The sequence below is a fragment of the Streptomyces sp. NPDC006458 genome (genome assembly GCF_040612135.1).
Lineage (GTDB): Bacteria > Actinomycetota > Actinomycetes > Streptomycetales > Streptomycetaceae > Streptomyces.
Map to the genome: position 1 here is coordinate 112368 of NZ_JBEXPR010000012.1, position 100837 is coordinate 213204.

Genomic DNA, 100837 nt, shown 5'->3' on the forward strand with positions numbered 1-100837 from the left:
CAAGAAGCGCGGCGCCGGAACCACCCTCGACAAGGCCCAGACCTGGCTGCGCGAGTACGACGCCACCGCCCGGGCCTGGAAGGACCTCAGCCGGTCCCACCAGGAGATCGGCGAGGAGATCACCCAGCTCCTCGGCATGAGCCGGGAGCAGTTCTGCCAGGTGGTGCTGCTGCCCCAGGGCGACTTCGCGCGGTTCCTGCGCGCGGATGCCGAGGCCCGGGGCCGGTTGCTCGGGCGTCTCTTCGACACCCAGCGCTTCGCCGACGTCGAGAAGCGCCTCGCCGAACGCCGCCGCGGCGCCGAGGCCGGTGTGCGCGAGGGGGACGCCGCGCTGCTCGCGGACGCGCACCGCATGCAGCAGGCCGCGGGCGCCGCCATGGAGCTGCCGGAGCTGGCGCCGGGCGAGCCGGGCCTGGCCGAGGCCGTGCTGAGCGCGGCGGCCGTCGCCCGCAGCACCGCGCGCGAGCAGCTCACCGTCGCCCGCTGCGGCCTCGCCGCCGCCGAGTCCGCCCAGGCCGCCGCCGAGCGCGCCCTGGCCGACGTACGGGAAACCGCGCGGTTGCAGCGGCGGTTCGCCGATGCGGGCGAGCGGGCCCGGCTGCTTCAGGAGCGGTCCGACGCCCACCGGGCGGCCCAGCGGCGCATGGAACGGGCCCGCAAGGCGGAGGCCGTCGCGCCCGCCCTCGACCTGCGCGACGCCACCGACACCGAGCACCGCCGGGCCGCTGCCGCCGAGGCACACGCGCGTGCGCCGCTGCCCGGCCATCTCGCCGACGCGGGCGCGGCCGGGCTCGCCGTCGCCGCCCGCCGGGCCGCCGAGGAACTGGGCGGGCTGGACTCGGCCCGGCGTGCCGAGCAGCGGCTCGCCGAACTGCGCGCCGAACGCGCGGGACTGGACCGGCAGGAGCGCGCCGACGAGGACGTCCTCGCCGAGGCCGACGGCTGGCTCGCCGGCTGGGAGACCGGCCGCGCCGCCCTCCAGGCCCGGATCGACACCGCGCGGGAGGCCGCCACCCGCGCCGAGCAGCTCGCCGTGCAGCGCGAACCGGCCCGGCGGCGGCTGGACGCCGCCGTGCGGCGCGACCGGTTCGCCGCCGACACCGACGCCGCCCAGCGGCAGGCCCTGGCCTCCGCGCAGCGCGCGGTCGAGGCGCGCGCCCACTGGCTCGACCTCAAGGAGCAGCGGCTCACCGGCATCGCCGCCGAACTCGCCGCGAACCTCCGCGCCGGCGAACCCTGCGCGGTCTGCGGCGCAACCGAACACCCCGCGCCCGCCCGCAAGGTCACCGGACACGTGGACCGTGAGGCCGAGGAGCACGCGCTCGCCGCCTCCCAGCGCGCCGAGGAGAACCGCGCCGAGGACGAGCGCCGACTCGGCGCGCTGCGCGAGGCACTGGCCGCCGCCACCGCCGAGGCCGGCGACAGCACCGCCGCCCGGCTCGGCGAGGAGGCCGAGGAACTGGAGCGGCAGTACACGCGGGCCCGCGGCGAGGCCTCCGCCCTGCACTCCGCGCAGGAGGACCTGCGCCGGTCCGAGGAGGAGCACCGGCGCCGCACCGAAGCCCGCCAGCAGGCCGCCCTCAGGTCCGCCTCCCGCGTGGCCCGCCGCGACGCCCTGGAGCGGGAACGAACCGCGCTGGAAGGCGAGTTGGCCGAGGCGCGGGGCGCCCTGGACAGCGTGTCCGCGCGCGCCGCGCAACTGGAGCGGCAGGTCGCGCTGCTGGACGCCGCCGCCGAGGCCGCCCGCGCCGCCGAGGACGCCGCCCAGCGGCTCAAGGACGCCGACGCCCGGCTCGCCGACGCCGCCTTCCGGGCCGGGTTCGACACCCCGCAGGCCGCCGCCGACGCGCTGCTCGACGACGCCGCCCACCGCGATCTGCAACGCCGCCTGGACGCCTGGCAGCTGGAGGAGGCCGCCGTACGGTCCGTGCTCGCCGAGGCCGACACCGCGGCGGCCGCCCAGCAGCCGCCCGCCGACCTCGCGGGCGCCGAGGGGCATGCCGCGGAGACGGCCCGGCGGCTGCGCGCGACCGCCTCCGCGCGGGACGCGGCCGCCCGGCGCTGCACCGAGATCGACCGGCTGTCCGAGCGTGCGGCCGCCGGGGTGCGCCGGCTCGCCCCGCTGCGCGAGGAGCACGACCGCGTGGCCCGCCTGGCCGCCCTCGCCGCGGGCACCTCGGCCGACAACGAGCGCAAGATGCGTCTGGAGTCCTACGTCCTGGCCGCCCGTCTGGAGCAGGTGGCCGCCGCGGCGACCGCACGGCTGCTGCGGATGTCCTCCGGCCGCTACACCCTCGTCCACTCCGACGACCGCTCCGGGCGCGGCCGCAGCGGACTCGGCCTGCATGTCGTCGACGCCTGGACCGGGCGCGAGCGGGACACCGCGACCCTGTCGGGCGGCGAGACCTTCTTCGCCTCCCTCGCCCTCGCCCTCGGCCTCGCGGACGTCGTCACCGACGAGGCGGGCGGTGTGCGCCTGGACACCCTCTTCATCGACGAGGGCTTCGGCAGCCTCGACGACCAGACCCTCGACGAGGTCCTGGACGTCCTGGACTCCCTGCGTGAACGGGACCGCAGTGTCGGCATCGTCAGCCATGTGCCCGACCTGCGGCGGCGGATCCACGCCCAGCTGGAGGTCGTCAAGGGCAGAGCCGGGTCGACGCTGCGCCAGCGCGGTCACTGACCCGGAGGACGGCCGGAGCCGTCCGGTCACCGGCCGGGCGGACGGCGGGGAGCGCGGCACCGGCCGGGCGGTCAGCGAGGGGGCGCGGTCACTGGCCCAGCGGGCGCCGGGGGAGCGGTGAGGAGTAGACGACGCTGGTCGTGACCGAGCCCAGCGCGCCGATCTTGCCGGACACCTCTTCGAGATGCCGCATCGAGCGGGCGGCGACCTTGATGACGAAGCAGTCGTCGCCCGTGACGTGGTGCGCCTCCAGGATCTCCGGCGTCACCGCGACCAGGTCGTGGAAGGGCTTGTAGTTGCCGCTGGGGTAGCGAAGGCGGACGAACGCCAGGATCGGCAGGCCCAGCCGGTCGGGGTCCACGACGGCGGAGTACCCCCGGATGACCCCCGCCTCCTCCAGTCGCCGCACCCGCTCGGTGACCGCGCTCGCGGACATCGCCACCGCACGGGCCAGCTCGGCGAAGCTGGCCCGGCCGTCGCGCTGGAGGACGTCGAGGATGCGCCAGTCGGTGGCGTCCGGGGAAAAAGCGGTCATCCCCGATGGATAGCAGGGGAATCCCCGGCCGATCAAGGCCCACGCCGTGGAACGGCACTTCAGGAAGATGATCAACGACCGTAGATTTCTGGTCATCGGACAGCGCTGCCGCGAGACGACGTCGTCGCCCGGACAGCACTGTCGTGGGACAGCCCTGCAGAAAGGGTCCGCGATGACCACCGCCGCCGCCAACCCCGCCGCCGCCAACCCCGCCGCCGCCAGCCCCGTCCTGCGCGTCGCCCCGGCCGCCCCGGCCGAGGCCGCCGCCTACTTCCGGGCGAGCCTCGTCTTCCACGCCGACGTCTCCGACGTGGCCGCCGCCCTGGCCGCCGGTGGCGACCCCGGGTTCGTCGTGCTGGACTCCCGCTCCACCGCCTCCTGGGACCAGGGCCATGTCCCCGGCGCCGTCCACCTGCCGACCGCGCTGATCCCCGAGCAGGCCGAACAGCTCCTCGACAGGTCCGTGCCCGTCGTGACGTACTGCTGGGGCCCCGGCTGCAACGGCGCCACCCGCGCGGCCCTCGCTCTCGCCGAACTCGGCTACCAGGTCAAGGAGATGCTCGGCGGCTTCGAGTACTGGGTGCGTGAGGGCTTCGAGTACGAGACCTGGGAGGGCCGCGAGCGCAGGTCGGCCGACCCGCTGACCGCCCCCGCGGACGCGGAGGACTGCGGCTGCTGAGCGACGGCGTGCGGCAGGGCTCGGACCGCGCCGCCGCACTTGCCTCACCGCCGGGGCACGGGGTGGCCCGGGTGGCCCGGGTGGCCCGGGTGGCCCGGGCGGTCCCGCGTCAGGGGCGCGGCAGGGCCCGGACCGCGCCGCCGCACTCGCCTCACCGCCGGGGCACGGCGTGGCCCGGGCGGTCCCGCGTCACGGGTGCGGCAGGGCCCGGGAGCCCCGCCGCACCCGTCCGCGCGTCAGAGCGCGGCCAGCTCGTCCACCAGGTCGTCCAGACCCAGCGACCCCTGGGAGAGCGCGGCCATGTGCCAGGCCTTGAGGTCGAAGGCCTCGCCGTGCCGCTCGCGGGCCTTCTCACGGCCGAGCAGCCAGGCACGTTCGCCCAGCTTGTAGCCGATCGCCTGGCCCGGGATCGTCAAATAGCGGGTCAGCTCGCTCTCCACGAAGTCCGCCGGGCGGCTGCTGTGGGCGCCGAAGAACTCCTGCGCCAGCTCCGGCGTCCAGCGCCCGCCCGGGTGGAAGGGCGAGTCCGCCGGGATCTCCAGTTCCAGGTGCATGCCGATGTCGACGATCACCCGGGCCGCGCGCATCATCTGCGCGTCCAGGTAGCCGAGCCGCTCCTCCGGGTCGGTGAGGAAGCCCAGCTCGTCCATCAGCCGCTCCGCGTACAGCGCCCAGCCCTCGGCGTTGGCGCTGACCCCGCCGACGGTGGCCTGGTAGCGGGAGAGGTTCCCGGCGACGTACGTCCACTGCGCGAGCTGGAGGTGGTGGCCCGGCACGCCCTCGTGGTACCAGGTCGAGACGAGGTCGTAGACCGGGAACCGGGTCAGCCCCATGGTCGGCAGCCAGGTGCGGCCCGGCCGCGAGAAGTCCTCCGACGGCTGGGTGTAGTAGGGCGCGGCCGCGCTGCCGGGCGGCGCGATGCGCGACTCCACCTTCCGCACGGGCTCGGCGAGTTCGAAGTGCGTGCCGTCGAGCGCCTCGATGGCCTGGTCCATCAGGCCCTGCAGCCAGTCGCGGACCTCGTCGACGCCCTCGATGTGCCGCCCGTGCTCGTCGAGGTGCGCGAGCGCCACCCACGGGGTCTCCGCGCCCGGCAGGATCTTCTCGGCCTCCTTGCGCATCTCGCCGAGCAGCCGGTGGTACTCCGCCCAGCCGTAGGCGTACGCCTCGTCGAGATCCAGGTCCGTGCCGTTGTAGTAGCGCGACCAGCGGGCGTAGCGCTCGCGGCCGACCGGGTCCGGCGCGCCCTCGATCGCCGGGACGTACACCGCCCGCATCCAGTCCCGCAGCGCCACCACGGCCGCGGTCGCGCCCCGCGCGGCCTCGTCCAGCTCGGCGCGCAGCGACTCGGGTCCGGCCGCGGCGAAGTCCTCGAACCAGCCGCGGCCGTGGCCGTCGGTGTCCACCCACTCGCCGAGCTGCTCGACGAACGTGGCCGTCGGGCGGGGGCCCGCGTACAGCTTCCGCTCCAGGCCCAGGGTCAGCGACTCCCGGTAGCCCGCCAGTGCGGCCGGCACCCCGCGCAGGCGCTCGGCGATCGCCGCCCAGTCCTCGTCGCTCCCGGTGGGCGTGACGGTGAAGACCTCGCGCACGGAGTGGGCGGGCGTGCCCATGTTGCCCACGGCCCGCAGGCCCTCGTCGGCCTCGTGCACGGCGAGTTCGGCGGTCAGGCGCTCGCGCAGCAGCCGGGCGCACCGGCGCTCGATGTCGCTGTCGGCGCCGGGCCGCCGCTCGGCCTCGTCGAGCGCGGCGAGGGTGGCCCGCTGAAGCGCGGCGAGCGCCTCCTGGCCCGCGGGCGAGAGGTCGGGCAGCTTGCTCGAACTCTCCTTGACGCCGAGGTAGGTACCGGTGACCGGGTCGAGGGCGACGAGGTCGTCGACATAGGCGTCGGCGACCTCACGGGGCAGCGGGCTCGTGGAGTCTGACATGCGGACCATCCTCGTACGGCGGCCCGGCGCGCGTCACCCCGATTGCGCCGAGGGCGAAGGCGGCAGCAGCGGCCCGCAGTCCCAGCGCTGGAAGATCAGCCGGGTCTCCACCCGGGCCACCTCCCGGTGGGCGGTGAACCCGTCCAGCACCAGCCGCTGGAGGTCGGCCATGTCCGCCACGGCGACATGGACGAGGTAGTCGTCGGGGCCCGTGAGATGGAAGACGGTCAGCGACTCCGGCAGCGCCCGCACCCGCTCGACGAACGGACCGACCAGTTCCCGCCGGTGCGGCCGGACCTGTACCGACAGCAGCGCCTGGAGGCCGCGGCCCAGCCTGGCGGGATCCAGCCGCAGCTGGTGCCCGAGGATCACACCGGCCCGCCGCAGCCTGGTCACCCGGTCCAGGCAGGTCGAGGGGGCCACCCCCACCTGGGCGGCGAGGTCGCGGTAGGTGGTCCGGGCGTCGTTCTGCAGCAGGCTCAGCAACTGAAGATCGACCGGATCCAGTACGACAGATTCGGCCACCCGCCGAACGTAGCACGGCGTTCGAATCCTGTGACCCGGTCGGTGTTCACCCTGTCCGTTCATGGACACCGACATGGACACGTTCAAGGGCTCCGCCACCCCGGCGCCCGTCACCCGGCCCGCACCCCGGGCCCTGGCCACCGAGGCCGTGCACGCCGGCCGCGACGATCTCGCGCGCCAGGGGCTGCACGCCCCGCCGATCGACCTGTCCACCACCTACCCCTCCTACGACAGCCGCGGCGAGGCCGCCCGGATCGACGCGTTCGCGCAGACCGGCGCAGAGCCGGACGGCCCGCCGGTCTACGCCCGCCTGGGCAACCCGACCGTCGCCCGGTTCGAGACCGCCCTGGCCCGGCTGGAGGGCACCGAGTCCGCCGTCGCCTTCGCCAGCGGCATGGCCGCCCTCAGCGCGGTGCTGCTGGCGCGGGCGTCCATGGGCCTGCGCCACGTCGTCGCCGTGCGCCCGCTGTACGGGTGCAGCGACCATCTGCTGACCGCGGGGCTGCTCGGCTCCGAGGTCACGTGGACCGACCCGGCCGGCATCGCCGACGCGCTGCGGCCCGACACCGGCCTGGTCATGGTCGAGTCGCCGGCCAACCCGACGCTCGCGGAGGTCGACCTGCGGGCCGTCGCCCACGCCTGCGGCTCGGTCCCGCTGCTAGCCGACAACACCTTCGCCACGCCGGTGCTCCAGCGTCCCGCCGAGCAGGGCGCCCGTCTGGTGCTGCACAGCGCCACCAAGTACCTCGGCGGTCACGGTGACGTCATGGCCGGGGTCGTGGCCTGTGACGAGGAGTTCGCCGGGCGCCTTCGGCAGATACGTTTCGCCACCGGCGGTGTGCTGCACCCGCTGGCCGGCTATCTGCTGCTGCGCGGCCTGTCCACCCTGCCGGTCCGGGTGCGCGCCGCGTCCGACAGCGCCGCCGAGCTGGCCCGCCGGCTCGCCGCCGACCCGCGCGTGGCCCGGGTCCACTACCCGCGCATCGGCGGCGCGATGGTCGCCTTCGAGGTCCACGGGGAGCCGCACGAGGTGATCGCGGGCGTCCGCCTGATCACCCCGGCCGTGAGCCTGGGCAGTGTCGACACCCTCATCCAGCACCCCGCGTCCATCAGCCACCGCATCGTCGACGCCGACGACCGCCGCGGCGCCGGCGTCTGTGACCGGCTGCTGCGCATGTCGGTGGGCCTGGAGGACGTCGAGGACCTGTGGGCGGACCTGGACCAGGCGCTCGGGCGGCCCGGCCGGTCCGCGGGCGCGGCCCGGGTCGAGGCCGTGACCGGGGTCTGACCCGAGGCGCGCACGGCGTGGCGCGTTCCGTCCGGCGCGCCCCGCACCGAACAACGAACGGCCCGGCGCATCCCGCGCCGGGCCGTTCGTGCCGGGTGACCGTGGCTCAGTCCCGCACGCTCCACTCCTTCGGCACGTCATACGGCAGCCGCGAGGTGACCGGCGTGGCGTCCAGGCGGGCGGTGATCACCAGCGTGCCCTCCTCGATCTGATAGTCCAGCGGAAGACCCAGTCCCCGCATCGCGGAGACCATGCCGGTGTTCGAGGCCCGCGTCACCGCGTACACGCTGTCGCAGCCCGCCTCGACGGCCATCGTCACCAGCCGGCCGAGCAGCTCCGCGCCGACGCCGCGGCGCTGCCACTCGTCCTCGACGAGCAGCGCGACCTCCGTCTCGTCACCGTCCCACAGGAGGTGACCGAGTCCCACGATGCGCCCCGAGCGCGTCTGCGCGGCGAGGGTCCGGCCGAAGCGCGGGCTGAGCAGGTGGTTCAGATAGCGGTCGGCGTCCTTGACCGGCCCGTGGTAACGCATGCTCAGGGTCCGCTGCGAGCACCGCTCGTGCATCGCCTTCGCGGCTTCGACGTCGGGGATGTCGGCCCGGCGCACGGTGATCGCCTCGCCCTCCGGCAGCGTCAGCACGTCCTGGCCGCGCGGCACCCGCGGACCGAGCCGCGCGTCCAGCTCCACCAGCGCCCGCGCCCGCGCGAACTCGGTCGGGGTGAACGGCAGATACGGCCGCTCCACGGTGATCGTTCCGCCCTCGGGCGCGCTCAGACGCATCACGGTGTCCTCCAGCGCGCCCTCCACCGGACCCGCGCCTTCGTCGGCACCGGCCGGCGGCGCGGCGGGCAGCGAGCGGATCGTGCAGCGGCCCAGCAACTGCCGCAGTGCCAGGGGGAGTTCGGAGGTGTCCAGGGCCGTGCGGGTGGCGAGTCCGAGCACCCGGGTGGGCGCGTCGACCAGGTCATGGGGGTCGGCCCGCTCGATCCAGGTGTGCGCGCCGCCCGCCTCGGACACCGCGCGGGTGATCTCCGCCGCGGTGAGCGCGCCGGGCGAGCGAAGCAGGAACTCGTCGACGGTGTCGGCGCCCAGCGGGTGCGTCTGAAGGGTGAGGATGTCGACCCCGCGCCCGGCCAGGGAGGTGCACAGTGCGGCCAGCGAACCGGGGGTGTCCTTCACCGTCGTCCGCATCCGCCACAGGGTGCTCCGCCCGGCCGCGTCCTCGGCGGACGGTCCCGACTGCCCGGCCTGCCGCTCGGTGGAGCGCGGCCGGGCATCGGTATGGCTCGTGGGAGGTTCGTGGCCGTGCCTGCGGGCCCACCAGACGTGGAACGTGGCCGTGGCGAGCAGGACGACCGCGGAGATCGCCAGCAGTGCCGGTCCGTCCGGGCCGTGCCCGATCAGGTTGGCCACGGCGTCCGCGACCGCGACGGCGGTGAACAGGGCGGCGAGTTCGACCACGTCGCGCCGCCAGTGGTGGACGGGGCGGCCGTGCCGCGCGCGCGTGACTTCAGAGACTTTCTGCTTCATGACGCCACTCTGAAGGAGCGGTGTTGCGTGATCACGAACGCTTTGTGACCGATGGGTAAAGCATGCTTCCGCACGTTTTATTGCTTGTTTGACCGTTTCGCGATCAGGTAACTCGGCCCCGGCGTCCGCCGGGTGCCGCACACCGGGGGATGACGCCGGTGCGCGGCACACGCTCAGAGCGTACGGCAGTCACTGAGTCGGTGTCCGGGCCGACCAGCGGACCCTGTCGTCCGCGCGGGTCGCGGAACGACTCCGTCGCCGCCGTCTCCACGATCACCCGGGCCGGACGGTCCGAACGGACCCACACCAGCGCCGAGTCGGTTCCCACGTCGCCGCTCCGCGCACCCCACCGCGCGCCGGGGCGGCCGGACAGGGCGAGGGCCGGTGCCGCGCCGAGCCCGGCGGGCAGGGTGAGGGCCGCGGACGCGGCGACGGAGCCGCGCGGAACACCGCGACGGCCCGGGGACAGGGGACTCTCGGACATGGTGGGGCCTTCCGGGACGGGGAACCGCGGCCGGCGTGCCCTGCCACACCTACTGGTACGCCGCGGCGCACACGCGAACCGCGAGTGAACAACTCCCCGCCGGGGCCGCCGATCCGACGCGCCGTCACCCCGCCGCGCGCCCGCCCCCTCAGCGGCTGCCGTCCAGGATGACGCGGGCCACCAGCGCCGGGTCGTCGTTCATCGGCACATGGCCGCAGCCCGGCAGCCGGATCAGCCGGGCCTTGGGGATGACCCCCTTGGCGCGCACGCCCTGCCGGGGCAGCAGCAGACGGTCCTTGGTGCCCCAGGCCACGGTGACGGGGATGCCGGGTACGTCGTCCGAGAACCGTATGTCCGTGCCCGCGCGCAGCGTGTCGGTGAAGCCGGTGGCGTTGACCAGGGCGAGCGTCTCGGCGACCACGGCCTCCGGTGAACGGCGGGCCGGGCGGGCGTAGATCGTGCTCGTCAGGACCGCCCGGCCGGCCGCCGAGCGGGACAGCCGCTCGACGAGCGGCAGGGGCAGCCGCCGCGCGCTGTGCCGCATCGCCAGCAGCACGCCGAACGCGTAGCGCCGCTCGGCCTGGCTCCAGAAGCCGGCCGGGGACAGGGCGGTGACGGACCGCACGCGCTTCTCCCGGCCCAGCTCCAGGGCGAGCAGACCGCCGAGCGAGTTGCCCGCCACATGCGGGCGGTCCAGGTCCAGCGCCTCGCACAGCGCGCCGAGCGCGGCGTTGGTGGTGGGCAGGTCGTAGGCGAGGCCGTCCGGCAGCGAGGGGGACACGCCGAACCCGGGCAGGTCGACGGCGATCACGTCCCGCTCGGCGGCCAGGATGTCGACGACCGGGTCCCAGGCCTGCCGGTGATGGCCGATGCCGTGCAGCAGGAGCAGTGGCTCGCCGCTGCCCACGCGCGCGTAGGACACGGTCACGGACCGCTGCCCCTGGGGCGAGGGGACCTCGAAGGTGACAGTGGCGGACATGAGCGGCTCCCTTGACTCCGACCGGCGCTTGGCGGACAGCTTGTCAGCGTTTGCTACTCGTGGGTAGCCCCGGGTCGCGCGCCCGGCGGTTCCGGCAACGCGCGCGGGGCGGCGACGCGTTGACCTCGGCGACGGAGGTTCTGCCGTCATGTCACGAATGCGGCCCTGTGCGAATGCGCCATGAACGCTCCGCCGCCGCTGCCCCACCTGCCGTCGAGGGGATCGAGGATTGGTCTTGACCAAGGGTGGGGGCCGCCCTATGGTCGCAGATAAGTGCAACAACCTTTAATAAACAAGGGCGCTAAAACGCCGCCGGATCACGGCGATTGCGGAGGACAGGGTGGGGACCCAGCAGCTGGAATCGGTGCCGGAACCGAAGTACTGGCACCTCAGGACCGTGCTCACCGAGGCACTGGACTCCGAGTTCGCGGTGGGGGAGATCCTGCCCAACGAGCGCGATCTCGCGGCCCGGTTCGGCGTCGCCCGCGCCACCCTGCGGCAGGCCCTGGAACAGCTCGAACTGGAGGGCCGGCTCCAGCGCCGCCGTGGTGTCGGCACGACGGTGGCCCCGCCGCGCGTGGGGGTGGCCGTGGGCGGCGAGCAGGACTCCTGGCCGGGCGGCCCCGGGGACGCCTGGCAGCCCGTCGACTGCGTCCTGGATGTCCCGCCCGCGGCCGTCGCGGCCGCCCTGGAGACCGCCGCCGACGAGCCGGTGCACACCGTGCGCCGCATCCGCGTGACCCACGGCCAGCCGGTCGCCGCCGAACTGCTGCACATCCCGGCGTCCTCGGTTCCCGCCCTGTCCGGCATAGACGCCCCCTCGGGCGCGGCACGCGCGCGTGCGGTGCTGCGCGAAATCCAGCGCCTGGAGCTGGAGGGCCGCGAGAACGCCGTCGAGCTGGGCTCGGCCCGCGCCGACGACGCCAAGGAGCTGGACCGGCTGCCGGGCGCGCCCGTCCTCGTCGTCACCACCCGGTTCCTGGCCGCCGGGCGCACCGCCGCGCTGTCCGTCGCGACCTACCGCGCCGACACCTGCCGGCTCACCTTCGGCGACTCGGGCCGCGTCGAGATCCACGAGGACCCGCAGCGCCAGGCGTCCTGAGCGCCAGGTCTCCCGAGAGCCAGGTGTCCTGAGCGTCAGACGTCCGTGACCGGCGAGGCTTCCCACCGGTGCCCTTCCCCCACGGGGCACCGCTGCCCGCCGGCGGCGTCCCTCCTCATAGGGCGCCGGAGCTCCTCGTCAGTGCCCCGGGGGCGCCGTTCGGCGTCGCCGGGCACGGCCGGTCAACGCCGTGAAGGCAGGGCGCGCGTCACCGCCGGGCCGTGACCGTGCCCTCCACCGCGAACAACTGCTCCTCCACATGGTCCAGGGCCAGCCGCACCGCGCCGGTCGCCACGGCCGCCTCGCCCAGCAGCGACAGCGCCACCCTCGGCGGCCGCAGACAGTAGCGGGCCAGCTCACGCCGCAGCGGTTCGAGTACGTCGTCCAGGCCGGCCGCCCAGCCGCCGATCACGACCAGCTCCGGGTCCAGGGCCAGCGCCAGCGCCGCCACGTCGTGCACGAGCCGCTGGATGAAGCGGTCGACCGCCGCGCGGGCCCCCTCGTCACCCCGGCGCGCCCGCGCGAAGACATCGGCGACCGCCTGCTCGTCCAGCGGGTGCAGCGGCTCGTCCGTCGTGGACAGCAGCTTCTCCGGCGTGACCTCCCGCCCGAGCAGATGCAGGGCGCCGATCTCCCCGGCCGCCCCGCCGTAGCCGCGGTGCAGTCGTCCGCCGATCAGCGCACCCGCCCCCGGGCTCAGCCCGGCCAGCACGAACACCACGTCGTCCGACTCGGTCGCCGAGCCCTTCCAGTGCTCGGCGACCGCCGCGGCGTTCGCGTCGTTCTCCACCAGCACCGGGCACTTGAAGGAGCGGCTCAGCCGCTCGCCCAGCCGCAGCCCCGTCCACCCGGGCAGCGCGGTGCCCAGCCTCACCGTGCCGTCCGCCTCGACGATGCCGGGCGTGCCCACGCCGACCGCCCGCACCGACGCCCGCGGGACACCGGCCCGGCGCAGCAGCTCCGCCACCGCGCCGCGTACCCGCTCCAGCCGCTCGTCCGCGTCGACCGTCTCGTCGACCTCCTTGGCCTGGGCGCCCAGCACCCGGCCGTCCAGATCGGCGAGGAGCGCGGCGACCCGGTGCACACCGATCTCCAGCCCCAGCAGATGGCCCGCCTCGGCCCGGAACCGGAACCGCCGCGCGGGCCGCCCCTGCCGCCGGGTGGCACCCTCCTCGGCAGCCTTCTCGACGACCAGACCGGCCTCTATGAGTCCCTCGACGACACCCTCGACGGTCGGCCGCGACAACCCGGTGACCCGGGTGATCTCCGTGAGCGTCGCGCAGTCGGTGGCACGCAGCGCGTGCAGCACCACCGCGGAATTGATCCTTCGCAGCAGCGAGGGATCCCCGCCGGTCAGCCGCCCCACCGTCCGTCCTCCCAGCTCGTGCGCGTGTTGGCCGGATGTTACTCGGCACGACCGACCCCGGCGAGTGCCGGAGCTGTTGGTTCCGGGTGAAGCCCGGTATCACCCGGGCGAGACGAACCCCGACTCGTACGCCACGATCACCGCCTGAGTGCGGTCGCGTGCCCCCAGCTTCGCCAGTACGGCACTGACGTGCGACTTCACGGTCTCCGCGCCCACGGTCAGCCGGAGCGCGATCTCCGCGTTCGACAGCCCCCGCGTCATCAGCCGCAGCACCTTCGCCTCGCGCTCGGTCAGCCGGGCGCGCTCCAGGGCGGCCCGCGCCGCGGGATCGCCCTCCCCGGCAGCGCCGTACTCGGCGGCCAACTGCCGTACCGAGGCCGGGAACAGCAGCGACTCGCCCGCCGCGATCAGCCGTACCGCGTGCACGATCTCCGCCGGCCGGGCCCGCTTCAGCAGGAACCCGTCGGCACCGGCCCGCAGCGCGTCGTAGACGTACTCGTCGTTCTCGAACGTCGTCACGACGAGGATCTTCGGCGGCTCGGGCACCGTCCGCAGCACCGCGCGCGTGGCCTCGATCCCGTCCAGCAGAGGCATCCGCACGTCCATCGCGACCACGTCCGGCCGCAGTTGACGCACCAGCGGAATCACCGCCGCCCCGTCCGCGGCCTCCCCGACGACCTCGATGTCGGGCTGGGCGTCCAGCACGGCCCGCAGACCCGCGCGGACCAGCGGCTCGTCGTCGACGAGAAGAACGGAGACGGGCATCCGGCCAGCCTAGTGCCCTGGCAGGCGACGCTCGCCACGTCGCGACGCCCGGCACGCCTCTCGTCCCCGGGAACAAACCCGAGTCATCCAGTACGAGGGCCCGCACCCGGCCCTCCCCCGGAGAGGGACCGCCAGAGCACGCACCGGACGCCGCTTCCTCGACGGGCAGACGTCGCCTGCCGGGGCGCTGGTCGAGCCCCTGCGGCTGCCCACCCGGACCGGGCGCCTACGGCGGTCAGCCCAGCGGCAGTTCCGCCAGCACCCGCCAGTCCCCGTCCTGCGGGCCGGTGTCCGCCAGGCCGCCGAGCAGCGCGGCGCGCTCACGTATGCCGCGCAGACCGCTGCCCCGGCCGGAGGAGGCGACCGCGCCCGGCAGGGCGTTGCGCACCTCCAGGCCGAGCGTGCCGTCGGCGACCCGCATCCGCACCCGCACGGGCACGGCTCCCGCGTGCCGCAGCACATTCGTCAGCGCCTCCTGGAGGATGCGGTACCCCTCGCGCGAGACCGGGCCCGGCACGGCCTCCAGCGGGCCGCTCACCTCGGCGTCGACCTTCGCCCCGGAAGCCCGCGCGGACTCCAGCAGCCGGTCGGCGTCGGCGAGGGTCGGTCTGGAGCTCACCGGCTCCCGCGCCTCGCGCAGCACGCCCAGCACCCGGTCCAGATCCTCCAGGGCCGCCCGGCCGGTGGGCTTGCTGCCCGGGCAGATCGCCGTCATCGCCTTCGGCGCCCTGGCCGTGTCGGCGGAGTTCCACAACGGATTCCTGCGCGTCTCGCTGGCCGCGGTGCCGCGCCGCGGCCGGTGGTTCGCGGCCAAGGCGGTGGCCGTCGGCGTGCCGTCCCTGGTGACGGGCCTGCTGACCGCCGCCTGCTCGCTCGCGGCGGCCCGCGCCTCGATGGGCGGCGCGGCGGACACGCTGACCACCGGTCAGCAGACACGCGCGGTCGTGGGCGGCGGCGTCTACCTCGCGCTGATGGCCCTGCTCGCGGCCGGGCTCGCGGCGCTGCTGCGCAGCGGGGTCGGCGCCCTCTCGATCCTGGTGCCCTTCGTCCTCGTCGTCTCCTTCGTCGTCGGGGACGCCGCCGGGAAGGTGACCGACTTCCTGCCCGACAAGGCAGGTCAGGTGGTGCTGCACCAGACCTGGGAGGGCACGCTCGGGCCGTGGACCGGCCTCGCCGTGACCGCCGGATGGGCGGCCGCCGCGCTCGCTGCCGGGGCCTGGCGGGTGCGCCGCCGGGACGCCTGACGCCCCGCCCGGCCCCGCCGTCCCCTGACGCCCCGCCAATTGTCAGTGGCGGCGGGTTTACTGGGAGGCATGGACATCGCGCGGTACCTGGACACCATCGACCGGCTGTGCTCCCGCCCCTTTCCGGCGCAGCACGGCTGGTCGGACGTGGGCCGGGCGGGGCCGGGCTACTGGATAGCGGAGTTGGCGGGCGGGGACGGAGACGAGCCGTGCGGGACACGCGCGGCGGAGCAGCTGGAGGCGTACCGGGAGGGCATAGCGCAGCGGCTGGACGAGCGCTGGGGAGCGCAGCCGGGCTGGAGCACGCTGACACTCCAGGTGCGCATGGGGCGAGGTGAGGAGATACCCGAGCCGTGGGGGAGCGTCGAGGAGCTGCTGGACGAGATGTCGCTGTGGCAGGCGTCGGGCAGCGACCGCTGGGTGGCCGTGGGGGTGGCCGCGCGAGGGGAGCCGGACGAGATCAGACTGCTCGCCGTGGTGACCGAGGTCGACCCGCCCTGAGCCGGACGGGAACCTCCGAGGGGGACGACAGGGCTGCTCAGCCCCGCGCCGCCACGCGCAGGCGCGCGAACTCCTCCGCCATCGTCGCGGCCGTCCAGTGCGCGTTCAGACCGCTCGGATTCGGCAGCACCCACACACGCGTGCCCCCGATCGTCCGCTCCTGCGGCCCCATCCCGGCCCCGCGCTCGCCGAAGGCCGTCCGATAGGCGGTCACCCCCACCACCGCCAGCCAGTTCGGCTTCAGCCGCTCCACCTTCGCCGCCAGCAGCCGCCCGCCCTCGCGGTACTCCTCGGCGCTCAGCTCGTCGGCGCGGGCGGTCGCCCGGGCCACCACATTGGTGATCCCGAGGCCGAAGGACAGCAACTCCCCCTGCTCGGCGGGCTTCATCAGCCTCGGGGTGAACCCGGACAGATGCAGCACCGGCCAGAAGCGGTTGCCGGGGCGGGCGAAGTGATGGCCGGTCGCGGCGGTCATCAGACCGGGGTTGATGCCGCAGAACAGCACGCGGAGGCCGTCCGCGACGACGTCCGGTACGAGACGGTCGCGGGCGGCCTCCAGGTCCTGAGCGGTCAGGCGGGTCAGAGAATCGCTCCCGGCGTGTAGCCCGCGGCCTCCGGGTGCTGCTTGACGATCTCGTCGATCCGGCCGACCACCACGGCGACCTGCGCGGCGGCGGCGCCCGTGAAGGACAGCTTGTCGGCCATCAGGGCCCCCAACTGCTCCCGGTCGAGCGGCAGACGCTCGTCGGCGGCCAGCTTGTCCAGCAGGTCGTTGCGCTCGGCGCCCTGCTCACGCATGGCCAGCGCGGTGGACACCGCGTTCTCCTTGATGGCCTCGTGGGCGATCTCGCGGCCCACCCCGGCCCGCACCGCGCCCATGAGGACCTTGGTGGTGGCCAGGAACGGCAGGTAGCGGTCCAGCTCCCGGGCGACCACGGCCGGGAACGCGCCGAACTCGTCGAGCACGGTCAGGAACGTCTCCAGCAGACCGTCCAGCGCGAAGAACGCGTCCGGCAGCGCGACCCGGCGCACCACCGAGCAGGACACGTCGCCCTCGTTCCACTGGTCGCCCGCCAGCTCGCCGGTCATCGAGGCGTAACCGCGCAGGATGACCATCAGGCCGTTGACGCGCTCGCAGGAGCGGGTGTTCATCTTGTGCGGCATCGCGGAGGAACCGACCTGGCCGGGCTTGAAGCCCTCGGTGACCAGCTCGTGCCCGGCCATCAGCCGGATCGTCTTGGCCAGCGACGAGGGCGCCGAGGCGAGCTGCACCAGCGCGGTGACGACCTCGTAGTCCAGGGAGCGCGGGTAGACCTGGCCGACGGAGGTGAAGGCCTGAGCGAAGCCGAGGTGCCCGGCGATCCGGGTCTCCAGCTCCGCCAGCTTGGCCGCGTCGCCGCCGAGCAGGTCGAGCATGTCCTGGGCGGTGCCGACCGGGCCCTTGATGCCGCGCAGCGGGTAGCGGCCGAGCAGCTCCTCCAGACGGCCGTAGGCGGCGAGCAGCTCGTCGGCGGCGGTCGCGAACCGCTTGCCGAGGGTCGTGGCCTGCGCGGCGACGTTGTGGGAGCGGCCGGCCATGACCAGCTCGGCGTACTCGCCGGACAGCTTGCCCAGGCGCGCCAGCACGGCCACCGTGCGGTCGCGCATCAGCTCCAGGGAGAGCCGGATCTGGAGCTGCTCTACGTTCTCCGTCAGGTCGCGGGACGTCATGCCCTTGTGGACCTGCTCGTGCCCGGCGAGGTCGTTGAACTCCTCGATCCGCGCCTTCACGTCGTGCCGCGTGACCTTCTCGCGCTCGGCGATGGAGGCCAGGTCGACCTGGTCCAGGACACGCTCGTAGTCGGCGAGCGCCGCGTCCGGCACCTCGATGCCGAGGTCCTTCTGGGCCCGCAGCACGGCGAGCCAGAGCTGACGCTCCAGCTTCACCTTCTGCTCGGGGGACCAGAGCGTGGCGAGCTCGGCGGAGGCGTACCGTCCGGCGAGGACGTTCGGGATGCGGGGCTTGGCGGGCGCTGAAGTCACGTGTCCAGATTCTACTGGCGATTCGTGCAGGCCAGCGCCACGGGCCGGTTCGGCGGAAGCTACGAGACGGCCGTCACGTGCCGGGCCCGGTCCGCTGACCCGCCCGTCATGCCGTCCGAAGGGCGCCCCATCGCCTTCCCGTCACCGGGCCGACGACCCCGAGCGGCAGGCGGGAATCCGTCAGACAGGCGGCCCTGGGCCCCAACAGTTCGCCCCGTCGCGACGCCCGGCACGCCCTCTCGCCGCACCGGGCGGGAACCCGAGTACATCCAGTACCAGGGCCGGCACCCGGCTCTCCCCGGAGGGGACCCCCGGAGCACGCACCGGACGCCGCTCCTTGACGGGCGAACGCCGCCTGCCGGGGCACTAGACCGCGGGCCCCTCGAACGGCAGCAGTTCCGGGCGCTTGGGCGCGCGGCCGTCGCCCGAGGAGCGGCCGCTCAGCCGGCGGGCGATCCACGGCAGCAGGTGCTGCCGGGCGAACCGCACGTCCGCGACCCGGCGCGCGGACCAGCCGGGCGGCAGCGTGGCCGGCGGCGGCACGTGCCAGTCCGTGTCCTCGGGATCGTGCCCCAGGGACTGCCAGACCGCCTCGGCGACCCGGCGGTGGCCGTCGGGCGTCAGATGCAGCCGGTCCACGTCCCACAGCCGCGGATCGCTCAGCGCGGGCGCCCCGTAGAGGTCCACCACCACCGCGCCGTGCCGGGCGGCGAGCTCGTCGACGCAGTCGAACAACTCCTCCATGCGAGGCCGGAACCGCTCCAGCACCGGGCCCTGCCGGCCGGGGCTGCGCATCAGCACGAGCTGCTCGCAGGCCGGGGCGAGCCGCTCGACGGCCTCGGTGAGCAGACCCTTCACACGTCCCATGTCGCACTTGGGGCGCAGGGTGTCGTTCAGGCCGCCGACGAGCGTGATCACATCGGCCTTCATCGCCGCGGCGGTGGCCACCTGCTCGTCGACGATCTGCCCGATCAGCTTCCCGCGCACCGCCAGGTTGGCGTACCGGAAACCGGGCGTGCGCGCGGCCATCCGCGTCGCGAGCAGATCCGCCCAGCCCCGGTAGGAGCCGTCGGGCAGCAGGTCGGACATGCCCTCGGTGAAGGAGTCGCCGACGGCGACCAGACTGGTGTACGTGGGGTTCTTCTGCATGGCGTCAGCGATGGTAACCCGGTTCCATACCCAGCGGTCGGTCAGCCCCGGACGGCCTGGGCGGGAAACGCGATCGGCCGGGGCCGACGACCCCGGCCGGCCCGCGGGAAGCGCGGGTCACCCCGGCGTCCGGCCCGCCGGCCCCGCTCAGGCCTGCTGCCCGAACAGCTCCCGCAGCACGTCCTCCATCGTCACCAGCCCGGCCAGCCGGCCGTCGTCGCCGAGGGCGGCGGCCAGATGCGTCCGGCTGCCGCGCATCGCCGTGAGGACGTCGTCCAGCGGCGTGGTCTCCTTGACGCGGGCGATGGGCCGCATGTCGCGCAGCCGGAAGGCGACGTCCTGCGGCGAGGCGTCCAGCGCGTCCTTCACATGCAGATAGCCCGCGATGCGACGGCTCTCGTCCACGACCGGGAACCGGGAGAACCCGGACTCCGCCGACAGCCGCTCCAGCTCCTCCGGGGTGACCCCCACATGCGCGTAGACGACCCGTTCCAACGGCACCACGACGTCACGCACCGGCCTGCGGCCCAGTTCGAGGGCGTCGTTCAGCCGCTCGCGCGCGCGGGCGTCGATCAGCCCGGCCTCGCCGGAGTCGCGGACCAGACGGGCCAGCTCGGCGTCCGAGAAGGTCGCGGTCACCTCGTCCTTGGTCTCGATCCGCATCAGCTTCAGCAACCCGTTGGCGAAGGCGTTGATCGCGAAGATCACCGGCCGCAGCCCACGGGCCAGCGTCACCAGCGGCGGGCCGAGCATCAGGGCGGTGCGCACCGGCTCGGCGAGCGCGATGTTCTTCGGCACCATCTCGCCGAGCAGCATGTGCAGATACGTCGCCAGGGTCAGCGCGATCACGAACGACACCGCGTGGCCAGCGCCGCTCGGCACGCCCAGCGCGTGGAACACCGGCTCCAGCAGGTGCGCGATCGCCGGTTCGGCCACCACACCGAGCACCAGGGTGCACAGCGTGATGCCGAGCTGCGCGGCCGCCATCAGCGCGGACACATGCTCAAGGCCCCACAGCACGCTGCGCGCGCGCCGGTCACCGTTCTCCGCGTACGGCTCGATCTGGGACCGGCGTACGGAGATCAGCGCGAACTCGGCACCGACGAAGAAGGCGTTGACGACCAGCGTCGCCAGACCGATCAACAGCTGTACCGCGACCATCACCGGCCCCCTTCCTCGTTGTCGACGGCGTCGTCCAGCGGAGCGTGCAGCAGCACCCGGGCGGCCCTGCGGCCGGTCGCGTCGACCACGTCGAGGCGCCAGCCGCCCACCAGCACACTGTCGCCCTCGGCCGGGATACGGCCCAGTTCGGTGGCGACGAGGCCGGCCAGGGTCTCGTACGGCCCGTCGGGCGGACGCAGACCGACCCGCGCGAGCTGGTCGATACGGGCGGCACCGTCCGCGGAGTACAGGGCCTGCCCGTCCTCGTCGGTGCCGGCCGGGGCGAGGTCGGGTGTCTCGTGCGGGTCGTGCTCGTCGCGGACCTCGCCGACGACCTCCTCGACGATGTCCTCCAGGGTGGCGACGCCCGCGGTGCCGCCGTACTCGTCGATGACGACCGCCATCGTCCGCTTGCCGGACAGCCGGTCCAGCAGCCGGTCGACCGTGAGGGACTCCGGGACCAGCAGCGGCTCACGCATCAGCTCGGCGACCCGGACCCGGGCCCGCCGCTCCGCGGGTACGGCCAGGACGTCCTTGATGTGCGCGGTGCCCACCACCGAGTCGAGGTTGCCGCGATAGACCGGGAAGCGGGACAGGCCCGTCGCCCGCGTGGCGTTCGCGACGTCCTCGCAGGTCGCCTGGACGTCCAGGGCCACGACCTGCACGCGCGGGGTCATCACGTTCTCCGCGGTCAGGTCGGCCAGGTTCAGGGTCCGCACGAACAGCTCGGCCGTGTCCGCCTCCAGCGCCCCCGCGCGGGCGGAGTGCCGGGCGAGCGCGGCCAGTTCCTGCGGCCCGCGCGCCGAGGCCAGTTCCTCGGCGGGCTCCAGCCCGAACCGGCGCACCACCCGGTTCGCCGTGTTGTTCAGATGCGCGATGAAGGGCCGGAACGCGGAGCTGAACAGCCGCTGGGCGTTGCCCACCCGCTTGGCCACCGCCAGCGGCGAGGAGATCGCCCAGTTCTTGGGCACCAGTTCGCCCACGACCATCAGGAACACCGTCGACAGGCCCGTGCCCAGCACGAGCGCCAGTGAGGAGGCGGTCGACTCGGAGATGCCGAGGGACTCCAACGGGCCCGCGATGAGCCGCGAGATGGACGGCTCGGCGAGCATGCCGACCACCAGGTTGGTGACGGTGATGCCGAGCTGCGCCCCGGAGAGCTGGAACGTGAGGCTCCGGACGGCCTTCAGGGCACCGGCCGCGCCGCGCTCACCGCGCTCGGCCGCCTGCTCCAGGGCGCCACGCTCCACGGTCGTCAGCGAGAACTCGGCCGCGACGAAGGCGCCGCAGGCGAGCGAGAGCAGGATCGCCACCAGCAGGAGGAGCACTTCGGTCATCGGGTCACCTCCGTCCCATGATCGGACAGGGTGGCGGGTAGTGCGCGATGTCGGCTACTGGGAGGCTCGCCCATGGACGGACGCTCACACCTTTCATCGGAGGACCGGATATGGCACCCCAATGGTAAAGGGTCGGCAAAGCATGTCAGTCGGCGAGGGGCTTCACCCAGCGCAGCCACTGCTCCTGAGGCGTGTACCCGGACGCCCGCCAGGCATGCTGTGCCCGCTCGTTGCGGGTCAGCACCATCGCGTCGCCGCGCCGCCCGCCCAGTCGTACGAACCGCTCCTCGGCGGCCGTCAGCAGGGCCGAGCCGATCCCGCGACGGCGCCGCTCCGGGTGCACCGCGAGCCGGTACAGATGGCAGCGCCAGCCGTCGAACCCGGCGATCACCGTACCCACCAGCCCGCCGTCCAACTCGGCCAGCAGCAGCGCCTCCGGGTCGCGCTAATCCGCAGGTCGGTCATGCGGTGATCACACCACGCGGGGCTCCGCCGGGCCGCGAATTCCACCATGCGGGACGCGCGGGCCCGGACGCACCACCGGGCCCGACGCCGGGGCCTGACTGCCTCACTCGTGCGCGATGGCCTCCAGCACGTTCATCCGCGACGCCCGCGCGGCCGGCAGCAGCGCGGCCACCACGCCGACGACCGCCGAGCCGATCACCACCGCCACTATCGTGCTCCACGGGACCGCCAGGGCGGTCATCCCCTGCAGGGCCAGCACCTGCTGCATCGACACACCCCACACCAGCCCCAGCGCGAGCCCCAGCAACGCGCCGAACACCGCGATGACCACCGACTCCAGCCGGATCATCCGCCGCAACTGGCGCCTCCCCAGCCCGATCGCCCGCAGCAGCCCGATCTCCCGGGTGCGCTCCACGACCGACAGGGCGAGCGTGTTGACCACACCGAGCACCGCGATGACGATCGCCAGCCCGAGCAGCGCATACACCAGGTACAGCAGCACCGCGATCTGATCACGGATCAACTGCTTGTAGTCCGCGAGATCACGCACCTGGACCTGCGGGTACTCGTCCAGCGTCCGCTCCAGGTTCGCGCGCAGGGCGTCGACGTCGGTGCCCGCCGCGGCGTTGACGTAGACCACCGAGTCCTGGCCGCCCGGCGCGTACCGGTCCAGGGTGGACAGCGAGAAGTAGATCCCGCCCTGGTTGCCGAAGCCGTCGGCGGACTCCTGGTCGGTCAGCGCGCCCACGGTCAGCTCGGCGGTCTGCCCGCTGCGGAACTCCACGGGGACCGCGCTGCCCACGCGGACGCCGTGGCCCCGCGCGAAGTCGACGTCCATCGCCAGGTGCCCGTCGGCCAGCGCGGCCGCCGTGTCGCCCTGCGCGTAGGTGAGGTTCGCGACCTCGTCGAGCTGAGGGTCGTAGCCGGCCGCCGTGGTCTCGACGCGGTCGCCGTCGGGCAGCCGGACGGCGATCGGGGTGAACCGCGAGCGCGCCACCAGGCCCACGCCCTCGGTGTCGCGGATCTTGTCGGTGACCTCGGCCGGGAAGGGCACGAAGTTGGCGTTCTGCACCACGAAGTCGGCGCCCAGCGTCTGGTCGATCTGTTCGTCGAAGGACCGGGTCATCGACGCGCTCGCCACCGACATGCCGCCCACCAGCGCGAGCCCCACCATCAGCGCGGCCGCCGTGGCGCCCGTACGGCGAGGGTTGCGCAGGGCGTTGCGCTGGCTCATCCGGCCGACCGAGCCGAACAGCGCCGGGAAGCCCGCGCCGAGCACCCGGATCACCGGACGCACCAGCAGCGGGCCCGCGATCACGGTGGCCACCAGCGTCAGCACCACGCCGAGGCCGAGCAGGGACGCCGCGGAGGCGGTCTCGGACGCCGCGGCGCAGCCCACCAGGGCCGCCGCTCCGGCCGCCCCGACGACCGTGCCGACCACGGCCCGGACCCGCATGGGCTTGCCCACCCCGGCGATCTCCGCGTCCGCGAGGGCCGCCATCGGGGACACCGTGGCCGCCCGGCGGGCCGGGAGGTAGGCCGCGACGAAGGTGACGCCGACACCGACGACGTACGCCGAGACCGGTGTCACCCAGCCGACCACCATCTCGGTGGCCTTGATGTTCATGCCGAGCAGGCCCATCAGCTCGATCAGCCCGGCCGCCAGGCCGACACCGGCCGCGAGGCCCAGTGTGGAGCCGACCAGCCCGAGCAGCAGCGCCTCGGTGAGCACCGAGCGGCGCACCTGACGCCGGTCGGCACCCAGCGCGCGCAGCAGGCCCAGCTCACGCGTGCGCTGGGCGATCAGCATCGAGAACGTGTTGACGATCAGGAACACACCGACCAGCACGGCGACCCCGGCGAAGCCGAGCATCACGTACTTGATGACGTCCAGGAACCCGCCGAGCTGCTCCACGTCCGACTCGGCCTGCTCGTCGGCCGTGCGCAGCGTGTAGGCGCCGCTGTCCCCGAGCGCGGCCGCAACCCGCCGCTTCAGCTCGGCGTCGCTCACGCCGTCCGCCGCGTCGACGTTGATGCTGGTCGCGGCCTTCGGGTCGCCCAGCAGCTTGGCCTGCGCGGTCGGCGGGTCCAGGAACAGCAGGGACGCGCCGGGGTTGGTGGTGGTGAAGGTGACGATCCCGGCGACCTTCACCTCGAAGGATCCGGGGGCGGCGATGACCGTGAGGGTGTCGCCGATGCCGAGGTTCTTGCGGTCGGCGGTCTCGGAGTCCAGCAGCGCCTCGGCCGGGCCGTGCGGCGCGTGACCCGAGGTGAGCTCGACGGGGCTGCGCTCGGTGGGGTTCCAGCCGGTGCCCATCGTCGGGGCGCCGGTGGTCGGGCCGACCGAGTCGTTGTTCTCGTCGACGACGGTGATGCCCTGGACGTCCACGTCCACGCGCGCCCGGGCTACGCCGTCGACCTGGCTGATACGGTCCGCGAGCGCGGCCGGCAGGGTCGGGGTGAAACCGGTGGGCACGGCCTCGTCGAGTTTCTCGTCCGGACTGACCGTCACATCGGCGGCCGTCGAGGCGAACAGCCGGTCGAAGGTACGGCTGACCGTGTCCGAGAAGATCAGGCTGCCCGCGACGAACGCGACGGACAGCACGACCGCCAGCGCGGACAGCAGCAGCCGTCCCTTGTGGGCCAGGAAGCTGCGGAGAGTCGCCTTGAGCACGGGTCTCAGGCCTCCTTGGCGGCAGACCCGCCGTCACCGGGACCGCCGGTACCACCGGAGTCGCCCGCCGGGCCGCCGGCAGCCGCCGTGGCGCCCGGGGACGCAGCGGCCCCACCGCCGCCCGAACCGCCCTCCGACGGCCCGCGGATCACGTCGAAGCGCTTCATCCGCTCCAGCACCGCGTCCGCGCTGGGCCGCGCCATCTCGTCCACGATCCGCCCGTCCGCGAGGAACAGCACCAGGTCCGAGTGGGCGGCGGCGCCCGGGTCGTGGGTCACCATGACCACGGTCTGCCCGAGCGTGTCGACCGCTTCCCGCAGAAAGCCCAGCACCTCCAGACCGGCGCGCGAGTCGAGATTGCCCGTCGGCTCGTCCGCGAAGATCAGCTCGGGCCGCGAGGCCAGCGCACGGGCACACGCGACCCGCTGCTGCTGACCGCCCGACAACTGCGTGGGCCGGTGCTCGAGCCGGGCCCGCAGCCCGAGCGTGTCGATCACCTGGTCCAGCCACCGCGCGTCCGGCTTCTGCCCGGCGATGTCCATCGGAAGGGTGATGTTCTCCAGCGCGTTCAGCGTGGGGATCAGGTTGAACGACTGGAACATGAAGCCGATCCGGTCCCTGCGCAGCCGGGTCAGCTCGCGGTCCCGCAGCCCGGTGATCTCGGTGTCGCCGAGCCAGACCTGTCCGGCCGAGACGGCGTCCAGCCCCGCCAGACAGTGCATCAGCGTGGACTTGCCCGAGCCCGACGGGCCCATGACCGCGGTGAACCGGCCACGTGCGATGTCCACGTCCACCGAGTCCAGGGCCAGCACGGCCGTCTCTCCCGAGCCGTACGCCTTGGTCAGACCGCGGGCGCGCGCGGCGACGGAGTCGGCCGCCGCAAGGCCCGGGGCGTGCTCCGCAGCAGATGTGGACAAGGCCGCCTCCTCGGAAGTGGACATAGGGCACTCCCTTGTCGAGGCCGAGCCTAGTGTGAGCCGGGGCGCAGCCGGTATCCCTCTTGAGTCCCGCCTCTCCCTCCACCTCAGGTACAAGGTCGCCGCGACCTCTGTAGGGGACACCGGCTGTGGGCCCGCGCGAGGGACGTGCGCGGTGGGCCCGCGCGAGAGACGTGCGCCGTGGGCCCGCGCGAGGGGCACGCACCGTGGGCCCGCACGAGCGACGTGCGCCGCGCGGCGCACGCGAGGGACACCCGCCGTGCGCCCCCGCGGCGCACCCCGCGCCCCGAAGACGCCCCTTGCCCGCGCTAGCGCATCGGCGCTAGCTTCGAGGCATGGCGAAGACCCAGCTGAACGTCCGCGTGGACGAGGGCACGGCCCGCGCGGCGCGCGAACGCGCCCTGGCCCGCGGCATGAGCGTCAACCGGTACATCGAGGAACTCGTCCGGCAGGACACCGGCGAGGTGGGCCACACCTTCGTGGAGGCCGCCGCCGACTTCATGAAGAGCTACGAGTCCGTCTTCGCCGAGGAATTCGGCGAAGGACAGCGCGAAGGCCGTCCCTGAGCCGTTGAGCGACCTCAGGATCGACCTCGCCTGGCTGCTGATGCTCGCCGAGCAGAACACCCCCGGTGACCCCCAGGTCACCGACTGGGGCGCCCTCGTCGCCGCCGTCGCGCGCCACCGGGCCGAGATATTCGACGTACCGGTGTACGAAACCCCGCACGCCCGCGCGGCCGCACTGCTCCAGCTCCTGATCCACATCCCGGCACTGGAACGCTCCAACGCCCTGTTCGCCTGCGCCGTCGCCTACGCCTACCTCGTCGCCAGCGGACTGAAGGTCGTCACCTCGCCCGAGCAGGTGCGCGACCTCGCGCGGCTGGTCAAGACCGGGGAGGCGTCCGTCCAGGACATCGAACGCGAACTGCGCCAGTGGAGCGAGTGACGCCGACCGCGGCACCCGGTCCGGCTCAGTCCGACGCGGGCGGCCGCCACGCGGTGCCCAGCACACAGAACGAGGGCGGCAGCACCGGCCCCGTCTCCGGCAGCAGCATCGAGCGGTAGGGCCCCAGTTCGAAACCGGCCTCCCGCAGCGCCGCCACCGGGTCCCGGGACAGATGGCAGCCGCCGTTGAGCCGCGGCCACACCGTCCGGTCCAGCACGCGCTGCGTCATCCGCATCGCCGGGCCGCCGCCCCGCCCGTGCTCGAAGAACCGCAGCTGACCGCCCGGCCTGAGCACCCGCCGCACCTCGGCCATAGCCCGCGGCACATCGCGCAGACTGCACATGACCAGGGACAGCACGACCGCGTCGAACGCCTCGCTCTTGACCGGCATGGCCTCCGCCGTGCCCGGCACCACGTCGACCGGCACGTCGGCGCGCACCGCGGCCTCCACGGCCAGCGCCCGCAGGGCGCGCTCCGGCTCGATGGCGACGACCTCCGAGACGGTGTCCGGATAGTGGGTGAAGTTCAGTCCGTTGCCCGCGCCCACCTCCAGCACCCGCCCGGACAGCCCGGCCAGCATGCGCCGGCGCACCCGGGCCATGCCCATCCGGGTCTCGGCGGCCACGCTGACCCGGGCGTAGTACCGGGCGAACAGCGGGTGGTGCACGGGATCGTGCCCGGACCTGCCGGTCACGGCCGACCGCAGCGGCATGGGGACCTCCATCTCACGACGGGCCTTACCCCGATTGTGCCCCTCCGGCGACCCGCGCACCCCCCGCGATGTCTACGCCTCGGTGCCGAACGCCGTCGCGTCCCACACCCCGTCCAGGCGGGGTGCCAGCCAGCCGGGTGCCTCGGTGCGGAACCGGGCCGGTTCCAGCGCCCCCGCGCCTTCCGGCAGCGCGCCCAGCAGCGGAGCGTCGGCCACCTCCGGCAGATCCGCCACATTGCAGCGCGAGGCCAGGTCGGGCTCGGCGGGCCAGCTGCCGATGACCACACCGGCCAGGTCGAGCCCACGGCGGCGCAGCTCACGGGCCGTCAGCTCGGTGATGTTCAGCGTGCCGAGGCCCGCCGAGGCGACCACCAGGACCGACGCGCCCAGCAGTTCGGCCGCGTCGGCGAGTGTGGTGCCCTCGTCGTCGAAGCGGACCAGCAGCCCGCCCGCACCCTCGACCAGCACCAGATCGTGCTCCTCGGCCAGCTTCGCCGCGGCCTCCGCGATCTCGTGCGGCCGCACCGCAGCGCGCCCCGACCGGCGCGCGGCCGTCCCCGGGGCCAGCGGCTCCGGGTAGCGCGCGAGCTCGGCCGTCGTCACCTCGCCCGCCAGCCGCACGACCTCGTCGGCGTCCCCGCGCTCGTCCGGCCGTACGCCCGTCTGCGCGGGCTTGAGCACAGCGACCGACCGGCCGGCCGCGAGCGCGGCGGCGGCCACCGCGGCGGTCGTGACCGTCTTGCCGACCTCCGTGCCCGTACCCGTGATCACCAGGACCGGCATGTCGTCCTTCCTGTTCGTCCTCGCCACCGTCCGGCCCGTGCCGGCCGGCTCATCCCTCGTGCGCGGCGGCCCGCACCGCACGCGCGATCCGCGCCACGTCCTCGTCTCCGGTGACATACGGCGGCATCGTGTAGATCAGGTCGCGGAACGGCCGCAGCCACACGCCCTCGCGCACCGCGGCAGCGGTGGCCTTCTCCATGTCGACCGGATGGTCGAGCTGGACCACGCCGATCGCGCCCAGCACGCGCACGTCCCGCACACCCGGCAGCTCCGCCGCCGGGGCCAGGCCCTCGCGCAGCCCGGCCTCGATCCGCTTGACCTCCGTCTGCCAGTCCTGCCCGAGCAGCAGGTCCAGCGAGGCACAGGCCACCGCGGAGGCCAGCGGGTTGCCCATGAAGGTCGGCCCGTGCGCCAGCACCGGCACCTCGCCCTGCGAGATCCCGTCGGCCACTCCAGGCGTGCACAAGGTGGCCGCCATGCTGAGATAACCGCCGGTCATGGCCTTGCCCAGACACATCACGTCCGGCGTCACGGCCGCGTGGTCGGCCGCGAACAGCGCGCCCGTGCGGCCGAACCCGGTCGCGATCTCGTCGAACACCAGCAGCACGCCGTGCGCGTCGCACGCCTCGCGCAGCACCCGCAGATAGGCGGGGGAGTGGAAACGCATCCCGCCCGCGCCCTGCACCACCGGCTCGACGATCACCGCGGCCAGTTCGCGCGCGTGCTCCGCGATCGCCGAACGCAGCAGGTCGGCGTACGACTCCTCGTACTCCGCGGGCGGCGCGTCGACGAACACCTGGTGCGGCAGGATGCCGTTCCACAGGGAGTGCATGCCGCCGTCGGGGTCGCACACGGCCATCGGCTGCCAGGTGTCCCCGTGGTAGCCGCCCCGCCAGGTCAGCAGCCGCCGCTTCTCGGGGCGGCCCAGCGAGCGCCAGTACTGCAGGCACATCTTCACCGCGACCTCGACCGCCACCGAGCCGGAGTCGGAGAGGAACACATGCTCCAGACCCTCGGGTGACATGTCGACAAGACGCTTCGCCAGGCGCACGGCGGGCTCGTGGGTGAGCCCGCCGAACATCACATGACTCATCCGCCCGAGCTGGTCCTGCACGGCCTCGTCCAGCACCGGGTGCCGGTAGCCGTGGATCGCCGCCCACCAGGACGACATGCCGTCGACCAGCTCACCCGAGCCGTCCGCGAGCCGCAGCCGGACACCGCTCGCCGACTCCACGACGAGCGGCCGCGCCTGGCCGGGCATCGGGCCGTACGGGTGCCAGACGTGCCGCCGGTCGAGCTCCAGCAGGTGCGGCACGCTCAGCTCAGGCATTGGGCGCGAGGTCCGTTCCGGCACCCCGGCGGCGGACCGCCACCAGGTCGGGGCGCGGCTCGTTCGCCGACGGCGCCGGGGCGGCCGTACCGCACACGCCACCGCCCTCGTGGGAGCCGCAGCCGCCCGCCGCCTCGTGCGAGCCGCAGCCTCCGCCCTCGTGCGAGCCGCAGCCGCCGGTCGCGTGGGAGCCGCAGCCTCCGGCCGTCGCGCGGTGTTCCGGCAGCGTCACCTCACCGGCGCCCTCCACCTCGAAGCCGGCGTCGGCGATCATGTCCAGGTCGGCCTTGCCGGCCTGGCCCTCGCTGGTGAGGTAGTCGCCCAGGAAGATCGAGTTGGCCAGGTTCAGCGCGAGCGGCTGCATCGAGCGCAGGTGCACCTCGCGGCCGCCCGCGATCCGGACCTCCACGTCCGGGCAGACGAACCGGACCATCGCGAGGATCCGCAGACAGCGCTGCGGGGTGAGGTTCCACTCCTTGGCCAGCGGCGTGCCCTCGAACGGGATCAGGAAGTTGACCGGCACCGAGTCCGGGTCCAGCTCGCGCAGCGAGTACACGACGTCGACCAGGTCCTCGTCGGTCTCGCCCATGCCCGCGATCAGGCCCGAGCAGGCCGACAGCCCCGCCGAGTGCGCCTTCTGCACGGTGTCGACGCGGTCGGCGTAGGTGTGCGTGGTCGTGATCTCCCCGTACGTCTCCTCGGACGTGTTGAGGTTGTGGTTGTAGGCGTCCGCGCCCGCCTCGCGCAGCCGCTCGGCCTGGCCGTCGGAGAGCAGACCGAGGCACGCGCACACCTCGACGCCCTCGTTCTGGTCCTTGATCGCCTTGATCGTCTCGGACACCCGGTCCACGTCACGGTCCGTCGGACCGCGCCCGCTGGCCACCAGGCAGACCCGCTTGGCGCCCCCCGCGAGGCCGGCCGCGGCCGCCTGGGAGGCCTCGTCGGGCTTGAGCCAGGTGTACTTGAGGATCTCGGCCTTGGAGCCGAGCCGCTGAGAGCAGTAGGAGCAGTCCTCGGGGCACAGCCCGGACTTGAGGTTGACCAGGTAGTTGAGTTTCACGCGCCGCCCGAACCAGTGCCGGCGCACCTTGCCGGCCGCGGCCACTACGTCGAGCAGCTCGTCGTCCGACGTGGCCAGCACGGCGAGCGCTTCCTCGCGGGTCGGCAGCTCTCGCCGAAGCCCCTTGTCCACCAGCGTGTTCAGCAGATCCATGAGATCCGATCCTGACGTACGGACCCACTCCGGGCCAAGGAGACTTCGTACAACGAAGCCTTCTCGGCGTGTGGGTATTGCCACACACTGGGCGGCTGTCCCTGCGGTTAGGGTCTGTGCGCTGCCTACAAATACTCCGGAGGACCCATGGCGTTCGGCTGGATCGACGAGCAGGCGCTGCTGCGGCGCCGCGCCGGACTGGTGCGGACCCTGCGCCCCCGCCCCGCCGACTCGCCGCTGCTGGACCTCGCGAGCAACGACTACCTGGGTCTGGCCCGCCATCCGGAGGTCACCGACGGCGCCGCCCGTGCCGCGGCCGAGTGGGGCGGCGGCGCGACCGGCTCTCGCCTGGTCACCGGAACCACCGAGCTGCACGCCGAGCTGGAGCGCGAGCTCGCGGACTTCTGCGGCTTCGAGGCCGCCCTGGTCTTCTCCTCCGGCTACGCCGCCAACCTCGCGGCCGTCACCGCACTGGCCCCGCACGGCTCGCTCATCGTCTCCGACGCGGGCAACCACGCCTCACTCATCGACGGCTGCCGACTGGCCCGGGGCACCACCCAGGTCGTCGGCCACGCCGACCCGGACGGGGTCCGCAAGGCGCTGGGCACCCACGACGGCCCGGCCGTCGTGGTGTCCGACACGGTCTTCTCGGTCGACGGCGACGCCGCCCCGCTGGCCGCGCTCGCCGAGGCCTGCCGCGCGTACGGCGCCGGCCTGGTCGTCGACGACGCGCACGGCCTCGGGGTGCTCGGTGCCGGCGGCCGCGGCGCGGCGCACGCGGCGGGGCTCGCGGGCGCGGACGACGTGGTGGTGACGGTGACCCTGTCGAAGTCGCTGGGCAGCCAGGGCGGCGCGGTACTGGGACCCGCGAAGGTGATCGACCACCTGGTGAACGCGGCCCGCACCTTCATCTTCGACACCGGTCTCGCCCCGGCCGCCGCGGGTGCGGCGCTCGCCGCGCTGCGGCTGCTGCGCCGGGAGCCCCGGCGCGCGGACCGGGCCCGTGAGGTGGCGGCCGAGCTGCACGCCCGGCTCACCGCCGAGGGGCATCGGGCGGTGCGCCCGGACGCGGCCGTGGTCTCGGTGCGGGCGCCGTCCCCGGAGCAGGCCGTGCGATGGGCGGCCGACTGCCGCTCGGCCGGGCTGGCCGTGGGCTGCTTCAGGCCTCCTTCCGTGCCCGACGGCATCTCCCGGCTGCGGCTGACCGCCCGCGCGGACCTCTCCGGGGAACAGATCGAACGCGCTGTACGGGTGATCGGTGAGACGCGACCGTAAGTCGGCGTGACACGGCCGTGTTTCGGAACCGATGCGTATTCAGAACTGACCGTTTTCAGATTCGATCGAAATCGGTCAGTGGAACGCGGCCGTGAAACCCGCCCAGCTCTCGGGGGAGAAGAGCAGCGCGGGTCCGCCCGGGTTCTTGGAGTCGCGCACGGCGAGACGTCCGCTCAGGCGGGCCGTCTCGACGCAGTTGTTCGCTCCTGTGCTGTAGCTGCTGCGCAGCCACTGCGCGCTGTTCAGTCGGGTACTGGAGGGTACGTCGCGAGGCAGTGCGGTCATGGTGCCCCCTTACGCGCCGTCGACTGTGGTGGCGATGTGATCCAGCGAGTCCTCAGGTGAAAGAGCGTGCCTCTGAAGGGCGTTGAAGGCCTCGATGTAGGCCTCCAGGTCTTCTTTCCGTTCGAGGTAGAGGCTACTCGTCATATGGTCGAGAACAACCACGTCCAGATCAGAAGTGCGCGGAAATGAGAAGATAACGAAAGGCCCGGAGATGCCGATATGCGCCCCGGCCGAGAACGGCAGCACCTGGATGCGCACCTGCGGCAGCCGTGCGGCCTCCAGCAGCCGCAGCAACTGCCGTTCCATCACCTCGGGTCCGCCCACCTCCCTGCGCAGCACGGCCTCGTCCAGCACCGCGCTCAGCTCCAGCGGCGGCCGCGTCCGCAGCACGTCCTGCCTGGCCAGCCGCACCTGCACCAGCGCGTCCAGACGGTCGTCCGGCTCGCCGCGCAGGCCGCCCACCGCGGCCCGGGTCACCGCGCGGGCGTACTCGGGCGTCTGGAGCAGTCCGGGCACGACCGACGTCTCCAGCGTGCGCATCGCGCTGGCCTGCGACTCCAGGCTGATGAAGTCCCGGTAGGCGGGCGGCAGCACCCCGCGGTAGGCGTGCCACCAGTGGTGCCGCCCGACCCCGTCGTCCGAGCCCGCCAACGTCAGCAGCAGCTCACGCAGTTCGTGACCGGCGACACCGTAGGCGTCCAGCAGTAACCGCACATCGGCCGGTTTCACGCCACTCGCGCCTGTCTCGATCCGGCTCACTTTCGACTGGTGCCAGCCCACCAGACGGGCCGCCTCACCACTGGTGAGCCCCGTCCGGGCGCGCAGGGCACGCAGCTCGGCGCCGAGTTTGCGGCGGCGCACCGCGGGACCGTGCTGCATGGGCCTACTCCCTACTCCTCAAGAGCCGCCCAAATACGTGCTGCCGTCGCAGAGTTCACCGCTTCGAGCGACAGATATATGCATATCTTGGTGGATCGGCACCATGACCGGCGCACTGGTGGCAGTCTGACGGAGAAGCACCAGTCCGGGACCGTACTCGAACCATCCGATCCTTGTCGGACCGCGGTCCCGTGGGAAAGGGACGACGTCGCCATGGCCGACCACCTGGAAGCATCCGTCACTCTGCCGAGCGATCCCGCCTCGGTCTCCGCGGCTCGTGCCTACGTCCTCGACACCCTGGCGGAGTGGGGGCTGCCGTCGGACACCGACGCCGCCGACAGTATCCGGCTCATCGTCTCCGAACTCGCCACCAATGCCGTACAGCACACCTTCGGGCAGTCACCCACCTTCACGGTGGACATGCGCCTGGAGCGTGACGAACATCTGCGCATCGGTGTCACCGACAGCCACCCGAGATTCCCCAAACGGCTTCCGGCCGCCGTGCAGCAGGACAACGGCCGCGGCATGGTCATCATCCGCTGGCTCACGGCGGAGTGCGGCGGCAGGCTCCGCGTGCGTCCCACACGCGAGGGCGGCAAGACGGTCGCGATCGACCTCCCGTGGACCGTCCCGGCCCAGCCCGTCCCGGCGGCGGGCCAGCAGGAGCCGTGACACCTGGGCCCGCCCCACCCGGCGTGTCCGGCCTCCCACGGGCCCTCAGGCCACGCAGGGCCGCCGCAGCGGCTCCGGTCGGTGCCTGGCGCCGCCACGGAGCTCCCGGGTGCCGTACGGCGCCCCCGGCGCCCTATTCACCTGCCGTCGTCCGTGAGTGGCCTGTGCGGGCCGTCTCGGGCTGCTCGGGCAGTTCCCCGGCGCCCCCTGCGGGGCCCGTGCGGTGGACCCGGGCGGTGACGGCCTGTCAGGGTGGCCGCACCGCCCGGGAGCGGATCAGCTGACGCGGCCGTACCAGACACTGCTCGTCCAGATCTTCTGGAGCCGCACCACGTCGCCGGTCTTCGGGGAGTGCCAGATCTTGCCCTTACCGGCGTAGATGCCCACGTGGTAGACGTTCGAGCCCGAGTGGAAGAACACCAGGTCCCCGGCCTTGCGGTTCCTGGACGAGATGTGCCGGGTCTTGTTGTACTGCTGGGCCGCCGTGCGCGGCAGGGTCTTGCCCGCCTTCTTGTACGAGTAGAGCGTCAGCCCGGAGCAGTCGAACCGGTACGGCCCTGTGGCGCCGTACCTGTACGGCGAGCCCTTCTTCGAGGCGGCGACCTGGAGCGCCTTCGTCGCGGGCGTGGCGGCGGCGGCCTCGGCGGCGCCCCCCGGCACCACGAGCGAGCCGCCCACCGCGGCGATGGTGAGAGCCGAGGCCGTACCGGCCCGGGCCATGAGCGACGGGACACGATTCTGCGCGGTCATGCGCAACCCTTCGTCAAACCGCCTGAGAAGGATGACCTGTCGGATTCGGACTGGCGAAGTAGCCCGGCCGCCCGAAGGCGGCTTCACCCCAAGGACCACTCGGAACATGCGCTCCGGCGGCCCGTCGTGCCTGGGTCCTCCACTCCTGCCGATCCACTCCTGTCGACCGGTCATCCGGGCGGCGGCAGGACTCGGCGTCCGCCCGGATCGCCCCGCCGCGGTGGCGGGGGCTTGTCGTCAGACAGGGATCTTCACTCACAAGTGACCGAAAAACCCAATGGAATCGGGTATTTGTGTTGTTGCTCACCACTCACCCGTTCGGGTGGACACAGTGATCAACCGGGTCCCGTCGAGACCGCGGAACGGCCCCGGACCAGCGGCGGAACACATGGCTCCGCCCTGCGGCCACGCGCGCTGCGCAACCTTTCGGGGTCCGCGGGACGAGGGGTTTCTACGCCGAAAGGGGGTACGTCATTTGGTCCGTTTAAAGGCTGGTCCGGACGGTCCGGTGTCCGGGCCCGGAGGCGGCGCGACGCACGGTGCGGACGCCTCCGGGTGACGGGCGGTCAACTCGCGCTCCATCCGCCGGGGGGCGCTCGGCCGACTCGGGTGAACGGGTCGGCCGGACGGACGGTGCCGGGCGGCGTCCGGCGGCCGGGGCCGTCGACCCGGACCGCGCCTTCAGAGCGCCGCCCAGTGCCACCGCGGCCGGCCCCGGCGCGGCCCCGACGGTCAGGGTCAGGGTCAGGTTCAGGGCCGGTCGGCCGCCGCGGCGCCGTCGAAGTGGGACACCGAGCGGATCGGCGTCGTACGTCGTCCCCGCGCCGGGCGGCAGTCACTGGCCGAGGACGCCGAGCGGGCTCCGGCGCCATCTGCGGTGCGGAGGAGGCCCGGAGAAGGGTTGCCCGACAGGGCGGCCATGTCCGAGGCGAGGCGGGCCCCCGGCGGGGCCGATCAGCGGGACGAGGCCCGCGCCCGCGCCGCCGACGGCCGGCGTCGCCGGACCCAGGGCCCCGGCCTCCGTCCACCAGCACCCGTCAGCACACCCGGTCGGCTGTGCGCGAGGCCGTCGCGACCACCCCGAACGGGCCCGCGGCACCCACCGGCACGACCACGGCGCGTCCGCCCCGCAGTCCGCCCGGGACGACCAAGGCAGCGAGCAACTCGGGCTCCTGGCCGGTCAGGACGACGACTCCGTACGCGGACCGGTCCGCGACCGCCTGCCGGGCGCGTCCGCGAGGGCGTACCGATGGGCGTCGAACGTGCCTTCCTGCTGCTCCAGTTGAGGTTCGAGGCGGGCGGGTGGCGGCGGTGGGTCCCGGGGTGTCACCCGGGTGGCGGGCCAGGCGAAGGCCCCCAGGGCGAGGGGCGACGAGCGGGGCGGGGGGACAAGCGCGATCAGGCGGCGGGCGGGCTGGGGTGGGTGTGGAGGGCAAGGGTGGGTTCCCCGCGGGGGCGTGGGCCACGGTGGTGGCGCCGGGGAATCGGGTGGTGACGCCGAGCGGCGGCGCTCGGGGATGGCGCTCGGAGATGGCGCTTGTGGTGGCGTACTCGCCTCCGCCGCCCGCTCTCCGCCGCTTGTCAAGAAGGAACGTTCGTTTTAACTTTCTGGCCATGGCCCGCGTATCCCAGGAACACCTCGACGCCCGCCGCCGGCAGATCCTCGACGGCGCGGCCCTCTGCTTCGCCCGCAACGGCTTCCACGCCACGTCCATGCAGGACGTGCTCAAGGAGGTCGACCTGTCCGCCGGTGCCGTCTACCGCTACTTCAGCGGCAAGGACGAGCTGATCGGCGCGATCGTGACGGAGGCGCTGGAGACCGTGGGGGAGGTCTTCAACGGGGCCGCCCGGGAGACGCCGCCGCCCCTGCCGGACGTGCTGATGCCCCGGGTGCTGGCGGAGATGCGCGAGCGGCGGCCGCTGCTGCTGGAGGGCGGCGAGTGGATGTTCCCCCGGCTGTTGGTCCAGGTGTGGACCGAGACCCTGCGCAACGAACAGCTCGCCGCGCTGCTCGGGCCCGGTTTCGACCGGATCCGGGACGCCTGGCGGGAGGTCGCCGAGTCCTACCGCCGGGCGGGCCTGCTGTCCGAGGACGTGGACGCCGACACGCTCGCCCGGGTGATGGTCGCCGTGGTGCAGGGATTCGCCGTGCAGACGGCCCTGTTCGGGGACATCCCCGAGGAGACGCTGCGCGCCGGACTGCGGGCGCTGATGAGCCTCGGCGGATCACAGCTCGGTTAACGTCCCCGAAACTCGGCGCAACTAGCCTGCCCCACCACGCCACCAGGCAGTTTGCCCGGTGACAGCGGCGACCGGGCCCCGCACGGCCCGGAGCGAGGATGTGAGGTGGGACGTGCAACTGACCCCGCACGAGCAGGAGAGGCTGCTGATCCACGTGGCGGCCGACGTCGCCGAGAAGCGCAGGGCCCGCGGTCTGCGGCTCAACCACCCCGAGGCGGTGGCCCTGATCACCTCGCACCTCCTCGAAGGCGCCCGCGACGGACGCACCGTGGCCGAACTGATGGCCTCCGGACGCAAGCTGCTCACCCGCGACGACGTCATGGACGGCGTCCCGGAGATGGTCCACGACGTCCAGGTCGAGGCCACCTTCCCGGACGGCACCAAGCTCGTCACCGTCCACGACCCGATCGTGTGAAAGGGGGCGGCTCGATGATTCCCGGCGAGATCCTGTTCGCGGACGGCCCCGTGGTCCTCAACGAGGGCCGTGAGGTCACCCGGCTGACCGTCCTCAACTCCGCCGACCGGCCCGTACAGGTCGGCTCCCACTACCACTTCGCCGAGGCCAACCCCGGCCTCGACTTCGACCGCGCCGCCGCCCGCGGCAAGCGGCTGAACGTCGCCGCCGGCACGGCCGTACGGTTCGAGCCCGGCATCCCCGTCGAGGTCGAACTCGTCCCGCTCGCCGGCGCGCGGATCGTGCCCGGACTGCGCGGAGAGACCGGAGGTGCCCTCGATGCGTGAGATCTCCCGTGCCGCCTACGCCGACCTGTTCGGGCCGACCACCGGCGACCGCATCCGGCTGGCCGACACCGACCTGCTGATCGAGATCGAGGAGGACCGCTCGGGCGGCCCCGGACTCGCCGGTGACGAGGCGGTGTTCGGCGGCGGCAAGGTCATCCGCGAGTCCATGGGCCAGGCGCGTGCTACGCGCGCAGACGGCACCCCGGACACCGTGATCACCGGCGCCGTGATCGTCGACCACTGGGGTGTGGTCAAGGCCGACGTCGGCATCCGCGACGGCCGGATCACCGGCATCGGCAAGGCGGGCAACCCCGACACCATGGACGGCGTCCATCCCGACCTGGTGATCGGCCCCGAGACCGAGGTCATCGCGGGCAACGGGCGCATCCTCACCGCCGGTGCCATCGACGCGCACGTCCACTTCATCTGCCCGCAGATCGCCGACGAGGCGCTGTCGTCGGGGATCACGACCCTGGTCGGCGGCGGCACCGGACCGGCGGAGGGATCGAAGGCCACGACGGTCACGCCCGGCCCCTGGCATCTGGCCCGCATGCTGGAGGCGATGGAGGCCTACCCCCTCAACATCGGCCTCCTCGGCAAGGGCAACACCGTCTCCCACGAGGCCATGCTGTCCCAGATCCGCGGCGGCGCCCTCGGTCTGAAGCTGCACGAGGACTGGGGCTCCACCCCGGCCGTGATCGACGCCTCGCTGACCGTCGCCGAACGGACGGGCATCCAGGTCGCCATCCACACCGACACGTTGAACGAGGCGGGATTCGTCGCGGACACTCTCGCCGCGATCGCCGGACGCGGCATCCACGCCTACCACACCGAGGGCGCGGGCGGCGGGCACGCACCCGACATCATGACGGTGGTCTCCGAGCCGCACGTGCTGCCCAGTTCCACCAACCCGACCCGGCCCTTCACCGTCAACACCGCCGAGGAACACCTCGACATGCTGATGGTCTGCCACCACCTCAACCCGGCCGTTCCCGAGGACCTCGCCTTCGCCGAGTCCCGCATCCGGCCGTCGACCATCGGTGCCGAGGACATACTCCACGACCTCGGCGCCATCTCGATCATCTCCTCCGACTCCCAGGCCATGGGCCGCGTCGGCGAGGTGATCCTGCGCACCTGGCAGACCGCGCACGTGATGAAGCGCCGCCGCGGCGCCCTCCCGGGCGACGGGCGCGCCGACAACCGGCGGGTGCGTCGCTATGTCGCCAAGTACACGATCAACCCGGCCCTCGCCCAGGGACTCGCCCGGGAGATCGGCTCGGTCGAGACCGGCAAGCTCGCCGACCTGGTGCTATGGGAACCGGCGTTCTTCGGCGTCAAGCCCCAACTCGTCGTCAAGGGCGGCCAGATCGCCTACGCGCAGATGGGCGACGCCAACGCCTCCATCCCCACCCCGCAGCCGATCCTGCCGCGCCCCATGTACGGCGCCATCGGGCGCGCCCCGGCGTCCAACTCGGTCAACTTCGTGGCACCTTTGGCCGTCGAGGCCGGGCTGCCCGAACGTCTCGCGCTCGGCAAGCGGTTCGTGGCCATCGAGTCCACGCGCTCGGTGACCAAGGCCGACATGCGCGAGAACGACGCCCGGCCGCGGGTCGAGGTCGACCCCGACAGCTTCGCCGTGCACATCGACGGTGAACTCGTCGAGGCCACCCCGGCGGCCGAGCTGCCCATGGCCCAGCGCTACTTCCTGTTCTGATGTCCCGGGCAGCGCTTCTCGTCCTCGCCGACGGCCGCTTCCCCGCCGGAGGTCACGCGCACTCCGGTGGGGCCGAGGCGGCGGTCAAGGCGGGGCGCGTCACGGACGCGGCGACGCTGGAGGACTTCTGCCGGGGGCGGCTGCACACGGCCGGACTGGTGGCCGCGGGGCTCGCCGCGGCCGCCGCGCGCGGGATGGACGTGGAGGAGTTGGACGCCGCCGCCGATGCCCGTACGCCGTCGCCCGCGCTGCGGGGTGCCGCGCGCAGGCTGGGGCGGCAGCTGTTGCGGGCCGCTCGCCGGACCTGGCCGTCGCCCGAACTCGACGCTCTGGCACGGCGGTTTCCCAAGGGGGCGCATCAGCCTGTGGTGCTGGGTGCGGTCGCGCGGGGTGCGGGGCTCGGGGCGCTCGACGCGGCGCACTGTGCCGTCTACGAGAGTGTCAGTGGGCCGGCTACCGCGGTGGTGCGGCTGTTGAGCCTGGATCCGTTCGAGGCCACGGGGGTGCTGGCGCGGCTCGCGCCGGAGCTGGATCTGGTGGCTGATCGGGCGGTGGAGGCGGCCGGGCGGGCCGTGGGTGAAGGGGTGGGGGTGTTGCCCGCGGTGTCCGCTCCGCTGCTGGAGTTGTCGGCCGAGGTGCATGCGGCGTGGCCTGTGCGGTTGTTCGCTTCCTAGTGGTTTTCTCGCCCCCGCCGCCCCTGCCCGTCCCGTCCCCAGGGGCTTCGCCCCTTCGACCCCGCCAGGAGGCTCCGCCCCCTGGACCCCCGGCCTTTGCCCACCCACCGCCCGGAACTGTCAGTTGAGAGGGGCCGGTAAGGAAGGTGCGCCTCGTCCACCCGTCGTCCGGAACTGCCAGTCGAGAGGGGCTGGAGCGGAAGGTGCGCCTCGTCCACCCACCGCCCGGAACTGTCAGTGGAGAGGGGCCGGTAAGGAAGGTGCCTCGTCCACCCACCGCCCGGAACTCTCAGTCGAGAGGGGGCCGGTGCAGAGGGGGCGCGGCCCATCACCCGAGTTCTTCGGCCTGGTCGTTTCGGGCCGTCACCAGTCAAGGAGCCGTGAGACATGCATCTCGATCACATTCACGCCGGTGCCTCCGCTGTCAGTGCCGATGCCCGGCGGCCCGACGGGCGGCGGCGGGCGTTGCGGGTCGGGCTCGGAGGGCCCGTGGGGTCCGGGAAGACGGCGACCGTCGCGGCGTTGTGCCGGGTGCTGCGGGAGGAGTTGTCGCTCGCAGTCGTGACCAATGACATCTACACCCGCGAGGACGCCGAGTTCCTGCTGCGCGAGGCCGTGCTGCCGCCCGAGCGGATCGCCGCCGTGGAGACCGGGGCCTGTCCGCACACGGCGATCCGGGACGACATCTCCGCCAACCTGGAGGCGGTGGAGGACCTGGAGGACGAGGTGGGGCCGCTCGACCTCGTCCTCGTCGAGTCCGGCGGCGACAACCTCACCGCCACCTTCTCCAAGGGGCTGGTGGACGCGCAGATCTTCGTCATCGACGTGGCCGGGGGCGACGACATCCCGCGCAAGGGCGGACCCGGCGTGACCACGGCCGACCTGCTGGTCGTCAACAAGACCGACCTCGCCCCGTACGTCGGCTCGGACCTCGCGCGGATGGCGGCCGACGCCAAGGCGCAGCGCGCCGAACTGCCCGTCGTCTTCCAGTCCTTGCGCAGCGAGGAGGGCGTCGCACAGGTCGCCGCGTGGGTGCGCGGGCAGCTCACCGTGTGGCGGGCCCGCGGATGAGCGGCGTACGGGCCACCGCGCGGGTCGTCGCCCGCGCCGACGGACGGGGCGGTACGTCCTTGCCCGTCCTGGAGAGCGAGGGGCCGCTGGCGCTGCGGCGGACCAGGGCGCACGGCGACGAGGCGCACGTGATGCTCGTCGGCGCCATGAGCGGGCCGCTCGGCGGCGACCATCTCACGGTCCGGGCGGAGGCCGGCGCCGGCGCCCGGCTGCGCGTCGGCTCGGCGGCCGCCACCATCGCGCTGCCGGGACAGACCAAGACCGAGGCCCGCTACGACGTCCTGCTCGACGTGGCCGACGGCGGCGAACTGCACTGGCTGCCCGAGCAGTTGATCTCGGCGCGCGGCAGCGATCTGCATGTCACCACCCGCGCCGACCTCGCCGCCGGCGCCCGGCTGGTGCTGCGCGAGGAACAGGTACTCGGGCGGGCCGGGGAGGAACCCGGGCGGCTCACCAGCCGTCTCACCGTGCGGGTCGACTCTCGCACGATCCTCGACCAGGAGCTGTCCTGCGGCCCCGGAGCCCCGGGCGGATGGGACGGCCCGGCCGTGCTCGGAGGACACCGTGCGGTCGGCCAACTGGTCGTCGTACGACCCGAGTTCGCGGACCGTCCGGTGACGGCCCGGGTGCTGGGGGAGGGGGCCGTGCTGATGCCGCTCGCCGGGCCGGCCGCACTCGTCGGCGCCGTCGCGCCGGACGCGCTGCGGTTGCGCCGGGTGCTGGACGAAGCACTGGGCGAGCTCGACCAGAGTGACCGCTGACCGGGCACACGATCCCGGTTATCGGATTGGCAAAGAACCGTCGCCGCCTCTGTCCCGGAACACCTCACAGCCACCAGGATCGCCCGTACTCGTGTCAGAACGTCGAAACGTTGTACGGGGAGGACTACTTGAGAGGCATGAGAGCGAACAGGCGTACGGCCGCGGCAGGGTCGGCCGGTGCGCTGATCGCCGCGACGCTGATCGCCGGGGCAGTGACCGCGCCCACGGCCAGCGCCAGCCAGGGTGACACCCGCCACCGCACCGTCAGTGAGGCGCAGGGCGTCGCGATCGCCGCGGCCCGCGCCGCCGGGACGGGCATCGACTGGCAGGACTGTCCGCCCGACTGGGGCCTGGAACAGCAGATCAAGTGCGGCTGGGTCAGCGTGCCGCTCGACTACGCCAAGCCGTACGGCAAGCAGATCAAGCTCGCCGTCGACCACATCGGCAACACCGGCACCCCCGAGGAGCGCCAGGGCGCCCTCGTCTACAACCCCGGCGGCCCCGGCGGCTCCGGTCTGCGCTTCCCGCGCCGCGTCGTCACCGGCGCGCCCGTGTGGGCGAAGACGGCCAAGGCCTACGACTTCGTGGGCTTCGACCCGCGCGGTGTCGGCAAGTCCACGCCGATCTCCTGCGTCGACCCGCAGGAGTTCGTCAAGGCGCCCAAGATGGACCCGGTGCCGGACAGCGAGGACGACAAGCGCGCCCAGCGCAAGCTCGCCCGCGAGTACGCCGACGGCTGCTACGACCGCAGCGGCGAGATGCTGCCGCACATGACCACGCCCAACACCGCGCGCGACCTGGACGTCATCCGTGCCGCGCTCGGCGAGAAGAAGCTGAACTTCCTCGGCGTCTCCTACGGCACCTACCTCGGCGCGGTCTACGGCACGCTGTTCCCGACGCATGTGCGCCGCATGGTCGTCGACAGCGTGGTCAACCCCTCCCGCGAGAAGATCTGGTACCAGGCCAACCTGGACCAGGACGTCGCCTTCGAGGGCCGCTGGAAGGACTGGCAGGACTGGGTCGCCGCCAATGACGCCACCTACCACCTCGGCACCACCCGCGACGCCGTCCAGGCCAAGTGGCTCGAACTGCGGGCCGCCGCCAAGAAGAGCCCGCTCGGAGGGGTCGTCGGCCCGTCCGAGCTGATCTCCTTCTTCCAGAGCGCCCCGTACTACGACAGCGCGTGGGCCTCCCGCGCGAGCGTCCTCAGCGCATGGGCCGCCGGTGACACCCAGGCCGTCGTGGACGCCGCCGCGCCCGACATGACCGACACCGCGGGCAACGCCGCGTCGGAGAACGGCAACGCCGTCTACACGGCCGTCGAGTGCGCCGACGCCAAGTGGCCCACCAGCTGGAAGAAGTGGGACCGCGACAACACGCGGCTGCACCGCGACCACCCGTTCATGACCTGGGCCAACGCCTGGATGAACCTGCCGTGCGCCACCTGGCCCGCCAAGCAGCAGACCCCCGTGAACGTCAAGGCCCGCAAGGGTCTGCCGCCCGTGCTCATCGTGCAGTCCGAGCGGGACGCGGCGACGCCGTACGAGGGCGCGGTCGAGCTGCACGCGCGCTTCGAGGGCTCCCGCATGATCACCGAGAAGAACGCGGGCTCGCACGGCGTCACCAGCCTGGTCAACTCCTGCATCAACGACCGGGTGGACGCCTACCTGCTGACCGGTGCGCTGGACTCGTCCGACGTGACGTGCGCGTCGCACGCTACGCCGAAGCCGTAGCGCTCCGCTTGGCGGGGCCGGGGAGTTGGTGCGGGTGCGTCGTGGTCCGTCGCGCAGTTCCCCGCGCCCCTTTGGGGAGTTTCTGCTCAGCCGTGGCGTTCAGTTGCGCGAGGGCCGGGGGCCGGGGGCCGGGGGCTGGGGGCTGGGTGCGGGTGCGTCGTGGTCCGTCGCGCAGTTCCCCGCGCCCCTTTGGGGGGTTTCTGCTCAGCCGTGGCGTTCAGTTGCGCGAGGGCCGGGGGTCGGGGGCCGGGGGCTGGGTGCGGGTGCGTCGTGGTTCGTTGCGCAGTTCCCCGCGCCCCTTTGGGGGGTTTCTGCTCAGCCGTGGCGTTCCGTTGCACGAGGGCCGGGGGCGGGGGTTGCGTGCGGGTCCGTCGTGGTCTGTCGCGCAGTTCCCCGCGCCCCTGGGGGGCTCGCTCAGCCTTTGCGTTCCGTTTGGCGGGGGTTGGGTGGGGGCTTCTTGTGGGTCGTCGTGTAGTTTTCGGCGGCCCTAGGGAGTCCACTCCTCCTCCGCCGCGTAGTCGAAGAGGTCGCCGTAGTTGGCGTACATCTTCGGGTATGCCTCTCGCCAGTCCCTCCCGGACAGTTGAGCCGTGATCCACTCGACTGTCTCCGGGAGGGACTCGGCGTATCGCGTCACCGGGCGGTAGTCCAGTTCCCGTCGCGCCGCCGACATGTCGCAGACGACCGGCGCCGGAACCGACCAGGGGGAATCTCCCACGGTGGGGGCCGGTGGGGGACCCTCGACCAGGACGGTCCGCGGTGGTGCCACCCCCATCGCCGTGTCGATCGCCCCGGCGATCTCCGCGACCGTCGGTGCCTCGTCGTCACAGGCGTTGAGCACCCGTGAGCCGGGCCGGGCGGCCGCCAGACGGATCAGTTCGGCCAGGGTGTGCACGCTCACGGGGTGGAAGCGGCTCTCGCCGCCGTAGGCGAGGACACGGCTGCGGCGGCCGTCCAGGTTGCGTTTGACGAAGTAGAGCTCGCGCGGGGTACGGCAGTGCGGGCCGTGCACCGCTCCGGAACGCAGCAGGGTGGCCGGCAACCGGTCTCCGGCGGCGAGGAGTTCGCGCTCGACCGCCGCCTTGCGGGTGCTGTACGTGGTGTCGCCCGGGGAGACCGTGGCCTGCGTCTCCGGGATCGGCAGCGGGTAGTGCGGGAAGCCGTCGGTCTCGGACTGGGTGTCGAACCCGCGCCCGCGACCCTCCTCGTAGACGGCCACGCTGGAGATCACCACGGCCGAGCCGACGCGGCCGGCCAGCCGGGTCACCTGGCGGGCGTGGTGCTCCCGGAAGGCGACCATGTCGACGAGCACGTCGCAGCCCTCGCCGATCACCGCCTCCAGCGCCCTGTCGTCCTCGCGGTCGAGCCGTACCGCGCGCACTCCCTCGGGCCAGGTCTCGTCACGGGTGCCGCCCCGTGAGGCGGCCGTCACCTCCCAGCCGTCCCGGGCCAGCGCCGCCACCGCCGGACGCCCGATCTGTCCCGTCGCGCCGATCACCACAGCTCGTCTCATACGCGTCCGGCGCCCGGGGCCCGAAGGGGATCTGCCGACGGCAGAGCGCGTCAGGTCAGCGGCATCCGCGGGAACCTGCGTTCCTTCGCGGCGGCGGCCTGCTCCGCCTTGGCGACGGCCGCGTACGTGTCGACGTACTCCTGCCCGGACAGCTCGAGAATGGCGTACATGATCTCGTCGGTGATCGCGCGCAGGACCGCCTTCTCGTGCTCCATCCCCTCGTAGCGGGAGAAGTCCAGGGGCGGGCCGAAGCGGATGACCACCGGGTGGATGTGGGGGATGACCCTGCCGGGCGGCTGGGCCTCGAAGGTGCCGATCATCGCGCACGGGACGACCGGGACGCCCGCCCTGAGCGCCATGACGGCCACACCGACCTTGCCCTTGTACAGCCGCCCGTCGTGCGAGCGGGTCCCCTCGGGATAGATCCCCAGCAACTCGTCCTTGCCCAGTACGCCGAGGCCCTCGCGGATGGCGGCCTGTCCCGCCTCCTTGCCCGAGCGGTCCACCGGGATCTGCCCCGCGCTGCGGAAGAAGGCCGCGGTCAGCCGGCCCTTGAGGCCCGGCCCCGTGAAGTACTCGGCCTTCGCCAGGAAGGTGATGCGGCGCTTGAGCACGGCCGGCATCAGGAAGTGGTCGGCGAAGGACAGATGGTTTCCGGCGACGATGGCCGCGCCCGAGGACGGCACATGCTCCAGGCCCTCGATCCGGGGCCGGAACACCAGTCTCAGCAGCGGTCCCAGCAGTACGTACTTGAGCAAGTGGTAGAACAAGGGCGCTCCTCACTCCGGCGAAGCCGCCCGACCGCCACATTCCCGCAGGTCAACCGGCCCGTTCTGATGGGGAGTCAGTGTAGGCGCGGGTGCCCGGCACGGGAACCGGGCGCGGCCGGCCCCAGGACGTGCCCATGACGGGAAACGGCCCCTCCCCGTCTCGGGACACGGCCCCTCCCCGTTCTCGGAGAACCAGCCCCTCCCCGCCTCGGGAAACCAGGGTCCCCGCCTCGGGAAACACCCGCCTCGGGAAACCAGGCCCTCGCGGACGCGGGGCGCGACCCGTGGGCCGCGCCCCTAGTGCCCCGGCAGGCAGCGTTTGCCCGTCAAGGAGCGGCGTCCGGTGCGTGCTCTCGGTGTGCCGGGTGCAGGCCCTCGTACTGGATGTACTCGGGTTTGTGCCCGGTGCGGCGAGAGGGCGTGCCGGGCGTCGCGACGGGGCGAACGTTGCCTGTCGGGGCACTAGAGAGCCGCCGTGGCGGTCAGCCCACCAGCACCTTCTCCAACGCCCCCATCGCCGAGAGGAGTTCCTCCGCCGTGATGGTCAGCGGCGGCGCGATCCGGATCGTGGAGCCGTGCGTGTCCTTGACCAGGACACCCTCGCGCATCAGGCGCTCGCTGATCTCGCGGCCCGTGCCGATGGCCGGGTCGATGTCGACGCCCGCCCACAGACCGCGCGAGCGGAAGCCGACGACACCCTTGCCGACCAGGTCGGTCAGCGAGACACGCAGGACCACGCCCAACTCCGCCGCCCGGCGCTGGAACTCGCCGGTCTCCAGCAGCTCTACCACGGCCGTGCCGACCGCCGCGGCCAGCGGGTTGCCGCCGAAGGTCGAGCCGTGCTCACCGGGCCGCAGTACGCCGAGCACCTCGCGGCCGCCGATCACCGCGGACACCGGCACGATGCCGCCGCCCAGCGCCTTGCCGAGCAGCACCAGGTCCGGGACGACGTCCTCGTGCTCGACGGCGAGGGTGCGCCCGGTGCGGCCGAGGCCGGACTGGATCTCGTCGGCGATGAACAGGCAGCCCTTGCGGCGGGTCAGTTCACGCACCCCGCTCAGGTAGCCGTCGTCGGGGATGACGACCCCGGCCTCGCCCTGGATCGGCTCGATCAGCACGGCGGCGGTCGTCTCGTCGACGGCCTCCTCCAGCGCCGCGAGGTCGTTGTACGGCACGATCCTGAAGCCCGGCGCGAACGGACCGAACCCGGCGCGGGCGGTCTCGTCCGTGGAGAAGCCGACGATGGTCGTCGTACGGCCGTGGAAGTTCTCCGCCGCGACCACGATGGTCGCCCGGTCCGCGGGCACGCCCTTGACCTCGTAGGCCCACTTGCGGGCCACCTTGATGCCGCTCTCCACCGCCTCGGCACCGGTGTTCATCGGCAGCACCATGTCGTGCCCGGTCAACTCCGCGAGCCGGTGCGCGAACTCGGCGAGCCGGTCGTTGTGGAACGCCCGCGAGGTGAGCGTGAGCCGGTCCAGCTGACGGTGCGCGGCCTCGGTCAGCGCCGGGTTGCGGTGGCCGAAGTTGAGGGCCGAGTACCCGGACAGCATGTCGAGATAGCGGCGGCCCTCGACGTCCTCCACCCAGGTGCCCTCGGCGTGCGCCACCACCACGGGCAGGGGGTGGTAGTTGTGGGCGAGGACCGGCTCCTCGGCACGGATCAGCTCGGCGGAGGAGCGGGTGCGGGCGGGTGCGGTCATCAGCGGATCTCCTGGGTACAGCACTTGATGCCGCCGCCGGCCTTCAGGAACTCCGACAGGTCGACGGCGACGGGGACATAGCCGCGCTCGGCCAGATTCCCGGCGAGCGCCTCGGCTCGCGGCGCGATGAACACATGGCGGCCGTCGGACACGGAGTTCAGCCCGAAGGCCGTGGCGTCCTCGCGGGTCGCGCGCACCGCGTCCGGGAAGAGCCGTTCGAGCACCTCGCGGCTGCCGGGCGAGAACGCCTCGGGGTAGTACACGATGTTGTTGCCGTCGGTGGAGTCGTCCAGCACGAACAGCGCCGTGTCCAGGTGGTAGAAGTACGGGTCCACCAGGTTCAGACTGATCACCGGACGGCCGAAGAACTCCTGCGCCTCGCGGTGCGCCTCACGGGTGGTGCGGAAGCCGTGCCCGGCGAGCAGGTACCGGCCCGTCCACACCAGGTCGCCCTCGCCCTCGCACACCGACTCCGGGCGGTGCACGGCGAAGCCGGCCTGCTTGAACCACTTGTCGTAGTGCACGGACTCGGGGCGCCGCTCGGTCGCGTGGAACAGCGAGCCGAAGACGCGGCCGTCGACGACGACCGCCGAGTTCGCGGCGAAGACCATGTCGGGGAGACCGGCGACCGGCTCCACGCTGTCGACGGAGTGCCCATGGGCGCGGTAGGTGCGGATCAGCTCCTGCCACTGCTCCTGGGCGAGGTCGACGTCGACCTGGACGTCGGGATGCATCCAGGGATTGATCGCGTACTGCACGGCGAAGTGTCTGGGTTCGCAGACGAGGAAGCGCCGCCGGCGCGGCACACGGCTGTCGGTCACAGAGGGGTCCCTCCGCTTCCTGCGGGTGATCGGTCAGGGGTGATACCAAGGTAAGAACTGACACTCACGCCCGACAAGAAATCAAAGCTGCGTGTTCACGCAGGAATGCTGCGTATCAATCAGGGCATACGCACGTCTCATGCGCCTTCGGGGGCGGGCTGGGACGCACCCGCCTCCGGACTCTCCGGAAGCAGATGGGACAGCACCATCACACTGATCGTCTTGCGGATGAACGGCTCCGTACGGATGCGCTCCAGCACCTCCTCGAAGTGCCCCACGTCCCGCGCCCGCACATGCAGCAGCGCGTCCGCGCCACCCGTCACCGTCATCGCCGCGGTGATCTCCGGATGGTTGCGCACCACCTCGGCCAGCCGCCGCGGCGGGGCCGCGCCCTCGCAGTACACCTCGACGTACGCCTCCGTGCGCCAGCCCAGCGCCGAGGGCCGCACGGTCGCCGTGAACCCGGTGATCACACCGGTCTCGCGCAGCCGGTCCACCCGGCGCTTGACCGCCGTCGCCGACAGCCCGATCGCCCCGCCGATCTCGGCGAAACTGGTCCGGGCATTCGCCATCAGGGCGGTGATGATCTTCCGGTCGAGCTCGTCGAACGGAGCGGAGCTGCTGTTCACACCGCCACTGTATCCAGCGCGAACACCCCTGCCGGATCCCCTACGAACGTCCTCGCCGAGGCCGTGTCCAGGCCCGCCGATCACGCCTACACTCCACGTTCATGCTGCGCGCCCTGGCTGTCGACGACGAACGCCCCACGCTGGAGGAACTCCTCTACCTCCTCAACGCCGACCCCCGCGTCGGCAGCGCCGAGGGTGCGGGCGACGCCACCGAGGCCCTGCGCCGCATCAACCGCGCCCTGGAGTGCGGCCCCGACGGCCCCGAGGCCATCGACGTCGTCTTCCTCGACATCAACCTGCCCGGCCTCGACGGCCTCGACCTCGCCCGGCTGCTCACCGGCTTCGCCCGGCCCCCACTGGTCGTCTTCGTCACCGCCCACGAGGACTTCGCCGTCCAGGCCTTCGACCTCGACGCCGTCGACTACGTCCTCAAACCCGTCCGCCGCGAACGCCTCGCCGAGGCCGTGCGCCGGGCCGCCGACCAGAGCACCGGCGGCCCCCGCGGCACGGAAGCGCAGACCGGCCCCGCCCCGCGCATCCCCGTGCACGAGCCCGACCCCGACCAGATACCCGTCGAACTCGGGGGCGTGACCCGCTTCGTCGCCGTCGACGACATCACCCACGTCGAGGCCCGCGGCGACTACGCCCGGCTGCACACCGCCCGGGGCAGCCACCTGGTCCGCATCCCGCTGTCCACCCTGGAGGACCGCTGGCGCGGCCGCGGGTTCGTCCGTATCCACCGCCGCCACCTCGTGGCGCTGCGCCACATCGCCGAACTCCGCCTGGACACGGGCTCCGTCAGCGTCGTGGTCGGCGCCGAGGAGCTCCAGGTCAGCCGCCGCCACGCGCGCGAGCTGCGGGACCTGCTGATGCGGAGGCCATGACGTGCCCCAGGACCCCGCCGAGACCCGCGTCGTCGTCACCGGCCCGCCCCGCCGCACCCGCCGCACACCGGCCCACTACCGCCCGCGCACCGAGATCGACGAGCAGACCACCCTGGGCCACACCTACGTCCGCTCCCTGATGCGCAGCCAACTGCGCGCCGCGCTCACCGCCTTCGCCGTCCTCGTCCTGCTGGTCGGCCCGCTGCCCCTGCTGTTCACCGCCATGCCCGCCGCCCGCCGCGTGGAGTGGGGCGTCCTCGGGTTCGGCCTGTACGCGCCTCTCGTCCTGCTCGCCCGCTGGTACGTGCGCCGCGCCGAACGCAACGAGCGGGACTTCGTCCGCCTCGTCGAGGACCGGTGAGCCGCCCGGTGGTCCACGCCCGATGAACCCCGGCTACGCCGTACCGGCCGTCGCCCTGGTGGTCGTGGCGACCGTCCTCGTCGGCGCCTTCGGCCTGCGCATCTCCCGCACCACCTCCGACTTCTACGTCGCCTCCCGCACGGTCGGCCCCCGGCTGAACGCCGCCGCCATCAGCGGCGAGTACCTGTCGGCCGCCTCCTTCCTCGGCATCGCCGGGCTCGTCCTGGTCCAGGGCCCCGACATGCTCTGGTACCCGGTCGGCTACACCGCCGGATACCTCGTCCTGCTGCTCTTCGTCGCCGCCCCGCTGCGCCGCTCCGGCGCCTACACGCTGCCCGACTTCGCCGAGGCCCGGCTCGCCTCCCCGGCGGTACGGCGCCTCGCCGGGGCCTTCGTCGTCGGCGTCGGCTGGCTCTATCTGCTGCCCCAGCTCCAGGGCGCCGGGCTCACCCTCACCGTCCTGACCGGCGCACCCGACTGGCTCGGCGGCGTCATCGTCGCCGTCGTCGTCGCGGCCACCGTCGCGGCCGGCGGCATGCGCAGCATCACCTTCGTGCAGGCCTTCCAGTACTGGCTCAAGCTCACCGCCCTCCTCGTGCCCGCCCTCTTCCTGGTCCTGGCCTGGCAGCAGGACGGCGGCCCGAGCCGCGCCTTCGAGGAACCGGCCACCTTCCGCGAGCAGCGCACGGTCCGGGTCGACGACAGCCTCGACCTCAAGCTCGACCGCCCCCTGACGGCCACCGTCACCGGCACCGTCGACGGCGACCGCTACGACGACCGGAAGACCACCCTGCCCACCGGCACCCACCGCCTCGACGCGGGCACCCGGCTCACCTTCGCACCCGGCACGGCCGTCCCCACGGCCGACCGCGGCGGCGACGGCGGCATGTCGACCTCCCTCGCGGCCGGCCGCGCCGAACGCCCCCTGTACGCGACGTACGGCCTGATCCTCGCCACCTTCCTCGGCACCATGGGCCTGCCCCACGTCGTGGTCCGCTTCTACACCAGCCCGCACGGCGTGGCCGCCCGCCGCACCACGGTCGCCGTCCTCGCCCTGGTCGGCGGCTTCTACCTGCTGCCCCCGGTCTACGGCGCCCTCGGCCGGCTCTACGCCCCCGAGCTGACCCTCACCGGCGACGCCGACGCGGCGGTCCTGCTGCTGCCCGGCCGCATGCTCGGCGGGACCGCGGGCGACCTGCTCGGCGCGCTGGTCGCCGGAGGGGCCTTCGCCGCGTTCCTGTCCACGGCGTCCGGCCTGACCATGGCCGTCGCGGGCGTCCTCACCCAGGACGTGCTGCCGACCCGTGGCGTACGGCACTTCCGGCTGGGCACCGGCCTCGCCATGCTGGTGCCGCTCGCGCTGAGCGCCCTGGCGGGCGGGCTGCCGGTGGCGGACGCGGTCGGGCTCGCCTTCGCCGTGTCGGCGTCGTCGTTCTGCCCGCTGCTCGTCCTCGGCATCTGGTGGCGCCGCCTCACCCCGCCGGGCGCGGCCGCCGGGATGCTGGTGGGCGGGGGCTCGGCGTTCCTCGCCGTCACCGCCACGATGGCCGGCTTCCTGGGACCGGGCGGACTGCACGCCCTGCTGGCCTGGCCCGCCCTGTGGTCGGTACCGCTGGGCTTTCTCACCATGACCCTGGTGTCGCTCGCCACCCCGGGCCGGGTCCCGGCGGGCGCCGCGGCGATCCTGGCGCGGTTCCATCTCCCCGAGGAGCTGAGAGTGGAGGCGAAGGCGTGACCGGATTCGTGGCGGGGCTCTGTGTGGCCGTCCTGCCCCTGCTCGCCGCCGGCTTCTGGCTCGGCCGACGCACCGCCCGCCCGGAGAGCCGGGGCGGCGGCCTCGGCACGCCCGTCGAGCACGCCACGTTCCAGACCCTGCACACCGCCTCGCTCGCCGCGCCCTCACTGCGGGCGGGCCTGACCGAGGAGACCGCCCGCAAGTCGGCCCGGCGGCTGCGCTCCCTGCTGGGCACCGGGGCCCTGTGCCTGACCGACGAGGAACGGGTCCTGGTCTGGGACGGCGTCGGCGCGCACCACCGCGACGACATCATGGAACGCCTCGCGGGCGCGCTGGAGACCGGCCGGGGCGAGGCCTTCCCGCTGACCTGCCCCAGCCCCGCCTGCCCGGTCCGCTGGGCCGTGGTCGCCCCGCTGACCGTCGACGACCGGGTGCACGGGGCCCTGGTCGCCTGCGCGCCCCGGGAGTCCGCCGTCCTGGTCCGCGCCGCGGGCGAGGTGGCCCGCTGGGTCTCCGTCCAGCTGGAACTGGCCGACCTCGACCGGTCCCGCACCCGGCTGATCGAGGCCGAGATCAAGGCCCTGCGCGCCCAGATCTCCCCGCACTTCATCTTCAACTCGCTCGCGGTGATCGCCAGCTTCGTGCGCACCGACCCCGAGCGCGCCCGGGAGCTGCTGCTGGAGTTCGCCGACTTCACCCGCTACTCGTTCCGCAGGCACGGCGACTTCACCACCCTCGCCGATGAGCTCCACGCCATCGACCAGTACCTGGCCCTGGTCCGCGCACGCTTCGGCGACCGCCTCGCCGTCACCCTCCAGATAGCCCCCGAGGTGCTGCCCGTCGCGCTGCCCTTCCTCTGCCTCCAGCCGCTCGTCGAGAACGCCGTCAAGCACGGGCTGGAGGGCAAGGCGGACACCTGCCGCATCGGCATCACCGCGCGGGACGCGGGCGCCGAGGCGCTGGTGGTCATCGAGGACGACGGCGTCGGCATGGACCCCGCCCTGCTGCGCCGCATCCTCGCGGGCGAGGTCAGCCCCTCGGGCGGCATCGGGCTGTGCAACGTCGACGACCGGCTCCGCCAGGTCTACGGCGACGACCACGGCCTCGTCATCGAGACCGCTCCCGGAGCCGGCATGAAGGTGACCGCCCGGCTGCCGAAGTACCAGCCGGGCGTGCACTCGGCGGCCCGGCTGGGCCGGGGCTGAGCCCAGGTGCCGGGCGGCCCGACACCGTGAGCGGTCAGGTGCTGCGGGTGGCCACCATGCCGAGGGTGATCAGGCCCAGCACGACCCAGCCGAACCACAGCCAGCCGTTGCTGCCGAGCACCGCCGTGTAGGCCGTCACCATGACGAGTCCGCCGAGGGTGAGAACCCCCATGGTCTTCGTGGAGCTGTCCGTGGCACCGGGCATCGCAACACCCTCCTCGTGGTCCGTCCCTCCATGGTGCCCTGGATCCGCGTCGGCGCGGCCCGGATACGCAAATACGTCCGGTTTCCGGGGGCGGGGACAGGGGCGAGGCGGGAGGGGAGAGCAGGGGGGAGGCGGAAGGGAGGAGGGAGCAGGGCGGGGGAGTACCGCTCAGCGGGCGCGTGCGTTCAGCGAGGCGAGATAGGCGTTGTACGCCTCCAGCTCCTTGTCGCCGTCCCGGTCCGCGGCCCGGTCGCTGCGCTTGGCCTGCCGCTGCTCGGAGCCGTACCACTGGAACAGCAGTGCGATAAGCACCAGCACCGACGGGATCTCGCTGAAGGCCCAGGCGATGCCGCCGGCCGCGTTCTGGTCGGCGAGCGCGTCGATGCCGAGGGAGGCGGGCGGGTCGCTGTACGTCTTCACCATCGGGGTCGACCCCATCATCAGCGCGATGCCGAAGAAGGCGTGGAACGGCATCCCCGCGAACAGCTCCAGCATTCGCATCAGATACCCCGGCCGCTGCGGGCCCGGGTCCACGCCCACAATCGGCCAGAAGAAGACCACTCCGACCGCCAGGAAGTGGATCATCATCGCGGTGTGGCCCGCCCTGGACCCCATCAGCGTGTCGAACAGCGGGGTGAAGTAGAGCGCGTAGAGGCTCGCGATGAACATCGGGATCGTGAACGCCGGATGCGTGATCACCCGCATGTACCGGCTGTGCAGCAGCGCCAGCAGCAGTTCCCGCGGCCCCTTGCGGCCCCGCCCGGCGACGGGCAGCGCCCGCAGCGCGAGGGTGACGGGCGCGCCGAGCAGGATCAGGATCGGCGACAGCATGCTGATCACCATGTGCTGCACCATGTGCACGCTGAACATGACCATCCCGTAGTCGTTCAGCTTGGTGCACATCACCAGCGCGATGGTCAGCACCCCGCCGACGAAGGCGACGGTCCGCCCGAGCGACCAGTGGTCCCCGCGCCGCCGCAGCCGCACGACCCCCCAGACGTACAGGGCGATCCCCACCAGGCAGGCGACGAGGAAGAACCCGTCCGGCGACCACTGCAGACCCCGTCCCAGCGTGAACGGCGGCAGATCCATGGTCGTGCCGTGCCCGCTGTGATCCATCGCCGGCTCCTGTTTTCGTGGGGGGTTGTGCGCTTAAGTCCGGCACCAAGACTAAAGCTGCCCCCGGCCGCACTTGCGACCGGGGGCAGATCAGCGCATTCAGGGGCGCGGGGAACCGCGCGAGCAACCACGACGAACCCCGCACCCACCCACCGGAAGGCTGAAACCCCACCCCCGCCGGAAGGCAGAAGCACCCGCAGGAAGGCAGAAGCACCCGCCGGACGGCTAGAGCACACACTCCGCTTCGGCGTACCGGTCGGCCGGCACGGTCTTCAGCGTCTGGACGGCCTCGGCCAGCGACACCATCACGATGTCCGTGCCGCGCAGGGCGGTCATCATCCCGAACTCACCCCGGTGCACGGCCTCCACCGCGTGCCATCCGAACCGGGTCGCGAGCACCCGGTCGTACGCGGTCGGCGTACCACCGCGCTGCACATGCCCGAGGATGACCGGACGGGCCTCCTTGCCGAGCCGGTGCTCCAGCTCGATCGACAGCTGCCGGGCGATGCCGGCGAACCGCTCGTGGCCGTAGACGTCCTTGCCGCCCTCGTCGAACTCCATGCTGCCGGGCTTCGGCTTGGCGCCCTCCGCGGCCACCACGATCGCGAACCGCTTGCCCGCCTCGAACCGCTCGCCGACCACCGTGGCGAGCTCCTCGATGTCGAAGGGCCGCTCGGGCACCACGATGGCGTGGGCACCCGCGGCCATGCCGGAGTGCAGGGCGATCCAGCCGGTGTGCCGGCCCATGACCTCGACGACGAGCACCCGCTGGTGGGACTCGGCGGTGGTCTTGAGCCGGTCGAGGGCCTCGGTCGCCACTCCGACGGCCGTGTCGAAGCCGAAGGTGACGTCCGTGACCGCGATGTCGTTGTCGATGGTCTTCGGCACACCGACGACGGGCAGACCGCTGTCCGACATCAGCCGGGCCGCCTTGAGCGTGCCCTCGCCGCCGATCGGGATGATCGCGTCGAGTCCGAGATCCGCGACATGGCCCTTGGCCCGCTCGACCCCGTCCCGCAGATGGGACGGCTGGACGCGGGAGGAACCGAGGATGGTTCCGCCGCGGGCGAGGATGCCGCCCACCGCGTCGAGGTCGAGCTTCATGTAGTCGCCCTCCAGGAGGCCCTTCCAGCCGTCCCGGAAACCGATGACCTCGTCGCCGTGGTCGACGACGGCACGGTGCACGACGGACCGGATGACGGCGTTCAGGCCGGGGCAGTCGCCGCCGGACGTGAGGACACCAATGCGCATAGCCCGAAATACCTTTGCAACGTGGGCCGAGGACCGGACCACGTTGTCCGGCTTGATCCCGGTCACCCTACCGGCGTGAGGGGGTGGCACCGCATCGGGCGTCCGCCTGGTGGACGTGCCCGCACATGTGAGCGGACGGCTTGTCAGAGGGGCCCTCGCGGTACGGTGACGGAGCCTCGTCCGCCCGTCTTTCGTCCGCCTTTCGGGCGTCCGGCGCGCGGGCGGCCGGACGGTGAAGAAAAGCCGCCCGGGGCCACGGGGGCCCAGGGCGGCTCATGTGACGCCGTGTGGATCAGGCAGGCTGCTGCGCGGCCGCGATGCGCTCGTCGCGGAGCGCCTCGTACCAGCGGTCGTCCGTCGGCGGCAGCGCGTTGACGTCCAGCGCCAGCTTCAGCAGCAGGTCGGCGATCAGCGGGTTGCGGGCGAGGACGGGCCCGTGCATGTACGTACCGAAGACGGTGTCGTTGAACGCGCCCTCGGTGCCGTCGCCCGTGCCGTTGCCGTTGCCCAGGCGGACCTGGGCGAAGGGGCGGGCGGTGGGGCCGAGGTGGGTGACGCCCTGGTGGTTCTCGAAGCCGGTCAGCGGGGGCAGACCGAGCCGCGGGTTGATGTCGGCGAGCACGTCACCCACACAGCGGGCACCCTCACCGCGCACCGAGACCACGTCCAGCAGACCCAGGCCGGGCTCGCGCTGGCCGAGGTCGTTGATGAACTCGTGGCCGAGGATCTGGTAGCCGGCGCACACGGAGAACACGATCGCGCCGTTCTCCACCGCCCGGTACAGGCCCCCGTCGCGGCGCAGCCGCTCGGCCGCGAGCCGCTGCGGCCGGTCCTCGCCGCCGCCGATCAGGTAGATGTCGCCGGAGGTCGGGATCGGCTGGTCGCTGCGCACGTCGAGCCGGGCCACGTCCAGACCCCGCTGCCGTGCCCGGCGCTCCACGACGAGGACGTTGCCCTGGTCGCCGTAGGTGCTCAGCAGGTCCGGATAGACCCAGACGACCCGCAGCTGGTTGTCGCTCATGAAGTCAGTGTCCTTACGGCTGGTCAGTTGCCGACGCGGCGGCGCAGGTCCTGGAAGGCGGTGTAGTTGGCGATGACCTCGATCCGGCCGGGCGGGCAGATCTGCACCGCCTGGTCGAGGTTCTCGCACACCTGGAAGTGCTGGTCGGCGACCTCCAGACGGACCGCGAGGTCGAGCTTGCGGTCGCCGACCACGAAGATCGGGTGACCGGTCAGCCGCGTGTAGTCGACGTCCCACAGCCAGGACGTGTCGGTGCCGTCGGCGCTGCGCGCGTTCACGGAGAGGATCACCGGGGTGGGCGGCGGGTCGATCAGCGAGAAGGTCTCCAGCCAGCCCGCCGGGTTCTTGGCGAGCAGCAGCCGCAGGTCGCGGCCCTGGAACTGCACGACGTCATAGCGCCCGGCGACGGCCTGCACCTGGTACATCCGCTCCAGCGCGACCTGCGGCGGCACACCGAACACGGCGGCGACGGCGGCCGAGGAGGCGGCGTTGGCCTTGTTGGCACGGCCCGGCAGCTGGAGGTGGATCGGCCAGGCGGAGCCGTGCGGGTCGAGGACGTGGTCGCCGGACAGTGCCCAGGTCGGGCTCGGGCGGCGGAAGCCGCAGTCGCCGCAGAACCAGTCGTCTCCGGGGCGCTGCATCACACCGCCGCAGGACGGGCACGACCAGGCGTCGTCCTTCCACATCTGGCCGGCGGCGACCCAGATCACGTTCGGCGACGACGAGGCGGCCCACACGACCAGCGGGTCGTCGGCGTTCGCCACGATCACGGCCTTGGAGCCCGCGAGTCCCTCGCGCCAGTTCTCCGCGAGCATCCGGGTCTCGGCCGCACGGTCGAGCTGGTCACGGGAGAGGTTGAGGAGGGCGATGCACTTGGGGGCGGTGTCCCGGGCGACACCCGCGAGGTACTTCTCGTCGACCTCGATGACCCCGAACTTGGCGTCCGAGCTGCCCGCGAGCGCCGAGGTGATGCCGGCCGGCATGTTGGCGCCGAGCGCGTTGGACACGACCGGTCCGGCCGCGCGCAGCGCCTCGGCGATGAGCCGGGTGGTGGTGGTCTTGCCGTTCGTCGCCGAGACCAGGACCACATCCAGGTTCTGCGCCAGCCGGGCGAGCAGGTCGGGGTCGAGCTTGAGGGCCACCCGTCCGCCGATCACCGAACCGCTGCCGCGCCCCGCGGCACGGGATGCCGCCGCGACAGCCTTGCCGGCGGTCACGGCGAGCTTGGCCCGCGGAGTGAGCGGGTCCGAATTGCCTGACATCAGTCCTCGATCCTCCTTGCGTACGCGCCGCATCGAAAGCCTCGACGGCCACGTGGTGTGGCCTCAGCCTATCGAGATCCACTCACGTGCCCGAATCGCGGCACCGTCACGATCCAGGCACGCACCTGTCGCGACCTGCCAGACCGTACCCTTGCCGCCATGCGACACGGCTTCATCCCGGGCGCCCGCGGGCGGGTCCGGCCTCTCACTCTGCTCGGCTCTCCGGTGCTCCACACCCCCTGCGCCGAGGTCACCGACTTCGGCCCCGAACTCGCCGCCCTCGTCGAGGACTTGTTCGCCACGATGTACGCCGCCGAGGGCGTCGGCCTGGCCGCCAACCAGGTGGGGGAGGCGCTGCGCGTCTTCGTCTACGACTGTCCCGACGATGAAGATGTACGGCATCTCGGCCATGTCGTAAACCCCCGTCTCGTGGCGCTGGACGGTGTGGAGATCCGCGGCCCGGAGGGCTGTCTGTCCCTGCCGGGGCTGGAGGCGGGCACGGTCCGCCACGACCATGCCGTGGTGGAGGGCTCCACGATGACGGGCGAGCCGATCACGATCCACGGCACGGGCTGGTTCGCCCGCTGCCTCCAGCACGAGTGCGACCACCTGGACGGAACGGTCTACGCGGACCGGGTGTCGGGCCGGCGTCACCGCAGGCTCATGCGGCAAGTGGCGCGAGCCTCTTGGAGCGGCGGGAGCTGACGTGCCTCAAGGGCGCGCGGGCGGTTGTGGACCAACCGCGACCCGCGTCAGAACCCGGGTCCTCCGACCCGGTCTCCGGCCGCGGCCAGCCGCCCCCACAGGAGGTCCGCCAGACTGCGCACCAACTCCGCCCGGGAACAAGGCCGTTCCCCCAGCCACCAGTCCCCGGCGGCGTGCATCATCCCGACGATGCCGTGCCCCCACACACGGGCCAGCTGCTGTGACCCCGGTCCGAGGTCCAGCCGCTCCCCGATGACCGTGGCCAGTTCCTCACCCATGCGTCGCAGCACCGGGGCGGAGTACTTGCCGATGTCGAACCCCGGGTCCCCCGGCTGGCCACCCTCCGAGGGGTGCATCAGGAACCGGTACACCTGGGGCCGGGCCTCGATCGCGGCGAGATACGTGTCGAGGGTCGCCTCCACCCGCTCGCGCCGGTCCGCCGGCGCGTCCAGGGCGGCCCGCAGCGAGTCCAGCAGGGCGTCGGTGTGCCGCTTGGCGAGGGCGGCGTACAGACCGCCCTTGTCGCCGAAGTGGCGGTAGAGGATCGGCTTGGTGATCCCGGCCTCGGCGGCGATGGCGTTCATCGAGGCCTGCGGGCCGTCCCGGAGCACCACTCGGTCCGCGGCCTCCAGCAGCTCGCGCCGTCGACGGTCGGCGGACCTCTGCTGCTCGGTCCGCTGCGTGGTGTCCATGAGCTCTCCCCACCCGTGCTGATTCGGTGACGCCAGCGCAAACTAACACCCGGAACGCCTCTCGCATCGAACGGGATGCCGAGGAGACCTGAGGAGTTGACTTTTCCTACTCGCCGGTAACAGACTGCGGTTACCGCAAGTAACGCGCAGGTGCCGCCGCTGGAGGGGACATGGCCGAGTTCACCATGGAGCTCAACGACGAACAGAAGGAGGTCCGTGACTGGGTGCACGGCTTCGCCGCCGCTGTCATCCGGCCCGCGGCCGCCGAATGGGACGAGCGTGAGGAAACCCCCTGGCCGGTCATCCAGGAGGCCGCCAAGGTCGGCATCTACTCCCTGGACTTCTACGCCCAGCAGTACTTCGACCCGACCGGCCTCGGCATTCCGATGGCCATGGAGGAACTGTTCTGGGGCGACGCCGGTATCGCCCTGTCCATCGTCGGCACCGGACTCGCCGCCGTAGGCGTCCTCGCCAACGGCACGGAGGAACAGATCGGCACCTGGATCCCCCAGATGTACGGCGACGCCAACGACGTCAAGGTCGCCGCGTTCTGCTCCTCCGAGCCGGACGCCGGTTCCGACGTCGGCTCGATGCGCACCCGTGCGGTGTACGACGAGGCCACGGACGAGTGGGTGATCAACGGCACCAAGACCTGGGCGACGAACGGCGGCATCGCCAACGTCCATGTGGTCGTCGCGGTCGTCGACCCGGAGATCGGCTCCAAGGGCCACGCGTCCTTCATCGTCCCGCCGAACACACCCGGTCTGTCCCAGGGCCAGAAGTTCAAGAAGCACGGCATCCGCGCCTCGCACACCGCCGAGGTCATCCTGGACAACGTGCGCGTGCCGGGCTCCTGCCTGCTGGGCGGCAAGGAGAAGCTGGACGAGCGGCTGGCCCGCGCCCGCGAGCGCGCCAGGTACGGCGGCGAGCGGGTGAAGAACGCGGCCATGGCGACCTTCGAGGCGTCGCGCCCGGCGGTCGGCGCGATGGCCGTCGGCACGGCCCGCGCCGCCTTCGAGGTCGCCCTCGACTACGCGAAGACCCGGGAGCAGTTCGGCCGGCCCATCATCGACAACCAGGGTGTGGCCTTCCAGCTCGCGGACATGCGCACCTCGATCGACGCGGCCCGGCTGCTCGTCTGGCGCGCCTCGTGGATGGCGGTCAACGGCAAGCCCTTCACCGCGGCCGAGGGCTCGATGTCGAAGCTGTTCGCCTCCGAGACCGCGAAGAAGGTCACGGCCCAGGCGATCCAGATCCTCGGCGGCAACGGGTACACCCGTGAGTACCCGGTGGAGCGGATGCACCGGGACTCCGCGATCTACACGATCTTCGAGGGCACCAGCGAGATCCAGCGGCTGGTCATCGCTCGCACGCTGGCCGGCCTGCCCATCCGCTGACCCCCGCGGCTGCGGGGCGAGCACTCTGGGCTCGCCCCGGAGCGGGTGGGACAACTCCCCGCCGCGGGTGTGGACATGGGCTCAGGACCGGCCGCTGCTGTGGGCGATACAGGCCACGTCGATCCGGTCGGCCAGCTTCGCCAGCTCGATCGTCAGGGCGGCGACGGTCTCCTCGTCGAGCTCCTGATCCCCGGCCTCGACCAGATGCACCCACCGCGCGCCCATCGTGCGCAGCAGCTTGCTCACATCGGCCGCGGCCACCTGCAGGGCCCCACGGTCGTCGACAATCAGCGGCAGAGTCACTTCGCGCACACCGGCGATCGTAACCGCGCGACCGTCACGCACCGTGCCAAACCGTCGTGATGTTGCAGAACTCGCGGATTCCGTGCCCGGACAGCTCACGCCCGTACCCCGAGCTCTTCACCCCGCCGAACGGGAACGCCGGATGCGAGGCGGTCATGCCGTTGACGTAGACCGCGCCCGCCTCCAGATCCCGGACGAACCGGTCCACCTCGGCCTCGTCCCGGGTCCATACGTTCGAACTCAGCCCGAACGGCGAGTCGTTCGCGATGAGCACGGCCTCGTCCAGGTCGCCCGCCCGGTACAGCGTGGCCACCGGCCCGAACGCCTCCTCGCGGTGGATGCGCATCTCGCGGGTGATCCCGGCCAGCACGGTCGGCGGGTAGTACCAGCCCGGCAGCTCGGGCCGGCGCAGACGATGGCCGCCGCACAGCAGGTCCGCCCCGCTGCGTGTCGCGTCGTCCACCAGCTCCTCCACGTCGCTGCGCCCCTGCTCGGTGGCGAGCGGCCCGACGTCCGTGTCCTCCTCCATCGGGTCGCCGACCTTGAGCGCCTTCATGGCGGTCACGAACCGTTCGGCGAAGGCGTCGTAGACGTCCGTGTGCACGATGAACCGCTTCGCGGCGATACAGGACTGCCCGTTGTTCTGGACGCGCGCGGTCACCGCGACCTGCGCGGCCCGGTCGAGGTCGGCGGAGGGCATCACGACGTACGGATCACTGCCGCCCAGTTCCAGGACCGTCTTCTTGATCATCTTCCCGGCGGTGGAGGCCACGGCCCGGCCGGCCGGCTCGCTGCCCGTGAGCGTCGCCGCCCGCACCCGCTCGTCGCGCAGGACGCCGTCCACCTGGCCGGCGCCGATCAGCAGGGTCTGGAAGCAGCCCTCCGTGAACCCCGCCCGGTGGAACAGGTCCTCCAGGTACAGAGCGGTCTGCGGCACGTTCGACGCGTGCTTGAGCAGGCCCACGTTGCCCGCCATCAGCGCGGGCGCGGCGAACCGGATCACCTGCCACAGCGGGAAGTTCCACGGCATCACCGCGAGCACCGGCCCGAGCGGGCGGTAGAGCACCCGCACCCGGGACGCCCCGGAGTCCCGCACGTCCGAGGCGGCGGGCTCCTCGTCGGCGAGCAGGGCCTGCGCGTTCTCCGCGTACCAGCGCATGGCCCTGGCGCACTTGGCGGCCTCGGCGCGGGCCTGCTTGACCGGCTTGCCCATCTCGGTGGTCATCACCCGCCCGATGTCCTGCTGGTCGCCGTCCAGCAGCTCGGCGGCCCGGTTCAGCAGCCGGGCGCGGTCGGCGAAGGCGCTCGTGCGGTACGTGCGAAACGTGGCCTCGGCGAGCTGGAGCCGGCGTTCCAGCTCCTCCTCTCCCATGGCCTCGTACGTCTTGAGTGTCTCGCCGTTCGCCGGGTTCACCGTAGCGATGGGCATGACCGGACCTCCCTGGGTGGGCTGTGTCTCGACGATGCCGCGCCGCGGCCGGGGCCGCAACGCGTGGACGTCAGGGCGAGTGGTCCGCGAGGCGGTCGAGAAACGCGGCCTGCGCGGCGACGACCAGCCCGCGGGCCCGTTCCAGGCCGTACCAGGCGACCCGGTCCAGCTCGGGGAACTCCCGCACCCGGCCCGAGCGCGGTGGCCACTCCATGGTGAAGGTGCCGGGGACCACCGCGGCCGGGTCGAGGTCCGCCTCGACCGCCCACACCGTGACGACCTTGCCGCCCCGCTGCCGCACCTCGCCGAGCGGTACGGCCTCCCCGTCCGGCGGCTCCATGCCCAGCTCCTCGCGGAACTCGCGCCGGGCCGCCTCCCAGGCGGGTTCCTCCGGCTCGTACTCGCCCTTGGGGACGGTCCATGCCCCGGCGTCCTTCTTCGCGAAGAACGGACCGCCCATATGGCCGAGCAGTACCTCCAGTCCGTCCTCGCCGTGCCGGTACAGCAGCAGCCCCGCGCTGCGCCTGCCCGCCGCGCTCACGGCTTCACCTCCGGATGCGCGGCCAGCAGTGTCTCCACGGTGTCCGCCTCCTCGGGCCGCTTGTCCTCCCGGTAGCGCACCACCCGGGCGAACCGCAGGGTGACGCCCGCCGGGTAGCGGGAGGACCGTTGCAGACCGTCGTAGGCGATCTCGACGACGAGTTCGGGCCGTACGGTCACCACCCAGCCGTCGTCCTTCACCGCGATCCCCTTCAGCCGCTCGGTCTGCCAGGCGAGCATCGCGTCGGTCATGCCCTTGAAGGTCTTGCCGAGCATGGCGTACGAGCCGTCGGCCCGGCGGGCGCCGAGGTGGAGGTTGGACAGCTTGCCGGTGCGGCGGCCGTGTCCCCACTCGACGGCCAGGACCACCAGGTCGAGGGTGTGCACGGGCTTGACCTTGAGCCAGGACGCGCCGCGCCGGCCCGCGCTGTAGGGGGCGTCGAGGGCCTTGACGACGACGCCCTCGTGGCCGCGGCGCAGCGTCTCGGCGAGGAAGTCCTCGGCCGGGGCCACGTCGTCGGCGTCCGCGGCGAGCGTACGGCGCACCCGCATCGGCTCGGGCACCAGCCGGGACAGCTCCGCGTGCCGTTCGGTGAAGGGCAGGTCGAGGAGGTCGTGGCCGTCGACGGACAGCGCGTCGAAGAAGACGGGGGAGACGGGCACCGCCCCGGCGGCCGTGGCCACGTCGACGCGGGAACCCACCCGCCCGGCGGTCTCCTGGAAGGAGCGGGGCCGGCCCTCGGCGTCGAAGGAGAGCACCTCCCCGTCCAGAATGAACCGTTCGCCCGCCAGTTCCAGCGCCGCGGACGTCACTTCCGGCAGCCGGTCCGTGATCTCGTCGAGGGTGCGGGTGTAGACGCGTACGTCGTCGCCGTCTCGGTGCACCTGGACGCGGATGCCGTCCAGCTTCTCCTCCACCGCGCACGCGCCGAGCCTGCCGACGGCCTCGGCCACCGAGGAGGCGGTGTGCGCGAGCATCGGCAGGACCGGGCGGCCGACGGTGAGCCGGAAGCCCTCCAGGGCCGGCGGGCCGTCGGCGAGCAGCGCCTCGGCCACGGCCTGGAGCGACCCGGCGAGCATCACCGCCCGGCGCACCTCGGCGGCCCCGGCGCCCGTCGCCTGCGCCAGCCCCTCCACGGCGACGGCGTCCAGCGCGCCCTGCCGGACCTCGCCGGTGATCAGGCCGAGCAGGAAGCGCTGTTCGCCGGCCGTGGCCATGCCCATCAACTCGCCGACCAGTCTGGCGCGTTCGGCCTGCGAGCCGGGGCCGGAGACTTCGCCGAGCTCGGTGAGCCGGGCGTCCACCTCGCGCACGGTCAGGCCCGGCTCGGAGGCCGGTTCGACCGGGCGGCTGAGCACCTTCCAGCCGACGCCGAGCCGCCCCTGCGGCAGCCGGCCCGCGAGATACGGGATGACGATCGGCGCGTCCCGCGCGTCCGCCTCCCGGAACAGCTCGGCGAGCAGCGCGATCTTGCGGGACCGCGCCGACGTGGCGGCGACCTCCCGGGACACATCGGCGAGCCGGGTCAGCAGCATGCAGCCATGGTGCGGTGCGCTCCGCCGGTTCACACCCCGAGAGACGGGGCGCCTCTCGTCCACGGGTTCGTAGTGGTGCGGGTCCGTTGTGGTGCGGGTTCGTTTTCGCGGGTCGCGCCCACGCGCCGGAGCCGCATGCCGGCAGCCGTCCTTCATGGGCGCGGGGAACTGCGCGACCAGCCCACCACGACCCGCAGCCGCCACAGACCCGACCGCCATCCATCGCACGCGGGCCCGGCGCGGCTCGTCAGAGCGTTGCGTCGAGGTCCGCGAACAGCAGCTCACCGTTCAGCGCGGCGGCGGCCCGGTAGCCGCGGCTCGCCGCGTTCACGACCTGCTCGGCGAAGCCCGAGGCGTTGCCCGCCGCCCACAGCCCGGGGACGCTGGTCAGACCCCGCTCGTCGATCACTGGGTAGGTGCCGAACGGTGTCTCGGTCAGCTCGGCACCCAGCTTCACGAACAGCTCCGTGCGCGGCACCGGCCGAGGTGCCACGAACAGCACCTCACGGTCGTACGCCGACCCGTCCGCCAGCCTGACGCCGGTCAGCCGGTCGTCCTCCACCACCAGCCCCGCCACCCGGCCGGGCACCACCTTCACCCCGGCCGCGGCAAGGCGGCGGACGTCCTGCTCGGACAGCTCCGACTCGGCGACCTCGTGCAGGAAGAGCGTCACGTCCTTGGACCACTGGGACACCATCAGCGCCTGGTGCACGCTCAGCGCGTTCGCGGCCAGTACGCCGAACGCCTGGTCGCGGACCTCCCAGCCGTGGCAGTACGGGCAGTGCAGCACATCGCGGCCGAAGCGCTCGGCGACGCCCTCCACGGCCGGCAGCTCGTCCTTCAGGCCGGTCGCGACGATCAGACGGCGGGCCCGGACGGTACGGCCGCTGTCGAGCGCGACGGTGAAGTCACCGTCCCTGGCGATGTCCGTCACCCGGTCGCGGACGAGCTCGACGCCGTACCGGGCGATCTCCTCCCGCCCGGCCGCCAGGAACCCGTCGGGCGGCATCCCGTCTCGGGTGAGGTAGCCCTGCATATGGGCGGCGGGCGCGTTGCGCGGTTCGCCCGCGTCGACCACGAGGGTGCGGCGCCGGGCCCGGCCCAGCACCAGCGCGGCGGACAGGCCCGCCGCGCCCCCGCCGACGACGATCACCTCGTACGTCCCGGTGCTCTCCGTGTTCCCGGTGTTCCTGGTGTTCCTGGTGTTCCCGGCGTTCCCCGTCGGCCCGGTCTGCTCGGTCTGCTCGGTCATCGTGACCACCTCCACCGGAGACGGTCGCTCCGGCCTCGCCGGATTGACAAACAGATTTGCCGAAACTGCAATACCGGCATGACCACCGAAGACGTTCTCGCGGAAGTGGGCCCCCGGCTGCGGAGCCTGCGCAAGGAGCGGGAGGTGACCCTCGCCGGGCTGTCCGAGGCGACGGGGATCTCCGTGAGCACCCTGTCCCGGCTGGAGTCCGGGCAGCGCAAGCCATCCCTGGAACTGCTGCTCCCGATCGCGCAGGCCCATCAGGTGCCGCTGGACGAGCTGGTCGGCGCGCCGCCGGTCGGCGACCCCCGGGTGCGGGCCGCGCCGATCGTGCGGAACGGGCGTACCCACTGGCCGCTCACCCGTCAGCCGGGCGGGCTCCAGGCCTACAAGGTGCTCGAACCCCGGCGCACCCTGGAGCCCGACCCGCGCACCCACGAGGGCTACGAGTGGCTGTACGTCCTGTCCGGGAGGCTGCGCCTGGTGCTGGGTGAGCACGACGTGGTGCTCACCGCGGGGGAGGCCGCCGAGTTCGACACCCGGGTGCCGCACTGGTTCGGCTCGACGGGGGAGGGGCCGGTGGAGTTCCTGAGCCTGTTCGGGCCGCAGGGGGAGCGGATGCATGTGCGGGCGCGGCCGAGGACCGGGTAGCGGACTTTGCTGAAGGGACTGTTCCCTGATCGGCAAGCGACCGCTTAGTATGCCCTCGATCCGGTCGTACGACACAGTCCGTGGAGGCCCCGAATGCAGGCATGGCAGGTGCACGAGAACGGCGAGCCGGGCGAGGTGATGCGGCTCGCGGACATCGGGCGGCCCACGCCCGGTGACGGCCAGGTCCTGCTGAAGGTGCGCGCCGCGAACATCAACTTCCCCGATGTGCTGATGTGCCGCGGCCACTACCAGGTCAGGCCGCCGCTGCCGTTCACGCCCGGCGTGGAGATCTGCGGCGAGACCGAGGACGGCCGCCGTGTGATCGCCAACCCGGCGCTGCCCCACGGCGGATTCGCCGAGTACGCCGTGGCGGACGCGGCCGCGCTGCTGCCCGCGCCGGAGTCCCTGGACGACGCCGAGGCCGCCGCGCTGCACATCGGCTACCAGACGGGCTGGTTCGGCCTGCACCGCCGGGCGGCCCTGGAGGCCGGCGAGACACTGCTGGTGCACGCCGCCGCGGGCGGGGTCGGCAGTGCCGCCGTCCAGCTCGGCAAGGCGGCGGGCGCCACCGTCATCGGTGTCGTCGGCGGCGCCGACAAGGCCGCCGTCGCCCGCGAACTGGGCTGTGACGTGGTGATCGACCGGCGCGCCGAGGACGTCGTGGCCGCCGTGAAGGAGGCCACCGGAGGCCGCGGCGCCGATGTGATCTACGACCCCGTCGGCGGCGAGGCCTACACCCAGTCGGCCAAGGCGGTCGCCTTCGAGGGCCGGATCGTCGTCGTCGGCTTCGCCAGCGGCGGCATCCCCAGCCCGGCGCTCAACCACGCCCTGGTGAAGAACTACTCGATCCTCGGCCTGCACTGGGGCCTGTACAACGTCAAGAACCCCAAGCTGGTCCTGCACTGCCACGAGCAGCTCACCGAGCTGGCCGCCCGGGGCGCCATCAGACCGCTCATCAGCGAGCGGGTGCCGCTGGGCGAGGCCGCGGCCGCCGTGCAGCGCGTCGGCGACGGTGTCACCACCGGCCGGATCGCCGTCGTCGCGGAGGGAGCGGCATGACCGACGCCGACGAACTGCGCCGCCTCACACAGGAGTTCCTGGCCGCGCATCCGCCCGCGAGCACCGAGCGGACGGACTTCCTCCGCGCCCGCTTCGACGCCGGGCTCGCCTGGGTGCACTACCCCGAGGGCCTCGGCGGACTGGGCGCCACACGCACCCTCCAGGCCGTCGTGGACGCCGAGCTGGAGGCCGCCGGAGCCCCCGACAACGACCCGCGGCGGATCGGCATCGGCCTCGGCATGGCCGCACCGACCATCCTCGGCTTCGGCACGGAGGAGCAGAAGCGGCGCTTCCTGCGGCCCCTGTGGACCGGCGAGGAGGTGTGGTGCCAGCTGTTCAGCGAGCCCGGCGCCGGGTCCGACCTGGCCGCGCTCGGCACCCGGGCGGTCCGCGAGGACGGCGGGGACTGGGTCGTCAACGGACAGAAGGTGTGGACCTCCAGCGCCCATGTCGCCCGCTGGGCCATCCTCATCGCCCGCACCGAACCGGACGTGCCCAAGCACCGGGGCATCACCTACTTCCTGTGCGGCATGACCGGCCCCGGCGTCGAGGTGCGCCCGCTGCGGCAGATCACCGGTGAGGCCGAGTTCAACGAGGTGTTCCTCACCGGTGTCCGCATCCCCGACTCCCGCCGCCTCGGCGAGGTCGGCGACGGCTGGCGGGTCGCCCAGACCACGCTGAACAACGAACGGGTCGCGATCGGCGGCGTGCGGCTGCCACGCGAGGGCGGCATGATCGGCCCGGTCGCCACGACCTGGCGCGAGCGTCCCGAGCTGCGCACCCACGACCTCCACCAGCGCCTGCTGAAGCTCTGGGTCGACGCCGAGGTCGTCCGCCTCACCGGCGAACGTCTGCGCCAGCAGCTCGCCCTGGGCCAGCCCGGCCCCGAGGGCGCCGGTATGAAGCTCGCCTTCGCCCGCCTCAACCAGGAGATCAGCGGCCTGGAGGTGGAACTCCTCGGCGAGGAGGGCCTGCTGTACGACGACTGGACCATGCGGCGCCCGGAACTGGTCGACTTCACCGGCCGCGAGGCCGGCTACCGCTACCTGCGCTCCAAGGGCAACAGCATCGAGGGCGGGACCAGTGAGGTCCTGCTCAACATCGTCGCCGAGCGCGTGCTGGGCCTGCCCGCAGAGCCGCGCACCGACAAGGACGTCGCATGGAAGGACCTCGCTCGATGACCGATCTGCTCTACTCGGAGGAGGAAGAGGCGCTCCGCGCGGCCGTACGGGACCTGCTCGCCGACCACTGCGACGCGCCCGGGGTCATCGCCCGCACCGAGTCGGACGCCCCGCACGACCTGAGGGCCTGGAAGGCGCTGACCGACGGCATGGGCCTGGCGGGCCTGCTGGTCCCCGAGGACCGGGGCGGCCAGGGTGCCACGCACCGCGAAGCCGCCGTGGTCCTGGAGGAGTTGGGGCGCGCGATGGCTCCCGTGCCGTACCTGACCAGCGCCGTGGTCGCCACCGAGGCGCTGCTGGCCTGCGAGGCCGAGGGCGGCCTGCTCGCCGAGCTGGCGTCCGGCCGGCGCATCGGCGTGCTCGCCGTCGCGCTGAACGTCGCCCCCGACCGCGCCTACAAGGTCGTGCGCCACGAAGACGGCGGTCTGCGCGGGGAGCTGACGGGCATTGCCGACGCGGTGGCCGCGGACGTACTGCTGATCCCCGCGGACGACGGCGGGCTCTACGCGGTGGAGGCGCGGGCGGTCACGGTCACGCCGCAGGTGTCGCTCGACCTCACCCGGCCGCTGGCCACCGTCACCCTGGACGGCGCCGCCGGGCGGCTGCTGGGCGACGCCGAACCCGCGGTGCGCCGCGCCCTGCGCGCCGGTGCCGGACTGCTGGCGTCCGAGCAACTCGGGCTCGCCGAATGGGCGTTGACCGAGACCGTGCGCTACCTGAAGGAGCGCAAGCAGTTCAACCGGTCCGTCGGCGGCTTCCAGGCGCTCAAGCACCGGCTCGCCCAGCTGTGGCTGGACGTCGTCAGCCTCCGCGCCGCCGCGCGGGGCGCGGCCGACGCCCTGGCGGGCGGCGCGGACGACGCGGAGACGGCCCTGGCGGTCGCCGTCGCCCAGGCCTACGCGGCACCGGTCGCCGTGCGCGCCGCCGAGGAGGCGCTCCAACTGCACGGCGGAATCGGCATGACCTGGGAGCACCCCGTCCACCTCTGCCTCAAGCGGGCCAAGGCCGACTCGATCGCCTACGGCACCGCGGGCGTCCACCGCGACGCGCTGGCCGAAATGGTCGACCTGCGCGCTCCCTGACGTTCACCCGGCGACATCCGAGGAAAGCCCGTCCCCACCCGGACGCTGTTGGTAAATCGAACCAACAGCGTCCACCCGGGGCGGGCTCTTCGGTGCGCCGCGTCCGGCCGGTGAACGCGTGACGACGGTCCGGCCAACTCCTGCGCCACACAGCCTCCTTGAGGTGTGCACGCCCCATACTCGCTGGGGATCCACACCGGCACCCTCGCAGGGAGGCAGCGCATGGCCCTCACCACCCGACGCAGAGCCCTCACCGCCTTCGGCGCCGCCGTCGCGGGCACGATCGCCCTGCCCGGCGCCACCGCCTTCGCGGGCGAGCGGAGCGAGCGCCGCCCGTCCCCGCTGTGGCGGGCCCACGCGCACAACGACTACGAGCACCCCCGTCCCCTCCTCGACGCCCTCGACCACCGCTTCGGCAGCCTGGAGGCGGACATCTACCTGGTCGGCGACCAACTCCTGGTCGCCCACGACCCGGAGGACCTCGACCCCGCCCGCACACTGGAGTCCCTCTACCTCGACACGCTCGACGCGCGGGTCCGCGCCCACCACGGCTGGGTGTACCGCGGTCACCGCCGGCCGGTCCAGCTCCTGATCGACATCAAGACCGAGGGCGCCTCGACCTACCTGGAACTCGACCGCCATCTGCGGCGCCACAAGCACCTGTTCACCACGTACGCCCACGGTCGCGTCCACCCCGGCCCGGTCACCGCGGTCATCTCCGGCGACCGCGCGGCGCGGGTGCCCATGGAGGCCCAGACCGTGCGCCACGCCTTCTACGACGGCCGGCTCACCGACCTCGGCACCTCGGCGCCCGCCTCGTTCGTGCCGCTGATCAGCGACAACTGGACCCGCCTGTTCACCTGGCAGGGCGTCGGCCCGTTCCCGGCCGCGGAGCGCGAGCGGCTGCACGCCATCACCGCGGCCGCCCACGAGCGCGGCCAGACCGTCCGCTTCTGGGCCACCCCGGACGTGCCCGGCCCGGCCCGCGACGCCCTGTGGGCCGAACTGCTCGACGCCGGTGTCGACTTCCTCAACACGGACGACCTGGCGGGCCTGGAGGCGTTCCTGGACGCGCACCTGGCCTGACCGTCACGCGCAGACAGGGGGTTGAGGAACATCGGAACGAAAACCGGCGCTAAGCCTCGATCGACCCTGGTGGACGGCTGACGGATCGTCGGCGGCCGGACCTGTCTGAAGTCTTCCCGCAGATAACGCCCCATCATCTGTGCCATCGCTGAGCGCGGCCTGCGGCGACGTCCGCGGGGCCGTGCACGAAGCGACCCTGTTATCTGCGGCAAGGGGGAAGCGGTGCGCGCCGTCGTACGACTGCCCGCCGGGAAGGCGCTGACCGTACGGACCGCCGCAGACACGTTCCTCGACTCGCTCGACAACCCGAACACCCTCCCCGGACTCGCGCGACTATCGTACGGGCAGGCTCGCGCCATGCTCGACGCTCATACGGCACTCGCCGGAAGATCCGACTGGGCCTCGGTCAGTCGATGCCTTCGACGATGCGGAAGTCGCGCTCGACGCCGTCGGAGAGGGCGACCAGCGCCTCCTGGTAGGCCGCACTCCCGTGCGCCGCGACGGCCTGCTCGAAGCTGTCGAACTCGATCAGGACGGTGCGCTCGGCGATTCCGGCGTCATGCGCCACGATCCGACCGCCACGGGCGAGGACTCGGCCGCCCCCGGCCTTGACGGCCGGAGGGGCCAGCTTGTTGTAAGCGGCCAGCTTCTCAGGGTCTGAAATGGTGCGGTAGACGCTGACCCAGTAGCCCTTGGGCATGGAACCTCCAGTGTTGGGATGAGTGCATCTGACTTACGAGTTGGTCTCGGACGAGCGTCGGCGGGCGAGAGCGAGGCTTGTCAGCGTCGTGATCGCCATGGCGCCGATGCCGACCAGCGCCGCGGTGGTGTAGGCGCTGTCGTCGGGGAAGAGGTGGCCGGGGCCGGTGCCCGCGGCGAGGATCAGGCCGCCGATGGCGCTGCCCAGGGAGTACCCGACGCTGCGGACGACGTAGTTGAAGCTCATGGCGCTCGACGTCTCGCTCCTGGGGGTGACGGCCAGGATGACGCCGGGCATCGCGGCCGAGAAGCCGCCGACGCCGAAGCCGAGCACGCCCATCGCCGCGAACAGTTCGGCCAGGTCCGACCGGGCCACCGCGAACAGGGCGAACCCGCCGCCGACCATGACGGCGCTGCCGGCCAGGAGCAGGGGGTCGGTGATCCGCGTCCGGACCCGCGGCGTGAGCCTGCCGGCGACGAACCCCAGCACCGAGAACGGGATGAGGACCAGCCCGGCGACGAAGGTCGTCAGCCCGAAGCCGTAGCCGGCGCCGTGCGGCGTCTGCGAGTACCGGGTGATGAGCGTGAGCAGGAGGTACATGCCGATCCCGCCGACGAACATGGCGAGATTCGCCCCGGCGACCGCCGGGTGCCGCACCGCCCGCACATCGACCAGGGGCGTCGTGCTGCGCAGCTCGATGACGGCCCAGACGCAGAGCAGTACCACCGCGACGACGGCGAGGCCCGCCGCCACGGCGAGGTGCCGGCTCCACAGATTCCGTTCGCCGGCGAGGAACAGCACCAGGAGCAGCGCAGCGGCCAGGACGACCGCGCCTGCCACGTCCACGTGGGCGGAGCGGCCTTCGGGGGCTTCGGGCATGGAGCGCCACGCGGTCAGGAGGGCGGCGGCGGTGACGACCAGGCCGAGGCCGTAGGCGGCCCGTACCCCGCCGAGCTCGGCGAGCAGTGCGGCCAGCGGGTAGCCGACGCCGGCCCCGATGATCGAGACCACCGAGATCAGGGCGATCACGGCCGCGCTGCGCTCCTCGGGGAGGTGGTCCCGGGCCACGCCCATCATCAGCGCCGTCAGCCCGAGCCCGACGCCCTGGGCCGCCCTGCCGGCCAGCAGCCACGCGAACGGCAGCGGCAGCACGGTGAGCGCGCTGCCGGCGACGACGACCGCCAGCGTGGCGAGGATCGTGGCCCGCCGGTGCGGGCCGGCTCCGAGCCGGCCCAGGACCGGCGTGGCGACGGCGCCGCTGAGCAGCGCGACGGTCAGCGTCCACTGCGCGCTGCCGAGCGAGACGTGGTACGAGGTCGCCACGCTGGTGATGAGCGGCGTCCCGAGGCTGGCGACCGCCGCCACGACCAGAGCGATGAACATCAGGGCGGGGACCAGCAGCCGCGCCTCGGAACGCGCCACCGGGAACGCCTTCACCGCGACCCGCCGACCGGGCTGCCCGGTCAGTGCTTCGGCCCTTCGCGGTCCTGGCTTTCGAGCTCTGCCAGATGCTTCAGCGCCGGAAGGGCCGCCACCAGCGCCTCGACCTCGTCGCCGGTGAGCTCGCCGATCAACCGCTCGAACGCGTGGACGCCCGCCTGGTGCCGCGTCCGGACATAGGAGGCGCCGGCCTCGGTCAGGCACACCAGCGTGACCCGCTTGTCGGACGCGTCGCCCCGCCGCTCGACCAGGCCGGACTCCTCCATCACCCGGACCAGGGCGGTCATCGCGGGCTGGGTGACGCCCTCGACCGCGGCCAGATCGGTGATGCGTCGCGGGCCGGTCCGGTCCAGGGTGGCCAGGGTGGCGGCGGACGTCAGGCTCATGTCCCGGGGCAGGCGTCTCGCGGCCCTGGTGGCCAGGCCGTAGAGGGCTGCCCCGATGGCGGCGGACGCGCCAGGAGCGGTGTCTTGACGACTCATGGGTCGAAGCATAGCATTTTTATATTCATAGTTTATGGAAATGGTCGACTGGTGCGGGCGGCCTCGATCCGCACCCGCGACGGCGGCCGGCCATCGCGCTCGGTGCGCGGCCGGAACCAACGGCCGCACGGTGCCGAACCGGGTCAGGAGCCGACTCCGCCAAGCCTCGTCCGCGTCGGAGTCGAGCGGCGGGGTCAGCTCGAACAGCGCGGCGAGTGTGGCGGCCAGGCCGGCAGCTTCGTCGCGATGAGCACCTCCAATAGGTCCAGGGCGTCGTCGACCGCGCGGGTCGTCAGGTAAACCGCGGTGGCCAGCAGCGTGGCCGGCAGCGTGGCCAGGCGCCGAGGGTCGCCGTGGCGAATCCGTCAGAAACTCGACCGGCACCCCGGACCTCCAGACAGTCAGTGATCACCACGACTGCCGAAGGCTCCGCCCCCGTGGAGCCCCAGGTCAAAGCGCTCTCAGGCCCGCGAAGGGCTTAGCGCCGGTTTTCGCTCCGATGTTCCTCGACCCCCAGACACCACACGTTCGGGGGACATGTCAGCCGCCCGGATGAACCCTCCGCTACGCCACACTTGCGGCCGAACGCCGTGAACCGGACGCGACCGGCATGGCGGAGGAGGTTCACGATGGCCATTTCCATCTCTCTGGTGCTGCTGCTGTTCATCCTGGCGGTGATCTTCCTGCGCAACGGGGGACTGAAGTTCTCCCATGCGCTGGTGTGCGCGCTGCTCGGCTTCTACCTCGCGAGCACCGGCATGGCGCCCACGATTCACAGTGGTCTCACGGCCACGGCGGACATCGTCAGCAGTCTGCGGCCGTGAGACCCGGGCGGGCCCCGGCCGTTCAGGGGCCGCCGTCCAGGGGCCTCACCCGGTCGTGAACACCCCGATGCCGTTCGGGACGGGGCGTTCCCCACCCCCGCTCGGATGGTTGAGGGCGGTGACGACGCCGCTGCCCGGGGCGCGGGCGACCAGCGTCGAGGAGCCGCCGCCGTCCAGGTTGAAGCCCTGGTCGGCGCCCAGGTACGCCAGGGTGGAGGCGAGTTCCGCGATGCTGAGACCGGTGCGGTACTCGGGCGCACCGTCCAGCGTGAGCAGCAGCAGCCGTTGGCCGCCCCCGGCGATGCCCACGGCCGTGCGCACCGCGGCGGTCCGGTCCTCCAGACCGGACAGCGGCCGGCCGTCCCGCAGCACCGGGTAGCCGCCGAGGGCGAAACGCAGGGGAACGGTGGAGACGGTCGCACGCAGCCGGTGCCTGATCCCCACGGGTTCCCCCGGGTAGAGCTTCCGCAGCTGCTGGGCGCCCGCCTCCCGGCCGACGAGCACGGTCGTGCCCGCGGCGATGGGCCCGCTGCCCGGAGTGTCCGAGGCCGACACGACATGGCCGTCGCGGACCGACACCTCGTAGGTGTCGCTGCTGCACGGCGCGGCCCGTTCGGTGTCCGTGCCGCAGGTGGCGCGCACCCGGGAGGCGGAGCCCCAGCTCTCGGTGAACGCCCCGATGGAGCCCACCGGCAGCGCGTACTGGTTGAGCCCGCCGAGCGGCAGCCGCGCCTGCGGCGTGCGCAGCGAACCCTCGAAGGCGAGCCGGTCGAGCCGCGCCCTGCGGTCCCGCCCCACCCCGACCACGTCCTCGGTGCTCGTGCCCGGCGGCAGCACGGGACCGAACCGCTGCCCGTTCGGCACCGCCGCCTTCAGCGTCCGGTCGTCCGCGATCGCCGGTCCGACGCTCGCACCGGTGGCCTGGACGGCGGGGTGCTGGGTCTCGGTGATGTTGAAGAAGTCGCCGTTGACGCCCGCCACCGCGCCCTGGGCCGTGGCCAGGCGCGAGACGGTGTCCCGCGCCGCGACCGCCCCGGGGTGCAGCAGGCCCAGGCGAACCCGGCGATCGGCGAGGTCGACGCGCAGCACATGGGCGTGCGCCGGCCCCTGGGCCGCCTGGAGGTCGTACTGCTCGTAGACGACACCCGGCGCGAGGCGCACCGGCCGCGTGGTGGCGGCGGCCCGCGCGAGCGGCACCGCCCGCTCGACGGCGCCGGCCGGTGCCGCCCCGGTGAGGGCGGCACCGGCCAGCGCGGTGAGTGCCGTGAGGAGGGCCAGTGCCGTTCTGCCCGCCCGTGCCCGGCCGAGTGCACGCATGGCCGATCCTCCGCCCGAGTCCCTGAGCTGCCGTCAAAAACGCTGGAGCACAGGGAGATTGCATCACAGGGCGAGGAGAGGCGGTCGCTAGGACTCGACCAGCCGGGAACGGGTCAGGAAACGCACTCCTTGCGGCGCCTCCAGCGAGAACCCGCTGCCGCGGCCCTCGACGACGTCCACGATCAGCCGGGTGTGGCTCCAGACGGCGTACTGACTGCGTGACATCCAGAAGGTGACCGGCTCCGTGACGCCCTCCACCTGCAGTTCGGCCAGCAGCACGTCCGAGTCGCCGGTGCGGAACTCGCCGTCCGGGTAACACATGGGCGCGCTGCCGTCGCAGCAGCCGCCGGACTGATGGAACATCAGCGGTCCGTGCTCGGCCCGCAGCCGCCGCACCAGATCGGCGGCCGCGGGGGTGAGCTCGACGCGGGGGATCTTCTCGGGCATGGCGGGCGCCCTCTAGAAGAAGCCCAGCTTGCGCGGGGAGTAGGACACCAGCAGGTTCTTCGTCTGCTGGTAGTGCTCCAGCATCATCTTGTGGGTCTCGCGGCCGATGCCCGACTGCTTGTAGCCGCCGAACGCCGCGTGCGCCGGGTAGGCGTGGTAGCAGTTGGTCCACACCCGCCCCGCCTGGATGGCGCGACCCGCGCGGTACGCCGTGTTCATGTCCCGCGTCCACACGCCCGCGCCCAGCCCGTACAGCGTGTCGTTGGCCGTCCTGATGGCGTCGTCGAAGCCGTCGAACGACGTCACCGACACCACCGGCCCGAAGATCTCCTCCTGGAAGATACGCATCCGGTTGTCGCCCTCGAAGATCGTCGGCTGGACGTAGTAGCCGCCCTTCAACTCGCCGTCGTGCTCCACGCGTTCACCGCCGGTGAGCACCCGGGCACCCTCCTGACGGCCGATGTCGAGGTAGGAGAGGATCTTCTCCAGCTGGTCGTTGGACGCCTGGGCGCCGATCATCGTGTCCGTGTCGAGCGGATGGCCCAGCTTGATCAGCTCGGTGCGGGCGACCGCCGCCTCCAGGAACTCCGCGTAGTGCCCCCGCTGGATCAGCGCCCGCGACGGGCACGTGCACACCTCGCCCTGGTTGAGGGCGAACATGGTGAAGCCCTCAAGTGCCTTGTCGCGGAAGTCGTCGTCCTGCGCCCAGACGTCGTCGAAGAAGATGTTCGGCGACTTGCCGCCCAGCTCCAGGGTGACCGGCTTGATGTTCTCCGAGGCGTACTGCATGATCAGCCGCCCGGTCGTGGTCTCCCCCGTGAAGGCCACCTTCGCCACCCGCGGGCTGGACGCCAGCGGCTTTCCGGCCTCCACGCCGAAGCCGTTGACCACGTTCAGCACGCCCGGCGGCAGCAGGTCCGCCACCAGGCTCAGCCAGTAGTGGATCGACGCCGGGGTCTGCTCGGCCGGTTTGAGCACTACCGCGTTGCCCGCCGCGAGCGCCGGGGCCACCTTCCAGGCCGCCATCAGCAGCGGGAAGTTCCACGGGATGATCTGCGCGACCACGCCCAGCGGCTCGTGGAAGTGGTACGCCACCGTGTCGTCGTCGACCTCGCCCAGCGAGCCCTCCTGCGCGCGGATCGCGCCCGCGAAGTAGCGGAAGTGGTCGATGGCCAGCGGGATGTCGGCCGCCAGCGTCTCCCGGACCGGCTTGCCGTTCTCCCAGCTCTCCGCCACCGCGAGCGGCTCCAGATACGCCTCCATGCGGTCGGCGATCTTCAGCAGGATCTCGGCGCGTTCCGCCACCGAGGTGCGCCCCCAGGCCGGGGCCGCCGCGTGCGCGGCGTCCAGCGCCCGCTCCACGTCCTCCGCCGTGCCCCGCGCCACCTCCGTGAACGGCTGCCCGTTCACCGGGCTGGGGTTCTCGAAGTACTGCCCCCGGGCCGGCGGCACGTACTCCCCGCCGATGAAGTGGTCGTACCGCGCCTGGTAGGAGACGATCGCGCCTTCGGTGCCGGGCGCCGCGTAACGGGTCATGCTCTGTGCCTCCCGATGAACCGCCGCCCGCCGTTGGACGGCTTCCCGACGGACGCTAGGGAGGGGGAGGTTGCGCGGACGTTGCATGGCGTGGGGGGTGGGGGGACTTGGGGGGGATTTGGCGAGCCGGGCGGGGTCGGGCCGCGCGGTGGGCCGGGCCGGGGCGGCCGGTGGCAGGCGGGGTCGGTTCGGGCGGGCGAAGGGTTGGCGGCGGGCCTGGTGGCTGACGGGGCGGCAGCGCACCCGGCGGGATTGCTACGGCGCTCGGCCGGGCGGCTACGCGCCCGGCGGGATGACGACGGCTCCCGGCAAGGCAGCTACGCGCCCGGCGGGATGACGATGGCTCCCGGCAAGGCGGCTACGCGCCCGGCGGGATGGCTACGGCGCCCGGCGGGGCGCTACGGCGCTCGGCGGGGTGGCGGCGGGCCGGGGCGTTGCACGGGTCCTCTCGCCGGGCCCGGCGGCCGCAAGCGGGCGCGGGTGAACGGTGGAGCGGCCCGGACCACCGGCGCTCCCGGCTGCGCCTGCGGCTCGACCGGGGGCGCCAACTCGGCCTCCAGCACGGCGAGGCGGGCCTTCACCGCCGTCGTCGGGCGGAGCGAGGCGAGGGCCCGCCACACCTCCAGGTCGTCCTCGCCCCAGGCCGCGTACGCCCACTCGGCCAGCAGGTCCGGGTCCTCGCGGTCGATCAGCGCGGCCCGCAGCCCGTCCGCGAGCCGCCGCCGCAGCCGGACCACTGCCGGGGCCTGGGAGGCGGGCAGCAGGGGACCGGTGTAGGCGCTCGCGGCCGCGGTGACCGCCCCGGCCGCGAGCCGCCGCTCGACCACGGCGATGTCCGACTCCACCGGCACCGTCAGCCGGTACGGCCGTGAGGCCAGCAGCCCCGGACCCAGTACCCCGCGCAGCCGGGCCAGTTCGGCCCGCAGGGTCACCGGCGGCACCGACTCGTCCTCGTACAGGGCGCACAGCAGCTCGTCGCCCGTCATGCCCTCCGGATGACAGGCCAGCAGCACCACGATCTCGCTGTGCCGGCGGCCCAGCCGTATGCCACGGCCCCCGCCGCGCAGCCGCACTTCGTCCCGGCCGAGCGCGCTCAGCTCCAGTACGTCCGCGTCGGCGGCCGAGGGCCGGGGAGCCAGCAGCGCGAGCTGGGACTCGGCGGCCCGCGCGACCGCCTGCACGAACGCCAGGCTGTGCGGATGCGCGAGCTCGTCCCCGCCGGTGATGTCCACCGCGCCCAGCACCCGCCCGGTGCGCGGATCGTGCACGGGGGCCGCCGCACAGGTCCACGGCTGCACCTGCCGGGTGAAGTGCTCCGCCGCGAACACCTGCACCGGCCGGTCCACGGCCACCGCCGTGCCCGGCGCGTTCGTGCCCATCGCGCTCTCCGCCCAGCGGGCGCCCGGCACGAAGTTCATCCGGCCCGCCTCGCGCCGGGTCGTCGGATGGCCCTCCACCCACAGCAGCCGCCCGTGCGCGTCGCAGACGGCGACCAGGTGCTCGCCGTCCAGCGCGAAGGTGCCCATCAGCTCCCGGAACAGCGGCATCACCCGCGCCAGCGGATGCGTGGCCCGGTGGGCGCCGAGGTCACCGTCCGTCAGCTCCACGTTCGCGATGCCTTCCGGCCCCACACCGGCCCGCGCCGAACGCCGCCAGGAGTCCGCCACCACGGACCGCACCGGGCGGGTCACCCGGCCCGCGTCGGTGAACGTCTCGTGCGCGCGACGCAGCCTGCGCGCGTGCTCGGCGGGGTCGGCCCCCGGTTCCAGGGCAACCCAGGGATCGGTCAACTCGGCCTCCCGGACGGCGATACGATGCGGACATCGTCACTCCGGGTGTCCGCGCCGACAACCGTTTCGACGTGGGTCACTCGATTGGATCGTCCGGGATCCGGCCACGGCGGGTGTGGGTGGCTCGAACGCGGCGGCTGTGACGGCGATCCCGGAGCGGGCCGGAACCCGCGTCTTTCCCGCCGCCCTCGGCCGAGCGGGAGTCGACCCGCTCACCGCGACCCGGCCACCCCCGCCGGATCGTCCAGCACTCCCCGCACCACCCAGTGCGCGGCCCCCAGCAGCGGTCCCTCGGGACCCAGCTCCGAGACGGACACCGGGCAGGCGGGCCCCGCGGTGCGCCGGGCCAACTCGGCCTCCAGGGAGGGCAGCAGCCAGGGCGCGAGCCCGGCCAGGGCACCGCCGAGCACCACGCCGCTCGGGTCCAGCAGATTGACGGCGCCGGTCAGGGCGATGCCCAGCGCCTCGCCCGCCTCGCGCAGCGCATGGCGTACGGCCTCGTCACCGGCGGCGGCCCGCCCGGCCAGCAGGCCGACCCGGTCCTCGCCCTGCTCCAGGCCCGAGGCCCGCAGCACCGCCTCCTCGCCGGCGTACTGCTCCAGACAGCCGCGGCCACCGCAGGCGCACTCCGGACCGTCGGGCCGGACCGGCACATGCCCGAGCTCGCCGGCGAAACCGCGGGTCCCGCGCAGGAGCTGTCCGTCCACGACCACCGCCGCGCCGATGCCGATCTCGGCCGAGACGTGCAGGAAGTCGCGCGGGGTGTCCGCGCCGAGCCAGAGTTCGGCGAGGCCGCCGAAGTTGGCCTCGTTGTCCACGGTCAGCGGGTGTTCCACGGGCAGCAGCGCGCCGAGGTCCACGTCGTGCCAGCCGAGGTTCGGGGCCCGTACGACCGTCCGGGCGTCCCGTGCCACCAGGCCGGGGACGGCCACGGCGAGGCCCGCCGGCCACAGGCCCGCGTGGTCCGCCTCGGCGACCACCTGCCGCAGCAGCGCGGTGAGTTCGGCGACGACCGGCTCGGGGGAGCGGCCCCGGTTGGTGCCGTGCCGTACCGTCCTTGCCCGCACCTGTCCGCGCAGATCGACCACGCACACCGCGAGGTGGTCCACCCCGATCTCCGCGCCGATCCCGGCCGGGCCGTGGCCGCTGACGGCGAGCGCGGAACCGGGCCGTCCCACCCGGCCGGGCCGCTCCGGGCCCAGTTCCTCCAGCAGACCGGTCCGGATCAGCTCGTCGACCAGCGTCGACACGGCTGCCCTGGTCAGCCCGATGCGGGAGGCGACCGCGGCCCGCGACAGCGACCCCTGCGCACGCACGGCGTGCATCACGCGCGCGAGATTGCGGCGGCGCATGCCCTGCTGGGTGTCGGGCAGGGCGCGCCCCGGACCGTCGGGGCGCGCTTCGTGCGGTGTTGCGGCCATGCCTCCGTCAGTCCTCGGTCCGTGCCAGTGCCGTGCCGCGGGACCTCGGCCCCGGTACGCGCCGGTGCCGTGCCCCGAGGCCTCAGCCTCGGTGCGCACCCCGCCCGAGCAGCGGGGCCGCGTCGGAGAGTACCCCGGAGATCCGGGCCAGTGTCTCCTCGTCTCGTTCCACCGCGTCGAGCACCGGCCCGCGCGTGGTGTCCCAGCGGCGGGCCACGGCGGCCGGGTCCTCGCCGGTGAGCACCCCGGCGGCCTGGGCGGCGGCCCCCAGTGCGACCGGTTCGCGAGCCTCGGGGACCCGGACGGGGCGTCCCGACAGCCGTCGCACGGTCTCCTGCCAGGCCCTGCCCCGGGCCCCGCCGCCGATCAGCAGCAGTGGCGTGGAGCGGTCCGCGTCCTGGTCGAGGACCAGGTCGAGCGCGCCGAGCAGGGAGTGCACGGCACCGTCGTAGGCCGCCTGGAGCAGCTGGCCCGCCGTGGTGTCGTGGCGCAGGCCGTGCAGCAGTCCGGTGGAGTCGGGCAGGTCCGGGGTGCGCTCGCTGTCCAGATACGGCAGGAGGGTGACGCCCGTGCCGGGTTCGACGGCCTCGCGGTCCAGGCCGAGCAGGGCGGCGACGCGGTCGACGGCCAGGGTGCAGTTGAGGGTGCAGGCCAGCGGCAGCCAGTCGCCACGCGCGTCGGCGAAGCCCGCCACCGTGCCGCTGGGGTCGGCCGGGCGGTGCGTCGAGACCGCGTACACCGTGCCGGACGTGCCGAGGCTGAGCACCGGCGTACCCGGGAGAAGCCCGAGGCCCAGGGCCGCGGCGGCGTTGTCGCCGGTGCCCGGAGCGACGAGGGTGCCCTTGGAGAAGGGCAGGTCATGGCTGTCGCGCACGGTGCCGACGACCTCGCCGGGCCGGGCCACACGCGGCAGCAGCGCGGCGTCCAGCCCCACGTGCCCGAGGATCTCGGCGTCGTACGACTCCTGTCCGGAGGCCCACCAGCCCGTGCCGGAGGCGTCGCCGCGGTCGGTGGTGGCCAGGCCGGTGAGGCGTTCGGTGAGGTAGTCGTGGGGAAGGCGCACGGCCCTGGTGGCGCGGACCGCGTCCGGCTCGTGCTCGGCGAGCCACGCCCACTTCGTGACCGTGAACGAGGCCCCGGGCACACTGCCCGTGCGCTGCGCCCAGGCCTTCGGACCGCCCAGCTCCTCCACCAGCCGGCGGGCCTGGGGGGCGGAGCGCACGTCGTTCCAGAGCAGGGCCGGGCGTACCGGTTCGCCGTGCTCGTCCAGGGTCACCAGGCCGTGCTGCTGTCCGCCGACGGAGACGGCGGCCGCCTCGTGCGCGGCGTCACCGCACTGGCGCAACGCCTCGCACAGGGCGTCCCACCACTGGCGGGGGTCGCTCTCCCGGCCCACACCGCGGGACACGGTGTGCGGAGCCTGTCCGCTCGCCACCACCTCACCGGTCGCCGCGTCGACCACCAGCGCCTTCGTGGACTGCGTGGACGTGTCCACGCCGACGACGAGCGGACCCTCGGCTGCTGACATCGGACTCTCCCTCTCGGTGCGGCTCTGCGGGATCCGACCTGCTGCTTTTCCATTGTCACCAGGACACCGTGCCCAGACCCCGGCTGCTTCTTGCCGGGCCATGGAGACCCGGATCCGCATCTCGGGGACTCCTGTTCCCTTCCCTGAGACGCGTTGGCCTACTAATTTGTAAAGTGCCATGACGAAATAGTCCGAGCAAACAAGGAGCCGTGGCATGAGCTACCAGCCCACCCCCGAGGACAGGTTCACCTTCGGCCTGTGGACCGTCGGCTGGCAGGGAAGGGACCCCTTCGGCGACGCCACCCGGCGCGCCCTCGACCCTGTCGAGACGGTGCGGCGCCTGGCCGAGCTGGGCGCGTACGGCGTGACCTTCCACGACGACGACCTGATCCCCTTCGGGTCCTCCGACACCGAGCGCGAGTCGCACATCAAGCGCTTCCGTCAGGCGCTCGACGCGACGGGCCTGACCGTGCCGATGGCCACCACCAACCTCTTCACGCACCCCGTCTTCAAGGACGGAGCCTTCACCGCCAACGATCGCGACGTGCGCCGCTACGCGCTGCGCAAGACCATCCGCAACATCGACCTGGCCGCCGAACTCGGCGCCGAGGTCTATGTCGCCTGGGGCGGCCGCGAGGGCGCCGAGTCGGGCGCCGCCAAGGATGTGCGGGTGGCCCTGGACCGCATGAAGGAGGCCTTCGACCTCCTCGGCGAGTACGTCACCTCCCAGGGCTACGACCTGCGCTTCGCCATCGAGCCCAAGCCGAACGAGCCGCGCGGCGACATCCTGCTGCCGACCGTCGGCCACGCCCTCGCCTTCATCGAGCGCCTGGAGCGGCCGGAGCTGTACGGCGTCAACCCCGAGGTCGGCCACGAGCAGATGGCCGGGCTGAACTTCCCGCACGGCATCGCCCAGGCCCTGTGGGCGGGCAAGCTCTTCCACATCGACCTCAACGGTCAGTCCGGCATCAAGTACGACCAGGACCTGCGCTTCGGCGCCGGGGATCTGCGTGCCGCCTTCTGGCTGGTCGACCTGCTGGAGAGCGCCGGTTACACCGGGCCCCGCCACTTCGACTTCAAGCCGCCGCGCACGGAGGACCTCGACGGGGTGTGGGCCTCCGCCGAGGGCTGCATGCGCAACTACCTCGTCCTCAAGGAGCGTGCGGCCGCCTTCCGGGCGGACCCGGAGGTCCGGGAGGCCCTGCGTGCCTCCCGCCTGGACGAACTGGCCCAGCCCACCGCCGAGGACGGCCTCCAGGCCCTCCTCGCCGACCGCACGGCCTTCGAGGAGTTCGACGCGGAGGCGGCCGCCGCGCGCGGGATGGCCTTCGAGCGGCTCGACCAGCTGGCCATGGATCATCTGCTGGGGGCGCGGGGCTGATCCGGACTGCTGTGACCGCTGCCGGGTCACTTCCGCGGCGGACCTGAGCCGGTCAGCCCGTCGCCGGGCGCGGGCGGCCTGCCGGCGGGGAGTCCGGCCGGGGAGGGCCGGCCGCGGCGGCGCCGCGCGCGAGGGCGTCACACAGCGCGTCGCGCAGGCGCGTCAGCCAGTCCTGCGCGGTGCCGGATATCCAGGGATGCCCGGCCTGGAATGCCGTCCAGTCGACCCGCCAGCCGGTCACCTGCTCGGGGCCGAACGCGTCGGCCCCGCCCGCCGGACCGCGCCGCAGCACCTTGCGCAACAGGCGGGGCGGCAGCCGTGTGCCCCGCGCCTCGGCGAGCAGCACGGCGTCGTAGAGGTCCTTGCCCCGTGCCCGGGTCCCGGTGGCGCTGTCGGAGCGCAGCCACAGCACCTTCCAGGCGAGCGACACCGCCGGACCGACGGTGCGTACGGCGACGGGGGCGCCGCCGTCTCCTCTGGGGACCGCCGTCCACTCGGGCGGCTCGGGCAGCTGCTCGTCGCGGGCGAAGTCGAGCCGCACCTCACCCGGCTCGCCTACCCCTTCGGCCCGCCAGGGCACGACGAGGCGGATGCCGGGCAGGTCGTACCGCGCGTACGTCCAGGTGCCGTCCGGTTGCGCCGCGTCCGCGTCCAGCAGGACGCCCGGGGCGGCTTCGGGGCGGGCCCGTATCCGGTCGAGCAGGTCCATGTACGGCGGGCTCTGCTCCGAGGTGTCCGCGTCGGCGCGCACCCAGGTGAGGCCCTCGGGCGGGAGGCGCGGGCGCTGTCCGTGGGTGCCGAACTCCTTTTCCCGCCACGGCTCGTAGCGCGCGGCCCCGTCCGCGGCCTCCGGCCACTGCTGGACGACCTCGACGCCGTCGACGTAGGGGTACGGATCGAGCGGATCGACCCGGACCGCGTCCTCCAGCACCACCCAGTCGAGGTCGGCGGGTTCCCGGGCGGCGGCCCCCACCCAGGCCGGGAGGGTCATGCTGCCGCGCAGCACGAGGGAAGCGCTCCAGGGGGCGTCCGCGACGAGCGCGAGCACATGGTCGAGCGCCGCGCGGTGGGCCGCGCGACGCTCGACGCCCGTCGCCACATGTCCTGTCACACCCACGACGCTAGCAAAGGGCACTGACAATGCCCGTTCCCCGGGCGCGCACGCCGGACACGACGTCGGGGCACTCGTGGCAAGAGGTATCGGTATGCCGAGCCGCGGCGCCGGATCAGGTCACGGTGACTCAGATGCGGTGCGGCAGGCGGACGTAGACGACCCTGGTCTCGATGCCGCTGTCCACCAGGCGGCCCTGGGCGTCGAAGGCGCCGGTGCCGTCGGTCATCCCGAAGTCGTTGTCGTTGATGACGGCGAGGGTGTCGTCGTCGACACGCGCGACGCCCTCGATCTTGCCCGGCACGCCCGCGACCGTGCCCAGGTCGACGAGGAGCCGCTTGGACAGCACGGGCACGCCGGCCGCCGCCGGGTCCTCCAGCTGCTCCAGCGCCGGGGACGTCGTCGCGTCGTCCCAGGGCCCGCCCAGGATGTTCGCGCCGCGCTCCAGACGTACGACGTGGAGCCGGGCGGTCTTGTCCGTGCGCTCCTGCACCAGCAGGCGGTTCCGGCCCACCGCGACCAGCGAGGAGATCTTGAGCTCGGAGGTGTCGTCCTCGCTCGGGTCCACGACCTCGACCGGGTCGAAGCGGTACGCGTACTCGGCGGTGATCGCCTTCTTCTCGGGCGAGAAGCGGAACAGCCGGGTGGTGCGCGAGGTGTTCCCGGAGGCGGCGTCGGGCAGCGAGAGCGGGCTCTGTACGGCGATCACCAGGTCACCGCCGGGCAGCTGGGCGAGCCCCTCGAAGCCGCGGTTGATCTTCCGGTTCAGCAGCACGGACGGCAGGGCCTCGACCACGGGGTAGTCGGCGCCGGTGAGGTTCAGGCCCTCGGGCACGTACCGCTTGAGCACCTTCCCGCGCGCGGAGACGTGCACCAGCGAGGGGCCGTACTCGTCCACCAGCCAGAAGGTCCCGTCCTCCGCGCGGACGACGCCCTCGGTGTCCAGTCCGTTCGGATTGAACGACAGCGGGGTGGAGGCGTCGTAGGAGTACGGGGCCTCGTCCCGGGACGCCTGGTTGGACAGGCCGGTGACCGGCTCGCCCGACGAGGTGGTGACCGGTATCGCCGACAGGACCTTCACGGCGTCGCCGTCGACCCGGATCCTCACGATCGCGGGGTCGAAGCCCGGCACGGGGAAGGTGCGGCGCTTGGTGCCGCCCACCTTGATCTGGCCGTTGGGCCCGCGGTCGGTGACCGTCCAGAACTCGCCCTTGCGGCCCGTCGGGTAGAGGTCGCTGCCGATGCCGCCGAGGTCCACGCCCCGGTCGTCGTCCACTGTGCCCGGCAGCAGCGCGTTGCTGAAGGCCGCGAGCGGGATGTCCCCGAGCGTGGCCGTACGGACGACACGGGCCTGGTCGCCGGAGTCCGCCGACGCGGGAACAGCGGCCGTGAGAGCGGCCAGAACGGCGAGGGGCAGCCCCGCCGCGACGGAACGCGAGACGGGGCGCCGGCCTGCGGCGTTCGGGGACATCGTGCCTCCTGGGGGCGAGTTCGCTGACAGCGGCCAGATTCGATCCCTTGGGGGAGAACGGTGCGCCACGCACGCGTAAACGCCCGGCATCGGCCCGCGGTCGGGCCGACACCGGGCGTCCGCGGCAGGGTTCCGGCCGGGCCCGGACACCCGTACGGCCCGCGGAGCAGCCGTCTTTGACCGTGCGTCAGTCCAGGTCCGGGCCGGTGCCCATCGACGCCAGCGCCGTCGCCGGATCGCGGGACACCGGGCCGCCCGGCACCCAGCGGCCCCGCTCCTTGCGGTACGGCCACCAGCCGCCCTCGTGCCCCAGCCGCAACTGGAAGGGCGCGTCGACGACGGTCCACCGGTTGCCCCGGGCCCGCAGCACGGGTCGTTCGTCCTGGTCCCAGGCAGAGTCCAGGGCGGCACGCACGCGTGCGAGCGCCCCACCCCGGACGGGCCACTCCTCCTCGCACACGGCGAGCGCCGCCGCACCCCCCAGCCGCCAGGCCCGCACCGCTACGGCCAGCGCCTCGGGCGTACGGCCCGACTCCTCCGCCAGGCGGCGCGTCACCGCACGCCCGGGGCCGGCCGCGGCGAGCCGGACGGCGTCCTCGGCGAGCGACGGTTCCGCACCGCCCCAGGGCTGTTCCGGCTCGGCCGTCAACGCCTCCGCGAGCAGCCGGTGTGCCTCCGCCGCGGCACACTCCGCCAGGAACTCCAGGGCGTCCGGGTCGACTTCGGCCGGGGCGGGCATGTCCGTGTCCAGGGACAGGGGAGTGCCCGGGGCGTCCGGCGGTTCCGGCAGGGCGGGCAGGGCGGGCAGGGCGGGCAGGATGTCCCCGGCCGTGAACGCCTCGGCGGCGTCCACCCCGTCCGGCTCCGGGGCGGCCTCGGCCGACGCGGTGCCGCGGTGTTGCAGGTCGTCGACAAGGGCCGACTCGCCGAGTCCGCGCAACAGCAGCAGCACCAGCGGGTCCTGGTCGAGGAGCAGCGCCACCTGGTAGCACAGCGCCGCCGTGTGACGGCAGTGGTCCCAGGCCCCGCAGTCGCACTCCGGGTCGAGGTCGCCGAGCCCCGGCAGCAGCTCGACTCCCGCCGCGGCGGCGTCCTCGACCAGGTGCGGCGGCATCTCGCCGTCGAGGAGCGCCGCGACGTGCCCGGCCCGCTCCACGGTCATGTCGAGGAAGCGGTCCCACCCCGCGGCGGACAGTTCCTCCAGCAGGACGTCGGCCCGGTGTGCCGTACGGTCGCGGTCCTGGACGACGGCGGTGATACGGCCCGGCCGCACCGACACCGCGCCCACACCGCCCGCGCGCGCGAGACGCCGGCCCGCCCTGAGCTGCTCCGCGTCCAGCGCCCCGTCCTCCAGCGCCTGGAGCCAGGCCCGCCCCCACCAGGTACGGGCGAAGCCGCGCCCGTGGGCGGGTGGCAGCGCGGCGAAGGTCCGCTCCGTGTCGTCCCCGTTCCTCGTCATCGCGCACCTCCGCGCAGCTCGACCAGTTCGGCCAGTTCGGCGTCGGTCAGTTCCGTCAGAGCGGCCTCGCCGGAGCCGAGGACGGCCTCCGCCAGGGCGCTCTTGCGGCTCAGCATGTCCGCGATGCGGTCCTCGATCGTGCCCTCCGCGATCAGCCGGTGCACCTGCACCGGACGCGTCTGTCCGATGCGGTACGCGCGGTCGGTGGCCTGCGCCTCCACGGCGGGGTTCCACCAGCGGTCGTAGTGCACGACATGTTCCGCGCGCGTGAGGTTCAGCCCGGTGCCCGCCGCCTTCAAGGACAGCAGGAACACCGGGACCTCACCGTCCTGGAAGCGCTGTACCAGCCGCTCGCGCTCGGCGACCGGCGTCCCGCCGTGCAGGAACTGCGTCGGCACGCCCCGTCCCGCCAGATGGCGTTCCACGAGGCGGCCCATCGCCACGTACTGCGTGAAGACCAGGACGCTCTGTCCCTCGGCCAGGATCGTGTCCAGCAGCTCGTCCAGAAGTTCCAGCTTCCCCGACCGGCCCTCGATCCGCGGCCGGTCCTCCTTGAGGAACTGCGCCGGGTGGTTGCAGATCTGCTTCAGACCGGTCAGCAGCTTCACGATGAGGCCGCGCCGCGCCATGCTGTCCGCGCCCGCGATCTCCGCCAGCGTCTCGCGCACCACCGCCTCGTACAGCCCGGTCTGTTCGCGCGTGAGCGACACCGGGCGGTCGGTCTCGGTCTTCGGCGCAGCTCGGGCGCGATCCCCGGGTCGGACTTGCGGCGGCGCAGCAGGAAGGGGCTCACCAGGCGGGAGAGCCGTTCGGCCGCGGCGGGGTCGTGGCCGCCCTCCACGGGAAGCGCGTACCGGGTGCGGAAGGTGCCGAGGCGGCCCAGCAGTCCCGGTGTCGTCCAGTCGAGGACGGCCCACAGCTCGGACAGGTTGTTCTCCACCGGGGTGCCGGTGAGCGCCACGCGCGCGCGTGCCCCGATGGACCGCAGCTCCCGCGCGGTCGACGCGTACGGGTTCTTCACGTGCTGCGCCTCGTCGGCCACGACCAGGCCCCAGGCCGTTCCGGCGAGGCGGCCTGCGTCCCGGCGCATGGTGCCGTACGTGGTGAGCACGAACTCCCCGTCGGCGAGGTCGTCGAGCTCGCGCCGGGGGCCGTGGAATCGGCGGACCGCGGTGCCCGGCGCGAACCGCTCGATCTCGCGCTGCCAGTTGCTCATCAGCGAGGTGGGACAGACGACGAGGGTCGGACCGGCCGTCGTGATGTCGGTCTGGCGGTGCAGATGCAGGGCGATCAGCGTGATCGTCTTGCCGAGTCCCATGTCGTCGGCCAGACAGGCACCCAGTCCGAGGGAGGTCGTCCGTGCCAGCCAGTCCAGCCCGCGGCGCTGGTAGTCGCGCAGGGTGGCGGCCAGCGCCGCGGGCTGGGCGACCGGCTCGTGCGGGCCCGGGTCCGTCAGCCGCTCTCGCAGGGTCGCCAGCCATCCGGTGGGCTCGACCTCGACCCTGCGGCCGTCGATCTCCACCGAGCCCGCCAGAGCGGCGCTCAGCGCGTCGACGGGCGTGATGCCACGGTCCTCGCGCGCACGGGCCCTGCGCAGCTCCTGAGGGTCGATCAGCACCCACTGGTCCCGCAGCCGTACAACGGGTCGGCCGGCCTCGGCCAGCAGATCGAGCTCCTCACGCGTGAGCCGCTGGTCGCCCACGGCGTACCGCCAGTCGAAGGAGAGCAGCGCGTCCGGGGACAGCAACGAGGGCAGCCCGGTGGAGCCCTCGCCCGGGGCCGGGCCGGGGCCGGGCGGACCCACGACCGCCCGTACGGTCAGCTCGCGGGTCAGCCCCTTCGGCCAGTGCACGTCGACGCCGGCGCCGTCCAGCGCCCGCGCGCCCTCGCCGAGCAGGTCGGTGACCTCGTCGTCGGCGAGGTCCAGTGCCGTGGGCACCGCCGCCGACAGCAGCGGCGCGAGGGGCGGCCAGGCACGTGCCGCCCGGCGCAGCGCGAGCAGGGCGTCCACACGCGCGCGTGGGCCGAGAGCGGCACCCGTCGCGTCATCGGCCGTCCACACCTCGGCGGCGTCGGCGAGCAGGGCCGGGTCGCTCACGCTGTGCACCTGCGGCACGATCCGGAAGCTCAAGGAGGTCGCCTCCACGTCCGCGGCGGTGTCGTCGAGCCCCGGCACCTCCACGCGCAGGGAGACCCGGACGCCGGCGTCGTGGCCCGCGGCGACATCGGCGGCCCAGGCCCGAAGCTCCGGCAGGTGCCGCGGCTCGCGTGCCGCGAAGGCCGGGCCGCCCGTCACGAGCGCGGCGGCGGGCGAGCGGGGGAGCGTGTCGGCGACGGCGTCCATGAAGGCGCGCAGCAGCCGCTCCGGTTCGGGCAGCCGCGGTGCGCCGGTGCCGTCCATGGGGACGGCGTGCGCCTCCGGGGGCATCGAGGCGGCCAGGCGGCGCAGAAAGGCCGTGTCCTCGGGGGCTGGCGGGGCCACGCGCCAGGCGTCGTGGCCGTCCGGGGACAGTCCGGGCAGCAGCCGCCCGCGGGCCGCCAGACGCAGCGCGAGAACGGCCGCGGTGCCCCAGAACGCCGCCGCCCGGTGCGCACCGGGGGTGACACGCGCGCGGGTGAGAACCGGCAGCGCGGCCTCGACGGGCAGCAGCAGGGCGGGCACCTCGCCCCGCTCCACACCGGCGTCGGTGCGCACGACCACGCGCAGGTCGGCGACCGCCCCGGCCGTCGCGGCGGGCGGAGTGGAACCTTCGGGTGTCCAGAAGGCCATCGTGCCGGTGCGGGCCGGGTCGCCGGGCAGGAACACGGCATGGCAGTGGGCGAGTTCGGAGATCTCGGAGGGTGTCGCGACAGACCTACTCTTCAGAGCTATGACGCATTCCTCAAACTTGACTACTGGGGTCAGGGTGGTCGAGGGTACAGGAAGCGCGCCCCTGGCCGGAGACAATGGAGAGTGTCGCGGGTCACATTGTTGCCCGGGGCGGGACTCTCCCTCAGGGTGGAGTGGGGGCGGGCTCAGGGACGTCTCAGGGTCGCGGTCCGGAACCGCGGCGGGTGCCGACCCCGTTCTCAATAACAGAGAGCGGACCCCGTTCTCACGACGGAGGACGGCTGTGGCCGCGAAGGAGGCGACAACATGTCGAGGAACGCGAAGATCGCCGTAGGAGGCGTGGCGGTCGGGCTCATCCTGCTCATCTGGCTGCCCTGGTGGGCCGCGCTGCTGATCGTGCTGGGCGTCCCGGCCGCGGCCTACCTCACGCTCGACCCGTCACAGCGGCGCCGCCTGCGCCGTGCGACCCGCAAGGAGCTCGGCCGCTGACGCGGTGACCCGGGTGCGCGGCGCGGCCGCGCACCCGTAGCGGGCCCGTCAGCTGGGACGTACGGCCATCCTGTCGAGCGCCTGCAGCAGGCCGGGCAGCTCCGGACCCCGCCCCACCGGAACGACCTCTCCCGGCATGTCGTCGAGCAGCACGAACGCGATGTCGTCGGTCCTGGCCACCAGCGACCAGCCGGGACCGTCGGCGCGCAGCGTCCGCGCGTCGCCCGGCGCGAAGGAGGAGCGCACGCGGCCCAGTGGCGGGGGCGTGTCCACGTACGCCCGAGCCTCGGCCAGCACCCGCCGCACACCGTCGCGCGCGCCGCCGGACTCCTGCCCCGCGTCGGCGGTCGTCGCGGCATCCGCGTCCGCAGCCGCCTCTGTACCCGCCTCGGCCTGTGCGGAGGCCGCGCCCGTAGCGGCGAACGCGGAGTCGTCGATCTGCTCGCGCCACAACGCCCACTGCAGCGCGACCTCGTCCGCGCCCATACGGCGCTGCGCCGGACCCCAGCCGGAGGTGTCCGGCGGGGCCAGCGGAGCCCGGTCCACGAGCTCCGCGTCGGGGTCGTGCGGCGCCGGGACACCGGGAGCCGCGACGGCGAGCGCCAGCGGCCAGCCGGGCAGCGCCGCCACGACCGTGTGCTCCGCCGGCGACAGGTCGTACTCCATGCCACAGTCCCAGGAGGCGATGGCAACGGCGACCAGCGAGACATCGTCGGTCGCGATGGTCCAACGCGCGCCCTCGCCGTCCTGGCCGAGCACCAGGCCGTACCCCTCCGCGAGCGGCGCGAGCCCGAGCGCCGCACAGGCTTCCGGATAGTCGTCGCCCAGCACGCTCGGGAACTGCGCCGGCGTCAGCAGCACCGCCGTGAGCACGTACAGTGCGTCCTCCGCGGCGGTGACGGCTTCCTCGTCCGTCCCGGACATGCCAGCCTCCCAGTGGTTCATCCCGATCGCGCGCACCCTAATGCGCGCCGGATGCCCTTGTCACGACTGCCAAAGGCATCCGGAGCTGCGATTTTCCGACGTGGCGGGACGAAACGACCGCCCTCGGCCGCCCGTCTCAGGCCGCCGGCAGCCCGAGAAGCGAGCGGGCCACCGTCGCCGGCGACTCGTCGTGCTCACGCGCGAGCGCGATCAGCGCCCGGCACGCCAGCTCGTTCACCCCGAACGACAGCGCCTCCGGCGAGACCCATCCGGACGCCTCGTCGATCCGCTCCTGGTCGTCCTCCGCGCAGGCCGTCACATACACCGCGGCGGCCTCGAAGAGGTTGTGCGGGCGCCTGTCGCGGCCGGCCTCCCGCTCCGCGCGCGGCGCCGTGACAATTCCCTGCCAGGCCTTGCGGACCTTGTCGAACATACTGACCACCTTCCCCGTGCGTCAGTTTCTTCGTGGTCGTGGACGATCCCGCTGAGCCTTTCATCTGCTCTGACTCAACGTAGAGTTGGAGCTCCGACGGCAGAAGGGGGACGACGCGGTGAAGCGCTACGACAGGCTCGAGCAGATCCGGCGGATGGACCCGCACAAGCAGGCCACCGAGATCTACCGGCTCAGCTCGGCCTACGAGTTCCCCTGGGACTCCACCCGGGCCCTGGAGCTGGCGCTGTACCGCACCTACGCGGTGCCCTCCATCGGCCGGCTGCTGGCCGAGACGGCGGAGCTGACCGACGGCACCCAGAAGCGCTACGACGACACCTCGCTGCTCCTCGACGCGGTCGTGGAGCACGGCTTCGACAGCATCCAGTCCCGCACCGCGATCCGGCGCATCAACCAGATGCACCGCAGCTACGACATCAGCAACGACGACATGCGGTACGTCCTCAGCACCTTCGTGGTGATGCCGAAGCGATGGATCGACGCCTACGCCTGGCGCAGGCTGTCGCGCCACGAGACGGTGGCCGCCACCAACCACTTCCGCACCCTCGGACGGCACATGGGCATCCGCGACATCCCGGAGACCTACGAGGAGTTCGCGGACCTGCTCGACAGCTACGAGGCCGCCCACTTCCGCTGGGACGAGAAGGCGCGCGGCGTCTCCGACGCCACCCTCGACCTGATGGCCTCCTGGTATCCGCGCCCCCTCACGCCCGTGCTGCGCACCGCGACGCTCGCGCTCCTGGACGAGCCGCTGCTGCGTGCCTTCCGCTACACGCCCCCTTCCGCCTCTGCGCGTACGCTCGTGCGCCGGGCGGTGCGGCTGCGCGGGCGTGCCGTCCGGCTGCTGCCCCCGCGCCGCGCACCCCACTTCGCGCGGCAGAACTGGGAGATCAAGGGCTACCCCGACGGCTATGAGGTGAACGAACTGGGCACCTGGCCGGTTCCCGGAATGCGCGGCTGCCCTGTGCGGCACCTGGACGGTTCGGGCGCCGAGTGAGCGGGGCGCGGGTCCGTGGGCGGTTCGGGCCGTGTGTGAGCGGGGTGCGGGTCCGTGGGCGGTTCGGGCCCCGTGTGAGCCGGGTGGGGACCGTGGGGGGTTCAGGTTCCGAGTGAGCCGAGTGTGGCGCGCAGCCAGGTGAGTTCGGTCCTGGACGTGGCGCGCGCGATGGTGAGGATGCCCTGCCGGAAGGGGTCGTCCAGCTCCTCGGCGGGCAGCGGCCGGTCCCCGTCGTAGAAGAAACTCGCGGGCTGCTCCAGGAAGTCCAGCCTGCGGCGCAGCACGGCCGCCTGGGCGTCCCGGTCCTCCAGGTGCCGCAGGAAGGCGAGCACCGTGAACCAGCGGTTCTCGTCGCTGATGTCGAGCGGGTCGGGTTCGGCCAGCCTGCGTCGCAGTTCGTCGCGGCCCGCCTCGGTCAGGGACAGGACGTGCCGTGGGGCGGCTCCCGCGCCGGGCTCCAGCGCGCGTTCCAGCAGTCCGGCCTTCTCCAGGCGCTTGATGGCCGGATAGAGCGTGCTCTCCGCGACGGGACGGACGTGCCCGGTCAGGGCCGTGATCCGCTTGCGCAGCTCATAGCCGTGCAGCGGGGCGTCGTACAGGAATCCGAGGATGGCCAGCTCCAGCATGTCCGCATTCTGTCACCCGCGTACATCGGTGACGGGGTACCTCGGTGAGGGAGTGTCCTGAGGAAGGGGTATATCGGTTCTGCAATACATCGGTGGCGAGGTACTACGTCGCCGATGTATTGTTCTGGAGTGCCGCGGAGGAGCGGCGCGGTGGCCGGAAGGGGGAGCGTGCGATGCGTCAGGCGGAGTTCGACAGCAAGGGGCACTGCGTCCGGTGGACGGAGGCGCCCGGGGAGGAACCCGCGCGTGTGTACGTGCACGGGCTGGGGTCGGTCTCATCGGTCTACCACGCCCATATCGCTGCGCGGCCGGAGCTCGTGGGGCGCCGCAGCCTGTTCGTCGACCTGCCCGGACACGGCATCAGCGACCGGCCCGAAGGCTTCTCCTACACCCTGGAGGCCCATGCCGGCGCCCTCGCCGCGGCACTCGACGCGGCAGGTGTGCGCGGCGCCGAACTGATCGCGCACAGCATGGGTGGAGCGGTCGCGATCGTCCTCACGCACCGCAGGCCCGACCTGGTGTCCCGGCTGGTGCTCACCGAGGCCAACCTCGACGCCCACCCGCCGGTCACCGCGGGCAGCAGTGGCATCGCCGGCTGGACGGAGGACGCCTTCGTCGACCACGGCCACGCGCGCGTGCTGGAGGAAGTGGGCCCTGTGTGGGCGGCCACGATGCGGCTGGCGGACCCGCGCGCCCTGCACCGCTCCGCGGCCGGGCTCATGGCCGGATCCACGCCGGTCATGCGTACCCTCCTGGAGCAGGCCCCCGTCGAACGCGTCTACCTCCAGGGTGGGCTGAGCGGCGAACTGGCGGGCCGCGAAGCGCTCGAAGCGACCGGGGTCCGCGTGCTGACCGTGCCGGGCGCCGGGCACAACGTCATGTTCGACAACCCCGAGGCCTTCGTGGCCGCGGTCGCCGGACGCGCCTGAGGGTCGGCCGGCACGCCCTGAGGCTCAGTCGGCACGCACCGCCAGGGCGAGGAAGCGGGCGTCCTCGTCGATGTACGACGTCATGTGCCACCCCGAACGTGCCAGCAGCGGGCGGAGGTTGGGTTCGCCGCGCAGATCGTCCGGAGTGATCCGCCGCCCCTGCCGAGCGGCCAGGGCGGCCCGCCCGATGGGATGGAACAGGGCCAGCACGCCGCCGGGGCGCACCACGCGCCGCAACTCCCGCAGGTTCCGCTCCGGTTCGGGCAGATGGGCGATGAGACCGGCGCCGAACACTGCGTCGAGCGAGCCCGAGCGCAGCGGGAGAGCGGCGACGTCGGCGAGCAGCAGCCGCCCGTCACGGTCCCGACCGGCCGCCACGGCGGCCGCCAGCATGGCCGGGGTGAGGTCGGCGCCCAGGACCACTCCCGACGCGCCCACGGCCGCGCGCAGCGGCGGCAGCGCCCGTCCGGTGCCGCATCCCGCGTCGAGCACGCGGCCGCCCTCGCGCAGGCCGAGCTCGGCGACGGCGGCCGCGTAGGCCGGGCCGTCGTCCGGGAAGCGCGCGTCCCAGTCGGCGGCGCGGGCCGTGAAGAACTCCTGGACGTGCCTGCGGTCATCGCTCATGTCCGGCATGATCTCTCACCGGTCCGGACGATGCCCGGCGCGCATGTTCGAGCGGCATGCGATCGTTCCGGAACATCTCTTCGTCATATTCCAACACCTTTCGAAATGCGCCCCCTTTGTGCGTCCATGCCCCGACTAGCGTCCCTGGGCCATGGGACACCTGGACCACGCCACCTTCGGCTGGCTGACCCCCGCGCTGTCGTACGCGATGGCCTGCACAGGCGCCGCACTCGGGCTGCGATGCACCGTGCGCGCCCTCGGTGCGACCGGACGCTCGCGCCGCAACTGGCTCTTGACGGCCGCCTCGGCCATCGGTACCGGCATCTGGACGATGCACTTCGTGGCCATGCTCGGCTTCGGCGTCCACGGCACCGACATCCGCTACGACGTGCCACTGACGATCCTCAGCCTGCTCGTCGCCATGGCCGTCGTCAGCGCCGGAGTGTTCGCCGTCGGCCACAGCCCCGAGCGGGGCCGAGCACTCCTGATCGGCGGCCTCACCACCGGCCTGGGCGTGGCGAGCATGCACTACCTGGGCATGGCTGCCGTACGGCTGCACGGTGATGTGACCTACGACCCGGTCATGGTCGGACTCTCCGTCCTGATCGCCGTGGTCGCGGCGACCGTGGCCCTGTGGGCGGCACTGAACATCAAGTCGCCCGTCGCCGTCACCGTCGCCTCGCTCGTCATGGGAGCGGCGGTCAGCAGCATGCACTACACCGCGATGTTCGCGGTGAGCGTGCGCGTCACGCCCTCCGGTGAGGTGCTGCCCGGGGCCACGGCGATGCAGTTCATCTTCCCCCTCGCCGTCGGCCTCGGGTCCTACCTCTTCCTGACCTCCGCCTTCGTCGCGCTCTCGCCCACGGCGGGCGAGCGCGAGGCGACCGCCTCGGCCCAGCGGCCAGTGGAACTCACCCACTGAGCCGGCCGTCCGCGGCAGCGCCCCCGCGGCACGCCCCGAACCCCTTCCGAGCGAGGAGGCCATGCGTACACCCCGCAGTCCCCGAACGGCAGGCGACGAGCCGCCGCCCCCGACGCCGCATCGCGGTCGCCGTGCACACGCCGGACTCCCGGCCGACGAGGAACCCCACCCCGATGCGAACCACACACCGAGAAGCGCGCCCACGCGCGCGGGACGCCGGCGGATACGCCCGCGCACCGTGCGCGCCAAGATCGTCTGCCTGCTGATGGTGCCGGTGATCTCACTGCTCGCCCTGTGGGCGTACGCCACCGTGTCCACCGCCCAGGACGTGTCCCGTCTGCGTCAGTCGCAGCGCGTGGACTCCCAGATCCGCACTCCCGTCGCCCTCGCGGTCACCGCGCTCCAGGCCGAGCGCGCCGCGGCGGTGGCCCACGCGGGTGCCCCGTCCGCCGGCCGCGGCACCGGCCTCGACCAGCTCGCCCGGAACACCGACCGGGCCGTCGCCCCACTGCGGCTCGGCGGCCGCAACACCGTCGCCGACAGCCAGGAACTGCCCTCCGCGGTCGCCCGGCGCCTGGAGGCGTTCGTCACCGGTGCCGAACAGCTGAGTGAGCTGCGCACCGAGCTGGGAGCCGGACGGGTCGGCTGGCGGGAGACCTATGAGCTCTACACCCGCAGCATCACGGACGCCTTCGCCGTCGACGGAGCCCTCAGCGGTATCCAGGACGCCGAACTCGGCTCCGACGCGCGCGTGCTGCTGGAGTTCTCCCGCGCGGGAGAGGCACTGGCCCGCGAGGACGTGCTGCTGGACGGCGCGCGCCTGACCAAGAACCTCTCCGGCGAGCGGCTGCGCCTGTTCACCGGCGCCGTCGAAACCCGCCGCGCCCTGACCGAGGCCGCCGTGACCGATCTGCGCGGCCCGGAACACGACGCCTGGCAAGAGCTCGCCGACTCCGACGCCTACGCGGCGGTCGCGGCCATGGAGGACGGGATCCTCACCTCGGCACCGGGCGGCAAGGCCCTCTCGGCCGCCCCCGAGAACGCGTGGCGGCCGGCCCACGCGCGCGTGCGGAGCGCCATTCGGAGCATCGAGCAGGACGCCGCCCGGGACGTCGCCGACCGCGCGGACCCCTTCACCCGCGGACTGCTCACCCCCGCCGGAGCGGCCGTGCTGTTCGGACTCGCCGCCGTCGCCGCGTCCCTGGTCATCTCGGTGCGCATCGGCCGCGGGCTGGTCGTCGAACTGGTCGCCCTGCGCAACAGCGCCCTGGAGATCGCCCGGAGGAAGCTCCCCGAGGCCATGAGCAGACTGCGCGCGGGGGAGGAGATCGACATCGGCTCGGAGGCACCGGCGGGACCGCGCGCCGAGGACGAGGCCGGACAGGTCGCCGAAGCCCTCGGCACGGTCCACCGGGCCGCCCTGCGCGCCGCCGTGGAGCGCGCCGAGCTCGCCAGCGGCATCTCCGGCGTCTTCGTCAACCTCGCCCGGCGCAGCCAGATCCTCGTCCACCGCCAGCTGACCCTGCTCGACAGCATGGAACGCCGCTCGGAGGACCCGAACGAGCTCAGCGACCTCTTCCGGCTGGACCATCTCACGACCCGCATGCGGCGCCACGCGGAGAGCCTGATCATCCTCTCCGGCGCGGCACCCGGCCGGGCCTGGCGCATGCCGGTCTCCCTGACCAATGTGATCCGCGCGGCCGTCTCGGAAGTCGAGGACTACGCGCGCGTGGAGGTACGGCAGCTTCCCGAGGCGGCCGTGGTCGGCGCGGCCGTCGCCGACCTCACCCATCTGCTGGCCGAACTCGTCGAGAACGCGGCCCAGTTCTCCCCGCCGCACACGCGCGTGCGCGTCACCGGCGAACCCGTGGGCAACGGATACGCCATCGAGGTCGAGGACCGCGGCCTGGGCATGGGCAAGGAGGCCCTCGTCGAGGCCAACCGGCGCATCGCGCAGTCCGAGTCCCTCGATCTGTTCGACAGCGACCGGCTCGGCCTGTTCGTGGTGAGCAGGCTGGCGGCCCGGCACAGCGTCAAGGTCCACCTCAAGCCCTCGCCCTACGGCGGCACCACGGCCGTGGTCCTGCTGCCCGTGGCGCTGTTGCACAGCGGTGCGGCGGAACGATCCGGCAACGAGGTCGCGAAAGCGCCGCGACCCGCCGAACCCGAGTACGCGCGCGTGCCCGGCGGCCCGCGGCACAGGGAAGTCGCCGCACCGGCCGGCGGGCATGCCCAGGCAGCGGGCGGGCAGCCGGGCCCGCGGCACCAGGAAGCCGCCGGACCGGCCGGCCCGCGGCACCAGGACGCCGCCGGGCGGACCGGCGACCGTCCCGCCCTGACCGTTACCCCCGCCCGGCACTCCGCCCCCGGGTGTCACGGCGCCGCGCCCGCCCCGCCCGCCCGACGAGCAGGAGCGCATCGAGGACCTGCCGCGCCGGGTCCGCCAGGCCTCGCTCGCGCCCCAGCTGCGCGAGGCACCCCGGCAGCCCGCCCGGCAGACCGGCCCCCGAGCCGACGACCAGCGCACCCCCGAGCTCGTCCGGGACCGCATGGCCGCCTACCGCGACGGCTGGGCGCGCGGCGGCGGCAGACAACCCGGCACCCGCGCCGTCCCGCCCCACCGCGCAGCCGGCGACAGCAGCGAAGGAGACCCCGCATGATGCAGGACCCGAGCATGAGCACCGCCCAGCGGTCCGGCGAACTCGACTGGCTCCTGGACGACCTGGTGCTGCGCGTGCGCGAGGTGCGGCACGCCGTGGTGCTCTCCAACGACGGACTCCCCGTGGGCGCCTCCAGCGACCTCAGCCGCGAGGACGCCGAGCACCTCGCCGCGGTCTCCTCCGGCTTCCACAGCCTCGCCAAGGGCACGGGACGGCACTTCGGCGCCGGAGGCGTGCGCCAGACCATGGTGGAGATGGACGACGGCTTCCTGTTCGTGGCCGCCGCCGGCGACGGCTCCTGCCTCGCCCTCCTCACCGCCGCGACCGCGGACATCGGCCTGGTGGCCTACGAGATGGCGCGACTGGTCCGGCGTGTCGGCGAGCACCTCTACACGCCGCCGCGCGCCGCCGCACAGCCGCCCTCCGCGGGATGACGCGGTCCGCGACGATGACCGACGACTCGTGGAGCGCCCCGCGCGCGCGGAGCAGCCAGTGGTACGACGTCGAGGCCGGCCCGCTCGTGCGCCCGTACGCCATGACCGGCGGTCGGACGAGGCCCGGTCCCAGCGGGGTGCGCTTCGACCTGATCGCCCTCGTCACGCTCGACCCGGCCGCGCCCGGGACCGAGGACGCCGACGACCTCGGGCCCGAACACCGGGCACTGACGGAGCTGTGCCGAACGGAGACACAGTCCGTCGCCGAACTCGCCGCCGGGGCCGACCTTCCCGTCGGCGTGGTCCGGGTGCTCCTGGGCGACCTCCTGGAACTCGGCCGCGTCACCGTCACCCGGCCCGTACCGCCCGCGCAACTGCCCGACGAGCGGATTCTGCGCGAGGTGATCGCGGGGCTGCGGGCGCTGTAGCGAACCCGGGAGCGGGCACAGGGAAAGAGGCATCTCCGACACCGCCCGCATGAGATTCCGAAAGCCATACGGACGCGGCCCACCACCGATCTGTGAACCAACCGGGCACCGAAGGGGTCCCGGGCGGTCACAACGGTCGATATCCTGTCAACCCTTCGAACACGGCCCGCACTTGTCATCATGCTGACTTCGCACATCCGTACCGAAGCCGCGCGCCCGCACCGTCCGGGCCCCGAACTCCCCCCACGACGACCGTTTTCCGGAACTCCCGAGAGAAGTGATCCATGGTCTCCGAGCACTCCGACGTCACGGGCGACGAGACGGCCGCGCTGGCGCTGAAGATTCTGGTCGCCGGCGGCTTCGGCGTCGGCAAGACCACCCTGGTCGGCGCCGTCAGCGAGATCAGGCCGCTGCGCACCGAGGAACTGCTCAGCCAGGCAGGCCGTTCGGTGGACGACACCGACGGCGTCGACCAGAAGGTCACCACCACCGTCGCCATGGACTTCGGCCGGATCACCATCCGCTCCGGGCTGTCCCTCTACCTTTTCGGCACCCCGGGCCAGGACCGCTTCTGGTTCCTGTGGGACGAGTTGTCACAGGGGGCGCTGGGGGCCGTGGTCCTCGCCGACACGCGGCGTCTGGAGGACTGCTTCCCGGCCGTCGACTACTTCGAGCACCGGCACATCCCCTTCGTGGTCGCCGTCAACTGCTTCACGGGCGCCCGCGCCCACACCGTCGGTGACGTCTCACGTGCCCTCGATCTCGACCAGGGCACACCGGTGGTGCTGTGCGACGCCCGTGACAAGGACTCCGGGAAGGAGGTGCTCATCCGGCTCGTCGAGTACGCCGGGCGGATGCACACCGCCCGGCTGCTGGACTCCGTGACCTGACCCCGGATCGGCCCGGGCTCCCTGAGCCGGGCTGAGCCAGGGTCGGCTCGTGGGCTTCGTGAGCCGGGCTGAGCCCGGGTCGGCCCGTGGGCTCCGTGAACTGGGCTGAGCCAGGGTCGGCTCGTGGGCTTCGTGAGCCGGGCTGAGCCCGGGTCGGCCCGTGGGCTCCGTGAACTGGGCTGAGCCAGGGTCGGCTCGT

The 100837-nt window shown here is 73.1% G+C and carries 91 protein-coding genes, 8 pseudogenes and 1 riboswitch (1 of these 100 running past the window's edge); of the genes and pseudogenes, 40 read left to right on the forward strand and 59 right to left on the reverse strand.

What is annotated here, in order from left to right; translation table 11 throughout:
• Positions 1–2683, forward strand: partial view of an SMC family ATPase gene (locus ABZZ79_RS18300; protein ID WP_356689954.1) — the 3' portion only. 299 nt of this gene lie to the left of the window's left edge; only the last 2683 of its 2982 coding nucleotides appear in the window; its start codon lies beyond the left edge, outside the window; its stop codon occupies positions 2681–2683.
• An 88-nt stretch (positions 2684–2771) separates the two neighbouring features.
• On the opposite strand, the gene ABZZ79_RS18305 is transcribed toward ABZZ79_RS18300, so the two are convergent.
• Positions 2772–3218 carry an Lrp/AsnC family transcriptional regulator gene (locus tag ABZZ79_RS18305; protein WP_356689955.1) on the reverse strand — a complete coding sequence of 149 codons (447 nt, stop codon included), beginning with the start codon at positions 3216–3218 and terminating at the stop codon, positions 2772–2774.
• A 172-nt stretch (positions 3219–3390) separates the two neighbouring features.
• On the opposite strand from ABZZ79_RS18305, the gene ABZZ79_RS18310 reads away from it, so the two are divergent.
• Positions 3391–3897, forward strand: coding sequence for a rhodanese-like domain-containing protein (locus ABZZ79_RS18310; RefSeq protein WP_356689956.1), 507 nt, complete (start codon positions 3391–3393; stop codon positions 3895–3897).
• A gap of 236 nt (positions 3898–4133) precedes the next feature.
• Here the strand turns inward: ABZZ79_RS18310 and ABZZ79_RS18315 are convergent, their stop codons facing one another.
• Positions 4134–5825 (reverse strand): DUF885 domain-containing protein, encoded by a 1692-nt coding sequence (locus tag ABZZ79_RS18315; protein WP_356689957.1) that lies wholly within the window; start codon positions 5823–5825, stop codon positions 4134–4136.
• Positions 5826–5858: 33 nt separating this feature from the next.
• On the reverse strand, positions 5859–6350 hold the full coding sequence (locus ABZZ79_RS18320; protein ID WP_356689958.1) for an Lrp/AsnC family transcriptional regulator: 492 nt from the start codon (positions 6348–6350) through the stop codon (positions 5859–5861).
• Between the two features lie 73 nt (positions 6351–6423).
• On the opposite strand from ABZZ79_RS18320, the gene ABZZ79_RS18325 reads away from it, so the two are divergent.
• Positions 6424–7638, forward strand: coding sequence for a PLP-dependent transferase (locus ABZZ79_RS18325; protein WP_356690077.1), 1215 nt, complete (start codon positions 6424–6426; stop codon positions 7636–7638).
• Between the two features lie 106 nt (positions 7639–7744).
• Here the strand turns inward: ABZZ79_RS18325 and ABZZ79_RS18330 are convergent, their stop codons facing one another.
• The 3 genes and pseudogenes from ABZZ79_RS18330 to ABZZ79_RS18340 form a co-directional block, all read right to left on the reverse strand.
• Entirely contained in the window at positions 7745–9169 is a 1425-nt protein-coding gene (locus tag ABZZ79_RS18330; RefSeq protein ID WP_356689959.1) for a GNAT family N-acetyltransferase, read from the reverse strand.
• A gap of 196 nt (positions 9170–9365) precedes the next feature.
• Positions 9366–9653 (reverse strand): annotated as a pseudogene (locus ABZZ79_RS18335) (PhoD-like phosphatase N-terminal domain-containing protein); the annotation flags it as partial.
• Between the two features lie 148 nt (positions 9654–9801).
• Positions 9802–10632 (reverse strand): alpha/beta fold hydrolase, encoded by an 831-nt coding sequence (locus tag ABZZ79_RS18340; RefSeq protein WP_356689960.1) that lies wholly within the window; start codon positions 10630–10632, stop codon positions 9802–9804.
• Positions 10633–10972: 340 nt separating this feature from the next.
• Here ABZZ79_RS18340 and ABZZ79_RS18345 point away from each other — a divergent pair, with 340 nt between their 5' ends.
• Entirely contained in the window at positions 10973–11734 is a 762-nt protein-coding gene (locus ABZZ79_RS18345) for a GntR family transcriptional regulator (protein ID WP_356689961.1), read from the forward strand.
• A 208-nt stretch (positions 11735–11942) separates the two neighbouring features.
• On the opposite strand, the gene ABZZ79_RS18350 is transcribed toward ABZZ79_RS18345, so the two are convergent.
• The 3 genes and pseudogenes from ABZZ79_RS18350 to ABZZ79_RS18360 all read right to left on the reverse strand — a co-directional run.
• The gene (locus ABZZ79_RS18350) at positions 11943–13100 is read right to left on the reverse strand and encodes an ROK family transcriptional regulator (RefSeq protein WP_356689962.1); all 1158 of its coding nucleotides are present in this window, start codon (positions 13098–13100) and stop codon (positions 11943–11945) included.
• A gap of 99 nt (positions 13101–13199) precedes the next feature.
• Complete coding sequence (locus ABZZ79_RS18355) at positions 13200–13865, reverse strand: response regulator transcription factor (RefSeq protein WP_356689963.1); 666 nt, start codon at positions 13863–13865, stop codon at positions 13200–13202.
• A gap of 235 nt (positions 13866–14100) precedes the next feature.
• A pseudogene (locus ABZZ79_RS18360) lies at positions 14101–14586 on the reverse strand (two-component sensor histidine kinase); the annotation flags it as partial.
• On the opposite strand from ABZZ79_RS18360, the gene ABZZ79_RS18365 reads away from it, so the two are divergent.
• Both ABZZ79_RS18365 and ABZZ79_RS18370 read left to right on the forward strand, forming a co-directional pair.
• The gene (locus ABZZ79_RS18365) at positions 14549–15109 is read left to right on the forward strand and encodes an ABC transporter permease (RefSeq protein ID WP_356689964.1); all 561 of its coding nucleotides are present in this window, start codon (positions 14549–14551) and stop codon (positions 15107–15109) included. The pseudogene ABZZ79_RS18360 and the gene ABZZ79_RS18365 sit on opposite strands and share 38 nt — an antisense overlap.
• 69 nt (positions 15110–15178) lie before the next feature.
• The gene (locus tag ABZZ79_RS18370) at positions 15179–15610 is read left to right on the forward strand and encodes a hypothetical protein (protein WP_356689965.1); all 432 of its coding nucleotides are present in this window, start codon (positions 15179–15181) and stop codon (positions 15608–15610) included.
• Positions 15611–15647: 37 nt separating this feature from the next.
• On the opposite strand, the gene mug is transcribed toward ABZZ79_RS18370, so the two are convergent.
• The 8 genes and pseudogenes from mug to ABZZ79_RS18410 form a co-directional block, all read right to left on the reverse strand.
• Complete coding sequence (gene mug / locus ABZZ79_RS18375) at positions 15648–16184, reverse strand: G/U mismatch-specific DNA glycosylase (RefSeq protein WP_356690079.1); 537 nt, start codon at positions 16182–16184, stop codon at positions 15648–15650.
• A gap of 5 nt (positions 16185–16189) precedes the next feature.
• Positions 16190–17632, reverse strand: a complete 1443-nt coding sequence (purB, locus tag ABZZ79_RS18380; protein WP_356689966.1) for an adenylosuccinate lyase — start codon at positions 17630–17632, stop codon at positions 16190–16192.
• A 366-nt stretch (positions 17633–17998) separates the two neighbouring features.
• Complete coding sequence (locus ABZZ79_RS18385) at positions 17999–18781, reverse strand: SGNH/GDSL hydrolase family protein (protein WP_356689967.1); 783 nt, start codon at positions 18779–18781, stop codon at positions 17999–18001.
• 147 nt (positions 18782–18928) lie between these two features.
• Positions 18929–19942 carry a hemolysin family protein gene (locus ABZZ79_RS18390; protein ID WP_356689968.1) on the reverse strand — a complete coding sequence of 338 codons (1014 nt, stop codon included), beginning with the start codon at positions 19940–19942 and terminating at the stop codon, positions 18929–18931.
• Positions 19942–21279 carry a hemolysin family protein gene (locus tag ABZZ79_RS18395; RefSeq protein ID WP_356689969.1) on the reverse strand — a complete coding sequence of 446 codons (1338 nt, stop codon included), beginning with the start codon at positions 21277–21279 and terminating at the stop codon, positions 19942–19944. Before ABZZ79_RS18395 ends, ABZZ79_RS18390 begins: the two co-directional genes overlap by 1 nt.
• 145 nt (positions 21280–21424) lie before the next feature.
• Positions 21425–21724, reverse strand: a pseudogene (locus tag ABZZ79_RS18400) (GNAT family N-acetyltransferase); the annotation flags it as partial.
• A 123-nt stretch (positions 21725–21847) separates the two neighbouring features.
• Positions 21848–24418, reverse strand: a complete 2571-nt coding sequence (locus tag ABZZ79_RS18405) for an FtsX-like permease family protein (RefSeq protein ID WP_356689970.1) — start codon at positions 24416–24418, stop codon at positions 21848–21850.
• 5 nt (positions 24419–24423) lie between these two features.
• Positions 24424–25335 carry an ABC transporter ATP-binding protein gene (locus ABZZ79_RS18410; RefSeq protein ID WP_356690081.1) on the reverse strand — a complete coding sequence of 304 codons (912 nt, stop codon included), beginning with the start codon at positions 25333–25335 and terminating at the stop codon, positions 24424–24426.
• A gap of 356 nt (positions 25336–25691) precedes the next feature.
• Between ABZZ79_RS18410 and ABZZ79_RS18415 the strand changes: the two genes are divergently transcribed.
• Both ABZZ79_RS18415 and ABZZ79_RS18420 read left to right on the forward strand, forming a co-directional pair.
• Entirely contained in the window at positions 25692–25922 is a 231-nt protein-coding gene (locus ABZZ79_RS18415) for a toxin-antitoxin system HicB family antitoxin (RefSeq protein ID WP_356689971.1), read from the forward strand.
• 4 nt (positions 25923–25926) lie between these two features.
• Positions 25927–26301 (forward strand): fic family toxin-antitoxin system, toxin component, encoded by a 375-nt coding sequence (locus ABZZ79_RS18420; RefSeq protein ID WP_356689972.1) that lies wholly within the window; start codon positions 25927–25929, stop codon positions 26299–26301.
• A gap of 25 nt (positions 26302–26326) precedes the next feature.
• Here the strand turns inward: ABZZ79_RS18420 and ABZZ79_RS18425 are convergent, their stop codons facing one another.
• From ABZZ79_RS18425 to bioB, 4 genes are all read right to left on the reverse strand, one after another.
• Positions 26327–27013: a class I SAM-dependent methyltransferase gene (locus tag ABZZ79_RS18425; protein ID WP_356689973.1), complete on the reverse strand. Its 687-nt coding sequence runs from the start codon at positions 27011–27013 to the stop codon at positions 26327–26329.
• A gap of 72 nt (positions 27014–27085) precedes the next feature.
• Positions 27086–27796, reverse strand: a complete 711-nt coding sequence (bioD, locus tag ABZZ79_RS18430) for a dethiobiotin synthase (protein ID WP_356689974.1) — start codon at positions 27794–27796, stop codon at positions 27086–27088.
• 49 nt (positions 27797–27845) lie between these two features.
• A complete protein-coding gene (locus ABZZ79_RS18435) occupies positions 27846–29126 on the reverse strand; it encodes an adenosylmethionine--8-amino-7-oxononanoate transaminase (RefSeq protein ID WP_356689975.1) in 1281 nt (426 codons plus the stop codon).
• Positions 29119–30339, reverse strand: a complete 1221-nt coding sequence (gene bioB / locus ABZZ79_RS18440) for a biotin synthase BioB (protein ID WP_356689976.1) — start codon at positions 30337–30339, stop codon at positions 29119–29121. The genes ABZZ79_RS18435 and bioB overlap by 8 nt, the downstream gene beginning before the upstream one ends.
• Positions 30340–30486: 147 nt before the next feature.
• Here bioB and ABZZ79_RS18445 point away from each other — a divergent pair, with 147 nt between their 5' ends.
• Entirely contained in the window at positions 30487–31614 is a 1128-nt protein-coding gene (locus tag ABZZ79_RS18445) for an 8-amino-7-oxononanoate synthase (RefSeq protein WP_356689977.1), read from the forward strand.
• Positions 31615–31689: 75 nt separating this feature from the next.
• On the opposite strand, the gene ABZZ79_RS18450 is transcribed toward ABZZ79_RS18445, so the two are convergent.
• Complete coding sequence (locus tag ABZZ79_RS18450) at positions 31690–31899, reverse strand: DUF397 domain-containing protein (RefSeq protein WP_356689978.1); 210 nt, start codon at positions 31897–31899, stop codon at positions 31690–31692.
• 9 nt (positions 31900–31908) lie between these two features.
• Positions 31909–32778 carry a helix-turn-helix transcriptional regulator gene (locus ABZZ79_RS18455; protein WP_356689979.1) on the reverse strand — a complete coding sequence of 290 codons (870 nt, stop codon included), beginning with the start codon at positions 32776–32778 and terminating at the stop codon, positions 31909–31911.
• 213 nt (positions 32779–32991) lie between these two features.
• Here ABZZ79_RS18455 and ABZZ79_RS18460 point away from each other — a divergent pair, with 213 nt between their 5' ends.
• The gene (locus tag ABZZ79_RS18460; RefSeq protein ID WP_356689980.1) at positions 32992–33450 is read left to right on the forward strand and encodes an ATP-binding protein; all 459 of its coding nucleotides are present in this window, start codon (positions 32992–32994) and stop codon (positions 33448–33450) included.
• A gap of 276 nt (positions 33451–33726) precedes the next feature.
• On the opposite strand, the gene ABZZ79_RS18465 is transcribed toward ABZZ79_RS18460, so the two are convergent.
• Together ABZZ79_RS18465 and ABZZ79_RS18470 are read right to left on the reverse strand one after the other, a co-directional pair.
• On the reverse strand, positions 33727–34200 hold the full coding sequence (locus ABZZ79_RS18465) for a C40 family peptidase (protein WP_356689981.1): 474 nt from the start codon (positions 34198–34200) through the stop codon (positions 33727–33729).
• A 4-nt stretch (positions 34201–34204) separates the two neighbouring features.
• A riboswitch (cyclic di-AMP (ydaO/yuaA leader) is annotated at positions 34205–34407 on the reverse strand.
• 830 nt (positions 34408–35237) lie between these two features.
• Positions 35238–35363 carry a hypothetical protein gene (locus tag ABZZ79_RS18470; protein WP_356689982.1) on the reverse strand — a complete coding sequence of 42 codons (126 nt, stop codon included), beginning with the start codon at positions 35361–35363 and terminating at the stop codon, positions 35238–35240.
• A 451-nt stretch (positions 35364–35814) separates the two neighbouring features.
• On the opposite strand from ABZZ79_RS18470, the gene ABZZ79_RS18475 reads away from it, so the two are divergent.
• From ABZZ79_RS18475 to ABZZ79_RS18510, 8 genes are all read left to right on the forward strand, one after another.
• Positions 35815–36441, forward strand: coding sequence for a TetR/AcrR family transcriptional regulator (locus ABZZ79_RS18475; RefSeq protein ID WP_356689983.1), 627 nt, complete (start codon positions 35815–35817; stop codon positions 36439–36441).
• A gap of 112 nt (positions 36442–36553) precedes the next feature.
• Positions 36554–36856, forward strand: coding sequence for an urease subunit gamma (locus ABZZ79_RS18480; protein ID WP_356689984.1), 303 nt, complete (start codon positions 36554–36556; stop codon positions 36854–36856).
• A 14-nt stretch (positions 36857–36870) separates the two neighbouring features.
• Entirely contained in the window at positions 36871–37182 is a 312-nt protein-coding gene (locus ABZZ79_RS18485) for an urease subunit beta (RefSeq protein WP_356689985.1), read from the forward strand.
• Positions 37175–38896, forward strand: coding sequence for an urease subunit alpha (locus ABZZ79_RS18490; protein ID WP_356689986.1), 1722 nt, complete (start codon positions 37175–37177; stop codon positions 38894–38896). Before ABZZ79_RS18485 ends, ABZZ79_RS18490 begins: the two co-directional genes overlap by 8 nt.
• Complete coding sequence (locus tag ABZZ79_RS18495) at positions 38896–39570, forward strand: urease accessory UreF family protein (protein ID WP_356689987.1); 675 nt, start codon at positions 38896–38898, stop codon at positions 39568–39570. Before ABZZ79_RS18490 ends, ABZZ79_RS18495 begins: the two co-directional genes overlap by 1 nt.
• 387 nt (positions 39571–39957) lie before the next feature.
• A complete protein-coding gene (ureG, locus tag ABZZ79_RS18500) occupies positions 39958–40641 on the forward strand; it encodes an urease accessory protein UreG (protein ID WP_356689988.1) in 684 nt (227 codons plus the stop codon).
• Positions 40638–41402, forward strand: a complete 765-nt coding sequence (locus ABZZ79_RS18505; RefSeq protein ID WP_356689989.1) for an urease accessory protein UreD — start codon at positions 40638–40640, stop codon at positions 41400–41402. The genes ureG and ABZZ79_RS18505 overlap by 4 nt, the downstream gene beginning before the upstream one ends.
• A gap of 137 nt (positions 41403–41539) precedes the next feature.
• Complete coding sequence (locus ABZZ79_RS18510; RefSeq protein WP_356689990.1) at positions 41540–43135, forward strand: alpha/beta hydrolase; 1596 nt, start codon at positions 41540–41542, stop codon at positions 43133–43135.
• A 487-nt stretch (positions 43136–43622) separates the two neighbouring features.
• On the opposite strand, the gene ABZZ79_RS18515 is transcribed toward ABZZ79_RS18510, so the two are convergent.
• The 5 genes from ABZZ79_RS18515 to ABZZ79_RS18535 form a co-directional block, all read right to left on the reverse strand.
• On the reverse strand, positions 43623–44648 hold the full coding sequence (locus ABZZ79_RS18515; RefSeq protein WP_356689991.1) for an NAD-dependent epimerase/dehydratase family protein: 1026 nt from the start codon (positions 44646–44648) through the stop codon (positions 43623–43625).
• A gap of 50 nt (positions 44649–44698) precedes the next feature.
• Positions 44699–45418, reverse strand: coding sequence for a lysophospholipid acyltransferase family protein (locus ABZZ79_RS18520; protein WP_356689992.1), 720 nt, complete (start codon positions 45416–45418; stop codon positions 44699–44701).
• Positions 45419–45900: 482 nt separating this feature from the next.
• Positions 45901–47121 (reverse strand): ornithine--oxo-acid transaminase, encoded by a 1221-nt coding sequence (gene rocD, locus ABZZ79_RS18525; RefSeq protein WP_356689993.1) that lies wholly within the window; start codon positions 47119–47121, stop codon positions 45901–45903.
• The gene (gene ddaH, locus ABZZ79_RS18530; RefSeq protein ID WP_356689994.1) at positions 47121–47942 is read right to left on the reverse strand and encodes a dimethylargininase; all 822 of its coding nucleotides are present in this window, start codon (positions 47940–47942) and stop codon (positions 47121–47123) included. Before ddaH ends, rocD begins: the two co-directional genes overlap by 1 nt.
• Positions 47943–48079: 137 nt before the next feature.
• Entirely contained in the window at positions 48080–48571 is a 492-nt protein-coding gene (locus ABZZ79_RS18535) for an Lrp/AsnC family transcriptional regulator (RefSeq protein ID WP_356689995.1), read from the reverse strand.
• A 101-nt stretch (positions 48572–48672) separates the two neighbouring features.
• Here ABZZ79_RS18535 and ABZZ79_RS18540 point away from each other — a divergent pair, with 101 nt between their 5' ends.
• From ABZZ79_RS18540 to ABZZ79_RS18555, 4 genes are read left to right on the forward strand one after another with little or no spacing between them, the layout of a single operon-like run.
• Positions 48673–49455 (forward strand): LytTR family DNA-binding domain-containing protein, encoded by a 783-nt coding sequence (locus ABZZ79_RS18540; protein ID WP_356689996.1) that lies wholly within the window; start codon positions 48673–48675, stop codon positions 49453–49455.
• Between the two features lies 1 nt (position 49456).
• Positions 49457–49816: a hypothetical protein gene (locus ABZZ79_RS18545; protein WP_356689997.1), complete on the forward strand. Its 360-nt coding sequence runs from the start codon at positions 49457–49459 to the stop codon at positions 49814–49816.
• 22 nt (positions 49817–49838) lie between these two features.
• Positions 49839–51551 (forward strand): cation acetate symporter, encoded by a 1713-nt coding sequence (locus tag ABZZ79_RS18550; RefSeq protein ID WP_356689998.1) that lies wholly within the window; start codon positions 49839–49841, stop codon positions 51549–51551.
• Positions 51548–52756 (forward strand): histidine kinase, encoded by a 1209-nt coding sequence (locus ABZZ79_RS18555; protein WP_356689999.1) that lies wholly within the window; start codon positions 51548–51550, stop codon positions 52754–52756. Before ABZZ79_RS18550 ends, ABZZ79_RS18555 begins: the two co-directional genes overlap by 4 nt.
• A gap of 34 nt (positions 52757–52790) precedes the next feature.
• On the opposite strand, the gene ABZZ79_RS18560 is transcribed toward ABZZ79_RS18555, so the two are convergent.
• From ABZZ79_RS18560 to ABZZ79_RS18580, 5 genes are all read right to left on the reverse strand, one after another.
• Positions 52791–52961 carry a hypothetical protein gene (locus tag ABZZ79_RS18560; RefSeq protein ID WP_356690000.1) on the reverse strand — a complete coding sequence of 57 codons (171 nt, stop codon included), beginning with the start codon at positions 52959–52961 and terminating at the stop codon, positions 52791–52793.
• Between the two features lie 168 nt (positions 52962–53129).
• Positions 53130–54080 carry a cytochrome c oxidase assembly protein gene (locus tag ABZZ79_RS18565; protein ID WP_356690001.1) on the reverse strand — a complete coding sequence of 317 codons (951 nt, stop codon included), beginning with the start codon at positions 54078–54080 and terminating at the stop codon, positions 53130–53132.
• A gap of 225 nt (positions 54081–54305) precedes the next feature.
• Positions 54306–55331 (reverse strand): 6-phosphofructokinase, encoded by a 1026-nt coding sequence (locus ABZZ79_RS18570; protein ID WP_356690002.1) that lies wholly within the window; start codon positions 55329–55331, stop codon positions 54306–54308.
• Between the two features lie 292 nt (positions 55332–55623).
• On the reverse strand, positions 55624–56352 hold the full coding sequence (locus ABZZ79_RS18575; RefSeq protein WP_356690003.1) for a glutamine amidotransferase: 729 nt from the start codon (positions 56350–56352) through the stop codon (positions 55624–55626).
• A gap of 23 nt (positions 56353–56375) precedes the next feature.
• Entirely contained in the window at positions 56376–57614 is a 1239-nt protein-coding gene (locus ABZZ79_RS18580; RefSeq protein WP_356690004.1) for a MurT ligase domain-containing protein, read from the reverse strand.
• Positions 57615–57773: 159 nt separating this feature from the next.
• Here ABZZ79_RS18580 and def point away from each other — a divergent pair, with 159 nt between their 5' ends.
• Positions 57774–58319 carry a peptide deformylase gene (gene def / locus ABZZ79_RS18585; protein ID WP_356690005.1) on the forward strand — a complete coding sequence of 182 codons (546 nt, stop codon included), beginning with the start codon at positions 57774–57776 and terminating at the stop codon, positions 58317–58319.
• A gap of 47 nt (positions 58320–58366) precedes the next feature.
• On the opposite strand, the gene ABZZ79_RS18590 is transcribed toward def, so the two are convergent.
• Positions 58367–59011, reverse strand: a complete 645-nt coding sequence (locus ABZZ79_RS18590; RefSeq protein WP_356690006.1) for a TetR family transcriptional regulator — start codon at positions 59009–59011, stop codon at positions 58367–58369.
• 170 nt (positions 59012–59181) lie between these two features.
• On the opposite strand from ABZZ79_RS18590, the gene ABZZ79_RS18595 reads away from it, so the two are divergent.
• Positions 59182–60408 carry an acyl-CoA dehydrogenase family protein gene (locus ABZZ79_RS18595; RefSeq protein WP_356690007.1) on the forward strand — a complete coding sequence of 409 codons (1227 nt, stop codon included), beginning with the start codon at positions 59182–59184 and terminating at the stop codon, positions 60406–60408.
• Positions 60409–60489: 81 nt separating this feature from the next.
• Here the strand turns inward: ABZZ79_RS18595 and ABZZ79_RS18600 are convergent, their stop codons facing one another.
• From ABZZ79_RS18600 to ABZZ79_RS18620, 5 genes are all read right to left on the reverse strand, one after another.
• Positions 60490–60720, reverse strand: coding sequence for a DUF6213 family protein (locus tag ABZZ79_RS18600; RefSeq protein ID WP_356690008.1), 231 nt, complete (start codon positions 60718–60720; stop codon positions 60490–60492).
• Positions 60721–60745: 25 nt separating this feature from the next.
• Positions 60746–62140, reverse strand: a complete 1395-nt coding sequence (locus ABZZ79_RS18605) for an NADP-dependent succinic semialdehyde dehydrogenase (RefSeq protein ID WP_356690009.1) — start codon at positions 62138–62140, stop codon at positions 60746–60748.
• Positions 62141–62210: 70 nt separating this feature from the next.
• A complete protein-coding gene (locus tag ABZZ79_RS18610; protein ID WP_356690010.1) occupies positions 62211–62681 on the reverse strand; it encodes an NUDIX domain-containing protein in 471 nt (156 codons plus the stop codon).
• Positions 62678–64216, reverse strand: a complete 1539-nt coding sequence (locus ABZZ79_RS18615) for an ATP-dependent DNA ligase (protein ID WP_356690011.1) — start codon at positions 64214–64216, stop codon at positions 62678–62680. The genes ABZZ79_RS18610 and ABZZ79_RS18615 overlap by 4 nt, the downstream gene beginning before the upstream one ends.
• A 247-nt stretch (positions 64217–64463) precedes the next feature.
• A complete protein-coding gene (locus ABZZ79_RS18620; RefSeq protein WP_356690012.1) occupies positions 64464–65468 on the reverse strand; it encodes an NAD(P)/FAD-dependent oxidoreductase in 1005 nt (334 codons plus the stop codon).
• Between the two features lie 78 nt (positions 65469–65546).
• Here ABZZ79_RS18620 and ABZZ79_RS18625 point away from each other — a divergent pair, with 78 nt between their 5' ends.
• The 6 genes and pseudogenes from ABZZ79_RS18625 to ABZZ79_RS18650 all read left to right on the forward strand — a co-directional run.
• A complete protein-coding gene (locus tag ABZZ79_RS18625) occupies positions 65547–66119 on the forward strand; it encodes an XRE family transcriptional regulator (protein ID WP_356690013.1) in 573 nt (190 codons plus the stop codon).
• Positions 66120–66212: 93 nt separating this feature from the next.
• Complete coding sequence (locus ABZZ79_RS18630) at positions 66213–67178, forward strand: NADPH:quinone oxidoreductase family protein (RefSeq protein WP_356690014.1); 966 nt, start codon at positions 66213–66215, stop codon at positions 67176–67178.
• Positions 67175–68359: an acyl-CoA dehydrogenase family protein gene (locus ABZZ79_RS18635; RefSeq protein ID WP_356690015.1), complete on the forward strand. Its 1185-nt coding sequence runs from the start codon at positions 67175–67177 to the stop codon at positions 68357–68359. Before ABZZ79_RS18630 ends, ABZZ79_RS18635 begins: the two co-directional genes overlap by 4 nt.
• Positions 68356–69441, forward strand: a complete 1086-nt coding sequence (locus ABZZ79_RS18640) for an acyl-CoA dehydrogenase family protein (RefSeq protein WP_356690016.1) — start codon at positions 68356–68358, stop codon at positions 69439–69441. Before ABZZ79_RS18635 ends, ABZZ79_RS18640 begins: the two co-directional genes overlap by 4 nt.
• Before the next feature lie 222 nt (positions 69442–69663).
• Positions 69664–70527 (forward strand): phosphatidylinositol-specific phospholipase C/glycerophosphodiester phosphodiesterase family protein, encoded by an 864-nt coding sequence (locus tag ABZZ79_RS18645; protein WP_356690017.1) that lies wholly within the window; start codon positions 69664–69666, stop codon positions 70525–70527.
• A 201-nt stretch (positions 70528–70728) separates the two neighbouring features.
• Positions 70729–70845 (forward strand): annotated as a pseudogene (locus ABZZ79_RS18650) (site-specific integrase); the annotation flags it as partial.
• An 88-nt stretch (positions 70846–70933) separates the two neighbouring features.
• On the opposite strand, the gene ABZZ79_RS18655 reads toward ABZZ79_RS18650, so the two are convergent.
• The 4 genes and pseudogenes from ABZZ79_RS18655 to ABZZ79_RS18670 form a co-directional block, all read right to left on the reverse strand.
• Positions 70934–71227, reverse strand: coding sequence for a DUF1330 domain-containing protein (locus tag ABZZ79_RS18655; protein ID WP_356690018.1), 294 nt, complete (start codon positions 71225–71227; stop codon positions 70934–70936).
• A 33-nt stretch (positions 71228–71260) separates the two neighbouring features.
• On the reverse strand, positions 71261–72694 hold the full coding sequence (locus ABZZ79_RS18660; RefSeq protein ID WP_356690083.1) for an MFS transporter: 1434 nt from the start codon (positions 72692–72694) through the stop codon (positions 71261–71263).
• Positions 72691–73053, reverse strand: a complete 363-nt coding sequence (locus ABZZ79_RS18665; protein ID WP_356690085.1) for a MarR family transcriptional regulator — start codon at positions 73051–73053, stop codon at positions 72691–72693. The genes ABZZ79_RS18660 and ABZZ79_RS18665 overlap by 4 nt, the downstream gene beginning before the upstream one ends.
• Positions 73054–73263: 210 nt before the next feature.
• Positions 73264–73529, reverse strand: a pseudogene (locus ABZZ79_RS18670) (hypothetical protein); the annotation flags it as partial.
• A 249-nt stretch (positions 73530–73778) separates the two neighbouring features.
• On the opposite strand from ABZZ79_RS18670, the gene ABZZ79_RS18675 reads away from it, so the two are divergent.
• Positions 73779–73973: a hypothetical protein gene (locus ABZZ79_RS18675; protein ID WP_356690019.1), complete on the forward strand. Its 195-nt coding sequence runs from the start codon at positions 73779–73781 to the stop codon at positions 73971–73973.
• A 45-nt stretch (positions 73974–74018) separates the two neighbouring features.
• Here the strand turns inward: ABZZ79_RS18675 and ABZZ79_RS18680 are convergent, their stop codons facing one another.
• The 6 genes from ABZZ79_RS18680 to xylB form a co-directional block, all read right to left on the reverse strand.
• On the reverse strand, positions 74019–75290 hold the full coding sequence (locus ABZZ79_RS18680; protein ID WP_356690020.1) for a phosphodiester glycosidase family protein: 1272 nt from the start codon (positions 75288–75290) through the stop codon (positions 74019–74021).
• 87 nt (positions 75291–75377) lie between these two features.
• A complete protein-coding gene (locus tag ABZZ79_RS18685; RefSeq protein ID WP_356690021.1) occupies positions 75378–75737 on the reverse strand; it encodes a DUF779 domain-containing protein in 360 nt (119 codons plus the stop codon).
• A 12-nt stretch (positions 75738–75749) separates the two neighbouring features.
• The gene (locus ABZZ79_RS18690; protein ID WP_356690022.1) at positions 75750–77273 is read right to left on the reverse strand and encodes an aldehyde dehydrogenase family protein; all 1524 of its coding nucleotides are present in this window, start codon (positions 77271–77273) and stop codon (positions 75750–75752) included.
• 398 nt (positions 77274–77671) lie between these two features.
• A complete protein-coding gene (locus ABZZ79_RS18695; protein WP_356690023.1) occupies positions 77672–79063 on the reverse strand; it encodes a GAF domain-containing protein in 1392 nt (463 codons plus the stop codon).
• A 212-nt stretch (positions 79064–79275) separates the two neighbouring features.
• Complete coding sequence (locus ABZZ79_RS18700) at positions 79276–80484, reverse strand: ROK family transcriptional regulator (RefSeq protein WP_356690024.1); 1209 nt, start codon at positions 80482–80484, stop codon at positions 79276–79278.
• An 82-nt stretch (positions 80485–80566) separates the two neighbouring features.
• Positions 80567–82012 carry a xylulokinase gene (gene xylB / locus ABZZ79_RS18705; RefSeq protein ID WP_356690025.1) on the reverse strand — a complete coding sequence of 482 codons (1446 nt, stop codon included), beginning with the start codon at positions 82010–82012 and terminating at the stop codon, positions 80567–80569.
• A 214-nt stretch (positions 82013–82226) separates the two neighbouring features.
• Between xylB and xylA the strand changes: the two genes are divergently transcribed.
• Positions 82227–83393 (forward strand): xylose isomerase, encoded by a 1167-nt coding sequence (xylA, locus tag ABZZ79_RS18710; RefSeq protein WP_356690026.1) that lies wholly within the window; start codon positions 82227–82229, stop codon positions 83391–83393.
• Between the two features lie 52 nt (positions 83394–83445).
• Here xylA and ABZZ79_RS18715 read toward each other — a convergent pair whose 3' ends face one another.
• The 4 genes and pseudogenes from ABZZ79_RS18715 to ABZZ79_RS18730 all read right to left on the reverse strand — a co-directional run bounded on the left by ABZZ79_RS18715 (position 83446) and on the right by ABZZ79_RS18730 (position 90204).
• On the reverse strand, positions 83446–84504 hold the full coding sequence (locus ABZZ79_RS18715; protein WP_356690027.1) for a nucleotidyl transferase AbiEii/AbiGii toxin family protein: 1059 nt from the start codon (positions 84502–84504) through the stop codon (positions 83446–83448).
• A 130-nt stretch (positions 84505–84634) separates the two neighbouring features.
• Complete coding sequence (locus tag ABZZ79_RS18720; RefSeq protein ID WP_356690028.1) at positions 84635–85975, reverse strand: esterase-like activity of phytase family protein; 1341 nt, start codon at positions 85973–85975, stop codon at positions 84635–84637.
• Between the two features lie 187 nt (positions 85976–86162).
• A complete protein-coding gene (locus ABZZ79_RS18725; RefSeq protein WP_356690029.1) occupies positions 86163–87434 on the reverse strand; it encodes an SWF or SNF family helicase in 1272 nt (423 codons plus the stop codon).
• A pseudogene (locus tag ABZZ79_RS18730) lies at positions 87431–90204 on the reverse strand (DEAD/DEAH box helicase). The gene ABZZ79_RS18725 and the pseudogene ABZZ79_RS18730 overlap by 4 nt, the downstream one beginning before the upstream one ends.
• Positions 90205–90570: 366 nt before the next feature.
• Here ABZZ79_RS18730 and ABZZ79_RS18735 point away from each other — a divergent pair.
• A complete protein-coding gene (locus tag ABZZ79_RS18735; protein WP_356690030.1) occupies positions 90571–90753 on the forward strand; it encodes a hypothetical protein in 183 nt (60 codons plus the stop codon).
• A 48-nt stretch (positions 90754–90801) separates the two neighbouring features.
• Here ABZZ79_RS18735 and ABZZ79_RS18740 read toward each other — a convergent pair whose 3' ends face one another.
• Positions 90802–91677, reverse strand: a complete 876-nt coding sequence (locus ABZZ79_RS18740) for a hypothetical protein (RefSeq protein WP_356690031.1) — start codon at positions 91675–91677, stop codon at positions 90802–90804.
• 136 nt (positions 91678–91813) lie between these two features.
• On the reverse strand, positions 91814–92110 hold the full coding sequence (locus tag ABZZ79_RS18745; RefSeq protein WP_356690032.1) for a hypothetical protein: 297 nt from the start codon (positions 92108–92110) through the stop codon (positions 91814–91816).
• 118 nt (positions 92111–92228) lie between these two features.
• On the opposite strand from ABZZ79_RS18745, the gene ABZZ79_RS18750 reads away from it, so the two are divergent.
• Entirely contained in the window at positions 92229–93125 is an 897-nt protein-coding gene (locus ABZZ79_RS18750) for an oxygenase MpaB family protein (RefSeq protein ID WP_356690033.1), read from the forward strand.
• 101 nt (positions 93126–93226) lie between these two features.
• Here the strand turns inward: ABZZ79_RS18750 and ABZZ79_RS18755 are convergent, their stop codons facing one another.
• The gene (locus tag ABZZ79_RS18755) at positions 93227–93751 is read right to left on the reverse strand and encodes a PadR family transcriptional regulator (protein WP_356690034.1); all 525 of its coding nucleotides are present in this window, start codon (positions 93749–93751) and stop codon (positions 93227–93229) included.
• Positions 93752–93924: 173 nt separating this feature from the next.
• On the opposite strand from ABZZ79_RS18755, the gene ABZZ79_RS18760 reads away from it, so the two are divergent.
• On the forward strand, positions 93925–94680 hold the full coding sequence (locus tag ABZZ79_RS18760; RefSeq protein ID WP_356690035.1) for an alpha/beta hydrolase: 756 nt from the start codon (positions 93925–93927) through the stop codon (positions 94678–94680).
• A 24-nt stretch (positions 94681–94704) separates the two neighbouring features.
• On the opposite strand, the gene ABZZ79_RS18765 is transcribed toward ABZZ79_RS18760, so the two are convergent.
• A complete protein-coding gene (locus ABZZ79_RS18765; RefSeq protein WP_356690036.1) occupies positions 94705–95304 on the reverse strand; it encodes a class I SAM-dependent methyltransferase in 600 nt (199 codons plus the stop codon).
• Between the two features lie 151 nt (positions 95305–95455).
• Between ABZZ79_RS18765 and ABZZ79_RS18770 the strand changes: the two genes are divergently transcribed.
• The 5 genes and pseudogenes from ABZZ79_RS18770 to ABZZ79_RS18790 all read left to right on the forward strand — a co-directional run bounded on the left by ABZZ79_RS18770 (position 95456) and on the right by ABZZ79_RS18790 (position 100638).
• Complete coding sequence (locus ABZZ79_RS18770) at positions 95456–96226, forward strand: MHYT domain-containing protein (RefSeq protein ID WP_356690037.1); 771 nt, start codon at positions 95456–95458, stop codon at positions 96224–96226.
• A gap of 61 nt (positions 96227–96287) precedes the next feature.
• Positions 96288–98886, forward strand: a pseudogene (locus tag ABZZ79_RS18775) (nitrate- and nitrite sensing domain-containing protein).
• A 53-nt stretch (positions 98887–98939) separates the two neighbouring features.
• A pseudogene (locus ABZZ79_RS18780) lies at positions 98940–99320 on the forward strand (roadblock/LC7 domain-containing protein); the annotation flags it as partial.
• A 14-nt stretch (positions 99321–99334) separates the two neighbouring features.
• Positions 99335–99748: a DUF742 domain-containing protein gene (locus tag ABZZ79_RS18785; RefSeq protein ID WP_356690038.1), complete on the forward strand. Its 414-nt coding sequence runs from the start codon at positions 99335–99337 to the stop codon at positions 99746–99748.
• Between the two features lie 284 nt (positions 99749–100032).
• Positions 100033–100638 carry an ATP/GTP-binding protein gene (locus tag ABZZ79_RS18790; protein ID WP_356690039.1) on the forward strand — a complete coding sequence of 202 codons (606 nt, stop codon included), beginning with the start codon at positions 100033–100035 and terminating at the stop codon, positions 100636–100638.
• Positions 100639–100837: the final 199 nt, after the last annotated feature.

What these genes read in the sequence shown, in the direction of transcription:
- ABZZ79_RS18620 (WP_356690012.1), bottom strand. Translation starts at nt 65,468, where the DNA reads ATGACCGAGCAGACCGAGCAGACCGGGCCGACGGGGAACGCCGGGAAC.
- xylA (WP_356690026.1), top strand. Translation starts at nt 82,227, where the DNA reads ATGAGCTACCAGCCCACCCCCGAGGACAGGTTCACCTTCGGCCTGTGG.
- ABZZ79_RS18455 (WP_356689979.1), bottom strand. Translation starts at nt 32,778, where the DNA reads ATGCAGCACGGTCCCGCGGTGCGCCGCCGCAAACTCGGCGCCGAGCTG.
- ABZZ79_RS18435 (WP_356689975.1), bottom strand. Translation starts at nt 29,126, where the DNA reads ATGCCTGAGCTGAGCGTGCCGCACCTGCTGGAGCTCGACCGGCGGCAC.
- ABZZ79_RS18735 (WP_356690030.1), top strand. Translation starts at nt 90,571, where the DNA reads ATGTCGAGGAACGCGAAGATCGCCGTAGGAGGCGTGGCGGTCGGGCTC.
- bioB (WP_356689976.1), bottom strand. Translation starts at nt 30,339, where the DNA reads ATGGATCTGCTGAACACGCTGGTGGACAAGGGGCTTCGGCGAGAGCTG.
- ABZZ79_RS18445 (WP_356689977.1), top strand. Translation starts at nt 30,487, where the DNA reads ATGGCGTTCGGCTGGATCGACGAGCAGGCGCTGCTGCGGCGCCGCGCC.
- ABZZ79_RS18790 (WP_356690039.1), top strand. Translation starts at nt 100,033, where the DNA reads ATGGTCTCCGAGCACTCCGACGTCACGGGCGACGAGACGGCCGCGCTG.
- ABZZ79_RS18765 (WP_356690036.1), bottom strand. Translation starts at nt 95,304, where the DNA reads ATGAGCGATGACCGCAGGCACGTCCAGGAGTTCTTCACGGCCCGCGCC.
- ABZZ79_RS18630 (WP_356690014.1), top strand. Translation starts at nt 66,213, where the DNA reads ATGCAGGCATGGCAGGTGCACGAGAACGGCGAGCCGGGCGAGGTGATG.
- ABZZ79_RS18690 (WP_356690022.1), bottom strand. Translation starts at nt 77,273, where the DNA reads ATGACCCGTTACGCGGCGCCCGGCACCGAAGGCGCGATCGTCTCCTAC.
- ABZZ79_RS18315 (WP_356689957.1), bottom strand. Translation starts at nt 5,825, where the DNA reads ATGTCAGACTCCACGAGCCCGCTGCCCCGTGAGGTCGCCGACGCCTAT.
- ABZZ79_RS18720 (WP_356690028.1), bottom strand. Translation starts at nt 85,975, where the DNA reads ATGTCCCCGAACGCCGCAGGCCGGCGCCCCGTCTCGCGTTCCGTCGCG.
- ABZZ79_RS18450 (WP_356689978.1), bottom strand. Translation starts at nt 31,899, where the DNA reads ATGACCGCACTGCCTCGCGACGTACCCTCCAGTACCCGACTGAACAGC.
- ABZZ79_RS18575 (WP_356690003.1), bottom strand. Translation starts at nt 56,352, where the DNA reads ATGAGCGACAACCAGCTGCGGGTCGTCTGGGTCTATCCGGACCTGCTG.
- ABZZ79_RS18505 (WP_356689989.1), top strand. Translation starts at nt 40,638, where the DNA reads ATGAGCGGCGTACGGGCCACCGCGCGGGTCGTCGCCCGCGCCGACGGA.
- ABZZ79_RS18745 (WP_356690032.1), bottom strand. Translation starts at nt 92,110, where the DNA reads ATGTTCGACAAGGTCCGCAAGGCCTGGCAGGGAATTGTCACGGCGCCG.
- ABZZ79_RS18675 (WP_356690019.1), top strand. Translation starts at nt 73,779, where the DNA reads ATGGCCATTTCCATCTCTCTGGTGCTGCTGCTGTTCATCCTGGCGGTG.
- ABZZ79_RS18700 (WP_356690024.1), bottom strand. Translation starts at nt 80,484, where the DNA reads ATGGCCGCAACACCGCACGAAGCGCGCCCCGACGGTCCGGGGCGCGCC.
- ABZZ79_RS18310 (WP_356689956.1), top strand. Translation starts at nt 3,391, where the DNA reads ATGACCACCGCCGCCGCCAACCCCGCCGCCGCCAACCCCGCCGCCGCC.
- ABZZ79_RS18595 (WP_356690007.1), top strand. Translation starts at nt 59,182, where the DNA reads ATGGCCGAGTTCACCATGGAGCTCAACGACGAACAGAAGGAGGTCCGT.
- xylB (WP_356690025.1), bottom strand. Translation starts at nt 82,012, where the DNA reads ATGTCAGCAGCCGAGGGTCCGCTCGTCGTCGGCGTGGACACGTCCACG.
- ABZZ79_RS18395 (WP_356689969.1), bottom strand. Translation starts at nt 21,279, where the DNA reads ATGACCGAAGTGCTCCTCCTGCTGGTGGCGATCCTGCTCTCGCTCGCC.
- ureG (WP_356689988.1), top strand. Translation starts at nt 39,958, where the DNA reads ATGCATCTCGATCACATTCACGCCGGTGCCTCCGCTGTCAGTGCCGAT.
- ABZZ79_RS18540 (WP_356689996.1), top strand. Translation starts at nt 48,673, where the DNA reads ATGCTGCGCGCCCTGGCTGTCGACGACGAACGCCCCACGCTGGAGGAA.
- ABZZ79_RS18755 (WP_356690034.1), bottom strand. Translation starts at nt 93,751, where the DNA reads ATGCTGGAGCTGGCCATCCTCGGATTCCTGTACGACGCCCCGCTGCAC.
- ABZZ79_RS18415 (WP_356689971.1), top strand. Translation starts at nt 25,692, where the DNA reads ATGGCGAAGACCCAGCTGAACGTCCGCGTGGACGAGGGCACGGCCCGC.
- def (WP_356690005.1), top strand. Translation starts at nt 57,774, where the DNA reads ATGCGACACGGCTTCATCCCGGGCGCCCGCGGGCGGGTCCGGCCTCTC.
- ABZZ79_RS18590 (WP_356690006.1), bottom strand. Translation starts at nt 59,011, where the DNA reads ATGGACACCACGCAGCGGACCGAGCAGCAGAGGTCCGCCGACCGTCGA.
- ABZZ79_RS18485 (WP_356689985.1), top strand. Translation starts at nt 36,871, where the DNA reads ATGATTCCCGGCGAGATCCTGTTCGCGGACGGCCCCGTGGTCCTCAAC.
- ABZZ79_RS18465 (WP_356689981.1), bottom strand. Translation starts at nt 34,200, where the DNA reads ATGACCGCGCAGAATCGTGTCCCGTCGCTCATGGCCCGGGCCGGTACG.
- ABZZ79_RS18740 (WP_356690031.1), bottom strand. Translation starts at nt 91,677, where the DNA reads ATGTCCGGGACGGACGAGGAAGCCGTCACCGCCGCGGAGGACGCACTG.
- ABZZ79_RS18330 (WP_356689959.1), bottom strand. Translation starts at nt 9,169, where the DNA reads ATGAAGCAGAAAGTCTCTGAAGTCACGCGCGCGCGGCACGGCCGCCCC.
- ABZZ79_RS18510 (WP_356689990.1), top strand. Translation starts at nt 41,540, where the DNA reads ATGAGAGCGAACAGGCGTACGGCCGCGGCAGGGTCGGCCGGTGCGCTG.
- ABZZ79_RS18495 (WP_356689987.1), top strand. Translation starts at nt 38,896, where the DNA reads ATGTCCCGGGCAGCGCTTCTCGTCCTCGCCGACGGCCGCTTCCCCGCC.
- ABZZ79_RS18605 (WP_356690009.1), bottom strand. Translation starts at nt 62,140, where the DNA reads ATGCCCATCGCTACGGTGAACCCGGCGAACGGCGAGACACTCAAGACG.
- ABZZ79_RS18515 (WP_356689991.1), bottom strand. Translation starts at nt 44,648, where the DNA reads ATGAGACGAGCTGTGGTGATCGGCGCGACGGGACAGATCGGGCGTCCG.
- ABZZ79_RS18640 (WP_356690016.1), top strand. Translation starts at nt 68,356, where the DNA reads ATGACCGATCTGCTCTACTCGGAGGAGGAAGAGGCGCTCCGCGCGGCC.
- ABZZ79_RS18580 (WP_356690004.1), bottom strand. Translation starts at nt 57,614, where the DNA reads ATGTCAGGCAATTCGGACCCGCTCACTCCGCGGGCCAAGCTCGCCGTG.
- ABZZ79_RS18725 (WP_356690029.1), bottom strand. Translation starts at nt 87,434, where the DNA reads ATGACGAGGAACGGGGACGACACGGAGCGGACCTTCGCCGCGCTGCCA.
- ABZZ79_RS18685 (WP_356690021.1), bottom strand. Translation starts at nt 75,737, where the DNA reads ATGCCCGAGAAGATCCCCCGCGTCGAGCTCACCCCCGCGGCCGCCGAT.
- ABZZ79_RS18550 (WP_356689998.1), top strand. Translation starts at nt 49,839, where the DNA reads ATGAACCCCGGCTACGCCGTACCGGCCGTCGCCCTGGTGGTCGTGGCG.
- ABZZ79_RS18305 (WP_356689955.1), bottom strand. Translation starts at nt 3,218, where the DNA reads ATGACCGCTTTTTCCCCGGACGCCACCGACTGGCGCATCCTCGACGTC.
- ABZZ79_RS18570 (WP_356690002.1), bottom strand. Translation starts at nt 55,331, where the DNA reads ATGCGCATTGGTGTCCTCACGTCCGGCGGCGACTGCCCCGGCCTGAAC.
- ABZZ79_RS18665 (WP_356690085.1), bottom strand. Translation starts at nt 73,053, where the DNA reads ATGAGCCTGACGTCCGCCGCCACCCTGGCCACCCTGGACCGGACCGGC.
- ABZZ79_RS18565 (WP_356690001.1), bottom strand. Translation starts at nt 54,080, where the DNA reads ATGGATCACAGCGGGCACGGCACGACCATGGATCTGCCGCCGTTCACG.
- ABZZ79_RS18490 (WP_356689986.1), top strand. Translation starts at nt 37,175, where the DNA reads ATGCGTGAGATCTCCCGTGCCGCCTACGCCGACCTGTTCGGGCCGACC.
- ABZZ79_RS18425 (WP_356689973.1), bottom strand. Translation starts at nt 27,013, where the DNA reads ATGCCGCTGCGGTCGGCCGTGACCGGCAGGTCCGGGCACGATCCCGTG.
- ABZZ79_RS18760 (WP_356690035.1), top strand. Translation starts at nt 93,925, where the DNA reads ATGCGTCAGGCGGAGTTCGACAGCAAGGGGCACTGCGTCCGGTGGACG.
- ABZZ79_RS18645 (WP_356690017.1), top strand. Translation starts at nt 69,664, where the DNA reads ATGGCCCTCACCACCCGACGCAGAGCCCTCACCGCCTTCGGCGCCGCC.
- ABZZ79_RS18370 (WP_356689965.1), top strand. Translation starts at nt 15,179, where the DNA reads ATGGACATCGCGCGGTACCTGGACACCATCGACCGGCTGTGCTCCCGC.
- ABZZ79_RS18785 (WP_356690038.1), top strand. Translation starts at nt 99,335, where the DNA reads ATGACCGACGACTCGTGGAGCGCCCCGCGCGCGCGGAGCAGCCAGTGG.
- ABZZ79_RS18635 (WP_356690015.1), top strand. Translation starts at nt 67,175, where the DNA reads ATGACCGACGCCGACGAACTGCGCCGCCTCACACAGGAGTTCCTGGCC.
- ABZZ79_RS18475 (WP_356689983.1), top strand. Translation starts at nt 35,815, where the DNA reads ATGGCCCGCGTATCCCAGGAACACCTCGACGCCCGCCGCCGGCAGATC.
- ABZZ79_RS18625 (WP_356690013.1), top strand. Translation starts at nt 65,547, where the DNA reads ATGACCACCGAAGACGTTCTCGCGGAAGTGGGCCCCCGGCTGCGGAGC.
- ABZZ79_RS18325 (WP_356690077.1), top strand. Translation starts at nt 6,424, where the DNA reads ATGGACACGTTCAAGGGCTCCGCCACCCCGGCGCCCGTCACCCGGCCC.
- ABZZ79_RS18615 (WP_356690011.1), bottom strand. Translation starts at nt 64,216, where the DNA reads ATGCTGCTGACCCGGCTCGCCGATGTGTCCCGGGAGGTCGCCGCCACG.
- ABZZ79_RS18680 (WP_356690020.1), bottom strand. Translation starts at nt 75,290, where the DNA reads ATGCGTGCACTCGGCCGGGCACGGGCGGGCAGAACGGCACTGGCCCTC.
- ABZZ79_RS18355 (WP_356689963.1), bottom strand. Translation starts at nt 13,865, where the DNA reads ATGCCCGTCTCCGTTCTTCTCGTCGACGACGAGCCGCTGGTCCGCGCG.
- ABZZ79_RS18560 (WP_356690000.1), bottom strand. Translation starts at nt 52,961, where the DNA reads ATGCCCGGTGCCACGGACAGCTCCACGAAGACCATGGGGGTTCTCACC.
- ABZZ79_RS18340 (WP_356689960.1), bottom strand. Translation starts at nt 10,632, where the DNA reads ATGTCCGCCACTGTCACCTTCGAGGTCCCCTCGCCCCAGGGGCAGCGG.
- ABZZ79_RS18390 (WP_356689968.1), bottom strand. Translation starts at nt 19,942, where the DNA reads ATGGTCGCGGTACAGCTGTTGATCGGTCTGGCGACGCTGGTCGTCAAC.
- bioD (WP_356689974.1), bottom strand. Translation starts at nt 27,796, where the DNA reads ATGCCGGTCCTGGTGATCACGGGTACGGGCACGGAGGTCGGCAAGACG.
- rocD (WP_356689993.1), bottom strand. Translation starts at nt 47,121, where the DNA reads ATGACCGCACCCGCCCGCACCCGCTCCTCCGCCGAGCTGATCCGTGCC.
- ABZZ79_RS18385 (WP_356689967.1), bottom strand. Translation starts at nt 18,781, where the DNA reads ATGCAGAAGAACCCCACGTACACCAGTCTGGTCGCCGTCGGCGACTCC.
- ABZZ79_RS18655 (WP_356690018.1), bottom strand. Translation starts at nt 71,227, where the DNA reads ATGCCCAAGGGCTACTGGGTCAGCGTCTACCGCACCATTTCAGACCCT.
- ABZZ79_RS18460 (WP_356689980.1), top strand. Translation starts at nt 32,992, where the DNA reads ATGGCCGACCACCTGGAAGCATCCGTCACTCTGCCGAGCGATCCCGCC.
- ABZZ79_RS18770 (WP_356690037.1), top strand. Translation starts at nt 95,456, where the DNA reads ATGGGACACCTGGACCACGCCACCTTCGGCTGGCTGACCCCCGCGCTG.